This window comes from Variovorax paradoxus (assembly GCF_009755665.1).
GTDB classification, from domain to species: domain Bacteria; phylum Pseudomonadota; class Gammaproteobacteria; order Burkholderiales; family Burkholderiaceae_C; genus Variovorax; species Variovorax paradoxus_G.
In genome coordinates this window covers 4272290-4381353 of the sequence record NZ_CP046622.1, presented here as the reverse complement: position 1 = coordinate 4381353, position 109064 = coordinate 4272290, and the positions used below count along the sequence as shown (strand labels likewise).

Here is a 109064-nt window from a genome sequence, read left to right as displayed (position 1 = left end):
CGAGTACGTGCAGAAGGCCTTGCAGGTCGGCGCGCGCGGCTACGTGCTGAAAGACGCGCCCGCCGCCGAGATCGTTGCCGCCATAGAGGCCGTGTCGGCCGGCGGCACCTTCCTGAGCCCGGCCGTTTCAAAAAAGCTGTTTCGCAACCAGGCACCCAAGCCGCTGCTCACGCCGCGCGAAAGCGAAATACTCACCGCGCTGGGCAGGGGCGAATCGAGCAAACAGATCGCGCGCGACCTCGGGCTCAGCGTTCGCACCGTGGAGGCGCACCGGCAGAGCATCAAGAGGCGGCTGGGCATCGAAGGGCAGGCGGAGTTGATCAAGTATGCGGTGGAGCATGCACGGGAGTTCGGGGGCGGGTAAGCCGCTGGGGTGGGCTAGAAAAGCCCGCGCTGCGAAGTCGTCAAAGCCAGGAAGCTCTCTCCGATGGGCTGGAGAATGGCGTCGGCAATCGGCTGAAGCTGCCTGGTCAGATAGTGTTCGTAGTCGATGTGCGAATGGCGGGTTTCCAGCGGCTCTGGCCCGTTCCTGGTCATGACGTACTGAATCCAGCCGCCTTTCTGGTATTGCTTGGGCCGGCCGATCCGACCGTTGTGCTCGTCGGCAATGCGAGCGGCGCGCACCTGCGGCGGCACGTTGACCAGGTAGGCGTCGAGCCGATGGCGCAGGCGCTTGCGGTAGATGAGCAAGTCGTCCTTGCCTCCGGCGAGCGTCGACTTCGCATAGTCGGTCACGAATTCCCTGTAGGGCTCGCCCTGGAAAATGCGTGAAAGCAGGCCCTCCTGGAACTGCCGCGCCAACGGGGTCCAGTCGCTGCGCGCCATCTCCAGGCCGCGGTACACCATCTCCTCCTTGCCTGCGGCATCGACACTGAGACCCGCGTAGCGCTTCTTGCTGCCCACCTCCGAGCCGCGAATGGTGGGCATGAAGAACTTCTTGTAGTGGGTGTCCACCTCGATCTCGAGAAAGCTCTCCAGGCCCTGCTCGTCGCGCAGGGTATGCGCCCACCAGCTGTTGATGTCGGCCGCCAGGCTTGCCGCGACGGCGTGCGCCTCCTCGTTGGTATGGGTGCGCTTGAGCCAGATGAAGATGGAGTCGGTGTCGCCATAGATGGCCTCATAGCCCCGCTTCTCCACGAACTCGCGCGTGAGCTTCATCATCTCGTGCCCGCGCAAGGTGACGGCGGACACCAGCTCGGGGTTGAAGAAGCGGCACTCGGCCGCGCCCAGCACGCCGGCGAAGGAGTTCATGAGCAGCTTCAGCGCTTGCGACAGCGGCTCGTTCTTCGCCCCCTTGGCTTCGTCCCGGGCGTGCCAGAGCGTGGTCACGATGGCGGGCAGGCAGTGCCTGTCGCGCGAAAAGACGGTGCCCTTCGGTCCCCTGACGCACGTGGCCGGGTCGCCGGCGTTCGAGCCCTCGACGAGCCCCACCGGATCGACCAGGAAAGTCCGGATGATGGAGGGATAGAGGCTCTTGTAGTCCAGCACCACGACCGAGTCGTAGAACCCTGGCTTCGAGTCCATCACGTACCCGCCAGGATAGGCCTTGCTCGCGATTTCGCCCACGTTCGGCGCCACGTAGCCCAGGCGGTGCATCCGGGGCATGTAGTGGTGGCTGAACGCGGCAATGGAGCCGCCGAAGTGGTCGGCCTGCAGGCCGGTGGTCTGGGCTCGCTCCATCACGAACTGCAGCAGCTTGGCTTTGTCGAAGATCCGCAGCACCAGCTCGCAGTCGCGGATGTTGTAGAGCGCGAGCGCGGGCTTGTCTTCCTGGTACCGCCGCTCGATCTCCGCCATCTTGTCGTATTCATCGCCGATGGCCTTGCCTTCACCGAGCATCGCTTGCGAGACGGTCTCGAGGCTGAAGGACGGAAAGCTCCATACCGCGGCCTTGAGTGCGTCGATGCCGTCGATGACGATTCGGCCCGGCATAGGCGCGAACAGGTAGCCCTGCTTGCCCGGGTGAGTTCGCCATTCGATCGGGCGGCGTTCTCGTCCCAGGAGCAACTGCACGCCGCAGTCGTCGGCTGTCTTCTGAAGCACGCGCAGGTCAAATTGGATGACGTTCCAGCCGATGATCACGTCGGGGTCGTTCCGCTCGAACCAGTCGTTGAGCTTCTCGAGCATGGCCTTGCGGGACGCGCAATAGATCAGCGAGTAGGCCAGGGATTCGTCCGTTCCGGAGGGCGGCTCTGGTGGCGGCTCGCCCAGCATGAAGACGACGCGCTCCGGCGTGCCGTCCAGCGCAATGGAATAGAGCGCTTCGTTCTGGCTCGTCTCGATGTCCAGCGACACGACCTTCAGCACGGGACGGTATTCGGGCGCCGGCTTGAGCTTGCAGTCGACGATGGTGGCGCGCTCTGCCCGCCCACCTTCCACCCGCACGCCGGCTGTGATGAAGCGTTCCATCAGGTAGCGGTCGTGCGGGCGCACGTCCGCCTCGAGCAAGGGAATGCCCGGAGCCTGGAGGGCGCGGGCCAACCGGCCGAGCTGGCGGAAGTGCTTCGCATACACGCCGAGCACAGGTTCCTGATGGAATGTCTTCAGTTCAAGCTCACGCAGCTGCACGTCCGGCGCGGCCGCCAGGTGCGCTTCCACCGCCGCCCGATGCCGGGTGGCGACGAAGGCGACGCTGCGGCGCGAGGTCAGCAACACTTTCCTCGGCCCTGCATCGGTTGCCAGCCAGTACTCGATCTCCGTACCGGCGGGCGTGTCACGCCAGTGGCGGGTGAGGATGAAGCCCTTGAGTTCGGTTGATGTCACGAGAGCTCGGGTTCCTACACGTACTCCAAGAGGATCTTCGCGAAAGCTGCCGGGGCCAGCCGCGGAATATCGTGCGCGCAGTCGAGACGATGCGTAGCCCATTCAGGGTTCAGCCGCAGGCGTTCGTACAGCTCGATGAAAGGGCTTTCTTCCCAGCCGAACGCGGCGATGAAGGCTTTGCTGCGGACATTGCGCCAATTGCCCGTCAACTTGATCGCCTGCAGAAAGGTGGCGATCGGATGTGGGCGGCATCGCTTGTCAAGATGAGCCGAAGGCACGCAATTCAAACCATCCGCCGCTACGCCCGCGATGAAGCGCTCCCGATAGTTCTGGGTGGTGAGCGACCAAACCGACGCACCGTGGTCCGGCACATAGGCATCGGCATAAACGATCGCTTCTACGCGCGACGGCTCCCTGTCAGCCGCGCCGGTGATGACCATTCCTCCATAGGAATGACCGACAAGAATGGCATGCGTATCGCGCCCGCGAATCGCCTGAACCACCTCATCGATATGACAGTCGAGATTGGCCCCGTTCGCAGGCTCGTTGCCCAGCCCCGAGAGCGTGAGCGCCTGCACGTCGTGGCCTTCGCTCGATAGCACCTTGCTCACATCATCGAAGGCCCATGCCCCGTGCCAACCTCCTGGAACCAAAACGAATCTCGCCATCTGATTTGTCCTCTCGAATGAGGCAGCGGAGCCAGCATTGAGCCATCGGACCGCAGCATGTTCAACACGTGCGATTGTCGCTTGGAGATCGCGCCCGTGCATTGCGCGGAGGCCCTTCCGCATAGTGGGCTACACGCCTTCAGGAGCTTGCCGTTCAGGTTGAATTAGCCTTCGATAGCACTCATTCACGCAATGAAGCGCGCATAGTCACTGCAGTTTGGAGTCGGAGAACTTCATCGGCCAAGAAGGAGGAATCTCGGGCCTCGAGCATATTCCAGCATGTGAGCAAGGCGACCAAGCTCGTTGAACTGCTTCACCTTGACTTCAACGAAGCCCTCAGCTGCCTTTAGTCCGCGTTAGCACGGTGCGCTCGGCTTGAGATGCTGATGGAATTCTTATCGAGGTCTTTCGCATTCGCGAACGCATACCCGTTGGCTTCGTGCACCGCGCCGAATACAAGACCTTGAAGCTTGGCTTGTGCGGCAAAGGCTGCCACGTCTTTCACATGAAAGCTGAGCTTCACGCCTACTTGGCCAAGTTTGATGGACTTGGCCGCTTGATGGATGAGCATGCCTGCGCCGCCGCCCGGATGCTTTAGTTCGATCAGGCCCTCGACGACCTCACCATCTGTAAGGAAGCCGAAATGCCAGGCATAGAAAGCAGCAGCCTTTTGCATGTCTCTGGCGTAGATGATGATGGTTCCTAGTGGCGAATCCATGAATGCCCCTTGTTGCTGGGAGAACGCCGAGTGTCAGCGTCGGCCGGCTGCCGCCAGGAGCGAACTCGTTGGGACGTATTCATCGTTGCCATTGTGCTGCGGAGCCAGTCGCTTCTTCCTGCAATTGATTGAGAGCGGCCGTGAATTTCGAGCTTGGTCGATCCCACGCGCCCTCCTCGGTACGCCATATGCGTGCATTCGGCGCTTGCTCGCGAATACCCAAGACAAACTGGAGAAATGCAGTGATCGTCCGCTCGTTCCATTCCGGACCACTTCGGTAATCGAAGGAGATGCAGGTCGGCGTTTCAAGGCTGACGGTCAGCAGAGGCAGCTCGCATCCGCCGATTGTTAGGCCGCCCAGCCCATGCCGGAAAGTCTCTATCTCACCATTCACGAATGCTTTGGCAGGAGCAGGGACAGCTCTGAGAGGGATGTCTTTTTGCTCGGTCACGTGCCAAGCGGAAGGATCTCCAACCACAACGCACTGCGACATCACCCAGTCGTAGACCTGCTCTATCTGTTCAGGGGACAGGTTGTCCACAAAAATGTCGGGCAAGGAGCCATCGTCCTTATCGAAGAGATCGGCTATCTGTAGCCATGGAGACATCGACGACATCGGGCGAGCAATCGAGTTGACGGACCACTAGGGAACGCGGGTTGTTTGCGGACTGAAAAAACTGGCGAGCGAAGTCTGTGGCACCGTGACTCGTCGACTTGATGCGACCAAAGAGCAATTCCCGGCGATGGCGGAATTCTGCCGCAGGTGAACGTCGGTTTTTCTGCCCAAATGTACCGGCTCCAGGCGTTTGGCCAATTACGATGGGCTATGCGTCCTGGCTGGGCGCAATCTCGAAGACATCGCCGTTCGTGCGCGTCGCAGACTCGTGGTAAATGTCGTAGAGATACTGCGCCAGCTCGGTGGGAGGCACATCGGACGGAATCGCGAGGCCTGCGGGCCGACGCTTGCCGTCGTTTCCTGAAAGGTGAGCCGCCCATTCGTCACCGACTCGCTCGATGGCAATGATTCGCCCGAAAACGTTGAAGCGGTATCGCATAGCGCATCCATTCTCAACTAAACGCTGTCGCTCACCCCCTGATCGCAGCACTCCAGAACTCATTCGCCGCCTTCCCCAGGAGCTCACTGTCCCGGTAGAGCCTGATCTCCAGCGGAACGGCCCACTCGCTGCTCGCTGCGGCAACAAGGCGCCCTTGGCCGATGTCTTCTTCCACGAGGGTCTGCGGCAGCCATGCGATGCCCCTGCCGTCCAGCGCCATCGTCCGGAGCACCGAGGCGAGGTGGGCCGTGAAAACGACCTGGACATTCAGCGACTCCAGCCGCCGGCTGACCAAGGCACGCATGATGCGCCCCAGCCCCGATTCCTCGCTGTAAAAGAGCACCGGCACGGCCGATGCGCCCTTGCGTGAAAGCTGGTGCAGCGGCTTGCCGGCGCCATTGGGTGCGGACACTGCGACCAGCATGTCCCCGCCGATCCGGGCTGATTTGTATGTGTCTGCATCGAGCGCGCCATGCGCATCAGGGTGTGCGTGGCTCAGAACAAACTGGACCTTGCTCTGCAGCATCAGAGATTCGCAACGCTGAAGCACATCGGACATGAGCTGCACCGGCCCAAGCGTGATGCTCGACTCGAGGCTGCGAATCCATCGCGGCAGGAAGGTCATGGAAAGCGCATGCGTGCACGCAATGCGCAGGGTCACCGAACTCGCCTCTGCAACCTTCCTGGCGTCGCCCGGTACGCGGGCCACCCTCGCGATCAATTCCTGCGCCACGCCGGCAAACCACTCGCCAACTTCGGTGAGCGTGGCGGGCTGCGTGCTGCGGTCGAACAGGTCGGCGCCGATCCACTCTTCCAGCGCACGAATGCGGCGGCTGAATGCGGGTTGGGAGCTATGGCGCTCATCTGCCGCACGCGAGAAATTTCCGGTTGCCGCCAACGCCAGGAAGTCGTCAAGCCAGATCAGGTTCATGTCCGGTTCGTCCAGCGCATAGAAGTTGAGAAATTGAACATTGGCAGAAAAAGACGGCACGGCCGACCATTCAGTCTCCCACTCACCCGTTCTGGAGACAACCGTGAAGATCGTCGAAATCCGCGAGAAGACCATCCCCATCAGCTCGCCCATTCGCAACGCCTACATCGACTTTAGCAAGATGACGCTGAGCCTTGTCGCAGTGATCACCGACGTGATCCGCGATGGCAAGCCGGTCGTCGGCTACGGCTTCAACTCCAACGGCCGCTACGGCCAGGGCAAGCTGATGCGCGAGCGGTTCATCCCGCGCATCATGGAAGCGAACCCGTCGTCCCTCGTCGATGACAGCGGCAACAACCTCGATCCGCACAAGATCTGGAACACGATGTTCACCAATGAGAAGCCGGGCGGCCATGGCGAGCGGTCTGTGGCCATCGGCACCATCGACATGGCGGTGTGGGACGCGGTGGCCAAGATCGAAGGCAAGCCGCTGTTTCAGTTGCTGGCCGACCGCTACGGCGACGGCAAGCCCAACCGCAAGATCTTCGTCTACGCAGCGGGCGGCTACTACTACCCGGGGCAAGACCATGGAAAGCTGAAGGACGAGATGCGCAGCTACATCGACCGCGGCTACACGGTCGTGAAGAAGAAGATCGGCGGGGCCTCTCTCGACGAAGACCTGCGCCGCATCGACTCGATCATGGAAGTGCTGCAAGACGGCCAGAAGCTCTGCGTCGACGCCAACGGCCGCTTCGACCTGGAAACCGCGATTGCCTATGCCAAGGCCCTGTCGCAGTACGACCTGTTCTGGTACGAGGAGCCGGGTGATCCGTTGGACTTCGAACTGCAAGCGGCCCTCCGCAATTTCTACAAGAATCCGATGGCCACGGGGGAAGATCTTTTCTCGATGCAGGATGCGCGCAACCTGATCCGCTACGGCGGCATGCGCCCGGACCGCGATTGGCTGCAGTTCGATTGCGCGCTCAGCTACGGCCTGGTCGAGTACCTGCGCACGCTGGAGATGTTGAAGGAACATGGCTGGTCGGCAAGCCGCTGCATCCCGCACGGCGGTCACCAAATGTCGCTGAACATTGCGGCCGGCCTTGGCCTCGGCGGCAATGAGTCGTATCCTGACCTGTTTCAGCCGTTCGGCGGGTTCCCGGATGGCGTGAAGGTCGAAAACAGCTTTGTGACCCTGCCTGACTTGCCGGGGATCGGCTTCGAGGGCAAAGCCGATCTGTACCGGGAGATGCAAGCGCTTTCAGCCTGAAGCAAATAACCCACCCAAGGAGACAACACCATGAAGAGCATTTGGCGCTACGCCGCCGGCATCGGCCTGTTCGCTTCGGCCACGTTGGCCTCTGCAGAGTTTCCCGACAAGCCCGTCACGCTGGTGGTCCCGTTCGCGGCCGGCGGCCCGAGCGACAAGATTGCCCGCGACCTGGCCGAGGCACTTCGCAAGCCACTCGGCCAGACCGTGGTCGTCGAAAACGCTGCCGGTGCGGGCGGCACCATCGGCTCGGCCAAGGTGGCGCGCGCCGCGCCGGACGGCTACACGCTGCTGGTGCATCACATTGGCATGGCAACCGCGCCGGCGTTGTATCGCAAGCTCTCTTACAAGGTGCCCGATGACTTCGAAATGCTGGGCGTGATCAACGAGGCGCCTTCGGTGGTGATCGGCAAGCCGACCCTGGAAGCCAACAACTTCGCGGACTTGCGCAAGTGGATTGCCACGAACGGCGGAAAGGTCAACCTGGCCCATGCGGGGCTGGGCTCTGCGTCGCACCTGTGCGGCTTGATGTTCCAAAGCGCCTTGAAGACCACCATGACCGCGGTACCGTACAAGGGAACCGCGCCGGCCATGACGGACCTCATTGGCGGGCAGGTCGATCTCATGTGCGAGCAGGCCACCAACGCTGTTCCGCAGATCGAGGGCAAGAAGGTCAAGGTCTACGGCGTAACCAGCCTCAAGCGCCTGCCGCTGCCGTCGCTCAAGGACACCGCCACGCTGTCGGAATCCGGGCTCAAGGACTTCGACGTGCAGGTCTGGCACGGCTTGTATGCGCCCAAGGGAACGCCGCCCGCGGTGCTGGACAAGCTGAACGCGGCGCTTCGCGTCGCTTTGAAGGATCCGGAACTCATCAAGCGTGAAGAGGCGCTGGGCCTCACCGTAGTAAATGACGACCGCCTGGCCCCGGCGGGCCACAGGAAGTTCGTGGAAGCCGAGAAGACCCGCTGGGCGAAGGTCATCAAGGACGCCGGTGAATACGCCGACTGAGTGCGGGGAGAGAAAGAGCATGAAGATCGGAATCATCGGCGCCGGCAATATCGGCGCGTGCCTCGCCCGCAAGCTCGCAGCCAGTGCCCATGACGTCAGGCTTGCCAACTCGAAGGGGCCGCAAACCATCCGGGACCTCGCCGCCGAAGTCGGTGCCACGCCGGTGACCAAGGAAAACGCGGTGGCCGATGCCGAGGTCGTCATCCTTGCGATTCCGTTTGCAAGCCATCGAGACCTCGCGAGCTTGTTCGAGAACGTGGCGCCCGAGGTCGTGGTCATCGATACGTCCAATTACTATCCGTCTCGCGATGGCGCGATTGCCGAGGTGGACGCCGGAAAGCCCGAAAGCGTATGGAGCCAGGAACAGATCGGACGTCCCGTGGTGAAAGCATGGAACGCTGTTCTGGCTGCGACCTTGGAAGAGGGAGGAAGGCCTGCAGGTACGCCCAGTCGTCTCGCGATTCCCGTGGCTGGAGACGATGCGAAGGCAACGGCGACAGCCCGGCAGTTGGTCGATCAAACAGGGTTCGACGCGCTGGACGCCGGGAGCCTTCAGGACTCCTGGCGCCAACAGCCGGGGACGCCCGCGTACTGCACCGAGTTGGCCATCGGTGATTTGAAGCTGGCGATCGAAGCAGCGGAAAAGGACCGCGCGCCCCGCAATCGGGATGCCTTGATGAAGGAGTTTGCATCAGCAGGCGGAGCGCTGACGCACGCGCAAATCGTTGCGCGAAACCGCAGTGTCACGGCATAAATCAGCGCTCGTTTTCAGTGATCTATGCGCCGCACCGCCGGCTCTCGTCCGCTGGTCAATTTTTTTTGAACAACGAGCTGAGGTAGTTCGGGCCTGCGGGCTCAATCCGCCTTGAAGCCCGTTGCAGCGACCACCTTGCCCCAGCTCGCCGTGTCCGCGGCGATCACGCGGGCGAACTCCTTCGACGTGGTGCCGGTAACGCTGAAGCCCGCATCCTCCAGCTTGGCCTTGCCTTCGGCCGACTGAACGGCCTTGCGGATGTCGGTCTCGAGCCGGGCGATGATTTCGGGCGGCGTCCTGGCCGGCGCGACGACGCCGAACCATGAGTTGAAGGCCAGCTGCGGAAAGCCTTGCTCGCGAAAGGTCGGAACGTCGGGCAGGCTGGCGCTGCGCGTATCGCCGCTGGAGGCCAGTGCCAATAGCTTGCCGGCCTTCACGTTGGCTGCCGACAGGCCCACGCTCGCGAAGGCACCCGACACATCGCCGCTGAACAGGCCGCCCAGCGCATCGCCCGTGGTCTTGTAGTGCACCGGCTCCGGCTTGATGCCGATGGCATCACCGAAGAGAAAGGCGCCGAAGTGGCCTGGCGTGCCTGCGCCGAAGGTGCCCATGAACAGTCCCTTCTGTGCGCGGCTCCACTCAACGAACTGCTTCACGTCGCGCGCCGGCACCTTGGCAGGGTTGACCACCAGCATGAAGTTGGAGGTGACCACCTGGCTGACGGGCACGAAGTCCTTCTTCGGGTCGTAGGAGAGCTTGCTGTAGCTGCTGGGCGCAATGGCCAGCTGGCCGGTCTCGCCGAGCATGATCGTGTAGCCGTCGGGCTGTGCGCGGGCCACTTCAGAGGCGGCGATCAACCCGCCGGCGCCCGGCTTGTTGTCGACGATGACGCCGAGGTTTCCCCACCCCTCGGACAGCTTCTGGGCCAGCAGCCGCGCCACGATGTCCGGACCGCTGCCGGCCGGGAAGCCGACAACGAGGCGCACCGGCCGCTGGGGATAAGCGGCTGTCTGGGCGAGCGCCTGCGACGCCCACGACATGCCGCCGAGCCCGATCAGCGTGGTGGCGGCAATGAGCGCGCGGCGGCGCGCGCCCGTGGTAAGCGCGGTTGTCATTCAGGTCTCCTGTCGGTATTGAAATTAAGTGGTGGCTGGCGCGTTGGATCACTGCAGCGCGAAGAAGCGCATGACGACCTGGGCCGGGTGGCGCACGCCGACACCGACGAACATCCGCTCGGTGATCCAGCGCAGCGATTCGCTGCGCGTTTCGAACGAAGGCGCACAGCGGAAATAGACCTGCGCAGGGTCCACGGGATCGCCGCGCAGCAGTTGCGCCATCACCTCGGCCGGCGCCGTGCGCATTGCGCGGTTGCGCACATAGATGCGGTCGCCCGCGTCCGTCTCCAAGCCGTAGCGCGCGTCCAGCTCCGAGACCGTCTCGCTCGCGATGCGCTGAAAATCGGCGCCGCCTGGCAGTACTCGTCCGTTCCAGCCATCACCCTTGGCATGGCCACCCAAAATGGGCACCACACGGCGCAGCCCCTGAGCGCCTTCGCTGAGCACCAACGGCTCGCCCACTTCTACGGATACGTCGGCAAACCAGGTGAGCCGAGGTGCGGCAAGCGGATCGTTTTGCTGAAGAAGGGAAGCCATGCCCTAGCGTAAGTCCGGTGGCCGGGCAGCGCTGTCATCCCGGAAGATGACGGGATTCCCCGTATTGCCCCATGCGCACCTGGATTCCCGATCTGCCCGCCAAACCCGTCGGAGCGCCGCTGTTGCAGTGCCTGCCGATGGTGGTGCCCGCGGTGGGCGAGCTGGGCTTCGGGGCCTGCCTTCTCGAGGCCATGGCGTCGGCACTGCCGGTGGGCTCGTTTTCGGTCTACCGCACGGGGTCGCGGCCGGCGATCTTTCTGAGCGGCAGCCGGGGAATGCCCGACACCACCCAGGAATGTTGGCGCGCCTACCTCTCGGGCCCCATTCGAAGCGACCGCACCTTGCGCGAAGCGAGTGCTCCGCAACTGCGCGTGTGCCATATCACCGCGCCGGAAGTGCCTGCTGAACATCGTGCCAAGGTGTACGAAGCCCATGGGGTGGTGGAGCGCGTCTCCGTGGTCGAGGAGGAGCCCGCTGCTTGCGGCGACGCGCTGTTTGCAGTCAATTTTTATCGGCATACCCACCAGCGTCCGCTCAGCGATGCGCAACTGGCGGACTTCGGCGTTGCCGGGCGGCTGCTCATGGCACTCACGCGCAAGCACATCGCCCTGATACGCGTCGACGTGGCCGACGCGGCCGACGAACTCAGGGCGCGGCTGCTGGTTTGTTGTCCGGCCCTCACGACGCAGGAGTTGAACGTGTGCCTTCGGCTGCTGCGCGGCATGACCCAGGAGGGCATCGCATCGGACATGGGCCTCGCGCTGCCCACGGTCAAGACCTATCGCAACCGCGCTTTCGGCAGGCTCGGAATCCACTTTCGCAGCGAACTGTTCGCGCTCATGCTGCCGGAGCGCGAGGCAGGCAAAGGCGGGGGCAGATCGCCTGCTTGTCTTTAAGGCGGGGGATCCGAGGCGCCGGTGCGCGCCATCTGCGGCGCATCGAAGCGCGCGGGAGCCTGAGGCGAGCCTGCCAGGTCGGCGCGGGCAAACTCGAAGCAGTCTGTTCCCGCAGGAAGCACCACGCCGGTCTGCGCGGAGCTGGTCCAGATATGCGAGCTGATCGAAACCGAGTTCGGATCGTCGAAAGCCCCACGAGAGATTGCTCGATACTCGGGCCAACGCTCGAATGTGAGAGTGATCGTGGTGCCGCACTTGGGGCAGAAATGAACATGCACCTGCCTTGAACTGCTTTCCGATCGATGCGAGTACCGCGACATCGGCTCGCCCGAGAACTCGACCGCATCCACCGCATACATCGACTCCGCGTACGACGTGGAGCCCGTCATTCGCTGGCAGAACCTGCAGTGGCATTGCAAGGTGCGCATCGGCTCGCCCAGGGCGACAAAGCGTACCGAGCCGCACAGGCATCCTCCATTGCGTTGAGCGCTCATGCCAATCTTCTCCTCATGTTCACGTTGGGGTCCTGCGCCTGGCGCAAAGGCCGCGCTTCACGGCAACCCTGCTCGAACCCTGGATGACCGACTTGTCCCAAAGGAGCCAGCGCGCTTCGAAAAGACCTTGTGCTGACAGCTGGTTGAACACGTCGAAGGTCTGGCCACCGACCAGCACAATGGCTTGGCCTCCCTGCAGGGGTGATGTGAAGGCTAGGAACGCACCCGGTGAATGGCACAAAGCTTGTTCCCATCGGGGTCACGCACATAGGCAAGGTAATAGCGGCCCAACGCCTCGTCACGCAGACCCGGGGGATCTTCGATAGATACGCCGCCATGCGCCACCGCAGCGTCGTGAAACTCTTTCACCAGCTCGGGGGTCGCGCATTTGAAGCCGATGGTTCCTCCGTTTGCGCACGTGGCGGGCTGATCGTCGATGGGCTCGCTGATCCCCAACGTATTTCCATCGTGCCGGTAGAACAGGCGAACATGGCCCGTTGGCGCAAGATTGCGGACAGGCCCGCCCTCCGCGCCGAGCACGCGAAGAACCGCATCGTAGAAGCGTTGAGAGCGCTCGATGTCGTTGCTGCCGATCATGATGTGATTGAACATTGGTAGCTCTTTTTTCTGCTTTTGGGCGATGTGACGAGAAAGCGAGTTTAGGCACGCATTGAAGGCGCGCAAAGTGCCAGATCTCTCAAATCCAGTGCCGATCCGCTCACGCCTTCGAGTGAGCCTCGTCCTGATACCCTCCAGATCATTCCATCCGCGCCGATTCCAGAATGCCCGATTTACCCCACAGCCCAGCCGCCGACCGCAACAAGCAACCCATCCTCGATGCGTTGATACGCATCCTCGGCGAGCGCGGTGCTGCGCTGGAAATCGCATCCGGCACCGGCCAGCACGCTGCCTGGTTTGCAGCGGCAATGCCTCGATGGACATGGCAGCCTACCGACGCGGATGCCCGCATGCTCCCCGCTCTCGAGGGGCGCGTCGAAGAAGCCGCACTGCCCAATCTCCGGCCGCCGCTCCTGCTCGATGTGATGACGCCGCAATGGCTACCGCAAGGCCCTGCGTTCGTTCAAGGCGAAGAAGAAGCGAAGTTCGACGCGATCTACTGCGCCAACATGCTGCACATCGCACCGTGGGCGGCGTGCGCCGCGCTGATGCAAGGGGCGGCGCGGCATCTGCTTCCCGGCGGGTTGTTGATCACTTACGGGCCTTACTTCGAAGAAGACGCTGCACCCGCACCCAGCAACCTGGCGTTCGATGAAGACTTGCGTTCACGCAATTCCGCCTGGGGCATTCGCCGCCTGAAAGACGTGGCGGCAGAGGCGGGCGCAGCGGGCCTCTCGTTGCGCGACCGCCATCCGATGCCTGCGAACAACCTGCTGTTGGTGTTCGGTCGCTGACTCCCTCGGGCGCACAATTCCGCCTGCACCACTCTGCTCACGGTAGAAACTTCCATGACTGATCTCTCCGCTCCGTCTCGCGTCGCTGTCGTCACCGGAGGTGCGCGCGGCATCGGCCTGGCCATCGGCCGCTGGTTCCTCGCGCATGGCTACAACGTCGCGCTGCTCGACATCGATGTCTCCACGCTCGATCAGGCGGTGGCCGATCTGGCTCAACCCGAGAGGGTGCTCGGCTTGCACTGCGACATCTCGAATCCGTCGCAGGTCGCCAGCGCCGCCAAGGCCGTGGTCGAGCGCTTCGGCCATGTCGATGCACTGGTCAACAACGCGGGCGTGGCGGTGTTCAAGCCGGTGCTCCAGACTTCGTTCGAAGAGTGGCGCACGGTGCTCGGCACCAACCTCGACGGCGCGTTCCTGTGCACTCAGGCGTTCGGTGCGCTGATGGTGGCGCGCGGGCGCGGTGCGGTGGTCAATGTCGCCTCCATTTCCGGCCTGCGCGCGAGCACGCTGCGGGTTGCGTATGGCACCAGCAAGGCGGCGCTCATCCACCTGACCAAGCAGCATGCGGTCGAACTCGGCAATGCCGGCGTGCGCGTGAACGTGATCGCCCCGGGGCCGGTCGAGACCGAGATGGCCAAGCTCGTGCACACCGTGGCAATCCGCTCCGACTACTACGACACCATTCCACTGGGCCGCTACGGCACGACGGAAGAAATGGCCAACACGGTGGGCTTTCTGTGCAGCGACGAGGCCAGCTTCATCAACGGCCAGGTGCTTGCGGTGGACGGCGGCTTCGATGCCGCCGGCGTGGGCTTGCCGACCTTGCGCAAGGGCGCCCCCGCGTCCTGATTGCTTGCCGGTGTCAGCGCACGCGCGGCACCGCGGCGGTCAGTAGCGCAAGTGCCCTGTTCAGCGTCGAAGTTGCGAACCACTGGCCCTTGGAATGCCCGATCCGCACGACGATGAGATCGTGCGAAGGAATCACCAGCACGAACTGGCCTCCGGCGCCAAGCATGTAGTAGGCAGACGTCGGCGCTGCCAGCGAACTCATCCCGTTGATCCAGAAGAAGCCGCCGTAGATGGGGCGCTTGTCCGCGGCCCATGCCGGTGCAACGCTGCTCACGAAGTTGACGAAGCCTTCGGGCAGGATGCGCTCGCCGTTCCACACGCCGTCCTGCAGGTAGAGGTTGCCCAAGCGGGCCCAGTCGCGCGCCGACATGAAGTCGTAGCCCTGCGTGAGAAAGTTGCCGTAAGGATCGGTCTCGATCACCATCGAGCGAATGCCGATCTTGTCGAACAGCGCGCGTTGCGGAAACGAGAGGTACTCCTCGCCGCGCTTTTCCACCGCAAGGCGCACCAGGTAGTTGGCGAGCACCGGATCGGTGTTGCGGTAGCGGCCCACCGCGCCGGGCGGCCATTGCTGCGGGCGCGTGGCGGCGTAGTTGAAGGCGTTGATGCGGCCCGTGTAGTAGTAGGTGTGATCGGGGTAGGTGCCGTTGGGATCGAAGTCCGGATCGTCGGGCGCCTTGATGCGCAGCCCGCTCGACATTTGCAGGATGTCGGAAATCTTGATCTGCTGGCGGCCGTCGCCGGCCCCTTGCCACTCGGGAATCGGTGCCTGCTGGTCGAGCTTGTACACACCCTGGTTGATGAGCACGCCCATCATGGTGGCAACGACGCTCTTGCCCATCGACCACGATTCGAGCGGCGTCGTCGGGCCGATGCCGTTCATGTAGCGCTCGGCGACGATGCGCCCCTTGTGCGTGACCACGAAGGCGGCCGTGTAGGCCTCCGGCACCCCGAACGCCGCCTCGACGGCCTCGTTGACCTTCGCCATGTTGACTTCCGCGGGCGGCGGGTCGCCGGGCAGCACCTCGCCCATTGGCCAGGGTTGGGTCGCAGGGTCGGGCAGGGTGCTCTTGACCTCGACGGGCGTGAAGAAAACGCCGTCGCTGCCCGCCGGCAGCGTAACGCAGCCCTGCGAGCCAAAGTGGCGCGCCACGAGCGTCGCGCCGTTGGGGATCGAGATGCGGACTTCCTTCTTCACACGGTCGACCACTGGCTTGCCAACGTTCTTGCGCTGCTCATAAGGCCCCACGAAGTAGCCGAGGCTCTCGGCCGCAACATCGGGATCGATGCCCGTGATGAACACGGCGGAACACATCGTCTTCGCATAGCCGGAGGTATGGTGCTCCAGCACGTTGCCGGGAGGAGGCACATAAGGCGTGTTCAGTTCGAGAGCCCGGGCGCGGGCAATGAGCGCCTCGCGTTCGGGCAGCTGGGCCGTGGTGGGCGGAGGAGCCGCCGGAACACCGATCACTCCGCCGCCTCCGCCGCCGCCACCACCACCACCACCACCGCACGAGGCCAGCAGGGCAGCCAGGCTCAGGGCCGCAGCGGTTGTGGCAAGGGAGCGGCGGATCGGGCAATGCATTGGCGGTCCTTGGTAGTTTCGCAATGGGAGCGGTGGGCGTTTGCCGTGCGCAAACTTCAACACCGGCGGGATTGTGTGTGAATCCAATGCGGCCGCCTAGCTCTTTTCAGGGCGGGCGCAGGCGATGTAGCTCCAAGGTTCTCATCTCTTTCGCAAGGTGCTTCAACGGGTCTGCGCCACGACGAGTCTTGAACGAAGCCGCCGTTAGCGACACACGTCGTACCCGCCGGTTTCCAGATGAAGGTGGTCCCGGTGGGCCGCGTTGTAGTCGGGGCCCAGGACGCCGTTGAAGAAGCGGCAGGCGCCGCGGTGTGCATCGCGCAGCAGCAGGGCGGCGGGATCGTGGGTGCTTGCAGCATCCGCGGACCCGCTGCGGGGCCAGGCCTGCAGCACCGTGATGCGCCGGCCGTTGGCAAGCGTCAGGCCGGCAACGTCGAGCGCATCGGCCGTCGCATGCCGGCTGCGCGAAGCACCCGGCACGGCGCCTTCGCCGCGGTTCACGTTGCGGCAGGCGTAGCTGCCCAGGTGCTCGACCGCCGCCACCGGCTGACCGAAGTGCTGCATGGCGGCGGGTTGCAGTGCGTGTCTCTCCCACATGAAGAAGGACAGCGCCATGGGGCAGCTCAGCGAAGGCGCCGTGCCCAGGCGCACGCCGGCGGAGCGCAGCCTCACCGCGTTCTTGAAGCCGCAGCCCGGCGCGGTGACCCGGTCCGGCAACAGGTCGTACTGCATGCCGGTTTGTGCCAGCGCGGCAAGGCAGCGCGCAGGCTCGCTGCGGGCGCGCGAAAGCTTGTAGCCAGTCAGCCAGCCGGGCGGCGCACTCACGTCGAGCGGCGCCCATGGATTGAAGCGGTCCGGAATCCCCAGCCTGCCGGTCGCGACCGCCCATGCGCCCAGCAGAACTGCAGCGAGGGTGGCGCATGCAAACGCCTTGCCGAGCCAGCGTTTGCGGCTTGAAAAACTCGGCTCTGTCGGATCATCCGAAGGGTTCAAGGCCAGCGCTCCGATGCAGTGCCAAGCAGGAGTGGATCGCCATGCTGCGGCTCTGCAAAAAGCAGGACGCTAAAAGGCCTGGCGCTACGCGGCTGTAGTCTGACGTGGCCTCCTGATGTGCGGCGATGTGCCGGTAGACGTCGGCGCCTTTACTTGCCGCCGGAAAGCGCAATTGCATCCGCACCGGCCGGATACCGCACCGTCGGCGCGGGGTCGTTCGCTGCCCGCCACACCGCCTCGGCCACATCGGCCGCGGTGGTCACTGCCGTCGGGTTTCCCAATTCTGCGAACACGCTGTGCGCCAACGGTGCGTACGCCTCGGGAATCAGGCCCTGCATGCGCTCCGTGCCGTTGGCCGTGAATTGCGTGCCCGGCCCAAAGCCTGGCTCGACGAGCTTCGCGCGAATGTTGAAAGGGGCGAGCTCGAACACCAGCGACTCGGTGAAGCCTTCGATGGCGGTCTTGCTCGCGGTGTACGCCGCCACCAGGGGCATGGGCGCTAGGGTGACAGTGGATGTGACGTTGATGACGACACCCGACTTCCGGAGCCGGAACTGCGGCAGCACGGCCTGAGTCATCGCCATCATGCCGAAGGTGTTGGTTTCGAATATCTCGCGCACGGTGGCCATGGGCGTTGCCTCGAACGCCCCGAAGAGCCCCAGCCCCGCGTTGTTGACCAGCACGTCGATGGGCCCCGCAGCGTCAATCGCGGCGGCAATGCTCTCTGGCTTTGTCACGTCGAGCGGCAGCACGCGCAGGCGTTCCGACAGAGGCATGAGCTCGGCGCGCGGCGTGCGCATGGTTGCAATGACATGCCAGCCTTGCGCGTGGAAGTGGCGCGCGGTTTCTAGGCCGTAGCCAGACGAGCAGCCGGTGATCAGGACGGTCTTCATTGGGTTCCTTTTGAATTTGTTTGAAGGTGCGCCACGATATCGGCGCGGAGCCGGACTTTGAATAACCTATAGTCCTTCTTTTATTTGCAGGAGTCCGGCATGTCCGATCCGCTCGCCGACATCGTCAAGCTGCTGCGCCCGCGCGCGGTGTATTCGAAGGTCATCAGCGGCGCGGGCTCTTGGGCGGTGCGCTACTCGGAGTTCGGCGAGCCCAGCTTCTGCACCATGCTCGAGGGCGAATGCGTCCTTGCGGTAGACGGGCAAGAGCCTCTTGCCCTTGCCGCTGGCGACTTCGTCCTCATGCCGGCCACGCCGGGGTTCACCATGTCGGGCCTGGAACCGGCAGGGCCGGTGTTTGTAGACGCCAAGAAGGTGCCCGCGCCAACGGAAGAAATTCGCCACGGCAGGCGCGAAGGCCCTCCGGACGTGCGAATGCTCGGCGGCTACTTTGCCTTCGAATCGCCGGACGCATCGTTGCTGGCATCGCTGCTTCCAACGCTGCTGCACGTGCGGGACATCGGGCGCCTTTCGGTGCTGGTGCAGCTCGTGAGGGAAGAGTCGCTCCAGCAGAAACCGGGGCGCGATCTCGTCCTCGAACGCCTTGTCGAACTGCTGCTGATCGAAGCCTTGCGCTCCACGCCTGGGGAGTGCGCGCCGCCGGGGCTGCTCCGCGGGTTGGCCGACCCGCGGTTGTCGGCCGCGCTGCGGCACCTGCATGGCGATCCCGCGCAATCGTGGACGGTGGCCGATCTTGCAAGAAAGGCCGCACTGTCGCGTTCGGCATTTTTCGAGCGCTTCTCGCGCGCCGTGGGCCTGCCGCCCATGGAATACCTGCTTGCCTGGCGCATGGCGATTGCCAAAGACCTGCTGGCTCGCAGCGACGTGGGCATTGCGGAAGTTGCGGAGCGCGTGGGCTACGGCTCCGCCAGCACATTCAGCACCGCGTTCAGCCGCCATGTGGGCCAGCCGCCGGGCCGTTTTGCACGCCAGGGCTAGCGAGTGCCTCAGGGTCGGGGTGCGATGAGCGGATCGAGCATGGCGCGCAGCCGCCGTATCGCCAACTCGTGCCGCAGCGTCTGCGCCCCGCGGCCGTAGGTCATGGCCTTGCGAATGAGCCGCAGCTGCTCGCGCTGAAGCTGGGTTTTCAGGCGCCGTGCGCGCAGGCCGAAGGTCCAGCCCATTTCGATGCGAACCCTGTAGCGCGACAAAGGCGCGCCCAGGCGAACCCACTCGTCGTCACGGATCAGATCGCGCTCGGGCACGAAGTAGGCCGCAAGGGCGTGCAGGTAAGCGCCGTTCTCACGGGCGGCCACGCGCCAGAAGAGCCCGGCCGCAATCATCGCGGGAATGCCCTTGACGACAAGCAGCACCGCCATCTCGCCGTAGCCACCGTCGAAAAGATCTTCGAGCCACGGCGAGTTCCAGATGAAATGCATGGCCCAGGCCAGCGCAAAGCACAGAAGGGCGCAGCCGATTCTTGCCGCCATGGGGCGTTCGGGGTGCAGCAGGAACCAGGCGACGCCGAAAGACGCGATCGTCGTGTAGGCCGCGTGGCTCCACAGCCCGCTCAGCAGCCCGCGCGTCAGCAGGTTCAGCAGCACGGGGTACACCTGGTTCTCGAGCGGAAAATGCATGGAGGCGTTGACGGTGTAGGTGAGGTTTTCGACCACCTGGAAGCCCAGCCCCGTCATGGCCCCCACGATGAGCACCGAAAGGTAGGTCTGGAACTGGTTGCGCGCCACAAGAATCAGCAGCACCACGCCCGCGAGCTTCAAAAACTCTTCGGTGATCGGGCCCGCAATGGCTGGCCCCCAGACCGCCACGAAATCGGGCGACACCAGCTTGGCGCACAGGCTTTGAATGGCAATGTTCGCCGGCGCTGCAAAGTAGACCGCACCCAGGCCGCCCCACGCAAATGCGAGGAAAAAAGCCTCGGGCGGATGCTGCTCGAGCAGGTCCAGCGTACGAAACACCAGAAGAAAAACCAGCGTGTAGATACCCCACACCAGCAGCCCCAGCAACGCAGTGATGGGAACGACCCGGAACCCCACCGAGAACATGTTGAAGGTGTAGAACAACCCGTTGACGATTAGCGCCGCCAGCAGCCAGAAGGCCGCACGGCGCGGCTGGAAGAACGAATCGGTGCCCACCGGCCATTCGGCGCGATCCTGTTGGTCGGCAAGTTCGAGGTTCACTGCGGAGCCTCCAGGTCCATCGATTCGAGCATGTCGCGCGCGTCGGCCATTGCCTCGTTCAGGCCGTCGCTGGCACCGTAGACATCGATCTGCACGAGCGAGCGGCGCTGCAGGTCGACCACCTGCCAGAACCGGCCTGCCAGCTTTGAACCGTAGTAGGCAAAGGTGTTGCCCTGCAGGCCCCACGGCGTGACAAAGCCGGACACGTCGCCGTCGATCTGCAGGCCCTGGCCGCGCTCCATGAGCCTTTGCTGCCGCGTCATCGGCCCGCCTGGCCCGCCCGCCCATGGCCCGGTGGTCACCAAGAACTTGTGGCCGCCCTTGAACAGCATCAAGGACCTGCCCGCCCGGGAGCGGGACACGTCCATTTCCCACCCTTCGGCGGGAACGAACCGCGCGTGCCCGACGGCCACCGTTTCGCCCGCGGGCAACGGTCGGCTGCCCGGCGTGCGGCTGTCCCACAGTTTCAGGCCGCCGACATACCCCGCAATTGCAAGCAGTACAGCGAGCGCGCCTGGCCAGGTTCGGTATGGAATGCGGCGTGATGGCTCGAGCATGCTTTTATCGTGCCACACGACAGGCGGCAGGACTTGCATTGCCCTCGCGCACGGCTATCCTCCACGGCCATTGGAAATCGAAGTACCCGTAGAACCTTCAGGACGAGACATGAAAAAGACGGACGCAAGCCAGGAGCTGCCGGCACCGGAGCTCATCTCCAGAAAAATCGCCGAGCTCGGCGACTGGCGCGGTGAATCGCTCGGCAAGATGCGCGAACTCATCAAGCAGGCGGACCCGGAGGTCGTCGAGGAGCTGAAATGGATGGGCACGCCGGTGTGGTCGCACAACGGCATCATCTGCACCGGCGAAACCTACAAGGGCAAGGTGAAGCTCACCTTCGCCAAGGGCGCCTCGCTGAAAGACCCGGCCCGGCTTTTCAACTCGAGCCTCGACGGAAACGTGCGCCGCGCCATCGACATTCTCGAAGGAGAAACAATCGACGGGGCGGCGTTCAAGGCGCTGGTCCAGGAGGCGGTGGCGTTCAACAGTTCGGGCAAGCCCAAGGCCTCGAAGAAGGCGAAGGACTGAGCAAGCCAGCGGCAGCGCGTGCGGCCGTTTACTTGCCCGCAACCGTCTCGGGCATTGCCGACGAGTGATGATGGGCGATGAGCCACTGGCCGTTCACCAGTTCATACACGTAGGTGTAGCGCGCGTGCACCGATGTGCCGTCCTTGAACTTGAAGGTATAGGTGCCCACGTCTTGCGCCACGTTGCAACCGATGCGGATGATGCGCTTGTCGATCGTGCCCCGTGGCTCGCCCTTCAGAAACTTGACGAAGTAGTCGCGAATTTCCGCAGGCGTGCTGCGCGGGTTGTTCGACACGGTGGGCAGCAGCACGCCGTCGGGTGCGTAGTTGGCAGTGACCTTGTCCGGGTCCAGCGTGCGCAGCGAATCGTTCCAGCGGTCGAACAGCGCGCTCACCTGCGCTTGCGTCACCGGGGCGCAAGTCGCCGCTCCGGAGGCGGCATTGGCGCCGGCAGCGAAGCTAAGGGCCAGCAGGCTGGTGGCGGTGGTGGTCGCGAGAAGTCGCATCTTCATTTTGATTCCTGTGCAGTAAGGTGAAAGCTACGCCGTTTTCAGTCGGCGCTGCACCGCATCGCGGCGCAGGAATCAAGTGTTGGCGGAGCGGATGAACGCCAGGCCCTGCGCGGAATGACAAACCATTAACGTGCAGATGAACAGCGCATGAACGCGGGCGAGCTTCTTTTCAGCTTTCCTGTGCGTCGAGCCGGTAGCCGAAGCCGCGCACGGTCTTCAGCAGCGCAAGCGCATGGCCGTCGTCGATCTTGCTGCGAAGGCGGCGCACATACACATCGACCACGTTGGTCAGCGGGTCCTCGTTGGTGCCCCACACGTTCGACAGGATGCGTTCGCGGCTGTACACGCGCCCCGGGGCGCTCATCAACAGCTCCAGAAAGGCCAGCTCGCGCGCCGTCAGAGAGACCGGCCGGCCGGCGCGCGTGACCTGCATGCTCTCGCGGTCGAGCACCAGGTCGGCCAGCTGCAGCGTGCTGGCCTTCGGGCGCTGTTCGCGGCCGCGGCGCATCAGCGCTTCGATGCGCGCGAGCAGTTCCTCGAATGCAAACGGCTTGGTGAGGTAGTCGTCGGCACCGAGCCGCAGGCCTTTTACCTTGTCTTCGAGGGTGCTCATGGCGGTGAGCATCAGCACCGGCACATGGTGGCCTTCGGCGCGCAGCGTCTGGCACAGTTCGAGGCCGCTCAGACCGGGCAGCATGAGGTCGAGCACCAGCAGCGAGAGATCGCCGCCGCGCGCGCGCTCCAGGCCCTCGGTGCCGGTGCGCGCAAGCTGCACACCATAACCCTCGGCGCGCAAACCGCGCAGCAGAAAATCGGCGACGCGCGGATCGTCTTCCACGATGAGAATGTTCATGCCGCCTCCAGCAACGCGGTCTCGTCGCCGCGCACTTTCGGCAAGCTGATGCTGACGGTGGTGCCGGCAAAGGGAACGCTGTCGATGCCGATGTGGCCATGGTGTGCACCCACGATGGCCTGCGCAATCGACAGCCCAATGCCCGTGCCTTCCACCCGGTGGTCGCGTGCCCGCCGTCCGCGGTGGAAGCGCTGGAACACCGTGGGCATTTCGTGCGGGTCGATGCCGATGCCCTCGTCCTGCACGACGATGTCGACCTGCTCGCCGCGCTCGCGCCAGCCAAGGCGCACCGTGCCGCCCGCATGCGAATAGCGCACGGCGTTGTCCAGCACGATCATCAGCGCCTGGCGAACGCGGTCGGCATCCACATGCACGTGCACCGGCTGCGCCGCGGTGCCGTCTTGCGCATCGAGCTGCACCCGCACGCCATGCAGCGCACCGAGCGCTTCGGCCTGTTCGGCGGCGTCGGCTACCAGCTGCTGCAACTCGACCTGGCCGGGCCGCATCACGAGCTGGTCGGCTTCCGCGCGGGCGATCAGCATCAGGTCGTCGATCACGCCGGCCAGCTGCTTCACGCCGCCGACGATGCGCCCCAGCGTCTGCTTGTATTCGGCGAGCGGCTTGTCGCTTCCGCGCAGCGCGATCTCGGCCTCGCCGCGAATGGCCGTGGCCGGCGTGCGCAGCTCATGGCTGAGGTCGGCAAAGAGCTGCCGGCGCCGCTGGTCGATCTGCTGCAGGGTTTCGTGCGCGCTACGCAACTCCGCGGTGCGCGCTTCGACCGCATCTTCCAGCCGGCGCCGGGCGGCTTCGGCGGCATTGCGGTGCTGCTGCAGCTCGACCGCCATGGCGTTGAAATGCTCGGCCACCCGGTCGAACTCGTCGTGCGACCCCAGGGCCAGGCGGTGGTCGAGGTTGCCGGCCTGCAGGGCCTGCGTGCCGGCCAGCAGGCGTTCGAGCGGCCGCTGCAGACGGCGGTTCAGGTGCACCGCCATCAGCACGGCCGCGGCCAGCGTGAGCGCCGCCAGCGCAATGGCCTTCAGGCGCAGCGCCTCGAGGCCGCGCTCGGTGGCGGCGCGGGCAACCGGCACCGTGCGCCGCTGGCGCTCGATGGCGCCGTTCACCAGCTCGCGCAGGTCGCGCCCGCGCGTCACGTCGAACACCTGGTTGAGCTCCTGCCATACGGCCGAGAACTCGGCACCTCGCTCCAGCGGCGTCAGGCGCAGCAACCGCTCATGCACGTCGGCAATGTTGGCGTCCAAGAGGTCTACCGCGTCGACCAGCTGCGTGACCTCCGCGGGTACAGCGGAGCCATCGCTGGCCGCAATCTCGGTCCACACGGCCAGGTCGCGATGCGCCAGCTCGTTGAGCCGGGCCGCGCTGGCCTGCATGCCCGCCAACCAGCGGTCGCGCGTTTCGCTGGAGGCTCCCGCGTTCATCAACTGCTGCGACGCCCATACGCGCAGCCGCTGCTTGTTGGCCGACAGTTCCAGCAGCTCGGAGAGGATGTCGCTCGCCAGCCGGCTGTGCTGCGTGTAGACATTGACGCGCGCCGAGCCCCAGTAGACGAAGGCCGCCTGGATGCAAACCAGCGTGACCAGTGCGGCAAACGCCAGTGAAAGCCTTGATCTGAACATGCGCGGACTTTAGCAACTCGCCCGCAGTGCCCTGCGGCGGCGTGCCGCCGGCGCTCAGCCGCGGCCCTGGATCATCTTCCACCCGTTTCCGGAAGGGTCGCGAAAGCCGGCGTCCAGGGTGCCATAGCGCTCTACCGGCTCCTGCGTGAACTCCACCCCCTTGGCAAGCATCTGGGCGTAAGCGGCGCGGCAGTCGGCCACCGTGAGCACCAGCGGGGGCATCGCGCCCTTGGCCACGATGGCGCGCAGCGCCTGCGCCGTTGCCTCGTCGTGCACCGGCGGGCCGGGCAGAAAAAGGCCAAGCTGGAACGAGGGCTGCTCCGGGTGCTGCACGGTGAGCCAGCGATAGCCGCCGTTGCCCACGTCCGTGTGGACGCGAAACCCGAGCTTGTCTACATAAAACGAAAGCGCCTCGTCCTGATCGCGCACATACAAACCGACTACATCAATGCCCTGCTTCATGAACTCTCCTGTGTTTGTTCGGGCCTGTTTGTACCGTTTGCCGCCTGGCGCCGCTTCTCCGAAACTGCGGTCGTGAGCCCGGGCCGGCGCGCGGCGCTCACAATGCACTCGGGCACCGCGCCGAGCTCGCGCACCGTCTGCTTGCCTTGCGAGCGCACCGCGCTCGGGCTGTGGCCGGTAATGTCGCGAAAGGTGCGCCCGAAGGTGCCCAGGCTCGCCCAGCCCGTGTCGAAGGCGATGTCGGTGATGGACCGGTCGGTTTCGCGCAGCAAGGCCATCGCGCGCTCGATGCGCCGGGTGAGCAGATAGCGGTGCGGCGGAATGCCGAAGGCCTGCTTGAACGATCGCGCGAAGTGGGCCTCGGACACGCCGCTTACCTCTGCGAGCCGGCCCACGGGCCATTCTTCGTGCGATGCGGCGTCCATACGGTCTTTTGCGCGCAGCAGCCGCCGCAGCAGGTCGGGGTCTTGAAGGACAGGGGCTTCGCTCACGCAGCCCCCTGAAGATGCAGATTCACGTTCAAGGCTCTCCCTCGTTTGTTTGGCGCGTACCGGCGCCATAGGTACCGGATAATGCCCTCCAAGGCCAATGCGCCAGCCAAAAAAGATCTTTCAACCGAATCTTCCACAAATACCTCAGATGACCATCGAAACCCAGGACGACGTCGCAGCATTGAAACGGATCGGCAGAATAGTCTCGTTCGTGCTGCGCCAGATGCTCGATGCGGCAGAACCCGGCATGACCACGCGCGAGCTCGACGCGCTGGGCGAGCAGCTGCTGAAAGAACAGGGCGCGCGATCCGCACCGAGGCTGACATACAAGTTTCCGGGGGCGACGTGCATCAGCATCAATGAGGAAGCGGCGCACGGAATACCCGGAGACCGGATCATCAAGGCAGGGGACGTCCTGAACATCGATGTATCGGCGGAACTCGACGGCTACTTTGCCGATACCGGCGGGACCATTGTGGTGCCTCCGACCAACCCGCAGAAGACCCGGCTCTGCCACGCAACGCGCACGGCCCTTGCCGAAGCAATGAAGAGCGCCAGGGCGGGGCAGCCGATCAACGCCATTGGCGCGGCCATCGAGCGTACCGCAAAGGCCTATGGTTTCAAGGTCATCGAAAACCTCGGAAGCCACGGCGTCGGCCGCGCGCTGCATGAAGAGCCGGAACACATTGCCGGCTACTTCGATCCCTCGGACAAGCGCATCCTACAGGAGGGAATGGTCATCACCATCGAACCGTTTCTTTCGACCAAGAGCCGCATCGTGACGGAAGCGCCTGATGGCTGGACGCTCGCAGGCGCAAGCGGAAACTTGTCGGCGCAGTATGAACACACGATGATCATCACCAAGGGTGCTCCCATCGTCGTGACGCTTCACTGATTGCAAGCAAGGATTCGCCCTCCGTTTTTCGTATGACCTAGCCATCCACCAACGCTCGCCAGGAGAGACCATGCAGCTTCGCACCGCACGCATTTTTGTTCGAGACCTGCCGGGCGCGTCCCGCTTCTACGAAGAGCTGCTTGGCTTGCAGCTCAAGTCGCCGCGAAGCGAAGAGGGCTTTCGCGTGTTCGACGCAGGACCGATGAGCCTGGTCGTCGAGCGTGTCGATGCGGATGCCCCCGCGGAAGACCAGGCCCTTATCGGACGCTTCACTGGGCTGTCGTTCGACGTTGCGGACGTTCAGTCGAAGTACAGCGAGCTGGCCTCGCTCGGCGTTGCGTTTTCCGGTCTTCCGGAGCAGCAAGCATGGGGCGGCATTCTTGCAACGCTGCGCGATCCTTCCGGCAACGAGCTCCAGCTTGTGCAGCAGCCGTTGCGGTAGCTTTACTTTCTCGCGAATTTCAGGTGGGTCACGTTCGGCGCCGCGACCGTCTTCACCAGGGCAAGGGAATGCAGGGTGTTGACGCCGTCGAACAGGCGTTCCCCACCGCCGAGCAAGATCGGCGCAAGGTGCAGCTGCATTTCATCGACGAGGCCGGCTTTCAGGTACTGCTGCGCGGCGTTGGCCCCGCCCGCCAGTGCCACGTCCTTTCCGCCTGCCGCGCGCCGGGCCTGGTCCAGTGCATTCTCGATGCCGTCGGTCACGAACGTGAAGCTCGTGCCGCCTTCCATCACCAAGGGTTCGCGTGCGTGGTGGGTCAGCACGAACACTGGGTGACGAAACGGCGGATTGCGGCCCCACCAGCCGTTCCAGGGATTAGTCTCGTCCCACGGCCCTGGGCCGCCGCCGAACATGTTGCGGCCCATGATGGTCGCGCCGATATTGGTGAGTTCGTCTTCCATCACCGCCGTGCTCTCGTTCACCACGCCGCCATCCAGCCCATGCGGCCGGCGCCAGGCCTCCAGCGGGACCACCCATTCATGCAATTGCTCGCCGCCAACCCCGAGCGGTTCCTGCAAGCTTTGGTGCGGACCGGCGACAAACCCGTCCAGCGAAATCGAGATCCTGAATCGAAGCTTTGACATGGCGCTGGCCCCTTGCTCCTGGCATTGGAGCGGCGAGTCTAGGAGCTGCGCTTTACCGCGGCAATGACAACAAAGCCTCGTTTTCTGCCAAAGACGCGATGGGATGCCTCAGTTGTACTCATTGAGCAGCACCGTGCCATGTGCAAGAACGCTGGTCCGGTCATCCGCGCTTTTTACCCAGCCCTGCATCTCGATGATGCTGCCTCCTCTCGGGCGGGCCGCGATCGACAAGACATTCCATTCGATGAGCACCGTCTCGCTCGCCCGCACGGGACGCAGCAGGTCGACCGAGAAGTTGATTCCCAGCACATTTCCTTTCTTGGCGAAGTGGCTGGCGGTCAGCCCCATCAACAGCGACGTGGTGTGCGTGCCGCTTGCTATCAATCCGCCGAAGCGCGTGCCTCTTGCAAACTCCGCATCGTGGTGCAGGGGGTTGTCGTCTCCCGCGGCCAGGGCAAACCTCCTGACTTGCTCTTCGTCGAAGGCGTGCGTCCGCGAGAAACGGTAGCCGGGCACTATGGGTGCCGCGGCGGCGGGTTCGAATTCAGTCATGCGGCCTCGCGAGCCCGGTGATGGCTTGCTGGCTTCCGGCTTGCTGGCGCAGCCGGAATTTCTGGATCTTTCCCGTGGCCGTTTTCGGCAAGCTGCTGAAGATCACGCGGCGCGGACACTTGAAATGCGCCAGCCGCTCCCGGCAGAAGGCAATGATTTCTTGCTCCGACGGCGCCATGGCACCGGCCCTGAGTTCGATGAACACGCAGGGCACCTCTCCCCATTTCTCGTCGGGCTGGGCGACCACGGCGGCATGCAAGACTGCGGGGTGACCGTGGACGACGTCCTCGACTTCGACGGAAGAGATGTTCTCGCCGCCCGAAATGATCACGTCTTTCGAACGGTCGGTGATCTGCGCATAGCCGTTGCCGTGGAGCACCGCGACGTCCCCGGTACGGAACCATCCGTTGGCGAGCGCCTTGCGCGTTGCGGCCTCGTTCTTGAAGTAGCCCATCATCACCGTGTTGCCGCGCAGCATGAGCTCCCCCGCGGTTTTTCCGTCGTGCGGAACGGGTGCCAGGGTGTCCGCATCGCCGACCATGAGGCCTTCGAACATGGAGGCGCGCACGCCCTGGCGCACCCGCAGCTTGCCTTGCTCGTCTTTGGGAAGATCGTCCCAGCCGTCTTGCCACGCGCAACTCACCGGCGTGCCGCAAACCTCCGTGATGCCGAAGACGTGCTCCACGTCGAAACCCATGGCCAACACGCTGTTGAGCACGGCAAGCGGAGGAGGGGAGCCCGCGGTCAGCACGCGCACGGGGCGAGACAGTTTGATGTTTTGCGCCGAGTCCGCGAGCATGGCCATGACGACCGGCGCCGCGCACAGATGATCGATCTCGTGCCTGTCGATAGCCGCCAGCACCGCCTCGGCCGACACTCTGCGCAGGCAGACATGGGTGCCGGCCGCCGCCGTGACGGCCCAGGTGAAGCACCATCCGTTCGCGTGGAACATGGGCAGCGTCCACAGATACTTCGGCGCCCGCGGCATGGCCCAGTTCGTGATCTGCAGCAGGCTCATGAGGTAGGTGCCGCGGTGGCTGGCGACCACGCCCTTCGGGTCTCCCGTGGTACCGGAGGTGTAGTTCAGGGCAATGGGGTGCCATTCATCGCTCGGCCAGCGGCCGGGAAAGGCCGGGTCTCCGCTCGCGAGCAAGGCTTCGTAGTCGGTCTCGCCGATGCGTTCACCGGGTGGCGCGAGGTGGTCGTTGATGTCGATGACCGCGGGAGGCTCATCGAGCAGCTTCAAGGCAGAGGCGACCGTTGCAGAGAACTCGCGGTCGACCATCAGCAACTTGCATTCGCCGTGGCGCAGGATGAACGCAATCGCTTCGGCATCCAGGCGGTGGTTGATCGCATTGAGAACGGCGCCTGCCAGCGGGACGCCGAAATGCGCTTCCAGCATGGCGGGTGTGTTGGGCGCCAGCACAGAAACGGTGTCCCCCGGCTGAACGCCGCGGATCACCAGCGCCGAAGCAAGGCGATGGCAGCGCTCGCGCGTCTGCGCCCAGGTTCGCGACAGATCGCCGTGCACCACGGCCGGGCGTTCCGGATGCGCCAGAGCGGCGCGATCGAGAAAGCCCAGTGGCGTCAGCGGCACATGATTGGCCTCGCAGCGGTCGAGGCCTTTTCCGTAGGATTCCGCGCTCATGCTCTTGTCTCCTTTGCATTGTTGTGGAACGTCGTGAATGAGGAAACCGGCTCCCGCTCGGTGACGAGGGAGTTTTCGATCGACGAATCGTCCGCGTAGCCCAGGCTCATGCCGCAAACGAGCATCTGGCCCGCGGGTATTTCCAGCAGCTCGCCGATCTGGCGATGAAACTTCAGGAAGGCGGCTTGCGGGCAGGTGTGAAGGCCCCGGCTTCGTGCGGCCACCATCACGCTCTGCAGGAACATGCCGTAGTCCAGCAGGCTTCCTTCCTGGAGCGAGCGGTCGACCGTGAAGAACAGGCCCACAGGCGCATCGAAGAACCGGTAGTTGCGGCCATGCTGCAGGTGCATGCGCTGCTTGTCGCCCTTGGCAATGCCAAGCAGGCCGTAAAGGTCCCAGCCGACCTTGCGGCGCCGCTCGAGGTAAGGGGAGAACCATTCACGCGGGTAGTAGTCGTAAGGCTCCAGCAGTTCGCCAGATCTGCGGGGATCGTCGTCGAGCGCCGCAATGGCAGCGGACAAGCTCGCCTTCGCAGGCCCGGTCAGCACATGCACATGCCAGGGCTGCATGTTCATGCCTGAAGCGCTGTAGCGCGCGGTCGATAGGATCGCTTCGATTTCTTCCCGTGGCACAGGCCTTGGCAAATACGCTCTCACGCTGCGCCGGGTGGCAATTGCCCAATCGACTGCCGCTTGCAGAGTTTCTGCGCTGAGCGGCGGTGCCATCATTCGGTTCATTCCAGGGGTTCCTTGCTTTCAACAAGCGCTTGGCGCACGCCAGCTGCGGGTGCGAGCGGAGGTTAGTTCTGCGAGAGACCGAAGCCCATGCCCGGACGCCTCGATTCGATCGGGGCCTTTGGGCATGCGAAGCTCTTCCTGGGAGCGCCTATTCCCGGCCAGGGCGAGAGGAGCGATAGGCGCCGGGGCTGACACCTGTCCACTTCTTGAAAGCGCGATGAAAAGCGCTTGTTTCCTGGAAGCCCGTCCGGGCCGCGACCTCAGCCACCGTCAATGTCGCGCTCGACAGCAGATCGATGGCAATGTCCCTCCGAAGGTCGTCCTTCACGCGCTGGTAGTTCACGCCCTCTTGTTGCAGGCGGCGCTGGAGCGTGGTGCCGGAAACGCAGAGTTCCTGCGCAAGCTTCTCCAGCTCCGGCCAGGCATCGGGCAACTGGCTGCGCAACCTGTTGCGAACCTGCGCACTGGTGCTTGCATCGTTGCGGTACTTGACCAGCAGGTTGGCCGGTGCCGCACGCAAGAAATTGTCGACCGTGTCCGGAGATTCCGCGATCTTCAAATCCAGCAGATCGCTTGCGAACGTGATGTGCGTGGTCTCGCCGTTGAACTTCACGTTCTCGCAGAACCGCGTACGGTAGTGGCTGTCATCGCCAGGAGGCGGGCACCGGAACTGCATCTCGCGCAGGGGAATCCGCCTGTGCACGAGCCAGCATGCCAGGCCATGAACGAGGATGAACCAGGTGCCGTAGCCGAACAGCCGGCGCAGCACGCCCCCGTCATGCAAGATGACGCGGGCCTCGTCCGCCGAGCGGACCAGCTCCCCGTGAAAGTCGTCCAATGTGGCGTGAAGAAACCTGAGGATGCGGCGCAGCGCGTGCTCCAGGTTGTCGGAGCTGACGGCCGCGCGCGTCATGAGCGCATAGCTTCCGCGGCGAAGCCCGTGGCTGTCGAGGCCGAAGAACTCGTCGTCCATCAGGTCGGCCAAGGCCACCCACATGCGCGAATAGGCCGCGGCCGAAATGCGGGCGCGCGGAGCGTTCAGCAGATCGCGATCCAGTTTTGCGCTTTCAAGCACGCTGCTGATGTCCATGTTCCTGAGCGCCGCAGCGTGTATTGCCTCGTGCACGAGCTCGATGGAGACGGTGCCCTTCAACCCTGCTGATTTCATGCAGACTCTTTGCAAACAGATGCCATGGCGCCGTTCATCTCCCGATCAACCCAACCCTTGTGCCTGCCTTCGCCGCCAGTCTCCCGGCGGCACGCCGAAGCGCCGCTTGAACGCCCGGTTGAAGGCTGCTTCCGACTCGTACCTTGCGTGGTCGGCAATGATCTTGATCGGCACTCGCTGCTCTTCAAATGTTTCGCGCCCAGCTGCAGGCGCCAATGCGCCGGGGGTCGAGCGTGATGCACGAGCTGATCAAGCGAGGCGCTGCAACGCTGAGTTTTTGAGGAGGGGCAATAGCAAACTGCCCGAGTCCATATCATTGCAATCCTGCATGGTTGCCGCGCGCTGGGATCGAGCCGGCACGCGCGGTGGCTCTAAGTCTATGCAAATGCCCATCTGAAGGCCAACAGAAATAATGTTCAGCACAATTCGCCGGCTTGTCCTTGTAGTCGCTCTAGGAAGCGCCACAACCTTTTCTTTCTCGGCAGCACTACAAGACCAGAAACTAGACCGGGCTATTGAAGGCGTGTGGTGCACTTCCGTCGATGAGGGGAAGAGCTGTTTGGGATACGAGGAGTACAAAAACGGAAGAATAACCGTCTGTGGAGGCGAGACGTCCACAGGTGCTCCTGCTCTTGTTGAAGGGCGCTACAACATTCGGGGCAGCCGCAGTTGCACCCTCATCACTGCCAGCAATGAGCCGTCGATGAAACCGGGCAGTCAGATATGCATTGATATCCTGCACATTGATCAGACCTCGCTCCAATTTCGGTATGCCAGCATCGAAAACATGGAGATGCAGCTGAGTCCCAAGGGCGGAGCTCCCGACAAGGGCATGCCGATGTACCGGGTTCCGCCAGTTCAGATGAGTTGTCGTGAGAGGGGGAAGTGAAGCGCGTTGATGATCTCGATTCCGTCCACGTATCACGTGTACCAGTACCAGCAACGGCCGGTTTGAGGGCTCTTTCAGGCCTGTGCGCTGCTCGCGTTAGAGTCTGGCCACGTCCACAAGACCCGCCATTCCACATGCAAGACTTGCAAGACGCACCCGCACCTACGCCACGTTCCCGCATGCCTTTGCCGCTCCGGTTGCTTCGGCTGCTCCCCATTGGCGCCTGCCTCCTGGCGCTGGGCTGCGCAAGCCCGCGCCTGCCCCCTTCGACAGGCACCTACAGCACCTCACCCCTGACGGCCGAGCAATCGAACGGCGTGGCGATCCATGCGCTTGGCCTGGTCGGCACGCCGTACCGCTATGGCGGCAACACGCCCGAGGGCGGGTTCGATTGCAGCGGCCTCATCGGCTATGTGTACAAGAACAGCGCCGGCCAGGCCATGCCGCGCACGGTGGCCCGTTTGGCCGGGTTCGGCCGGCCGGTGCCGGCGTCCGACATCCGATCGGGCGATCTGGTGCTCTTCGGTGCATCCACGCCATCGCATGCAGGCATTTATGTGGGCGCAGGGCAGTTCGTGCACGCGCCGTCCACCGGCGGCGAGGTGCGGCTCGACCGGCTCGACGGCGTGTACTGGTCGCGCCAGCCGCTGCAGGTGCGCCGGCTCTGAATTTGGGTTTTCTCCGGGTTTTCCATTACGCAAAGCCACGCACGCGGGCCGCGCGGTGCGACGGATGCGGGCTCGGGGCTGACGCGGAACACTCCCGGGTTCAATTCCAGGAGACATTCCCATGCACAGCATCCGCCGCCACCTGGTGTGGCTCGCCGTGGCCGTGCTCGGCGCTTTTGCGCTGGGCACCGTTGCCCTCACGCGCGGCGAAAGCGTCAACGCCCTCTGGGTGGTGACCGCCGCGATCTGCACCTACCTGATCGCCTACCGCTACTACAGCCTGTTCATCGCCGAGAAGGTGCTGGTGCTGGACGGCAACCGCAAGACGCCGGCGCACCGCCACAACGACGGGCTCGACTACGTGCCCACCGACAAGAACGTGCTGTTCGGCCACCACTTCGCGGCCATTGCCGGTGCCGGCCCGCTGGTGGGCCCGGTGCTCGCGGCGCAGATGGGCTACCTGCCCGGCCTCTTGTGGGTGCTGGCGGGCGTGGTGTTCGCGGGCGCGGTGCAGGACTTCATCATTCTGTTCATCTCCACGCGGCGCGACGGCCGCTCGCTCGGCGACCTGGTCAAGCAGGAGATGGGCGTGGTGCCCGGGATGATCGCGCTCTTCGGCACCTTCATGATCATGATCATCATCCTTGCGGTGCTGGCGCTGATCGTGGTGAAGGCACTGGCCGAATCGCCGTGGGGCACCTTCACGGTGGCGGCCACCATTCCGGTGGCGCTCTTCATGGGCGTGTACCTGCGCTTCATTCGCCCGGGGCGCATCGGCGAGGTGTCGCTGATCGGCTTCGTGCTGCTGATGCTCGCCATCTTCGGCGGACAGGCCGTGAGCCAGAACCCCGAATGGGCGCCGCTCTTCACGTTCGACGGCAAGGCGCTCACGTGGATGCTCGTGGGCTACGGCTTCATCGCCGCGAGCCTGCCGGTGTGGCTGCTGCTGGCGCCGCGCGACTACCTGTCGACCTTCCTGAAGATCGGCACGATCATCGCGCTGGCCATCGGCATCGTGTTCGTCATGCCCACGCTGCAGATGCCGGCCGTCACTCAGTTTGCGCAGGGCAACGGACCGGTGTGGTCGGGCAGCCTGTTCCCGTTCCTGTTCATCACCATTGCGTGCGGTGCGGTGTCGGGCTTTCATGCACTGATTTCCTCGGGCACCACGCCCAAGATGCTCGACAACGAGCGCCATGCGCGCTTCATCGGCTACGGCGGCATGCTGGCCGAATCGTTCGTGGCGGTGATGGCGCTGGTGGCGGCTTCGTGCATCGAGCCGGGCATCTACTTCGCAATGAACAGCCCGGCCGCGCTGGTGGGCAGCACCGCGCAGCAGGCGGCGCAAACCATTTCGAGTTGGGGCTTCGTGGTCACGCCCGAGATGCTGGTGCAAACCGCCAAGGACGTGGGCGAAACCACCATCCTCGGCCGCGCGGGCGGCGCGCCGACACTGGCCGTGGGCATGGCCCACATTCTTCACCAGGTGATCGGCGGGCAGGCCATGATGGCCTTCTGGTACCACTTCGCAATTCTGTTCGAGGCGCTGTTCATCCTGACGGCTGTGGACGCCGGCACCCGCGCGGGCCGCTTCATGCTGCAAGACCTGCTGGGCAGCTTCGTGCCCGCGCTCAAGCGCACCGACTCGCTGCCGGCCAACCTGTTTGCCACCGCACTGTGCGTGGCGGCCTGGGGCTACTTTCTCTACCAGGGCGTGGTCGATCCGCTGGGCGGCATCAACACGCTGTGGCCGCTCTTCGGCATTTCCAACCAGATGCTGGCCGCGGTGGCGCTGCTGCTCGGCGTGGTGGTGCTGTTCCGAATGAAGCGCGAGCGCTATGCGTGGGTGGCCATTGCGCCGGCCGCATGGCTGCTGGCCTGCACGCTCACGGCCGGCTGGCAGAAGATCTTCTCGCCCGACCCGAAGATCGGGTTTCTCTCGCACGCCGCAAAGTACACCGAAGGCCTGGCCAACGGCGTTCTGGTGGCGCCCGCGAAGACCACCGAAGCCATGTCGCGCATCGTCTTCAACGACCGGCTCGACGCCGCGCTGTGCGCGCTGTTCATGTTCGTGGTGCTGAGCGTGCTGGTGTACAGCGTCAAGGCATGCCTTGCGGCGCGGGCGGCCAACCGGCCTACCGCGCAAGAAACACCGTTCGAACCGATGGCCGCATCGGCCGCACGCTGAGCACAGCCATGGCCCTCGCATTGCCGGAAGCCGGGCGCTACTTTGCCCGCTCGCTCAAGCAGTCGCTGCGGCTCATGGTCGGGCTGCCCGACTACGACGCCTACCTGAGCCACATGGCGGCCACGCATCCGGGCCAGCCGCCGATGAGCTACGAGGCTTTCTTCCGGGAGCGCCTCGAGGCGCGCTACGGCGCGGGCAAAGGGCGCTGCTGCTAGGCCGACGGCGCCCGTCCGTCCGTTCTGTTCGCTTGACCCGCGCGGAATGCGGGTGATAGCCTGAGGGAGCCCGCGTAAGCGGGCTTTCTTTCGTCCAAGCTCGAACGAACAACAGAACGGAATCCATGACTCTTCTTCACAAGCGCCACTACTTCAATAAATCCGCGCCGTTGCGCGCCGCCTGCCAAGGCGCGGTGCTGGCTTGCGCACTGTTCGCCGGTGCCGCCATGGCGCAGAAGCCCCACCAGGGTGCGCTGGACGCAGCCACGCAGCAGAAGGAAGAAGCGCTGAAACTGCTGGAGCGCATGGTCAACATCGACTCCGGCTCGGCCAACACCGAAGGGCTCGACAAGGTGCGCGAGATTGCAGTCGACGAACTGCGCAAGCTTGGCGCGCGCATCGAGATCTTTCCGGCGGAACCTCATCCCGGCACCAACGTGGTCGCCACGATCACGGGCCAAGGCAAGAAGAAGATCCTGATCCTCGCCCACATCGACACCGTGTTCAAGGACGGCACGGCCGCGGCCAAGCCGTTCTACATCAAGGACGGGCGTGCGTATGGCCCCGGCGTCATGGACAACAAGGGCGGCGTGGTCGCCGGCCTGCAGGCATTGAAGATCCTGCAGACGATCGGCTTCAAGGACTATGGGCAGATCACCTTCCTCATCGACACGAACGAAGAGGTCGGGTCGGTGGGTACCAGCGCGCTCATCGAGCGCATCGCCAAGCAACATGACGTGGCGCTGAACCTGGAGCCGGGTCGCCCGGCCGACGGACTCGTGGTGGAGCGCAAGGGCTCGGCCACGGCGCTCATCGAAGTGAAGGGGCTTGCCTCGCATGCGGGCGTTGCGCCCGAGGCGGGCCGCAATGCGGCGATGGAAGTGGCGCACCAGGTGCTGCAGCTGGCGAAGACGGGCGATGCGGCGAAGAAGACCACCGTCAACTTCACGGTGCTCAGTGCCAACGGGCCGACCAACGTGATTCCCGCCACCGCAAGCGCAAGGGGAGATGTGCGCGCCGCCACGCCTGAAGAGCTCGACCGCGTCGAGAAGGACCTGGTTCGCATCTCGCAGAACAAGCTGATTCCCGAGACCGAAGTGCGCGTGCGGCTCATCCGCGGCCTGCCCCCGATGCCGCGTTCGCCTGCGTCGGACAAGCTCGTGGCCATGGCCGAGGGCATCTACGCCGAGATCGGCAAGAAGCTCACCATCGAAAGCAGCGGCGGCGCGGCCGATGCCAGCCTGGTGGCCGGAGTGGGCGTGCCGGTGCTCGACGGCTTCGGCATCGTGGGCGGCGGCATCCATACGCCGGACGAATACGCCGAGGTCGAAAGCGTGGTGCCGCGGCTCTATCTGCTGTCCCGCATGCTCATGGACCTGAGCGCCAACTGAAGCGGGATGAAGCGCGGCCTCAGGCGCGGCCTGAGGCCGCCTGTGTGAATTCCAGTTTCTTTTTGCAAGCGCTTGCTGCCACGATGCCCTCCACCCAAACAACTGGTGGAGAACATCGACATGGCATCCGAATTGAATCAAATCGCAAGCTGGTCGCTGCGCTGGCGCATCGTGCTGGCCGGTGGTCTTTGCCTGATGGCGGTGCTCTCCGCGGCGCAGCCGGCGGAACCGAAGATCGTGTTGCATGCCGAGCAACGCTTCCAGCTGGCACTCGAAGCACAGACGGCCCGCGACTACCGCACCATGCTCGATGAGCTCCGTCAGGCTGCCGGAGAAGGCAGTGCCGAGGCGCAGGAGATGCTGGGCATGGTGCTGCTGGCGGGGCCCACGCTCTACGGATCGGCAGTCAAGGCAGACCGGTGCGAAGCCCGCGGCTGGATGATGAAGGCCGCGTCGCAAGGCAGCGACACGGCGAAGAGCCAGCTCGTTTTTCTGAACAGAGTGCGTCAATCTCCTGCGGGCAGAAGCGCTTGCGAATAGGCTTCGACAGGTAGGCGGACGGATGAGTCTGCATCCAGGCGGCCGTGACCTGCGGTTACCAGTGCGTGTGCGAGGATGCTTCTTCCGGAAATGCGGGGCTAGACTCTTGGCTCGCAAACCCCTCGGTACCCACGGTCCGAGACAGACTCATCATGAAACCCTGGTTGATTTACATCGCGCTTGCTTCGGCGGGCACTGCCAACGCCGCCGCTGAAAATTGCGAAGCCCTGCGTACCCAAATCGAAGCAAAGATTGCCGCCGCCGGTGTCACTCGGTTCACCGTAGCCACCGTCGATGCCAATGCCGAGGCGAGCGGCCAGGTGGTCGGCAGCTGCGAGCTCGGCACCAAGAAAATCGTCTATCAGCGCGAAGGCGCACCATACACACCGGATGCAGCCGCGAAAGGCGCGCCTCCGCGCGCGGGCGACGAACGCATCCTGACGGAATGCAAGGACGGGACGGTTTCCGTCGGCGGCAACTGCAAGAAGTAGCGGCCCGGCGCAAAGCCTCTTCCGGAGAAAACCTTGTCATCCAAAGCCTTCCGCATCGCACTCTCGGCTTCGGCCGCTGCCATTGGCGGCATCGCCGCGTACTGGACGCTCCTGGCAACACGCCAGGGGCATATTCTTTTCAACGCCCGAAAGCTCCCCGTCGTTCATCTGTCGGACGACTTTTCTACTTACTCGCACACGGTGCCGGGCGGCATGGTGCGCGGGTACGTCTATCACCCGCATGGCGAAGAGGCACTGCAGGACCTCTTCATCTATTTCGCCGGACGGGGCGAGGACGTGCGCGCCACCGCGCAGGCATTGCACTGGCTCCCGGAAGGCTTCGGCTTTGCCGCGATCAACTACCGGGGCGTGGCCGATTCGCAAGGCCATCCCTCCGAGATCGCCTCCGTTGCGGACGCCATCCAGCTTGCCCGCCACTTGCGCAAAGCCTTTCCGCAGGTGCGCCTGCACGTGGTCGGCCGAAGCCTGGGCACGGGCGTGGCCATCCAGCTGGTGGCGCAGCAGGAGTTTTCGAGCCTTCAACTGGTCACCCCCTACGACTCGATGCTGGAAGTGGCCAAGAGGCGCTTTCCGCTCGTGCCGCTTTCATTGCTGCTGCGGCACCGCTTCGATTCGCTGACGCACTGCAAGGAAGTGGCCGCCAAGACGCAGGTGCTGCTGGCCGAGCATGACGACGTGGTGCTGCCCGAGCGTTCGCAGAAGCTCATTGCCGCGTGGCCGACACCCGTCGCGGTGCAAACCATTCCTGGCTCCGACCATCACAGCATCATGGGCCTCGAAGCGACCTGGCTCCACCTCGTCGACTTTGCGCTGACGGCCATCCTTCCGGAGCCGAAGGCCGCTTGACGGGCTAGGTGGTCCAGATGCGCGGCGAGCTTGCAGGCAACTGCCACAGCTCCGCGCGCCATGCCTGCCACACCTGCCGCAGCAGCTGCATGGCGGGCTCCACCACCGGCGCGAGCACGCGCAGCACGACGATCTCCGCATGCGGGCTGGTTGCGCCCGCGCTCTCTTGCAGGCCGTGCGCATCGATGGCCGAGCGTGCGAGCGCGAGCAGCGCCTCGCGCCGCGCACGCGCGGCCGGCGTACCCGACACGAAGAACAGCGACGCAATGCAGCGATGCCCGCCGAAGCCCAGCGGGCTTTGCAGCAACCGCTCGTCGGCCGCGTCGATGCGCCCGCGCTCCAGCCAGATGCCCGGCACTTCGATGTGCTGCAGATACGTACCGCGTTCAAAAGGCTGGCTCGCGTTGGGCAAGCCCAACGCAGTCACGTCCCAGCCGATCATCTCGGCGCCGGGCTCGGCCTCGATGGTGAGGCGGTTCTCGGCCTTGCAGCCGCTGTAGCAGATCGCCTCGAGCGGCAGCCATTCGAGCCGCGCACCCTGGGCGAGCCGGATTCGCGTGCGCTGCAGCGCCAGTTCGCCTTCGGAACGATAGAAGCGCGAAGCACCCGGCGTGGTGATGAGCCCATGGCTGCCGTCCGCCGCTTCGATGTCGATGTCCAGCGTGTCGCCGCCGACCAGCCCGCCCGGTGGATGCACCAGCACGTTATGGCAGATCGCATCGCCTTCGGGATAGAGGCTCTGCAGGATGCGCAGCGGCCCGTCATGGCGAAAGCGCGCAACGCTGCGAGCGGATTCCTGTCGGTAGTCGAGATGAAGGTGGGCGTGCCAGGGCATCCAACGAGTCTATTCGCCCCGCCGCTGTCTCTTGCGAGCCCTATTTCCAGGCGCCGTCGTGGGCCGCACTGGCTTCGTCGAGCAACGCAGGTCCGATGCATTCGATAGGATGCGGCGACGCGCGAAACACATCGCGGCACGACAGCTCCGCGTCGCGCTGGTCTTGCCGCTCGCCGCGGAACACGCGCAGCCGCTCGGCGTCGATGCCGAACACCACGCGGCCGATGTTCGACCAGAAGATGGCGCCCGCGCACATCACGCAGGGCTCGCCCGATGCATAGATGGTGGCGCCCGCAAGCTCTTCGCGCGTGAGGCCTTTCCCGGCCAGCGCGCGCAGCGCATTCACCTCCGCATGCGCGGTGCAGTCGCCGGTCTCGGTGTTGCTGTTGCCGGCTTCGGCCAGCACCTCGCCCGCGGCCGAGACGATGACCGATCCGAAAGGCCGGTTGCCACGCCGCCGCGCCGCGTGCGACCAGACGATGGCCTTGCGCAGGTAGCGTTCGTCGCGCTCGTCGAGGGTGGTTTCTTCAGGGGGTACGGTGTGGCTGTTGCTGATGTTCATGCCTTGGGTAATGTCTTGGCTCATGTCCTGGAAAGGGTGCGTTCGCTGCGCGATGGCAGCATCGAAGTGTTGAAGATGGCGTCGGACGCGGGCTTGACCTTGAGGCCGAATACGTCGACGACTTCGTCGACCTGCTGCTCGAGCGTGAGCTTCCTGATGTCGCCCAGGCCATGGCCCCGCGTGTCCGCCGCGCCGACGTATTGCGCGGTGACGCCCCAGCGCTTGAACTCCATCTTTTCGTCGAGGATGGGCTCGCGCTGGCGCATGGCCGCGATGCTGGGTGCCGGGTTGGCAAAGGTCTCGACGATGGCGCGGTTGGTGGCGCGCAGAAAGGCCGCAACCAGCTTGGGGTTCTGCGCAATGAGGTTGCTGCTCGCGAGAATGGCGTTGCCGTACAGGTCGACGCCCGCGTCCGCATACTTGAGCACTGAAAGCTCTTCGGCCTTCATGCGCGCGAAGAGCGAAATGGCGGAATCATGAAAGTAAGTGGCTGCATCGACGTCGCCGCGCACCATCACGTTGTCGCGCGCGCTGAAGTCGGTGGTCTGCCACTGGAAGGCATCGCTGCGCATGCCTTGCTTGCGCGCCACCATCGGCCAGGCGCGGCGGGTGGATTCAACGGCCGCCGCGGCCACCTTCTTGCCCGCAAGGCTCTTGAAGTCGCCGGTCACGCCGCGGTCCTTGCGGCCGATGATCACGAAGGGTGCGCGGTTGTAGTACTGGTACACGGCCTGCACCATCGGGGTGCCCGGGTTCTGCGCGTTGAACTCGACCAGAGAGCTGATGTCGCCCAGGCCCAACGGGTAGACGCCGCTCGCAATGCGCGTGATAGACGCGACAGAGCCGGCGCCGGTGTCGATGGTCACGTCCAGGCCTTCGTCCTTGTAGTAGCCCTTGCTGTGCGCAAGAAAGAACGGCGCAGTCTGGCCGTTGATGCGGAAATCGAGCGTGAACTTGAGCGGAGTCAGCTTGCCGCCGCCCTGGGCGAACACAGCAGGAGCGGCAAGGGTGGCGGCACTGGCCGCAAGAAAGAATCGACGTTGCATGTGGGGCCTCGGAATTCTCGGGTCTTGAACCCTCCCGCTCAAGGCAGGAGGCACTTCAAGAGCAATTTCCGGGCGGGCGCACAACGGTGGTGCGTGCGCTGCTGAACGCTTCTACTCTTGCGCAGGTTCATGCACGAGCCATGCCAAGCCGCATGCCACGGTCTTTTGCTCGGGCAGTGCGATCGGGTGCTTGGAGGGTGCGCCGGCCCGCGCCACAATGCGGGCGCGCAATTTGCATGGCAAGTGCGCAGAGTAGAAGCGTTCAGCCCCCGCGGCAGGAAATTGCTCTTTCAGTTTCGTTCGTACCCACGCGCAACAACAGAAGGAGTCCACGCATGCTCGTCACCCAACAACCCGTCTTCCGCAAGTTCTGGCATGCCGTCATGCCGCTTGCCGACCTGGCCCAAGGCCCCAAGCCCTTCACGCTGCTGGGCGAGGACATCGTTCTCTTCATCGATGCCGACGGCCAGCCCGCGGCGCTGCGCGACCGCTGTTGCCACCGCACGGCCAAGCTTTCGAAGGGCTGGTGCGTCGACGGCGAAGGCAAGGCCTGCGGGCAGGGCGCCATCCAGTGCGGTTATCACGGCTGGACCTACGACCGCAGCGGACAGGTGATTCGCATTCCCCAATACGAGCCCGACCGCAAGATATCGCCGGAATACAAGATCACTGCCTACCGCTGTACCGCGCGCTACGGTTATGCATGGGTGGCGCTGGAAGAACCTGTTGCGGACATTCCGGCGATTCCGGAATTCACCGACCCGGGCTATCGCACCATCTTCCAGTTCTATGAAGAGTGGCAGACCAGCCCGATGCGCGCGCTGGAAAATTCATTCGACAACTCGCACTTCAGCTTTGTGCACCGCGCCACCTTCGGCGTGGCCGCAAGCCCGAAGCCAAGCAAGTACGAGCTGGTGGAAAACGAAGGCGGCTTCCATGCAGAGACCGTGATCGAGGCGGTCAACCCCACCAAGTTTCACGCCATCAGCGGCGTGACGGACCCGATCACCACGCGCCACATGCGCAACGCCTACTTCCTGCCGTTCTCGCGCCGGCTCGACATCGAATACCCGAGCGGCGTGCGGCACATCATCATCAACTGCTTCACCCCCATCGACGATGGCCGAATGCAGCTGTGCCAATGGCTGTTCCGCAACGACACCGAGGCCGATTGCGCAGCGCAGATGCTGATCGACTTCGACGAGGAGATCACGCGCGAGGACAAGGACATTCTCGAATCGACCGACCCCGATGCGCTGGTCGATACGCGGCGGCGGGGTGTCGAATATTCGATGGAGTCCGATCGGCCGGGGATGCTGATTCGCAAGCACCTGATGCAGTTGCTTGCGAAGCATGGCGAGGCGGAGGTTTATCGCGGGATGAACGCTGTGGCCATTCCGATTGCGAAGGCTGCCTGAGTTTTTTTTGGCGCTGTTGGTGTTGTTCAGGGCGGCGCACCCGCCGACGGGGTACCTTTCTCCGCGAATGTCCCCCGGCCTGCGGCCTCCTCCTTTATTTCGCTGCGCAAGGCACCCCGCCAGCGGGTGCGTTATCCGGAGCGGTCGTTGATCGGCGGTACACCCAGAGCGTGCCCAGGTGCACAGGGCATCGGGTGCTCCACGCAGCGAAATAAAGGAGGAGGGGCGCAGCCCCGGGGGACATTCGCGGAGGGGAGTACCCGGTGGCCTTTGCACGCGCCATGAACAGCAGCCCCAAAACCGCAGGCCTCAGGCCGCAGCAGTCGCAGGATTCGGACGCCTAGTGTGCGACGTCCCTTGCGTATAGCGGTCCATCGCCAGCCCGTCCGTCCGGATCTCCGGCCGCTGACCCGTCACGAGATCGGAGATCAGCTTGCCCGAGCCGCACGCCATCGTCCAGCCCAGCGTGCCGTGGCCCGTGTTCAGGAACAGGTTGGGGTAGCGCGTGGCGCCGACGATGGGTGTGCTGTCTGGCGTCATCGGGCGCAAGCCGGTCCAGAAGGTGGCCCGCGGCAGATCGCCGCCGGGGAAAAGGTCGCTCACCACCTTCTCGAGCGTGGCGCGGCGATGCGGGTTCAGCCGCAGGTCGAAACCGCCGAGCTCGGCCATGCCGCCCACGCGAATGCGGTTGTCGAAACGCGTGACCGCCACCTTGTAGGTCTCGTCGAGCACGGTCGATTGCGGCGCCAGCGACTCGTCGAGGAGCGGCACCGTGAGTGAGTAGCCCTTGACGGGATACACCGGAATGTCCAGCCCCAGCGATGCGATGGCCGCACGCGAATAGCTGCCGAAGGCCATCACGTAGCGGTCGGCCGTAAGAATTTTGCCTGCCTTGGTGCGCACGCCGGTGATGCGGCCGCCGTCGGTCTCCAGTCCGTCGATGGTTTGGCCGAAGCGGAAGTCCACGCCCAGGCCACGCGCAATGTCGGCAAGGCCGCGAGTGAACAGATGGCAGTCGCCCGTTTCGTCGTTCGGCAGGCGCAGGCCGCCCGTGAGCCGGTCGCGCGCACCGGCCAGCGCCGGCTCAACACGCGCGAGCGCATCGCGGTCGAGCAGTTCGTAGGGCACGCCGCATTCCTTGAGCACCGCAATGTCGCGCTGCACTGCATCGAGCTGCGCCTGCGTGCGGAACAGCTGCAGCGTGCCGCCGGTGCGGTGTTCGTATTGAAGGCCGGTTTCGGCGCGCAGCTGCTGCAGGCAGCCGCGGCTGTATTCGGCCACGCGCATCATGCGTTCCTTGTTCACCGCGTAGCGCTCCGGCGAGCAGTTGCGCAGCATTGCCGCCATCCAGCGCAACTGGAACAGCGTGCCGTCCGGGCGGATCGACAGCGGCGCGTGCTTCTGGAACATCCACTTGATCGCCTTCAGCGGAATGCCTGGCGCGGCCCATGGCGTCGAGTAGCCGGGCGACACCTGCCCGGCGTTGCCGAAGCTGGTTTCTTCCGCGGGGCCGGCCTGCCGGTCGAGCAGCGTCACGTCGGCACCCGAGCGCGCGAGGTAGTAGGCCGTCGTGGTGCCGATCACGCCGCCGCCAAGAACGATGACTTTCATGGGTATTTACCAGAATGAAGGTGAATACACGAAATCTAAGGCGCACAATGCGGTGGATTTCATCGTTTTAAGGAGGTTTTCAGTGAAATTCACTGAAAACTTTTGCCCAACGCCACGCGAGGAGTGAAATGCCCGAACTCGACCGCATCGACCGCAAGATCCTCGACCTGCTGCAGCGCCAGGGCCGCATTTCCATGACCGAATTGGCCGAGCGCATCGGCCTGTCTGCATCGCCGTGCGCCGAGCGCGTGAAGCGCATGGAACGCGAAGGCGTCATCAGCGGCTACCACGCGCATGTGTCGCCCGAGGCGCTGGGCAAGACGCTGCTGGTGTTCGTCGAAATCAAGCTTTCCGCCAAGTCGGGCGACGTGTTCGACAAGGTCCGCAAGGAACTGCTTCACATGCCCGAGGTGCTCGAGTGCCACCTGGTCTCGGGCAGCTTCGACTACCTGGTGAAGGCGCGCCTGAGCGGCATGAGCGAGTACCGGCACCTCTTGGGCGACATTCTCAAGAAGCTGCCCGTGGCGGCCGAGTCCCACAGCTATGTGGTGATGGAAGAAATCAAGGAAACGCTGATGCTCGCGGTCGACCGTTGAGCCAGGCCAGGGGCTACCATCGCGCCGGCACTCACACCCACCACCAAGGACATCGGCATGAGCATCACGGTCCGGCGCGACGGCATCACGGGCACGCGTCACATTCTCAAGATTCGCAGCCACGAGATTCCCATCGATGCCTCGCCGGCCGGCGGCGGCAGCGATGCGGGGCCGGAGCCCCATGACCTGTACGACGCGTCGCTGGCGGCCTGCAAGGCGCTCACGGTGTTGATCTACGCGCGCCGCAAAGGCATGCCGGTGGCAGACATCGAGGTGATCGTCGACCGCGACGACAGCGAGGAGCGCAAGGGCGTCTACCGGCTGAAGTCCAGCCTGCGCGTGACAGGCGAATTGACCGAGGCGCAGCGTGAGGAGCTGTTGCGCGTGGCGGGCAAGTGCCCGGTGCACCGGCTCATGACCGAGGTGAAGACCGAAATCGAAACCGGCTGGGCCTGATCGGCACCGGCACGCGGGGCACCGGCAAAGCTCAGCGCGCCGCGCTCGCGCGCTTGGCGTAGCGGTCGCCCCAATCGGCCAGCGGCCCAAGCGCCGTATTGAGAGAAGCGCCGAGCTTGGTCTCCGAATACTCCACCCGCGGCGGCACTTCGTGGAACACCTCGCGGTGCACGATGCCGTCCGCCTCCAGTTCGCGCAACTGCTGGATCAGCATCTTCTCGCTGATGTCCGGCAAGAGCCGCTTCAGCTCGCCGAAGCGGCGCGGCTGCGCATGAAGCTCCCACAGGATCACGGCTTTCCACTTGCCGCCGATGACCTCGAAAGCGGGGCCGATGCCGCAGTTGTAGGGTTTTTTGGTTTTCATCCGTTCTTGCCCTTGCTGGTTCACTACATACGTTTTGGTAAGTACCTCACTTTATTGTAGGTACTTGACCTTTGGAGTGTGAAATTCCTACGATGCAGGCCTCTTCACAAATTGCGGACGGCTGGCATGAGCAACAAGGAAATTACCGTACTGGGCCTGGGATCGATGGGCGTGACCATTGCGCGGCTCTACCTCGACAAGGGCTACAAGGTCACGGTGTGGAACCGCACGGCGGACAAGGCCGCGGCGCTGGTGAGCCGCGGCGCCGTGCTTGCGCGCAGTGCCGCCGAAGCCTTGCGCGCGAGCCCGGTGGCACTGATGTGCGTGTACGACTACCGCGCGGCCGACGCGATTCTTGGCGCCGAAGGCGTGGCCGCGGCAATGGACGGCCGCTTGCTGGTGCAGCTCACGACCGGCAGTCCGCAGGACGCGCGCAATGCCGAAGCCTGGGCGCAGCGCCAGGGCGCGACCTACCTCGAAGGCGCCATTCAGGCCGCGCCCGACCAGATGGGGCAGGCCGATACGCCCATCCTCATGTCGGGTGCACAACCCGTGTTTCGCGCGGCCGAGCCGTTGCTCGGCGTTCTGGGCGGCGGCATCGTGTACCTGGGCGAAAAGGCGAGTGCCGCGGCGGCCATGGACCTGGCCACGTTGTCCACCATCTACGGCACCATGCTCGGCTTCTTGCACGGCGCGCGCGTGGCCGAGCACGAGGGCTTCGACGTGGCCGAATACGGCCGCATTGTTGCGGGCATCATGCCCACCTTCGCCGGGTTCCTGCAGCACGAAGGCAGTGTCATCCAGTCGGGCAACTTCGCAATATCGCAAAGCCCCATGCGCATTTCGGTGGAAGCGACCCAGCGCATCCTGCAGACCGCGCAGCAGGCCGGCATCAACACAGAGTTTCCGGCGTTCGCGGCGGGGCTGTTCCAGCGGGCCGATGCAGCGGGGCTGGGTGGCGAGGAGCTCGCCGCGCTGATCAAGCTGCTGCGCAGCTGAAGGGCCTGTCAGGGGCTAAAAAGGGCATGAAAAGGCGCGTCAGGCCGGAAAAAGTGTGAACAATTACACTACGACCCGCTCTACAGGACACTTTAATGAAGTGGGTCATTCTCGCCATCTTCGCGCTCAGCGCACTCTACGTTCACTTCCGCGGCCAGGTCCGGCATCGTTTTTTCAGACAGCTTTCTGATCATTCGACCTTCCTGGCGCCGTTGAACGCCTTCATGTACATCTTCTCGAAGGTGCCGAGCACGCCGTACCTGTCGCCCGCGCAGTTCCCGGAAATGCGCGTGCTCGAAGAGAACTGGGAAGTCATTCGCGAAGAGGCGCTGGCCATGCGCAATGGCGGCAGCATCAAGGCCTCGAGCCAGTTCAACGACGTGGGCTTCAACTCCTTCTTCAAGAGCGGCTGGAAGCGCTTCTACCTCAAGTGGTACGACGATGCGCATCCCTCCGCCGCCGTGTTGTGCCCGCGCACGACCGAGCTGCTCAAGGGCATCGGCACCATCAAGGCCGCCATGTTTGCCGAGCTCCCGCCGGGCAGCCGCCTGGTGCGCCACCGCGACCCGTTCGCGGGTTCGCTGCGCTACCACCTGGGCCTGTGGACGCCGGGCGTGGAGGGCTGCTACATCGACGTGGACGGCCAGCGCTACCACTGGCGCGACGGCGAGGCCGTGGTGTTCGACGAAACCTACATCCACTACGCCGAGAACACGACCGACAAGGACCGCGTGATCCTGTTCTGCGACATCGAGCGCCCGCTGAAATACCGCTGGGCCAGTGCCGTCAACCGCTGGTTTGCAAAGAACCTGTTGGCCGCGGCCGCTTCGCCCAACGATGTTGGCGACAAGACCGGCGGCATCAACCGCGCGTTCAAGTACATCTACCAGATCCGCGTCATCGGCAAGCGTCTCAAGGCTTGGGACAAGCGCGCGTACTACCTTGTGAAGTGGTCGATCTTCGGCGGCCTTGCACTCTGGATCTTCTGGTAAGGCGCTATCCTGTCCTTTGCCGCGCGGTGCCTGGCCACCGCTGCCAGCACATGTCCTTCGCAGACAAAGACCTGCCCATTCCAGTCGACCTTGCCAGCGCCCAGGCGCTGATCGTGGCGGTTCAGAGCGAGGCGAGCGCGCAGCAAATCGCCCTGCGGGTGCCGCCGCCCGAGCCCACCACCTGCTGCGGGCGCGGCTGCAACGGCTGCGTGTGGGAAGGCTGGCTCGCCGCGATTGCGTATTGGCGCGACGAGGCGTCGCTGCTGCTGGTGTAGCGCGACTAACGCGCTTCCCAGAAGCCGCGGTGCGTGGCGATCATTTCTTCCGCCACTTCGGGCACCGGGCCAATCACCTCGATCTTCTTCTGTCCGCGCGCAAAAACTTCGCGGCAGGGAAGGCTCAGCGTGGGGTTCTCAGGATGGTCGCCCGTGAGCGCGAGCAACGCGCTTTCTTCCGCGCCGTAGACGATGCGGCCGATGTGGGCCCAGTAGCTGGTGCCTGCGCACATGGCGCAAGGCTCGAAGGTGGTGACCAGCGTGCATTGCCACAGGTAGTCCGCCGGCCAGTTCTGCGCGGCATGGCGCGCGAGCGTGGCTTCGGCGTGATTCACCGTGTCGATGTTGCCCTGCTCGGCGAGGATGGTCTCGCCGTCGGGCGCGACGAGCACGGCGCCGAAGGGGTGCCGGCCCATGGCCATGGCGCGGCGGGCCACCTCGTCGGCCCGGCGCAAGGCGCGGATGATCTGGTCGCGCGTCATCCGTGGTGCCTTATTGGTTTTGTGAACCGCGATGCGCCCAGCCGGTCGTGTGCTTCTCGATCACGCTGAAGAGTTCATACATCAGCATGGCCATGGCGCCCACCACCATCAGGCCCGCGAAGGCCAAGCCCATCTGCATGGCCGAGCCGGCTGAAATGAGCAGGTAACCGATGCCTTCATTGGCCGCCGTCATCTCGCTCACCGTGGTGCCGACGAAGGCCAGCGTGATCGCCACCTTGAGCGAGCCGAAGAAGTAGGGCATGGAGCGCGGCAGGCCGATCTTCATGAGCACGTCCCAGCGCTTGGCGCCGAGCACGCGCAGCACGTCTTCCAGCTCGGGCTCCAGCGTGGCGAGGCCGGTGGCAATGTTGACCATGATCGGGAAGAAGCTGATCAAGAAGGCCGTGAGAATGGCCGGCCCGACACCGATGCCGAACCACACCACCAGGATGGGCACGAAGGCCGCCTTGGGCAGCGCGTTGAAGGCCGTCATGAGCGGGTAGATCGCCGCATACGCGATGCGCGAACTGCCGATCACAAAGCCCAGCAGCACGCCCACCACAATGGCCAGGCCGAAGCCCGCCATCGTGACCCAGAAGGTGCGCCATGCATGGCCCGCGATGATTTCCTTGAATTCCCAGAACTGGTTCCAGATGCGCAGCGGGCTCGGAAAGATGAAGTCCGAAACGCCGAAGCCTGCGCAGATCACCTGCCACAGCAGGATCACCGCAACCAGCAGCAGCCAGGGCGACCAGCGTTCGATTTGCTTGGTGTTCTTCATGGCGCGCCTTCAGTGGGACACCGCGGCCGCTGTCTGCGCCGCGCTGATGCCCGTGTTTCGAATGGCGCCGATGTGCCCGCGCAGTTCCAGCACGATGTCGGTGAACTCCTTGGTGTAGGTGAGCTCCAGCTCGCGCGGACGCGGCAGCTCGATCTCGCGCTTGACCACGAAGCGGCCGGGGCTCTTGCTCATCACATACACGGTGTCGGCCAGGAACACCGATTCGCGCAGGTCGTGCGTCACCAGGATGACGTTGAACTGCTGCTCGGTCCAGAGGTCACGAAGAATGCACCAGAGCTCCTCGCGCGTGAAGGCGTCGAGCGCGCCGAAGGGCTCGTCGAGCAGCAGCATCTTGGGCTCGTGAATGAGCGCGCGGCAAATGCTTGCGCGCTGCTGCATGCCGCCCGAAAGCTGCCACGGAAACTTGTCTTCATAGCCCGCGAGGCCTACCTTCTGCAGCAGCTTGCGCGCGCGCTCGACGTATTCCTTGCGCTTGGCCTTGAAGCTGGAGCGATAGGGCTCGACGATTTCGAGCGGAAGCAGCACGTTGTCGACGGTGGTGCGCCACGGCAGCAGCGAAGGCGCCTGAAACGCCATGCCTGATATCTTGAGCGGCCCGGTCACGGACTGGCCGTCGATGCGGATCTTGCCCATCGACGGCATCTTGAGGCCCGTGGTGAGCTTCATGAAGGTCGACTTGCCGCAGCCCGAAGGCCCGACGATGGCAATGAACTCTCCCCGCTTCACCTTCAGGTCGATGGCCTCGACCGCGAAGTGATTGGCGCGCAGAAGCTCCTCGTTATAGGCGAGCCAGACGTCCTGAAAGTCGACGAAGGGTGCGGCGGCCTCGCTCGATGCGTCCGCTGGCATCACTTGCGCAGCACGCCGTTGAGCTCGGCTGCGGGCGGCAGCATCGCCGCGGTCCACACGGCGTCGGGGCTCACGCGGGTCTTGGTGTTGAACGCGTCCGACACTTGCGAGGCCATCAGCGACATGCGGCCCGCGTTCACGGCGCCGAAGCCTTCGCTGCGCGCATCGGCGCTGTTGATCACGGTGTCGATGGCCAGCTGCAGGCGGCGGGTTTCGAGCTTGCTGTCGATGATGCCGTCGCGCGCCTTTACGGATTCAATGGCCACGGCGGGGTTGGCGATGACTTCCTTCGCGCCCTTGGCAAAGGCCGAGAGGAATTTCTTCACTGCCTCGGGGTTCTCCTTGATGAGCTTGGGCGACGCGATGATCACGTTGCCGTAGAGCTTCACGCCGTAGTCGGGGTAGGGCAGCACGACGATGTCGGCGGCCTTGGCGCCGCGCGCCTCGAGGTTGAGCAGCGAGGTAAAGGTAAAGCCCGTGATCGCGTCGATGTCGCCGCGGATCAGCATGGTCTCGCGCAGCGTCGGGTCCATGGCGGTCCAGTTGACGGCGCCGATGTTGTTGGCCTTGGCAAAGATCGGGAACGCGCGGCGGCCCGCGTCGAATACCGGTGCGCCGAGCTTCTTGCCGGCCAGGTCGGCCGGCTTGGCGATGCCGCTCTTCTTGAGCGTCATGACCGAGGCCGGCGTGTTGTTGTAGACCATCATCACCGCGACCGGCTTGTTGGGGCTGTCGGGGTTGTTGGCGTGGAATTCCATCAGCGCCGCAAGGTCGGCAAAGCCCATTTCGTAGGCGCCCGAAGCCACGCGCGTCACAGTGCCGCCCGAGCCGTTGCCCGCGTCGATGGTCACGTCCAGGCCCGCAGCCTTGAAGTAGCCCTTGGCGGCCGGGTGCAGGAACAGCGCGGCCGGCCCTTCGAAGCGCCAGTCGAGCTGGAACTTGATCGGCGTCGTGGTCTGGGCAAGGGCCGAAGAAAGGCCGAAGCTGAGGGCCGAGGCGGCGAGGAAGGACTGGAGCAGTTGGCGCTTGTTCATGCGAAATCCGTTAGAGGTGAATGCTTCTGCATTCAAGCAAAAACGGTGCCCGCACGCGATTGGTGCGAACCCTCCCGATGAACTGCAGCGGTGCAAGCGTGGGGCGGCGGCGTGGCTGCGGCGCACCCGTTTTGTGAGTTCTCGCGAATTCCGGCCGAAAGAAGCTTGAAGCTCGAACCAATTTGGGGCGCCGGCTTGCCGGCCGGGCCGCGGGTTTCTGCCTCGCGCGCAGGCTCAGAGCGCGGCGCCGATCTTGCGCAGTTCGGCGATCTGCGGGGCCTTGGGCAGCCAGATCTTGTCGAACTCCGCAATGATCGGCGCGGGGTTGTAGCCGGCGTCGCTCTTGATGGTGATGCCGCTCGTCTTGAACTTGTCGATCAGGCCGAGCTCGGTGGTCACGATGTCCCTGATCTGCGCATCGAGCGACTGCTTCACCAGGTCGGTGATGAGCGACTTGTCCTTGGCGTCGAGCGTCTGCCAGATGCGCCCCGAGATCAGCGGCGCAAAGGGCATGAACAGCGCGTTCATCGGCAGCATGGTCTTGGCGACGCGGTCGAAGCGCTGGTTCCATGAAAACTCGATGTCCGCCTCCAGCCCGTCGACCTGTCCGTTCGACATGGCATCGAAAACAGCGGGCGTGGGAATCGGCGTGGGGGCGGCGCCGAGCAATTGATAGAAGTCGCGGTACACGGGCGTCGGGTTGATGCGCAGCTTCATGCCCTTGAGGTCGGTGGGCGTGGAGATGGGCTTGGTTGAAAACACCACCCGCATGCCGGTGATGCCCCAGCCCAGGCCGATGGTGCCGGTTTCGCGCGGCAGCACTTCCAGCAGCTTGAGCGCGGCCGGCGTGCGCACCAGCGAGGCCACGTTGGTGGTCGAGCGCACGAGGTACGGCGCGTTGATGGCCGCCACGCTGGAGACCCTCGAGCCGAGCTCGGCCGCCTGGATCCAGCCCATGTCCAGTGCGCCGGATTGCAGCTGCTGCATCATGGCCGATTCGTTGCCGAGCTGGCCCGAGTGGAACACCGTGGCGCTCAGGCGGCCATCGGTGGCCTTCTTGAGTGCTTCGCCGAAGCCCACCGCGGCGCGGTTCCACGAATGGCCGGCCGGCGTGATGAGGCCGAGGCGGAATTCCTTGGCGGCCGCTGCACGCGACACGGTGCTGAACAGGGCGGACGACGCGGCGGCGGTACCGGCGGCGGCCTGGACGACGAATTTGCGGCGGGAGAGGGACATGCGAGGCTCCGGTTGAGTGAAGGAAAAATGGGGCGCCTGTCTGGCTTACTTGAGCAAGGCCAGCGACAGGCTCGGAAAGAGCGACAGCAGCACCAGCGCCGCGCAGCAGATCAGGAAGAACGGCAGGGTGACGATGAACATCTTTCCCGGCTTGGCACCGGTAACGGCCGAAGCCACGAAGAAGCTCAGGCCCACGGGCGGCGTCATGAGCCCGAGCACGAGGTTGATCACCACCACCACGCCGAAGTGGCGCGGATCGATGCCGTAGATCTCGGTAGCGATGGGCAGCAGGATCGGCACGGTCATGATCAGCCCGGGAATCCCGTCGATCACGGTGCCGATCACCAGCAGGATCAGGTTCACCAGCAGCAGGAAGGCAATGGGGTCCTTCGCCACGGTCTGGATCCATGCGGCCGTGGCCTGCGGCACCTTGCCGTAGATCAGCAGCCACGAGAACACCGCGGCCGCAGCCACCAGGAAGAGCACCACCGCCGAGTAGATTGCCGACTTCAGCAGGATCTGCGGAATCATCGCGAAGCGGAATTCCTTGGTGACGTAGCGGCCGATCAGCACCGCGGCCACCGCGCCCACTGCGGCGGCCTCGGTCGGGTTGGCAAAGCCGCCGAGGATGGAGCCGACGATCACGATGGGGATCAGCAGCGTGGGGCAGGCCGTGAGCATGGTGTGCAGCCGCTGCCTGACGGTGCGCTTGGCGGTGCGCGGATAGTTGTAGACCAGGCCCATGCACGCAATCACGACGAAGAACGCCGCCGTGAGAATCACGCCGGGAATGATGCCGGCAATCAGCATGTCGCCAACCGCCACCTGCGCAAGCACGCTGTACACCACGAACATCACCGACGGCGGAATGATCGGCCCCAGCATGCCGCCGTACACCGTGATGCCCGCCGCAAAGGTCTTGTCGTAGCCCTGCTTCTCCATCTCGGGCACCATGATCTGGCTCATGATGGCCACCTGAGCCGTGGCCGAGCCGATGATCGAAGACACCAGCATGTTGGCCAGGATGTTCACGTAGGCGAGGCCGCCCTTCACCGAGCCGATGAAGGCCAGCGCCAGGTCGACCAGGCGCCTGGTGATGCCGCCGCCGTTCATGACCTCGCCGATCAGGATGAACAGCGGAATCGCGATGAGGCTGTAGCTGTCGACACCGCCGAACATCTGCACCGGAAACGACTGGAACAGCACCGTGTCGCCCGAGTTGAGGATGTACACGATGCCCGCAAGGCACAGGCAGGCGCCGATCGGCACGCCGACGAGCATGATCAACAGGAAGAATGCAGAGGTCAGCATGTCAGTTCACCGCGTCTGCGTTGGTCACATGAAACTCGGCGTGCGTGCGCCGCGGCTGCAGGCCGAGGTCTTCGACAAGGTTGGACAGCGCATGCAGGCTGAGCGTGGCCGAGAAGACCGGCAGGATCAGCTGGACGGCCCAGGTCGGCCAGTTCAGTGTCTGTGTGCGCTCGGTATAAAGAAAGTTGAAGGATTCGGCCGCGTATTCCTTCGCGTCGAAGCCGTAGCGCACGATGCCGACCGGGTCCATGTAGAGCCAGCACATCGCCAGCAGCGCCAGGCCCAGCAGCAGCACGCCGCCCGACGCAGCGGCCTTTGCAATGCGCGCCGCCTTTTCGCCGAGCTTGTCGGTGAGCAGCGTCACTGCAAAGTCCAGCCGCAGCCGCGTCATTGCCGAAGCGCCGACGAAGGTGAGCCACACCACGCAGTACACCGAGGCCTCGTCCACCCAGTAGAGCGGCACACCGCCGTAGCGCGTGACCACGTTCAGCAGCACCAGCACCATGAGCAGGCCCATCAGCCCGGAAAGGAGGCGGCGCTCCCAGCGCAGGACGAAGTCGGACGCGTCGAGCACCCGGCGGGAGAAGGTCCCGCGTTCCAGGGCGTGTTCTTCCATGTGAGAAGGGAGTGAAGGTTGAAGAAAGGCCGGAAGGCCGTGGTTATAAATATATTAATAAGATATTTAAGATATCCGATCAGGGTATTAGCAGATTGCATGCCAGCCGAAAAAATGATGAGCGGGCGGAAACGGTGCATGCGCGGTACCGCACCGCAATGAAAAACGCCCCGCTGCGTGCTGCAGCGGGGCGTCCGTTTGGTGAAGGCGGGGGCTGTTACTTCAGCGCGGTTGTCGCGTTCGCCACCGCCAGTGCCGTCATGTTGACCACGCGCCGCACGGTCGACGATGGCGTGAGCACATGGGCCGAGCCCGAGGCGCCCAGCAGGATGGGGCCCACCGTGATGCCGTTGGCGCCCGTCATCTTCAGTACGTTGTAGAGGATGTGCGCCGAATCGAGGTTCGGGCACACCAGCAGGTTGGCTTCGCCGGTGAGCGTGGTCTCGGGCAGCGCGACGCGGCGCACTTCTTCGGACAGCGCCGAGTCGCCGTGCATTTCGCCGTCGCACTCGATGTCGGGCGCCATCTGCGCGAACAGGTCGCGCGCAAGCCGCATCTTGCGCGCCGAGCCGCGGCTCGATGTGCCGTAGTTCGAATGCGAAAGAAAGGCCACCTTCGGCGGCAGCCCGAAGCGGCGCACCTCTTCGGCCGCCATCATCGCGATGCTGGCGAGCAGCTCGGCGCTCGGGTCCTCGTTCACGTTGGTGTCGGTAATGAACACCGTGCGCTTTTCGAGCGTGAGCGCGTTCAGCGTCGCAAAGCCCGGTGCGCCGCGCTTCAGGCCGATGAGGTTGCGGATGTGCTCCAGGTGCACGTCGAAGCGCCCGACCAACCCGCAGATCATGGCGTCGGCATCGCCCAGGTGCAGCATCAGCGCGGCAATGATGGTGTTGGAGCGGCGCACCATGGTCTTGGCGGCCTCCGGCGTCACGCCGCTGCGGCCCATGAGCTTGTGAAAGCTCTCCCAGTAGATGCGAAAGCGCGGATCGTCCTCGGGGTCGACGATTTCCACGTCGGTGCCCACGCGGATGTGCAGGCCGGCCTTCTTGATGCGCGCCTCGATCACCGCGGGGCGGCCGACCAGGATGGGTTGCGCAAGGCATTCGTCCACGGCCAGTTGCGCGGCGCGCAGCACGCGCTCGTCTTCGCCCTCGGCATAGGCCACGCGCTTGGCGGCGGCAATCTTGGCGGCGCTGAACACGGGGCGCATGAACATGCCGGTCTGGTAGACGAAGCGCGTCAGGTGCTGGCGGTAGGCGTCCATGTCCTCGATGGGCCGCGCGGCCACGCCCGATGCGTGCGCGGCTTTGGCCACGGCCGGCGCAATGCGCAGGATGAGGCGCGAATCGAAGGGCTTGGGAATGATGTAGTCGGGCCCGAACGACAGCTCTTGACCGGCATAGGCGGTTGCCACTTCTTCGCTGATGTCGGCCTTGGTGAGCTCGGCGATCTCGCGCACGCAGGCCAGCTTCATTTCTTCCGTGATCTTGCTGGCGCCGCAGTCAAGCGCGCCGCGGAAGATGTACGGAAAGCACAGCACGTTGTTGACCTGGTTCGGGTAGTCCGAACGGCCGGTGGCAATGATGCAGTCGGGCCGCACGGCCTTGGCAAGTTCGGGCCGGATCTCGGGTTCAGGGTTGGCCAGCGCCAGGATGATCGGCTGCGTGCCCATGGTCTTCACCATCTCGGCGCTCATCACGCCCGGGGCCGAGCAGCCGAGGAAAACGTCGGCGTCCTTCACCACGTCGGCCAGGGTGCGGGCGCCGGTGTCTTTTTGCGCATAGCGTGCCTTGGAGTCGTCGAAGCCGCCCGCGCGGCCCATGTAGATCAGGCCCTTGGAGTCACAGGCGTAGATGTTGGCGGGCTTGGCGCCCAGCCCCACCATCACGTCGAGGCAGGCAATGGCGGCCGCGCCGGCACCCGAAACAGCGATCTTCACGTCTTCGATCTTCTTGCCGACCAGCTCGAGCCCGTTGATCAGCGCCGCGGCCGAGATGATGGCCGTGCCGTGCTGGTCGTCGTGGAACACCGGAATGTTCATGCGCTCGCGCAGCTTCTTCTCGATGTAGAAGCACTCGGGCGCCTTGATGTCCTCGAGGTTGATGCCGCCCAGCGTGGGCTCCAGCGCCGCGATGATGTCGACCAGCTTGTCGGGATCGGTTTCGGCCAGTTCGATGTCGAACACGTCGATGCCGGCGAACTTCTTGAACAGGCAGCCCTTGCCCTCCATGACCGGCTTGGCGGCCAGCGGGCCGATGTTGCCCAGGCCCAGCACCGCGGTGCCGTTGGTGACCACGCCCACCAGGTTGCCGCGCGCGGTGAAGTCGGCGGCCAGCGACGGGTCGGCCGCGATGTCGAGGCAGGGATAGGCCACGCCGGGCGAATAGGCCAGCGACAGGTCGCGCTGGTTCAGGAGGGGCTTGGTCGGCGTGATGGAAATCTTGCCCTTGACGGGCGAGCGGTGGTATTCGCGCGCTGCATCGCGAAGAGCTTCTTCTGCGGGGGAGAGGGGTGCAGCCATGAAATGTCTCCTTGTTTCGGACGGGAAATGAGGCTACCGCAAAAGCATGGCTTGTTCCCAAAGGGGAAATGCCGAAATCGCCTGAACCCATAGCCTGCGCGGAACCGAAGCGCCGGTTCGCTAAACTCCGAAAGTGTTAGCCAAGGGCAACCAAGGTTAAACAAGGCAATGCAAAGCCGTGCAGCCCAGGCGGCCGGCCACCGTCAATCAAGACATACAAAGACAACGAAGAGGGCAGCGCATGACACCCGGAGCTTTCACCACCACCGACCCCGACGTCGTAGTCATCGGCGGCGGGCCTTCGGGCTCCACCGTGGCGGCGCTGCTCGCGGACAAGGGGCATGACGTGGTGCTGATCGAGAAGGCGCAGCATCCGCGCTTTCACATCGGCGAATCGCTGCTCCCCATGAACATGCCGCTGTTCGACCGGCTGGGCGTGCGCACCGAGGTCGAGGCGATCGGCATCAAGAAGCACGGCGCCGAGTTTGTCTCGCCCTGGCACGACCACTCGAGCCACTTCGACTTCGGCGAGGCAATGGACAAGAGCTTTCCGTACGCCGTGCACGTGCGCCGCTCCGAGTTCGACGAACTGCTGTTCCGCCACGCCGGCAAGCTCGGCGCGCGCACCTTCGAAGGCCAGCGGGTTACCGGTGTCGACATGGACGCCGGCAAGGGCACGGCGGACAACCGCCCGCTGGTGAAGGTCAAGGCCGACGACGGCACCGAAACCCAGTGGCGCCCGCGCTTCGTCATCGATGCGAGCGGCCGCGACACGCTGCTGTCGAGCCAGTTCGACGCCAAGCAGCGCAACCGCAAGCACGCAAGCGCCGCGCTCTACGGCCACTTTGCCAACGCGGAGCGCCGCCCCGGCCGCTTCGAGGGCAACATCTCGCTCTTCTGGTTCGACCACGGCTGGTTCTGGTACATCCCGCTGAAGGACGGCACCGTGAGCGTCGGCGCCGTGGCCTCGCCTGCGTACTTCAAGGGCCGCCAGGGCAAGTCGCTCGAAGACTTCCTGATGGAGACGATTGCGCTTGCGCCCAAGCTGGCCGCGCGCCTGAAGAACGCCACGCTGATGGAAGGCGCCACCGCCACTGGCAACTACGCCTACGACTCCAAGTTCTGCCGCGGCGACCGCTTCATGATGGTGGGCGATGCCTACGCCTTCGTCGACCCGATGTTCTCTTCGGGCGTGTACCTGGCGATGAACAGCGGCTTCGAGGCCGCCAAGGCGGCGGACCTGTGGCTCAGGGGCGAGGCGAAGGAGGCCGAGAAAGCCTTCCGCCACTACGAGAAGGTGATGAAGCGCGGACCGAAGATGTTCTCGTGGTTCATCTACCGCATCACTTCGCCGGCCATTCGGCGGCTGTTCATGGCGCCGCGCAACATCTGGCGCATGCAGGAGGCGCTTCTGTCCATATTGGCAGGCGACCTGTTCCGCGACACGCCCATCGGCCCTCGCTTCTGGGGCTTCAAGGTGACGTACTACGCCTCGTGCATCGGCATCCTGCCGCAGGCCGTGAAGACCTGGGCATGGCGCCGGCGCAACCTCAAGGAATCCCTGGACGCTGCAAAGACCTGAGCCCAGGCTCAGTCCGGCGTGACGGTGTGCTGGGCGAGCGCCTCGAGCGCGCGCACCAGTGCGGAGTGGTCCTGCTGGCCGTGGCCGAGGGCCGCGCAGGCGTTCATCAGTTGCGCCGCGCCCGCCGTCTGCGGCAGGGCCACACCCAGGGCCCGCGCACTCTGCAGCGCCAGGTTCAGGTCTTTCTGGTGCAGCGAGATGCGGAACCCCGGCGCAAAGGTGCGCTTGATCATGCGCTCGCCATGCACTTCGAGAATGCGCGAACTGGCAAAGCCGCCCATCAGCGCCTGGCGCACCTTGGCCGGATCGGCGCCCGCCTTGGAGGCGAACAGCAGCGCCTCGCCCACGGCCGCGATGTTCAGCGCCACGATGATCTGGTTGGCCACCTTGCAGACCTGGCCGTCGCCCACGTTGCCGACCAGCGTGACGTTCTTGCCCATCTTCTCGAGCAGTGGCCGCACCTGGCCGAAGGTGCCTTCGTCGCCGCCGCACATGATGGTGAGGCTCGCGGCCTTGGCGCCCACTTCACCGCCGGAAACCGGCGCGTCGATATAACCGCAGCCGAGCGCGAGGATGCGTTTGGCAAAACCCTTGGTGGCAATCGGATCGATGGAGCTGCAGTCGACCACGATCTTGCCGCGCGAATCCTTCAGGCCTTCGGCCACGCCCTGCGTGCCCGGCTCGCCGAACAGCACCTTCTCCACGTCGGGCGTGTCGGGCACCATGATGAAGATCACGTCGGCCTGGCGCGCCACGTCGGCGGCCGAGGCGCAGATGGTCGCCTTGGAGATGAAAGGCTCGGGGGTGTTGCCCTGGGTGTTCACGAACAGCTGGTAGCCCGCGTCCAGCAGATGGCCCGCCATGGGCGCGCCCATGATGCCGAGGCCGATGAATCCGATTTTTTGAGATTGCGACATGTCTTCAGTTTCCTTGGATGCTGTTGTCTGGGTTCACTTTTGCTGGGTCAGGGCCTGCCGCCATCCGAGGCCGTCGACGGTGTCGCTGCGCGGCTTGTATTCGCAGCCGATCCAGCCGTCGTAGCCGATCGAATCGATGTGCCTGAAGAGCCACGGGTAGTTGATTTCGCCCGTGCCCGGTTCGCCGCGCCCGGGGTTGTCGGCCAGCTGGATGTGGCCGATGCGCGCGAGATTCTTCGACAGCGTATTGCCGAGCTCGCCTTCCATGCGCTGCGCGTGATAGATGTCGTACTGCACCCGCAGGTTGGAAGAGCCCACCTCGTCGATCAGCGCCAGCGCCTGGTCGGTGCGCGTGAGAAAGAAGCCCGGAATGTCGAAGGTGTTGATCGGCTCGATCAAGAGCCGGAGACCTGCCGCCTCGAGCTCGCCGGCGGCAAGGCGCAGGTTCTCGACCACGGTCTTGTGCGCGGCATCGGTGCTCACGCCGGCCGGCACCTTGCCGACCAGGCAGTTGAGCTGCGGGCAGCCCAGGGCCGTGGCGTAGTCGATGGCCATGGCAATGCCTTCGCGGAATTCGCCGGTGCGGTCGGGGTGGCAGGCAATGCCGCGCTCGCCCTTGTCCCAGTCGCCGGCGGGCAGGTTGTGCAGCACCTGCTGCAAACCGTTGGCCCGCAGCGCGGCAGTGAGTTCCTTCTTTTCGAAGGGGTAGGGAAACAGGTATTCCACCGCCTCGAAGCCCGCCTTGGCGGCGGCCTCGAAGCGCTGCATGAACGGCAGCTCGGTAAAGAGCATCGTGAGATTGGCTGCAAACTTGGGCATGGTGCGTGTCTCCTTGCTCAGTCCAGCATCTCGGCCGCAACTGCCGTCGGTGCATCGGCCGGGTGTTCGGCCAGGGGCTCGAACTCGGTGATGTTGTCGATTTCGGTGCCCATTGCGATGTTGGTCACGCGCTCGAGCATCACCTCGATGACGACCGGTACGCTGAACTCGGCCATCAGCGCTTCGGCGCGCTGAATGGCCGGTGCGATCTCTTCCTGCTTGTTGACGCGAATCGCCTTACAGCCCAGGCCCTCGACCACTTTCAGGTGATCCACGCCGTAGCTGCTCTCGATGCCCGCATCGGGCCCCGCGTTGATGTTGTCGAACGCGAGCTGCACGCAGTAGTCCATCTCGAAACCGCGCTGCGCCTGGCGGATGAGGCCGAGGTACGAGTTGTTGACCACGATGTGGATGTAAGGCAGCTTGAACTGCGCGCCCACCGCCAACTCTTCGATCATGAACTGGAAGTCGTAGTCGCCCGAGAGCGCGACGATCTTGCGCGACGGGTCTGCGGCGCGCACGCCCAGTGCGGCGGGAATGGTCCAGCCCAGCGGGCCGGCCTGGCCGCAGTTGATCCAGTGGCGCGGGTTGTACACATGCAGGAACTGCGCAGCCGCGATCTGCGAGAGCCCGATGGTGCTCACGTAGCACGTGTCGTTGCTGAAGTTGTTGTTCATGCACTGGTACACGCGCTGCGGCTTCATCGGCACGTCATCGAAGTTGGTCTTGCGCAGCATGGTCTTCTTGCGCTCGATGCAATCCTTTGCCCATTGCCGGCGCTCGGGCAGCTTGCCCGCGGCCTTCATCTCCTCGGCCACGGCCACGAACTGCTCGAGCGCGGCCTTGGCGTCAGACACGATGCCGAAGTCGGGCGTGAACACGCGGCCGATCTGCGTGGGTTCGATGTCCACGTGCACGAATTTGCGGCCCTTGGTGTACACATCGACCGAACCCGTGTGCCGGTTGGCCCAGCGGTTGCCAATGCCGAGCACGAAGTCGCTGGCGAGCATGGTCGCGTTGCCGTAGCGGTGGCTGGTCTGCAGGCCGCACATGCCGGCCATCAGCGGATGGTCGTCGGGAATCGAGCCCCAGCCCATCAGCGTGGGAATCACCGGAACGCCGGTGATCTCGGCAAAGCGCACCAGCAGGTCGGACGCATCGGCGTTGATGATGCCGCCACCGGCCACGATCAGCGGGCGCTCGGCCGCGTTGAGCATGCCGATGGCCTTTTCGATCTGCGCCCGCGTGGCGGCGGGCTTGTAAGGCAGGAGCGGCTGGTAGGCATCGATGTCGAACTCGATCTCCGCCATCTGCACGTCGAAGGGCAGGTCGACCAGCACCGGGCCGGGCCGGCCCGAGCGCATCAGGTGAAAGGCCTGCTGGAACACCTGCGGCACCTGGCCCGGCTCACGCACGGTCACGGACCATTTGGTGACCGGTTTGGAGATCGACTCGATGTCGACCGCCTGGAAGTCTTCCTTGTAGAGCCGTGCGCGGGGCGCCTGGCCGGTAATGCAAAGGATGGGAATCGAATCGGCCCAGGCCGAATACAGGCCCGTGATCATGTCGGTGCCCGCCGGCCCCGAGGTGCCGATGCACACGCCGATGTTGCCCGCCACGGCACGGGTGTAGCCCTCGGCCATGTGCGAAGCGCCCTCGACGTGGCGCGCGAGGATGTGCGAAATGCTCCCGCGCTGGCGCAGCGCCGAATACATCGGGTTGATGGCCGCGCCGGGCACGCCGAAGGCCTGCGTCACGCCTTCTTTTTCCATCACCAGTACTGCGGCCTGAACCGCTTTCATCTTTGCCATTTGAACTGTCTCCTTGAGTGGAGCCCACTGTAGGAAGCACAGGCCATTCGAAGAAGACGGCTGCGGACCATAAAGCCTATTCCGGATTGGAATAAGTGATTACGATGCCGGGCATGGACAGATTGTTGGCAATGGAAATGTTCGTGCGCGTGGTCGAGACCGGCAGCTTCTCGAAAGCGGCGCTCGAGTTCCACACCACGCAGCCCACCGTCACCAAGCAGGTTGCGGCCACCGAGGCGCGCCTGAAGGTGCGGCTGCTCAACCGCAACACGCGCGGCGTGAGCCTCACCGAACCTGGCGCGCTCTATTACGAGAAGTGCAAGAACATCGTGCGCGAGTCCGAGGAGGCCGAAAGCATCGTGCAGCTGCGGCAGAACCAGGCCCAGGGCCTCTTGCGCGTGGGCACCTCGGTGGCCTTCGGGCGGCGGGTGGTGGTGCCGCTGGCGCTCGAGTACATGCGCCGGCATCCGCAGGTGCAGCTCGACCTGAGCTTCGAGGACCGCTATGTCGACCTGATTGCCCAGGGCATCGATGTGGCCATTCGCATGGGCAAGCTGGCCGATTCGTCGCTGGGTGCACGCTACCTTGGCACCAACCCCTGGGCCATGGTGGCGGCGCCGGGCTACCTGAAGAAGCACGGCACGCCCAAGCGCGCGCAGGACCTGAGCGCGCACGTGGCGCTCATCTACAGCAGCGTGGTGGGCGACGAGTTCTGGCGCATGCACACGCCCAAGGGCGATCCGGTGACGGTGCCGGTCTCCGGGCGCTTCCGCTCGAACAACCTTTCCGCGGTGTTGGCCGCGGCGCGCGACGGCCTGGGCATTGCGCTCATGCCGCGCTACGTGGCGAGCGAATCGCTGGCCTCGGGCAAGGTGATCGAAGTGCTCGGCGACCATGCGTTGCCCGAGCAGGAAATCCACGCCGTCTTTCCCTCGCCCAAGCTGGTGCCGGGCAAGGTGTCGGGCTTCGTGGCCTTCCTGCAGGGGTGGTTTGCCGAAGGGTGGTGGGGCGGCTGACCGCGCCCGACGTCTTCATCTCATCAAGCCGGCACGAACGCCCCGTGCAGGCCCAGCGGCAGCGTGTAGGGCAGCGTGGCCTGCGCCACCGGGCCCGCCGCTAACTGATCGGCCGCAAAGCACGAGAGCAGCGTCTTCTGCTGCCCGAAGTCGAGCACGGTGCCCAGAACCCATCCCGGCTTGGCGCCATCCGGAACGAAGATGTGCTCTTCCACGATCGCCTGCCTGCCGTAGGTGTAGCGCTGGCTGCGGCCGGTCTCCACGTTGGTGCGCGCCACCGCGGCAAAGCCGGGGCGGTCCGGCATGCCTTGTGTTGCGTGGATCAGGTGGCGGTGGCGCAGGCCGACGCGGCGCGGATCGATGCGCGGAAACTCGGCGTCGAGCGCCAGTGCGTTCTGGCTGGCACGCCCGGTGCGCAGGTTCAACGTGGCGACTGTCAGGTGCGGGTCGGCGCGCTTCACCCAGCGCCCGCGCATCACCTCGCGGTTGCTGGTGAACACCGGGTCGGGGTTGTCCGAGCGCATGTAGTCGATGTGGATCAGCGTGCCGCCGGGCGTGTCTTCTTCCCAGGCGTTGCCCGCGTGAAAGAGAAAACCGGCCGGCAGCGTCAATAGCTGGCGGCGGTCCCAGTCTTTCTTGTCGACCACCATCACGCGCATCCCGAGCTCGGGCCGCCAGACATGCGCATCGAGAAAGCTCGCACCGGCTTCCTTGCGCTTGCCGTCGTACACCAGCGGCGGCATCAGAAAGACCAGGTGGCGCTCGGTCACCGCAAAGTCGTGAATCATCGGCAGGTCGGCCACCGGCGTCGCACTTGCGCGGCGCAACGCGCCGTCGGGCGCGATCTCGTACAGCGCCAGCATGCTCTGGCCCGCGCTCACGCCGAAGTTCCACACCGTGCCGTCGGGATCCACTCTGGGGTGGGCTGAAAAGGGCATGCCCGCGAAGTCGGGGCGCCAGGTTTTCACGCCCAGCGTTTCCAGCGTGCGCGCGTCCAGCCGCGTGGCCGAACCGCCTTCCCACAGCGCCAGCACCTCGCCCTGCATCGGCAGCACGTTGATGTTGGCCACGTTGATGCTGTCCGGCGAGGTCGGCGGTTCGGCGCCCGGCGGCATGGTGCCGAAGCCCTCGGCCAGGCGGCGGCCGGCCCGCACTTCGGCCGTGCGCTTGGGCGTGGCGACATAGCGGCCCTGATGCCGCACGTCGCTGCCTTCGATCGTGAAGCGATGCACCATGCCGTCGCCGTCGAACCAGTGGCGGTAGCGCTCGCCGCCCAGGTCGTGCCCCGCGGGGCCGTTGCGAAACAGCGTGCCGGCGACCGCATCGGGGAAGCGCCCGCGCACCTTGGCGCGGGTGAGCGGCAGGTCGCCGGGCGGCGTGGCGAAGCCCGATTTCCAGGGCGTGCCGGCGGCTTCGAATTCGGTTTGCCAATCGTCGGCACCGCTGGTGGCGCGCGCCAGGGCAGGCAGCAGGGGCAGGGCGCCGGCCGTTGCCAGCAGGCGCAGAAGTTCGCGTCGTTCCATGTGAACCTCAGCGCAGGTGAATGACGGTCTGCACGTCGGTTTCGACGTTGAGCGCGGCGGCTTCGAAATCGGGCGCGCCGCGGTTGCCCTTGGCGTCGTTCGAGAAGCCGTAGCGCTCGATGGGCATGCCCACGGGGTTGGTGTCGAGCTTGCCGTTGCCGTTTTCGTCGGCGAACACGCGCAGTGCGTAGCGTCCGGGTACCAGCCCGGTGAACCGGAGCTGGGCCGCGCCGCCGCGCAAGGGCGTGGTCTGGGCGGCGAGCGACTTGCTGCCGGCAAAGCCCGCGGCGCTGTCGTACAGCGCCACGTAGAGTGTGGCTTCGGCGGCGGGTCCGTCGGTCACGCTCAGGTTCAGGTCGGCGGCAAGCGCGCCCAGCGGCGCAAGAAGTATGGCGCCGCACAGGATGTGTGCGCCCGGCCGGGGCAGGAGGGAAAGAAAGTGCATTGGGAGACCTCGTCTTGGAAGTTGGAGGTCCCGACGATCCCGCAGGCGCCGTGCGCTGCCCAGCGGCATGCGACGAAATGCAAAAACGCCCGCGTCAAATGCACGCTGCAGGCGCAAGGCGCGCCCGCATCAGCCGCTCCAGGCTGGCGGCGGTGCGGCGTGGTTCAGCTGTTCTTCTTGTCGTCGCCCGCGTCGGCGGACGGGTTTTCCCACTGGCCCGATTCCACGAACAGGCTCCATGCCGCCATGAAGAGCGCGGCAATCACCGGGCCGACCACGAAGCCGTTGATGCCGAAGATCGCCATGCCGCCGATGGTCGACATCAGCACGATGTAGTCGGGCATCTGCGTGTCCTTGCCCACCAGCACGGGGCGCAGGATGTTGTCGACCAGCCCGATCACGAACACGCCCACGAAGATCAGGATGCCACCCTGCCAGAAGTGGCCCGTGGCAAGGAAGTAGATGGCCACCGGCCCCCAGATGAGCGCCGCGCCCACGGCCGGCAGCAGCGAGAGAAACGCCATCAGCACCGCCCACAGCAGTGCGCCCTGCACGCCCAGCAGCCAGAACGCCAGTCCGCCGATGGCGCCCTGCGCAATGGCCACCGCCACGTTGCCCTTCACGGTGGCGCGGATCACGGTGGTGAACTTGTTGAGCAGGTAGTGCGTGTGCGGCTTGGCAAGCGGTACTGCTTCGCGCATGGTCTTGGAAAGCGCCGAGCCGTCGCGCACCAGGAAGTACAGCAGGTACAGCATCACGAAGAAGCTGATGAGGAAGTCGAAGGTGTTCTGTCCAATGGTGAGCGCCTGGCCGGCGATGAGCTGGCTGCCCTGCGCCGCGCCGGCGGAGATGCGTTCCTGCCATGCTTCCATGTCGCCCAGGTTGAAGCGGTCGAAGATGCTCATCAGCCATTGCGGCATGGCGTTGAGGATCTGCTGGAAGTAGGCCGCGAAGTTGATCTGCCCCGAGCGGATGCTCTGCGTGACCTGCACGATCTCCTGCACCAGCGACACCCCGACCATGGCCAGCGGAAGAATCACGATGAACAGGCAGATGACCAGAGTCGACAGTGCCGCGACATTGCGCTTGCCCGGCATTTTCTTGAGCAGCCACTTGTAGAGCGGCGTGAACAGGATGGCCAGCGCCACCCCCCACAGCACCGCGCCGAAGAAGGGCACCAGCACCCAGAGAAAGGCGACCGTGACGATGGCAAGCAGGGCGAGGAATACGCCGCGCTGGAGTTGGGGTGAGTTCATATGTGACTCGGACTGTAGCCGAGCCTGAACGCACGTTCGTGTCGGTCGAAATGCCTAGTCGGCTAGCGCCTTGCGCGCGGCAGCGCCACCGGCGACAGGGTGGCGCGCAGGCGGGCCGGCGCGTCGGGCCCGGCGGTGGTGTCTACCTCCAGCGAGCGTTCGACATTGCCGATGTGGTCGATCATCAGCTTGCGCGCCGTGGCGGTGTCGCCGGCCTCCAGCGCGGCGACGATGGCGCCGTGCTCCGCGCAGGACTGCCCGGCTTCGTGCTTCGATTGGTAGAGCGTGGCCGCCAGCGTGGTGCGGGCCGTGAGGTCGCGCAGCACGTCGACCAGCAGCTGGTGCCCCATCTGCTCGGCCAGGCACACGTGAAAGTCGGCCAGCAGGAAGGCGCGCGTGGCGGCGTCGGCCCCTTCGATGGCGCGCTGCTCGTCGGCAATGTGGTCGCGCAGCTTGCGTATGGCTTTTTGCAGCGGCCGGCCCTCGATTTCGGCCAGGATGCCCGCCTCCACGATGCGGCGTGCCGAAAAAGCGTCACGCGCTTCCTCGGCCGAGGGCTCCACCACGTACCAGCCGCGGCGCGACTGCACCTCGACGAAGCCGCGCGCCTGCAGCTGCATGAGCGCCTCGCGCACCATGGTCCGGCTGACCGCGAAGTTCTCGGCCAGCGCCTGTTCGCCGAGCCGCTCGCCCGGCGCGAGCTTCTGCGCCAGGATGGCCTCGACCACCCGTTCGGCAATGGAGGTGGGATTGACGTTGTCGGCAGCCATCGGTTTCAGTGGCTGCCGGCGCCCGCGCCCAGGGGTGCCGCAGGCAGTTCGGGTTCGGCCAGCGGTTCGTCGTCGGGGGTGTAGGTGCCGTCGAGCACGGCGTGGGCCCGCTGGCGGTCGATGTCGCCCTCCCAGGCCGCCACTGCCACCGTGGCCACGCAGTTGCCGATCAGGTTGCCCAGCGCGCGGGCAATGCCCATGAACCAGTCGACCGAGAGCACCAGCACCAGCCCGATGGCCGGGATGGCCGGAATCGCGTGCAGCGTGGCGGCCAGCACCACGATGGCCGAGCCCGGCACGCCATGCGCGCCCTTGGACGTGACCAGCGCAATGGCCAGGATGGTCAGCAGGTCGGCCATCGAGATCGGCGTGTTGGTGGCCTGCGCAATGAACACCGCCGCAAGCGTGATGTAGATCGAAAAGGCGTCGAGGTTGAACGAGTAGCCGGTGGGAATCACCAGGCCCACCGTCGAATCGCGAATGCCCATGCGGCGCAGCTTGGCCATGATCTGCGGCAGCACGCTGTCCGACGAGGTGGTGGCAAACACGATGGCGAGTTCTTCGCGCAGGTAGCGCAGCAGCTTCCACAAACTGAAGCCCGACATGCGCATCACCAGCCCCAGCACCACGAAGACGAAGATCAGCACTGCGCCATAGAAAAGGGCGACCAGCATGCCCAGCTGCTTGAGCGAGCCGATGCCGTACTTGCCCACGGTGAAGGCAATGGCGCCCAGCACGCCCAGCGGCGCCAGCTTGATGATGATGCCCATGATCTTGAACAGCACCAGCGACAGCGAGTCCACCACCGCGCTCACCGGCTTGCCGCGCTCGCCCAGCAAAGACAGCGCGCAGCCGAACAGCACCGCGAACAGCAGCACCTGCAGCACGTCGCCGGTGGCAAAGGCGGCAACCACCGTGGTGGGAATCAGCTTCATCAAGAACTCGACCGTGCCGCCGCTGGTGAGCTTGTCGGCGTTCGAGGCGTAGGCGCTCAAGGCGGCGGCGTCGAGCTTGCCCGGGTCCACGTTCATGCCCACGCCCGGCTCGAACACAAAGGCCAGCACCAGCCCCATGGCCAGTGCAATGGTGGTCAGCACCTCGAAGTAGATCAGCGCCTTCACGCCGACCCGGCCCACGCGCTTCAGGTCGCCTGCGCCCGCGATGCCGTGCACCACCACGCAGAACACCAGCACCGGGATGATCATCTTGATCAGCTTGATGAAGCCGTCGCCGAGCGGCTTGAGCTTGACGGCGAACTCCGGCACAAAGAGGCCGGCCAGCACGCCGAGCACCAGCGCGATAACGACCTGACCGAAGAGGGATTTGACGAAGCGGGGCATGGAGAAACCTTCCAGCGGGTTGAATGCAAGATCGAGGGAATCTTGTATGCAAGCAATGTAGGCAAGAATGGGCTGGTGCGCAGCAGGGTATTCCCGGGCCGGCGGCTGCGGATGAAGAGCGAGCGCCAGGCTAGTCGGTGTCAGCCGGACCAGACGCTGCAGGAAAGGTTATGCGCGCGGCATAGCGGTCGTCCTTCCGCCCGCAGACAAACTCCCAGCCCTGACGCTTGCATATCCGCGAGACGATCTGCAGTCCGTACCCGGTGGATGTGGAACTGCGCGGCTGTTCCCGCACATCGTTCTCGATCTCGAGTAGCCGCGCGTCTGCGCGCACCTGGATCCAGGTGTCGGCGTAGGCCACGGCGTTGCGCAGCAGGTTGTCGATCAGGACCGGGCCCAAGCCGGGAGCGGCCGACATCCGCGTGTGCGGATCGACCTGCAGCGCAATCCGCAGGCTCTTCTGTCTCGCCAAGGGGGCGAGCCGTTCAAGCAGGTCGTCGATCGCCGTGGCGACGTTCGTCTCCTCGATCTCTCGGTGGTCAGCCTCTTCGGGACTTCGGCCGAGTGCCAGGAGCGCGGCAACAAGGGCTTCCATGTCGTTCGCGCTCTGGGCCATGCGGGCGAGCGCGCGTTCGCGCACGGAAGTTTCGCCGGTCGCTCGCAGCACAGCAAGACTGCTCTTGAAGACTGCCACGGGCGTGCGCAACTCATGGCTTGCGAACCGCGTGAATTCCCGCTCGCGCTGAAGGAAGTCGCTGAGGCGGCCCACGAGCGCCGTGAAGCCGCGACTGAGCGCGCCCACTTCGTCGCTGCGCTGGGCACCCGAAAACTCCACCGGTCCTTCGCCATGGGCATTCACCTCCCGCGTCAGCGTGACCAGGGGTAGCGCGAGCTGGCGCGCGAGCACGGCACCGACGGCCGCGCTCAGTACGGTTACCGCCGCGCCGATCAGCAGCAGCGCGAGCAGGACATAGGGCTCGAAGTCATCGATGTCGAGGACGCCGTCGCCGTCGACGACCGCATAGAGCGTGTCGCTGCCTCCCATGATCGGCGCAACGCGGAGCATCGCACCGTCTTCGAACCGGCGGTGGGTGCCCGGCCCGTACGAAGGAGCCCAGGCCGGCAAGTCCGGCGAGCCGCGCACGTAGAAGCGGACGACCTCGAAGCCCGGTGCGCTGCGATGCGGGGCCGCCGCAAGGGCCCGAACCCGCTCCAGCATGTTCGACGCGGCGCCGTCCGCGCCCGGGTGCTCGATTTGCGCGATGGCGCGCTCGACCATCGCGCCGAGGTAGCGGCGAAGCAGGAACTCCTCCGTTCCGAGCGAAACGAGGAACGCCAGGGAGCCGTAGAGCAGGGTGGTTGCAGCGCCAAAGCGCAGGAACGCCCTGCGCAAGCGCCGTTGAAAAGTGCCGTCATTCGACAAAGCGCCACCCCTTGCCGTGCACCGTCTCGATCAACTCTCGCTCCCCGGTGATCGTCAGCGCGTTGCGCAGGCGGTAGATGTGCGTGCGCAGCGAATCGCTGTCCGGCACGTTGTCGCCCCAGAGTTCTTTTTCGAGCACTGCGCGCTCCACCATCAGCGGCGATCGCGCGACGAGGATCTTGAGCACCCTCAGCTGCAACTCGTGCAGCCGAATGCGTCGGCTGTTGCGCAGCACGGTGCCTGCACCGTGGTCGAGCACCAGTTCGCCCAGCACCTGGGTCGACACCTGGGGCCGTCGCCCCCTTGCTGCGATCGCCTGCAGACGAAAGAAGAGTTCCTCCATCTCGAAGGGCTTCACGAGGTAGTCGTCCGCGCCGCGCGCGAACCCCGCCTTCTTGTCCTGCAGCGTGTCGCGCGCCGTGAGGAAGATCACGGGGGTGTCGTCGCGCATTTGCGTGCGCAGGCGCTCACACACCTCCAGCCCGTCGATCCCCGGAACGGCCACGTCGAGAACGTAGATGTCGAAGCGCGCATCCCTTGCGAGATCGAGAAAAGCCTGTCCATGAAAGGCCAGGTCGACCGCGCAGCCCCGCGCCTCCAGGTAGTCCGAAACCGCACCGGCCAGCGCGAGACTGTCTTCGAGGAGAAGTACCCTCATGGTGAGCCCACAACAACGACGAGGGCGCGATGGTAAGCCACGGTGCATCGAGCACCGACGCACCGAGTGACGATCGGTTCACGGGAGGTTTTTTAGGATCGGCCGCTCCACCTGACTGACTCCTTGTTGCCACTCCATGGTCTCGACCTTCATCGCACAGAACCGCATCGCCATCTCCCGTCTGTTCTGGCTCGGCGCATTGATCGCGCTCCTTCTGACGGAGAAGATGTACGCGGGCCGGTTGATCGGGAACCTGCTGCCCATGGCAGGGCTCGTCCTGATCGGCATTGCCGTGGTGGGGAGGCTTTGGTGCTCGCTCTACATCGGAGGGCGAAAGAACAGCGAACTCGTGACGGAAGGGCCCTACTCCATGACACGCAACCCGCTCTACTTCTTCTCCCTGCTGGGCTTCGTGGGAATTGGTTTTTGCACGCGGAGCATCAGCTTCTCGGTCTGTGTCCTCGCGTTCTTCGTGCTCGTGTATCCCAGCGTGATCGCCAGTGAGGAGGCCTTCCTGAGGGCCCGGTTCGGCGCCGTGTTCGAGGCCTACTGCGAACGAACCCCGCGGTTCTTCCCGTCTGTTGCGCGCTACCGCGCATCCGAAGTGTGCGAAGTCAGGATCCAGCAGTTCCGCCGCACGGCCGGCGATGTGATCTGGTTCGTCTGGCTGGCAGGCATCGTCGCTCTTGTCGAGGCACTGCGCCCCATGCTGGTTCAGCCGCTGCTCACGGTTCCCTGATCGGACGCCCTGGCCGGATTGACGCACGAGCGCCGCCCATGGTCGAGCACGGCACCCCCTTCTGGGGGGCATGGCTGTTCCATGCCGCGACGGCGGGGCTGATCGTGCGTATCGCCGGGTGCGGCCACAAGCCCGCTGCCGGGTTGCTGGCGGCACTCTCCTACACGAGCGGCCTGCTCTGCATGGTCGCGGGCGGTGCCGAACTCGCGGATCCCGCGCGCGCAAGCGACTTCCTGTCGTGGACGCTTCTGCTCGCGCTCCTCCTTCATGGCGAATGGCGCGCTGAATCGGCCGCGGCGCGTGAGCGCTGCCTGTGGATCTGGGCGCTGGCAATGCCGCTGCTCTTCATTCTGGCGGGCGGAGAACTATGGAACTGCGCGCTGCCCGCGCTGCCCGCGTGGTCGCTCTTGATCGCGGACAAACTCTCGGCATGCCGGCTGGACGCGAGGTCGCGGCCAGTCGCGGCCGGCCTAGTGTCGCTGCCGTTGCTGTTCATGCAGCTGATCGGAGACGGCGCCGTACCAGGCCCATGGGAGAACCTGGACCGAAGCAGTTGGCGCGAAGCTTCCTTTCTCTGGATGCAGGCGGGCCATGCTGCGCATCCATTGGTGCTGCCTGTGAGTCTCTGGCTTGCAGAAGGTACGGCCTGGATAGCGGCTGCGTCGATCGGCTGGGCTTTTTGGCGACGACAAGGCCAGCGCCGCTATCTTGTAGGATGCCTCGCGGTCGGAGTCTTCGCCAGCATCGTGGCGCACCAGATCGCGGGTCAACTGGCCTTGCCCCGTCCTTTCATGGTGGGTCTCAGCATCAACCATCTCCAGCATGGAGCCCGGGGTTCGCTGCCGAGCACTCACGCGTCGGTGATGTTCGCCATCGCCGCCACTTTCCTCTATCGACCGGGACTGAGCAGAGAAGGCGTCGGCATCCTTGCGTTGGCAGTGGTCACCGGGTGGGCGCGCGTGTCGGCGGGCGCTCATTTTCCGGCCGACGTGCTCGCCGGCCTGCTGCTGGGACTGATGCTCGCATCCGCCTGGGTTCTGCTGCAGCGAGTGCCGACGCCTGGCGCACCGACCCCGAGCTTGCGGGCGCAGGGGAGGTCCGGCAGCTCGGCACGCATACGCCCAGCAGGACGGGGCTAGCGCTGTTTGGGGATCCGGGGCGATACACGCAACGCGTTGACTACAAGTGAGAACGCGTGCGAGGGCTGCCGGCGACTGGGGTAGTACAGGTAGTAGCCTGGGAATGGAGGACACCAGTCTTCCAGCACATGTACCAGCTGGCCTTGCTCGAGGTGCGGTGCGAACTCCTCTTCAGGCAGGAATGCGATGCCCAGCCCAGCCAACGCAGCATCCACCATGCTGGGCGATGTGTTGAAGGTGAGTTGCCCATCCACCCGCACGTTCAATGGCTTGCTTCGTCGCTCGAAGTCCCAGACCCATAGCCCTCCCGCGGTTTGCATACGCATGTTGATGCAGTTGTGCTTGAGCAGATCGTGTGGAGTCTTGGGGCGCGCATGCGACTTGAAGTACGCAGGGGAGGCTGCCACCGCCATGCGCAACTGCGGCCCGATCGGAACCGCGATCATGTCCTTGTCGATCGTGTCGCCCAGACGCACGCCGGCGTCGAAGCGGTCGGCCACGATGTCCCGGAATCCATAGTTGATGTCGAACTCCACCTTGATGTCGGGGTATTCGCGCAGCAAGGGAGTGAGCTTGGGCAGCAGCGTGGTCCGAAGAATATGTTCGCCGCAGGTGATCCGCACCGTGCCCGCCGGCTTGTCGCGCATTTCGGTCAACTCATCCAGTTCGGCACCGATCTCGTCGAAGCGATGGCCGATGGCATTCAGCAGCCGCTCTCCGGCCGCGGTGGGCGACACGCTGCGCGTGGTGCGCGTGAGCAGCCGAATCTCCAACCGAGCCTCGAGGCCACTGATGGCTTGGCTGAGGGCCGATTGCGTGACGCCCAGCAGCGAGGCGGCCCGCGTAAAGCTGCCTTCCCGGGCCACTGTCACGAAGTACAGGAGATCGTTGAGATTGCGTTTGACCATGAAGGCAGTCTCCCATGCGAATTAATTAGCCGACCTAATATAGCCTTTAAGAATTCATTAGCTAGTCAGATTGACGTCGGTGCCCGAACATTCAGGGCAAGAGTTACCGCAGGCTGCCGCTCCTTGGCCGCCGATTCCGACCACCAACAAAAGCAGAGCAGGCAATGAGCAACCCATTCAACCCAGAACAAGCCGCGGAAACCATGAGCAGCCAGGCGTGCGAGCGGCGCGAATTCCTGAGGAAAGCAGGCACCGGCGCGGCGGTGCTGGGGCTCATGTCAATCACAGGCACCGCCGCCTTCGCGGCGAACATGAAAGCGAATCCAGATATGTCCAACGGCGCAGACAACTTCTACAAGAGCGACAAGGTGACCCTGCAGAAGGTCGCCTTCAAGAACCAATACCAGATGAACGTCGCGGGCAACCTCTTCGTTCCCAAGACCCTCGACCGCAGCAAAGCCCATCCGGCGCTCGTCGTGAGCCACCCGATGGGGGCCGTGAAGGAACAAAGCGCGAACCTCTATGCGACCAAGATGGCCGAACAGGGCTTCGTCACGCTCGCCATCGACCTGCCAGGCTGGGGCGAGAGCGAAGGGCCACGCAACCTCGTGTCGCCGGAGATGTATGCCGAAGCGTTCAGCGCGGCCGTCGATTTTCTGGGAACGTGGGCCTTCGTGGACCGCAGCCGCATCGGCGCGATCGGCATCTGCGGCAGCGGCAGCTTCGTGATCAGTGCGGCGAAGATCGATCCGCGCATGAAGGCTATCGCCACGGTGAGCATGTACGACATGGGCGCGGTCAACCGCCAGGCGCTCCAGAAGTCCATGACGCTGGAGCAGCGCAAGGCCATCATCGCCGCGGCCGCCGAGCAGCGCTACGTGGAGTTCCAGGGCGGCGAAGTCGCTGTCGCAGGCGGAACCGATCTCCAGCTGACTGCACAGACGCATCCGATCCAGCGCGAGTTCTACGATTTCTACCGCACGCCGCGCGGTGAGTTCACTCCCGCCGGAGCATCCGCCCAAAGGACAACGAAGCCGACGGTCGCCAGCAATGTCAAGTTCATGAACTTCTATCCGTTCAACGACGTCGAGACGATCTCCCCGCGTCCGCTGCTGTTCATCAGCGGCGACCAGGCGCACTCCAGGGAGTTCAGCGAGGACGCCTACCGGCGCGCCGCCGAGCCGAAGGAGCTGGTCTGGGTGCGGGGCGCCGGCCACGTCGATCTCTACGACCGTGTGAACCTCATTCCCTGGGACAAGCTGACCTCTTTCTTCGGCAGGCATTTGGCACAGACGGTGGCTTTATGACGGCACAGCTGTCCGGGGCCGTGGACCGGAAAAGTTCCAGCGGCGCAGCGGGCGTGCCGCCGGCGGCTGCCCATTGGAGCGGCGTGTTCGCAATGTCGCTGTGCGTGTTCGCATTGATCGCCTCCGAATTCATGCCGGTCAGCCTGCTGACGCCCATCGCGGACGATCTCCATGTCACTCAGGGAATGGCCGGGCAGGGCATCGCGGTTTCAGGTGCGTTCGCAGTGCTGACCAGCCTCTCGATCTCGGCGCTCGCCGGCGGCATGGACCGCAAGACCCTGCTGCTGGGATTGACCGCGCTGATGGCCGTCTCCGGTGCCGTGGTCGCGTGGGCGCCGAGCTATCCGGTCTACATGGCCGGCCGTGCGCTCATCGGGGTTGTCATCGGTGGCTTCTGGTCCATGTCGGCGGCAACGGCAATGCGGCTGGTGCCGCCGCGGCAGGTACCGCGCGCGCTGGCAATCTTCAACGGTGGCAATGCACTGGCGACGGTGGTCGCCGCGCCACTGGGCAGCTATCTCGGTTCGGTCATCGGTTGGCGCGGCGCCTTCTTGTGCCTGGTCCCGGTGGCGGTGATCGCTTGGGTCTGGCAGTGGATCAGCCTGCTGGCGATGAGTGCACAGCGGCGCGCACCGGGTTCGGGCAATGTGTTCAAGGCGCTGAAGAGCCGCCCCGTTGCGTTGGGCATGGCTGCATGTGGCGCCTTCTTCATGGGGCAGTTCGCATTGTTCACCTACGTGCGTCCTTTCCTCGAAACGGTGACGCGGGTGAGCGTGTCCACGCTGTCGCTCATCCTGCTCGTGATCGGCGTGGCGGGGTTTGTCGGCACGGCGCTGATTGGCCCTGTGCTCAAGCGCAGCCTGTACCGGCCGCTGATCGGCATTCCTATCCTGATGGCGGTGATCGCCGTGGCGCTCATTCCCTTCGGCGCTTGGGTCTCAGTCATCGTGGCGCTGCTGGGCCTGTGGGGCCTGTTGGCTACTGCCGCCCCGGTCGGCTGGTGGAGCTGGATCGCCGAAGCCATGCCGCACAACGCCGAAGCTGGCGGCGGGCTGATGGTTGCGGTGATCCAGTTGGCCATTGCACTGGGCTCGACAATAGGCGGTCTGCTGTTCGACTCAGCGGGCTACCGGAGCACCTTTGCAGCGAGTTCCGCCGTGCTGCTGCTTGGAGCATTTCTTGCCTTTCTGACCTCGCGCTCGCAAGCGCGGCAAGCGGCATGAGCCGCGCATCGCACCAGGAGAAGCCCATGGCCACGAACATCTCTTTGCATGGGCTTGGCCTGCTGTGCGGCGGACTCGTGCTCGGGGCATGTGATGCTGCCCCGCCTGGAGCGTCAGGCAGGCCCGCCGCAGTTGCGCCGGGGGCTGCTGTTCAACCGGAGGAATCACGCATGTGGATGACTGTTGGTACACGCCGCTTCGCCATCACCCTGGCCGACACCGAGGCAGCCCGCGAGTTCGCTGCGATGCTGCCGCTCTCGATAGACATGCCGGACCTCAACAACAACGAGAAGCACGCGGAGCTGCGTCAAGCACTGCCGACGAATGCAATCCGCCCGGGCACGATCCGCAACGGCGATCTGATGCTGTACGGGCCGCGAACCCTGGTCGTCTTCTACAAGACCTTCGAATCGATCTACTCGTACACCCGTCTCGGCCGTGTGGATGAGCCCGCAGGGCTGGCGCAAGCGCTCGGCAGCGGCAGCGTGCGCATCGAGTTCTCGAAAAACTAGGCGCGCTTGGGCGCCGGCATCCGGTATCTCAAGGCTTCGATGACCAGGGCCAGCGCCGGGGAAAGCTGGCGGCGGTTGGCGTAGTAGAGGTGGTAGCCCGGGAAGGCCGGCCACCAGTCCTGCAGAACCGGAACCAGCCGCCCCTCGTTGATGTGCAGTTCCATGACATCGAAAGGTACGTAGGCGAAGCCCATGCCATCCAGTGCCGCGCGCAGCATCAGGAAGGTGTTGTTGAACACCGTCTGGCCTTGCACCCGCACGCTGACCTGCTTTTTCCCTTTCTCGAAATCCCAGGCGTACAGGCCGCCGTGCGTGGGGAGCCGCAAGTTCACGCAGCGATGTGCCGTCAGGTCCGCGGGTTTCATCGGCACGGGCTTGCCCGCGAGGTATTCCGGAGAGGCTGCGACCGCCATCCGCAATGCCGGTGCAATCGGAACCGCCACCATATCTTTATCGACGCGATTACCCACTCGCACACCGGCGTCGAACCTTTCGGCTGCGATGTCGGTGAAGCCGTAGTCGACGCTGAACTCCACCTCGATGTCCGGATACTGCTTGAGCAGGGGCATGAGCTTGGGCCACAGCACCGTGGCAATCGCATGGTCATGCGTGGTGATGCGCACCGTACCGGCCGGTTTGTCGCGCATCGCAGTGAGCGATTCGAGTTCCCGCTCGATGTCCTGCAACCGGGGCGCCAGCGTCGTGAGGAGCCGGGCACCTGCGTCCGTGACCGAGACGCTGCGCGTGGTGCGGGTGAGCAGGCGCACGCCCAGCCGTGCCTCCAGCGCGAGCATCGAGTGGCTGAGGGCAGAGCGCGACACGCCCATCTGGGCGGCGGCACGGGTGAAGCTGCGTTCGCGGGCGACGACGACGAACGCCTGCAGGTCATTCAGGTTTTCTTTTGCCATTGGTGAGCCCTATTCACATAAGCATCCCGATTTTGCTGCCTTCTCAACCAAGTGAGGTGTCCATAGAGTTCATGCATCCCCATCGCCCGCACAGCGGCGCCGCACTTCCTTCCATCGACCACCAGGAGCTGACCCCACCATGTGCATCCGACCCTTGAAGGCCGCGCTCTACCTTGCGGCCCTGAACTCCATCGGTGCAGGCGCCGAACCCGCGCCGGCTCCGTTGGCGGCCCAGCAGATCGCAAAGGCCGGCAGCCAACCCTCGGCCGTCGGCCCTGCCGAATATTTCACCGGTCGCGTTCGTGTCGATCCGGTCTGGCCCGCCACTGACACCCTCAATGCCTCCGGCGGCCTCGTCACCTTCGAGCCCGGCGCGCGCTCCGCCTGGCACACGCACCCTGCAGGACAGCGCCTGGTGGTCCAGTCGGGCGTCGGCCTGACCCAGGAGTGGGGCAAGCCCGTGCAGGAAATCCGGCCCGGTGACGTCGTCTGGTGCCCTCCGGGCGTCAAGCACTGGCACGGCGCCGCTCCCTTCACGGCCTTGGTCCACCTGGCCGTCACCGGCACCGTGGGCGGAAAGAACGTCGAATGGATGGAGAAGGTTTCCGATGAGCAATACAACCAGCGCTAGGCATTGCAGCAAGGCGGGCGTGCTGGCCTTGGCCCTTGGCCTCGCGGCCGCGCCGTGCCATGCCGGCACAGGGGCCCACGAGTCCACGAACATGAACGCCACGCGCACGGCATCCGAGGCGTTTTCGCTGCGCCAGCAATCCATCATTCCCATTGCCGCGTTCGCAGCGGCCGGCGACATTGCCCGTCTGAACACCGCGCTCGAACAGGGGCTCGACGCAGGCCTGACGATCAACGACTCGAAAGAGATCCTGGTGCAGGTGTACGCCTATGCCGGATTCCCGCGCAGCCTCAATGCGCTGGGCGAACTGATGAAGGTCGTGGAGGCTCGCAGGCAGCGTGGAGTGCAGGACAAGCAGGGGCAACCGCCCTCGCGCCCCATTCCGAAGGGCGATGCGCTGCTCGCGGCCGGGACGGCAAACCAAACGAAGCTCGTTGGGTAGCCGGTCAAGGGTGCATTGTTCGATTTCGCGCCGGCCGTCGACGAGTACCTGAAGACGCACCTCTTCGGCGATGTGTTCGAGCGAGACAACTTCGACTGGCCGAGCCGCGAACTTGCGACGGTCGGGATGCTGTCGGCGCTTCCGGGCGCCGAGTCGCAGCTTCAATCGCACATGGGCATCAGCATGAACGTGGGCATTACCGCTGCCCAACTGGACCAGTTGACGCAGGTGCTCGCAGAGCGCGTGGATGCGGGTGCGGCCCGCAGGGCTCGTGAAGCGCTGGCGCGCCAGCTTGCAACGCGCCGCGGAGGCTGAATCGGGCTTGATGTGATGCCGCGCGCCGATTCCAGCGGCATTTCCTGGCGCCTTGGCTGATCAACGACCTGCAGTCTTCTGGTCCTTCGGTCTGGCTCCCTTGGACGTGGGTTGCCTTCGATGGCGGGAACCAGGTGATGAGCCGGCACGGGAGTGCGTACCTGCGCAATCCGCGCATCGTCCGTGCAGCGTCAGATCGTGGCGCTGCACCAGAAAACCTTTGGGCGCCAAGTCTTCCATGCGTCCGGGGCAGCCGTGAATCGGAAACACGCGCCCGCAGTCCCCGCAGTGGAAGTGATGGTGATGGTGGTCGGGCTCGCCATGATCGGACTCGCACAGCGCCTCATAGCGCGTGGCCTGGCCCGGCAAATCGACGCCCACGATTTCACCGTCCTCCAGCAGGCTCTTCAGCTGCCGATAGACCGTTGAGAGGCTCAGGCGGGGGACCGAGCGCTGCGCAAACTCGCAGATCTCTTGCGGGGTAAGAGATCGCCGGCTGTCGGAAAGCGCGGTCAGCACCGCGTCGCGTTGGCGTGTATGACGTTCCACGCGCCGATGGTAATCGCAAATGAGAATGGATTTGCAATTAGCGGGTTCGTCGCTATGATCCACGCTTTTCCGCCATGCGCATTTCTCGTTTTCTCCTCTGGCTGGTTCTTGCGGTCGCGTTCATCAACGCGGGCGCGGGCACGCCGCATGGTGCGGAAACGGGGACCGCACATCAGGCTTCGGAGCCTGGGTATTTCCAGCATCTTCACGGCGCGGATGGCGGAGGCGAAGACGGCGGCGACGGGGGTGCCGAGGCTCCCTGCCATTGCAGCGGATGCATGGCGCACGCCCATCAGGTGCTGCCGGCTTCCAGGCCGGAACTGCCGGCCAGCCCACCGCCTGCACTTCTTCAGCGCCAGCGCCAGGCGCCAGCGCACGTCATTGCAGCCCCCGTGTATCGGGGCGCCCCGCCTCGGGGCCCGCCACAGGGCGTCTGAGGCCGCCGCGCAAGCAGCGCGGCCTACCCGAGTTCGTTGCAGACGCTGGCCGCGCGCCAGCGTGGCTGCTGCCTGACGTCTTCTTCTCTCCTTTCATGAACTCACCATTTCTGGGGTGCCGGGCACCCATGGCTTTCGCATTTGCCCTTGCGACGCCCCTGCTCGTTTCCGCGCAGGCGCAAGCGCCGTCCGGCATGCTGAACGAAGTGCGCGTAACCGCCGAAGGCGACCGTGTCGACCTTCAAGGCAAGCGCACGCAAGTCACCACCGAGAGCACCGGTCTGCCCGCGGGCGTCACCGTCATCACGCCCGAAGAGCTCGGCACGCTGAACGTCGGGCGGGACATCTCGAACATCTTTCGCCGCGTGCCCGGCGTGGTCGCCAACAACATCGACCAAGGCGACACGGGCAACGGTTTTCGCATGCGCGGTTTCGCCACGCAGGGAACGCACGGCGCGGACACCGCGGTGTACGTGGACGGCGTGCCCCAGAACATGCCGTCGAGCCAGGCCGGCGCCGGCCATGGACCGGCATTCCTTGAATGGCTGACGCCGGACATGATCGGGCGCATCGACGTGATCAAAGGGCCCGTTTCGGCGTTGTACGGAGACCAGAACCGCGCCGGCGCGGTGGGCATCACGACGCAGACGGTTCCTGCCTCGTCGAGCGTCGGGGTCTCGCTCGAAAGCTACGGCGGGCGCCGCGGGTCGCTGGTGCTGTCCAACCGCTTCAACAACGTGCAGTCGCTCTTCATCGCCGATGCCTACCGCACGGACAGCTATCGGCGCGATGGCCGCATCGAACGAGACAACCTGTTCTGGAAGCTTTCGACCCAACTGGGCGACGGCGTGTACAGCCTGCGCGTGAATCACTACCGCTCCGAGTCGAGGGCGCCCGGCTACCTGCTGCTGCCCGATTTGCGGCGCGGCACCGTGGACCCACGATCGACGCAATTCAACCTGCCGGGCTTCGGCAGCGGCGAACGCACGGCACTGGTCTTCAATCGCGTACCGGCCAGCGGCGAGGCGGGCTGGTATGCCACGGCCTACGGCGAGACTTTCGAACGGGTGCGCGGCACCTCGACGAGCAGCGTTCTGCAGACGGTGGGCGAGGACGACCGCCATTTCTACGGCGGGCGGCTGGCGCAGAACTTCGTCTTCGGCGATGCGGCCTCGCTTTTCGTGGGCGGCGAACTGCGGCGCGACAAGGGCGATGCGCTGCGCCGCGTCTGGCGCAATGGCCTGCCGACGGCCAACTACATCAACAACCAGGAGCTGGATCTGCTGACCTATGGCCTGTTTGCCCAGGGGCAGTACAAGCTCACGCAGAACTTCAAGCTGCTCGGCGGCGTGCGGCGCGACTGGTTCGACTACGACATCGGCAACCGCAAACTGCCCGCTGCCTCCACGGGCTACACCAGTGCGGTGACAACACCGAAGATCGGCGCTGTGTGGAGCGTGACGCCAACGCTCGACATCTTCGCCAACATTGCCGAGGGCTTTCGATCGCCCGCCGCGGAGCAGATCAGCGGCAGCGGCGCCACCGGGCCGCTGGGCGCGCGCGGCGGCACGGTGTTCGATGTGGCGCCCTCGAAGGTCAAGTCCCACGACCTGGGTTTCACGGTGTCGCCCACCGCATCGTGGAGCGCTTCGGGCGTGGTCTATCACACGCTCAACCAGGATGAAATCGTCGCGCAGGCGGACGGCTCGTTCAAGTCTGTGGGCGAAACCACGCGCAAGGGCTTCGAGCTCGAGTCGAGGCTGCGGATCGACAGCGCGTGGTCCGTCTACGGCAGCTACGGCCGCGTGCTCGAGGCGCGCGTCAACAACCCGCTGCCCAACACCGGCGAGCGGCTGTCGGTGCCGCGGCACCAGGTCAAGCTGGGGGCGGAGTACCGCCAGCGGCTCGGCGAAGGCCGGCTCACCCTCAATGCGGACGCCTACCTCACGGCGGGCAATCCGTACTACGAAGGCACGCCGCAGACCCAGCTGCGAACCATGCCGACTTATACGCGCTACGACCTCAAGGCAACCTACGACTGGCAGCAGTTCCAGTTCTCGGTGTTCGCGATCTTTCAGCCGCGGCGGTTTGCGAGCGATATCGCCTACGGCACCGCAGCCGGGTTGCTGGTGTCGCCGCAGCCGCGCACGCAGGTCGGGGCGTCCATGCGCTACTTCTTCTGAGGCGCCGCATGGACCACGAAGTGCTCTCGGCACGAGGGCTGGTCGTCAACCTGGGCGGCCGCCGCGCGATCGACGGACTCGACCTGAGCGTGCCGGCCGGCAGCGTCTATGCGCTGCTCGGCGGCAACGGTGCAGGCAAGACAACCACCCTGAACGCGCTGCTGGGTTTCGTGGCGCCTGCCGCCGGGAGCGTCCAGGTCGCCGGGGTCGACCCACGCCGCAATGCCGCTGCGGCGCGGCGCCATCTGGCCTATCTGCCGGAGAACGTGGCGCTGTACCCCTACCTGAGCGGCACCGAGAACCTTCAATACTTCTGTGCGCTGGGTGGAGTGCCGTTGGCCGATGCAGCGGCCCATGTCCTGCTCGACCAGGCCGGCCTGCAGGCGCCGTCGCACACGGCGCGTGTCGCGACTTATTCAAAAGGCATGCGGCAGAAAGTCGGCCTCGCCATTGCGCATGCCAAGCATGCGAAGGCGATGCTGCTCGACGAGCCCACCTCGGGCCTGGACCCTGGCGCCGCCAACGACTTTGCACGGCGCGTGCGCGCCGCCGCCGGTGCCGGCATGGCCGTGCTGATGGCCACGCACGACTTGTTCAACGCCAAGCAGGTCGCCGATCGCATCGGAATCATGAGGGAAGGGCGCCTCGTCGCGCAGTTCGATACGCACACCGTCAGCCACGACGAGCTGGAGCGCGCCTATCTGGCTCACACGCGCGCAACGCCCTTGGAGCCAGCCGCGTGATGGCCGCTGCCGTGCTGCGAAAGGAATTGCGCGCGCTCGTGCGCGACGGGCGTTTCGTTGTACTTGCCGTGTCGATGTCGCTGCTGCTGGCCGGCCTGCTGTTCGCATCGGCGCAGCAGCAGCGGCGGCTCGCAGAGGAGAAGGCGCAAGTCGGCGAGCTGGTGCGTCGGCAGTGGGATTCGCAGGGCGACAAGCACCCGCATCGCGGCGCGCATTTCGGCCTTTACGCATTCCGCCCCGACTCGCCGCTGGCCGTGGTCGACCCCGGGCTCGCTCCCTACCTGGGGCAGGCGCTCTGGCTGGAGCCGCATCGGCGCAACATGACGCGCTTTCGACCGGCGGCCGACGAGCCGCCGTCGGTGCGCTTCGGGTTCTTGACGCCGGCCTTTGTTCTTCAGGCGCTGCTGCCGCTGTTCATCGTCGCTCTGGCCTTCAACGCCGTCAGCCTGGAACGAGAAAGCGGAACCTTGCGCATGCTGCACAGCGCCGGCTTGCCCGGGCGCGCACTGCTTGCGGGAAAGTTCCTGGCGCTGCTCTCGGTGGTCTCGCTGCTCCCGCTGGCAGCAGTGGGAACGGGTCTTGCCTTGGTGACGGCAGGCGCGTGGCCTGGTGCGGACACCGTATGGCGCGCGACCGTTCTGGCGGCCACCTTCCTGATCTATTGCGGTGTCTTTGCTGCGCTGGGATTGGCGGTGTCAGCCTTGGCGGCGAGCAGCCGGCGCGCACTGTTCGTGTTGCTCGGCCTGTGGATCGGTTTCGTCTTCGTCGTGCCGCGCCTGGACGCGGCGGGCGCGCAGGCCGTGGCACCACTGCCGACCGCCGAGCGCTTCTGGGGCGACATCCAGCGCGACTACGCCGAAGGCTTGCCGGGCGATGGCGCGCTGGCCGTGCGCAACGAACGTTTCGATGCGGAGCTTCTGCGCAGGCACAACGTGCGCCGCCTGGAAGACCTGCCCTTCGGCGCCTATGCGCTGCGCCGGATGGAGCGCGATGCCTACGCCGACCGCGTGCATGCGATTCACTTCGGCCGTCTCTGGGACCGCTACGCAATGCAGGAGAGCGTCGCACGCATCGCTTCGGCGTTCAGTCCGACGGCGGCCATGCGTTCGATCTCCATGAAGCTCTCCGGCACCGATCTCGCGCATCAGCGCCACTTCGAGGAGGCGGCCGAGCAGTACCGCCGCCGCACGAACACCAAGATCGACCAGTGGGACATGGACAACTCCCGCGGGCTGACTTCGTTCGACGAAAAGTACGCCGGCGACGCGCTGTGGCGGTCGGTCGATGCCTTTCACTACACGCCGCCCAACATCGCTTTCGCGTTGCGCGCGGCGTTGCCCGACCTTGGCGTGCTTCTCGCATGGGCGATGGCGGCCTGCGGCTTGCTGTTGCTTGCGGCGCGGAGGCTGCGGCCATGACGAACCTCATCTTGCGTGCGGAATGGCGGCGTTTCGTTCGCCAGCGCACGCATCTCTGGGTGGCGGGTGTTTTCGCCGCGCTGCTATGCGTGAGTGCGCTCTGGTCGGGGTTTGCCGCAAGGGAATTGCGGCTCCTGAATGCGCAGGAGATGGCCACATGGGAGCAGGCGCGGACGCAGGCACGCGAGGGAGCAACCGGAACAAGCGCCGCCGTGGCGGGCGGCGACACCAAGGCGATGATGGCCGCATTCCAGTTCGCCCGGCTCAACGCGCCTCCCGCGCATCTGCCTGCGCTCGGCGGCCTTGCCCTTGGAACAGGAACATTCGAGCTGCTGAGCCCGACGATGCGCGTCACGGTCGAGAGCCGGCACACCGACGCCCGCAAGAGCGACCGGATCTCGAACCCGCTGCTCGAAGACCTGGGGCCGCCTGATTTCGCGACGCTGGTCGCGCTGCTGCTGCCGCTCGCCATCCTCGGCCTGTGCTACGGACTGGTGCAGGAAGACCGGGAACAAGGCCGGTGGCGGCTCGTGGTTGCGCAGTGCGCGCAACCGTGGAGCGTGTTCGCGATCGCGCTCTGCATTCGTGCGGCGGCGGCTTGGTCATTGGCCGCCGGTGCGTCGCTGCTGGCGTTCGCGCTGGATCCGGGTTCGACCTGGTACGCCGTGGTGGTCTGGCTGGCGACCTTGGGTGCGTTCACCGTTTGCTGGACGGCGTTGGCCGGGCTGTTCTGCTTGCTGCCGGTGTCGTCCGGAGCTGCGGCGCTCGGCATGCTCGGTGCGTGGCTGCTGGCCACATTCGCCGTCCCCGCCGCCCTGGCGGGGATTGCCGACAGTGAGGCCCCGATGCCGTCGCGGTTGGCGGCGGTTGCCGAACTGCGCGCCGCCCAGCAAGACGCCGAAGTGCATATGGAAGAGCACCTGGCGGCCTGGTACGCCGCTCACCCGGCTGACCGGCCGGCAGGGCGCAGCACCCACACCTGGCCGGTCAGCTTCCTCCCGAGGTATCTGGCCCAGGACCGCGAGATCCGGCCGCTGATGGCGGAGTTCGACGAAACGCGCGCGCGCCGCTTCGTTCTGCTCGAGCGATGGTCCTGGCTTTCGCCGGGCATGGCGCTCGCGATGACTGCCGACCGGCTTGCAGGCATCGATGCCCCGCGCTACGCGCGGCATGTGAACGCCGTCAATTCATACGAGGACGCCTGGCGCGCCTATTTCGTGCCGCGAGTCATGAGCTACCGCGGCTTGACCGCGGAGCACTACGACAAGCTGCCCAAGTTCGAGCCTTTGGCAACACGCCCCGAGGCTGCGGCCTGGCGAGGTGCGCTGGCGTTGAGCATCCTCGCTCTCGCGCTGATTGCCGCCGTGGGCCTTGCGCGCGCTGGCCTCCGGCCTTGAAGGCGGAGCCGCCACGCGATCGCTTGCATCGCCGGGGCAAAGGTGCGGCCGATGCTTCCGGAGGTCCACAGCTGGAGGACGTCAGAGCTTGTAAGAGCGCCCAACGGCAAAGCCGATGCGGGTGCGGCCGCCGCCGGAGGTTGCCATGGTGTGCCCCGAATGCATTCGCGCAATGGCCGCCACGATGGCCAGCCCGAGCCCGTGATGCAGGTGCCCGTCGGTGCGCGACTCGTCCGTGCGAAAGAACCGGTCGAACAGCCGCGGGATATGCCGCGCATCGATGTCGGGTCCGGTGTTCTCGACCCAAATCTCGGCGCCGCCTTCCGCGTTGACGCCAATGTGCACGGTGATTGAAGAACCCCTGAGTGCGTAGCGCGTCGCGTTGCCCAGAAGGTTCGACACCGCGCGCTTGAACAGCGGCTGGTCCACTGCGACTTGTGCGTCGCCCTCGATGTAGACACGCAGTTGCGCCTCGCTCAAGGGCCCTTCGTGGAAGTCCACGACTTGGCGAACCAGGTCCGCGAGGGGTGAGACGGCATCGCATCTCGCGGTTGCGCCGCGATCCGCACGCGACAGAAAGAGCATGTCGTTGACGAGCGCCGCGAGCCGCTGCAGCTCTTCGAGGTTGCCGGTCAGCGTGTCGCGCAGCGCTTCCGCAGGCCGGTCTTCGCGCGACAGTGCCACTTCGGTATGCCCGATGAGCGCGGCCAGCGGTGTGCGCAACTCATGCGCGACGTCGGCGTTGAATGCCTCGAGCTGCACATAGGCCGACTCCTGCCGCCGCAGCATCGCATTGAACTGGTCGATCCACGGCTGGAGCTCGGCGACCGGCTCGGCCAGCGAGAGCCGCTGCTCCATCCGGCCCGGTGAGATGGCGCGCGTCTGGTCTGCGAGTGCGCGCAAGGGCTCCATGGTGCGGCGGACCCTCCATGCGCAGGCGATTCCCGCAGAGACACCGCCCAGGAGGGTTGCCGTCACCAAAATCAGCGCCAGCTTGCCGAGCATGCGGGAGTCTTCGGTGATGTCCAGCAGCAGTGCGCCGCGAGTCTCTCCCACGGTGAGAGGCAGCGTGAACTCCATGCGCTGCGCCTTCGTGTGGTTTGGGAGCACGTCCGGGTCGCGGTACAGCAGCTCCCCATTGGCCGCATGCAGTTCCAGGTAGGTACCGGCCCGGCGCGGAATCGCCGCCTGCAGGTGCCTGCGCATTTCAGGCAGGCCGCCAGTGCGCTCGGCGGACACGGCCGCGTCGCGCGTTGCGGCCAGTTTTGTCGTCAGCAAGGCACGCTGCTTGTCGATGAACGACCACTCGGTGGCAGCGAAGATGCCGGCGCAGAGCAGGCCCAGTCCCAGCGCCGTTTGCGAGGCGAGCTGAATGGACAGGCGCGTGGCCAATGAATAGCCGGCCTTCTTTTTCATCTGGAGCGTTCTTCCAGCACGTAGCCCATTCCGCGCACGGTGTGCAGCAGGCGTTGCGAGAAGGGGTCGTCCATCTTCGCTCGCAGGCGGCGCACGGCCACCTCGACGACGTTGGTGTCGGAGTCGAAATTCATGTCCCACACCTGCTCGGCCAGCGTGGTGCGAGACAGTATCTGGCCGCGGCGGCGCAGCAGTACCGTCAGGAGCAGGAATTCCTTGGCCGTGAGCTCCAGGCGGCGACCGTCCCTCGTGGCCTTGCGGCCCAGCAAGTCCACCTCGAGCTCGGCCAGCCTGAGAGTGGTGGGATGGTTCGACGCGCCGCCGGAGCCGCGGCGCATCAACGCGGAAATCCGGGCCAGCAATTCCGAGAACGCAAACGGCTTGACCAGGTAGTCGTCAGCCCCTTCCTGCAGGCCCCGCACGCGGTCTTCTACCTTGTCCCGGGCGGTGAGCATCAGCACGGGGGTGTTGCTGCGCGCGCGCATGGCGCGAAGAACTCCGAAGCCGTCCACGCCGGGCAGCATCACGTCGAGCAGAACGACGGAATAGTCGCCGCCTTCGGCCAGGCGCCTGCCTTCGATGCCGTCGCGCGCCACGTCGACCACATAGCCGTTCTCGGTCAACCCTCTCACGAGGTAGTCCACCAGCCGGCCTTCGTCTTCCACTATCAGCAGCCGCATCGCTTGCCTTCATTAAAACCACCGCAGACGCGATGATCACAGCAACCCGCCGTGCGCACATTACAAATTTGTCATCCAGCCGGCAATGCCCGGAGGAGGCTTGCAGAAATGTAATGTCGTGGTCACTTTCCGGCGTGTTGGCCATTCTCAAATACCTGCAGCCCCGCCAGCGGCGGCAACAGGAGAGAACGCGATGAGCACGCAACTTCAGATCAACGGCCGCCGGGTGCGGGTCGATTCCGCGGCGGAGACACCTCTTCTGTGGGTGCTGCGAGACGAGCTGGGCATGACAGGCACCAAGTACGGATGCGGTGTCGGCCTGTGCGGCGCATGCACGGTCCACGTGGGAAACGATCCCGCGCGCGCATGCATCACGCCTGTCGGGGCACTGGCCCGCCAGCAGGTTCGCACCATCGAAGGCCTTGGGCAGGACCGCATCGGCCGCGCCCTGCAGGCCGCCTGGATTGCCAACGACGTGCCGCAGTGCGGCTACTGCCAGTGCGGACAGCTCATGAGCGCGGCCGTGTTGCTGCGCACCACGCCCATGCCGACCGACAAGGACATCACGGAAACGATGGCCGGCAACATCTGCCGGTGCGGAACCTACGACCGCATCAGGGCGGCCATCCACGAGGCAGCCCGTGCGCTGTCGGTCTGAAGGAGCCGCCATGTCCAAGCCCAACGCTCTCGCATCTCAAACCTCGCCGCATGCTGGCCATCGCCTGTCGCGTCGTCAATTCGCACTTGCCGCCGGCGGCGCTGTGTTGACCGTTGCCATTCCGCTGGGTGCGCAGACCCAGCCTCCGGCGGCTGCGCCCGGGAGCGCGCCTGTTCCGCCCGCGCGGCCGCCGGTCAACCGCGCACCCGGTTCTTTCATCCGCATCGCCGCCGATGGTGTGGTCACCTTCCTGCTGCCCACCTGCGAGATGGGGCAGGGCATTCACACGGCACAAGCGATGATCCTGGCGGAGGAGCTTGGCGCAGACTGGAAGCGGGTTCGCACGGCCATGCCCGAGCAGGTGACGCCCGATTACCGGCTCCCCATGGGCCAGCAGCGTTCGGTCGGTTCGTTCGGCGTGCGCTTCTGGCACGACCCCCTGCGCCGCGCTGCCGCGCAGACAAGAGAACTGCTGACGCTGGCCGCGGCCGAGCGGCTGTCGGTTCCGCCGGCGTCGCTTGCCGCTGACGAGGGATACATCGTTCATGCGGCGAGCGGCCGGCGCGTGCCCTTCGGCGATCTGGTGCAGGCGGCATCGGCACTGCCGGTTCCGCAGAACCCCGTTCTGCGGCCCGCGGAACAGCGCAAGCTCACCGGCAAGACAATGCGCCGCATCGACACGCCGGACAAGGTCACCGGCCGGGCGCTCTACGCGGTCGACATGAAAGCACCCGGCATGCTGCATGGGGCGGTTCGCCTGTCGCCCGTGTTCCGCGCCGAGGTGGAATCGATGGACCCGGCGAGCGTGCGCGGAATGCCGGGCGTGGTTGCGGTCGTGCCGGTGCCCGGCGGCGCGGTTGTCGTTGCACAAAACTGGTGGCAAGCCAAGCAGGCGGCCGACAAGCTCACCATTCAATTCAAGGCGACGCCCAACGACCGCGTCGGCACCCCCGAGCTCGACGAACGGATGCGCGCCGCATTGGACAGCGGCCCGTTGCCGCCTGCGTTGCAGCGCGGAGATGTGGAGGCGGCCTTTCGTGCCCCGCACAAGCTGGTAGAGGCCGACTACGCCGTGCCGCTCCTTGCGCACGCGTGCATGGAGCCGATCAATTGCATGGCGCAAGCCGGCGCCGACCGGCTGGACCTCTGGACCGGTACGCAGGCCCAGGACATTCTTCTGCGCGACTGCGGCGCAGCGGGCGGCTACAAGCCAGAGCAGGTCTACTTTCACAACGCCTACCTTGGCGGGGGCTTCGGCCGCAAGACACACGCCGAGTCGGCCGTTCAGGCGATGCTGGCCAGCCGCGCCGTGGGCGGCCGCCCGGTGAAGGTGCTCTGGTCCCGCGCCGACGACATGCAGCAAGGGCAGTACCGCCAGACGATGATGTGCCGCATGCGCGCCGCGCTCGATGCCGATGGCCGCATACAGGGGCTGCGTGTACGGGTTGCAGGCCCGCAGATGGGGCGCGACAACGGCATACCCCTTACCAACGGTGTGGCCGACGGGATGTCGCTCACGGGAATCATCGACATGCAGTACCAGATACCGAACATGCTGGTCGATCACGCGGTGGTGCCCATGCCGATGGCGCTGTCGCCGTGGCGGTCGATCGCCAATTCCTTCACCGGGTTCTTTGTGGAAGCCTTCGTCAACGAATGCGCCGCCGCCGCGGGCAAGGACCCGCTGGAGTTTCGCCGCCAGCACTTGCAGGGCCGCCCGCGCATGCTCGCCGTGCTGGACAGCGCCGCGCAAAGCGCGGGCTGGGGAACCGCTGCGCCATCTGGGGTGGCGCGCGGTCTTGCCGTGGTGGAGAGCTATGGGAGCCCGGTTGCCCAGGTCGTGGAGGCGCGGCTTCGAGACGGCCACGTCAAGGTCGAGAAAGTGCATGTGGCCATCGACTGCGGCCGTGCCATCAACCCCGGTCAGGTCGCGGCGCAGATGAGCGGGGGCGTGGTCGATGCAATGTCCGTTGCCCTGCGCGCGAAGATCACCATCAAGGACGGCCGCGCGGAGCAATCGAGCTTTGGCGACTACCAGATCCTGCGCATGGGCGAGGAACCGCAGGTGATAACGCACATAGTGGAGATCGGCTCGCCACTGGGCGGCGTGGGCGAGCCTTGCGTACCGCCTCTGGCGCCCGCGTTGGCGGCCGCCGCCTCCACCTTGTCGGGGCGCCAGGTGCGGCGTTTGCCGCTTGCAGACGCGGGGCTGGCCTGAGCGGCGCCCGGGCTATGCGCTCCCTTGTTCGTCAGGGTTGTGGACACATGGCGTCGAACAGCGGCTCGTATGCCGTCTGGCTCGCCAGGGCGGATACGAATTCGAGCACGCGGCCCTGCGCGGAACGGCTGATGTGCGGCGCCGCCATGCGGCGAAACTTTCGCTCGAAGTCCTCGTCGGTCATGGGTGTTTCGAGCGATCCCGGGCCGGTGGTCCTCTCGCGGGTGAACGCTTCGCCCGAAGCCAGCGTCACGGTCACCCGATTTGCCAGCTGCCTGGGGAAAAGCACCGTCAGCTTCGGGTCTTCACTCACCGTGGTCCTGCTCATGAGCGCCACGGCGCGCGGATCGGAAATCTGTTCCGCCGCGTAAGACTCGAGGGTGATGTCGCCGTCCATCAGTGCCCGCGCCACGTTGTAGGGCAAGCTGTGGTCCGCCGTCTCTCGCGTCTGGGGGCGCCACTTCTCGGCCGTGTCGGCAAGCACCCGCAAATTGAATTCCGACGTTTCGATATGAATGGCGGCAATGGTGTCGATGTCGGGTATTTGCGATCTGAGATCGATTGCCGCCCACACTGCGGTATGCAGTTCTCCATTGGTGGGAAAGGTCTTGGTGAGCGAGCGGAGGATGGCGAACTGCCCGCCATCATTGTTGCGGCCGTTGCCGAAACTGCCGACGTCGAGATCGAACGCACCCGTGATCTGCTTGAAGAACCCCATCTCACCTTCGAACACCGGCGCCGGTCCCGTCATTCCGTGGCGCGCGAGCGTGGCGGAAAAAAATCGCGTTCCGGGCAGCGTTGGCTGCCGAGCAACCCTTCCAGTCGGACAACGATCCCGAGCGCACCTGGCGCATCGCGATGTGTGCGCTCAGCGCGATGTTGATCGCCTGCTCGGTTTGCGCTTCGTCGAGCTTCATCAGCCTGGAGGCGGCTGCGGCCATGGCCACGTTGATGTAGTTCACATGGTCCCAGCCGCGCTTGTTCAGGGTGGCCGCGTCCTGCAGCCGCATCTGGATTTCGTAGGCCACGACGACGGCCGCCATGAGCTCCCGGCCGGTCGATCCTTCGGCCTCCGCGAGCGCGAGGCATGCAGGAATGTTGTCGCTCGGATGCCCAGGCTCGCGGCCCATGTAGCCGTCGTTGTAATCCAGGAATCGCACCATGATGCCGTTGGCGAAAGCGGCCAGCTCGGGTGTCGTTCGCAGGCGCGTGCCGAACACGCTGGAAGATGCGTGCGGCGTAGCGGATGCCACAGCGATGGCAGTCTTCACCGGACTTGCGCCATAGGCCCCCAATATGCACGCCAGGCTGTCGATGAAACGCCTTCGCATGCAGGCGTTCACCTGCTCGGGAATCTCGTCGGCGGAAAGTGTGCAGGCATATCGTGCGATACGCCGTGCAAGCGTCGGCTCAGGCATGCATTGGCCCTTTCGAATTTTCGGAAAACTCCATTGCCGGCCGTCCATCGGCAATCACGCAGCCGGCCGGCAGGGCGCCACCTTGCAGCACCGCAACCGTGCATTGCGCGGCAATCCGGTTCGTGCGCGCCAGGCCCTCGCGCGTGGATGCACTCGAGTGCGGCGTGGCAATGACGTTGGGCAACGCGATCAGCTCGCTGGTCACGCTGGTGTACGAGGGATCGGACTCGCTGAGGAAAACATCCAGCCCCGCAGCGGCAAGCTTGCCGGCCTTCAAGGCGTCGAGCAGTGCGGCGTCGTCCACCAGGCCGCCGCGCGCCGTATTGACGAGGATGGCCGTGGGCTTCATGTGCGCGAGTGCCCTGGCATCGATGAGCATGCGGGTATCGGGTGTCAGGGGTGCATGCAGGCTTACGACATCGCTCGAGGCCAGCAAAGTGTGCAGGTCGACATACGCGACGCCGTGCTTGCGGCCCCATTCCTCATCGGGCTTTGTGGTCGCCGCGAGGATGCGCGCCTCGAAGCCCTTCAGGCGCTGCACGACGCCGCGGCCGATGCGGCCGAGTCCGACGACGCCCACGGTCTTGCGGTACAGGTCGGTTCCGGTGAGGATGGTCCAGGCCCCTGCGTTCATTCGCATCTGCGACTCGCGCAGCCGATGGCTGGCCGCAAGCATCAGCGCCAGCGCGTGGTCGGCAACGCACGCGTCGTTGCCGCCTGCGGCAACTGCGGCCACCTTCCCAAGGTGCGCCACCGCCGCCGTGTCCACGCGTTCGTAGCCAACGCCTCTGCGTGCGATGACCTGCAGCCTGGGCAGCCTGCCCAGCAGCTGTCGGGTGACCTTTGCATGGCCGACGATCCATCCATCGGCATCCGCGAGAATCTGCGCGAGGGTGTCCTCCGAAAGATCGCCGTCGGCCTTGCCGGGAGGCAGGTCGGCGAGACGGACCTCGCATCCCTGCGAATTCAGGTACGAGATGGTCTCTTCGTCGAAGAACCTTTGTGTGACCACCACCGTCCGCATCGCCGGGCGGCTCATGTCGCTTCCTCCGCCTGTGCTTGACGGCGGGAAGGAGAGCTGCGAACGACTTTCAGCACCAGCAGGGCCGACAGGCAGGACAGCACCGCCGCATGCAGCATCATGTAGCGCCATGCCGTCAGGTCGACCAGCAAGCCCAGGAAAGCCGGCATCAGCGTCTGGCCGATTGCCGCGGCGGTCCAGTACAGGCCGGTGTAGGTGCCCAGGTACTTCTGGTGGGGCACGATGCTCCAGAGAATCGCGACGGCATTGATGGCGAAGGCGGCCCATCCGACGGCCACCAGGGCCATGGCCATGGACACCTGCACCGTGCTCGTCGCGAAGAAGACCGCGACACAGCCAAGGGCGACGACGAGCATGCCGAGCATGCAGACCGCCGCACGGCTCGTCCGGTCGGCGATGATGGCCACCGGGATTGCCGCCACCAGGAAGGCGATACCCGCCGGGAAGCCGATCGACCCGGCGGTGCCCCGCGACAGCTCGAGCACCTCCATCAAATAGGGCGTCAGCTGGGAGCGAATCGCCGTCCAGGTGCCGTTCGCGCCAAAGACCGCAAGCAGGAGCAGCAACCGGCGTTTGTCCGGCGAAGTGAAGATGTCCAGCACCAGCCCTTTCAGGCCGAGTTGCGGGCTCTCGTCCGCTTCTTGCGCGATGCCATGGGGCTCTTGCGAGGAGAGCCCCCTGCATGCGACGTACATGCCCATGACAAGGAGCACCGCCGGAATGAAGAAAGCCAGCCGCAAGTCCTTGTCCACCACGACGTAGCTGATGGCGGCGGACGCAAGAATGGTCAGCGCCACTCCGATGCGGGCCACCGCGTTGCCCTTGCTTCGATGGTTGGGTGCCTGGTAGTCCGCCGTGAGTGACTCCGCGATGGACTTGAACCCGTTGGCCACGAACGCGAAGCCGACCATCGCAACCAGCAGCATCTCGAACGAGATTGCCCAGGGAATGAGCGCGAACAGCACAGCGGCCACGGGAGCACCAATGAGCAGAAAGCGAAACCGGTTGCCGCCGCTGGCCTTGTGCTGGTCGGACTTGTGCGCCATCCAGGGCTGGACGAAGATTCCCAAAAGGTTGTCCATACCCATCAGCAGGCCGATGACGGCGGCACTGCCGATGTACTGCCTGAGCGATGCAGGAACTTGTGCGTCGTAGAAGTTCCAGACCGACTCTTGGGCGAACATCGCCAGCGCCACGAAGAACGCGGCCTTCTTGTTGAAGCGGCTGATGTCGGGATTTCGTTCGGCCATTGCTCGATACCTTCTAGTTGGGTTCGCAATATCTGGAGACGAGCTGCGCCATGCGGGGCGCCAGCATCGTGACGACGATCAGCCGTGTCACCTGCACCGCAAGAATCACCGGCACGGAGGCTTGCATGCCGTGAGCTACCGCCACGGCAGCATCGATGCCTCCGGGCATGATGGCGAGAAAGGCCGTGAGCGAATCGATTCCTTCGAACGAGCGAAGAATCGGCCACATCAGCGCGATGCACGATCCGATCAACAGCAGGATTCCGAAGAGCATCGCGGGCAACAGGTGGAGGCAGTCGAGCAGCACCTTCCTGTTGAAGCGCAGGCCTGCATAACAGCCACCGAAGGCGAATGCGACAGCAGCGACCACCACGGGAATCTCGACCGCGACAAGCCGTGTCGCGTGCAATCCGCTGCCCACGATGAGGGGTACCCAGAATGCCGCCTGTCCCCACTTCGTCGCCATGGCCACGGCCACGCCCGCGGCGATGAGCCCTGCAAGCGTTGTGGCCACATCGAGAGACACTGCACCGGAGAGGAACACTGTAGGTGGCGGCGAAGCGACAGGCCCGCCGCCCGCACCCGCGAGACTCGCAACCGCGATGGCCGTCAAGGTCACGCAGACGATGCGAAGCTGCTGCATCAGGGCAATCACCCGAGGGTCCGCTCCTCGCTGCTCGCCGAGCATCATCATCGTCGAGGCCGCGCCTGGCGACAGCCCCCATATGGCCGACTGCCCAGGCAGCCACCCACGGCGCGTGAACACCACGGCAATGACACCTGCAGCCGCAATGCTCAAGACATTCACGGCCAATACCACTGCCCAGTGATCTGCAATCAGTTCGAGCAAGTCCCAGCTGACCACAGATGCGACCATGCAGCCGAGCACCGCCTGAACCGGCAGGAAGATGCCCGGCTTCAGTTGCAGGCCCGCCCCGCTCAATGCGAAAGCCATGGCCATGAGCATCGGCCCCAGCAGCACGGCACCGGGGACATGAAGCGCTCGAAGCAAAACGACGGACGCCGCAGCGCCGGCCGTCAGGAGAGCCCATAGGAAGGTTTTCTTGAGTGGCATGGATCGTCGCCAGCGGGCTTGCCGCGGCCTGTGCCCGCTTGAGCCGGTCGCCGTTCAGTTGTTGAGTTCGATGTCGAGCAAGCGCACGTATTGCTGGCCCGAATGCATGTCGCGCTCGACCATTCCCCCTTGCGGAGTGGCCCGGGGAAAAGAGATCTTCACCACATGCAGGGAGTCGACCGGAATGCGCTTGACCAGCGCAGGGTCCACTCCATACAACCGGTGGAAGAGCTCCGCAGACAGCTCTTCGCAGTCCCGGTATTTGCGGTACTTTTCTTCTCCATCGAAGAAGAGGTCCACCGTGACCCAGAACGGGCCGGCGACCTTGGAGCGGATGTGGTGACAGACTTCGCGCAGCTTGGGCATGACGGGTTCCTTCTTGTTGGGTTCAGGCGGCAATTGCGTTGTCGTCGCTGTCGAGCCAGGCCGTGCGGACCAGCGACAAAGGGTCGTCGGTGGCAACGACGTGGTTCAGCTTGAACTCGAAGACCTGGCCGCGCGGAACATCGGCGGGGCTGAAGGCGAAGCCATAGCTGGGCAACTCCTTGTTCATCACCATCGGGTAGTGAAAGAAGTAGGGATTGCATGCGTGCGCAATCGCATTGGCGAGCTCCTGGGTGCTTGCCGTGGCGACCAGCAGCACCCCGATCTCTCGCGGCGGCGGAACATTCACCGGCACGTCTCCGCTCACGGCGTTCCAGCCGTACATGCGCAGCGAGATGTGGAACTCACCGAGCTCCTCCGCCGGAATCGACTTGCGGGTGCGTTCATAGAGCGCGGCCAGCAGCCGGTCATGGAACGTGTTGACGTCGTTGAGCACGTCGGGGTCCTGGATGCCGACGAGCATCAGCGTCTGGTAGTTGCCGGCAGCCGCTCCTTCGAGCTTCATCGTGTAGGGCTGAGCCGCCCACTTGGCGCCTTGCACGCGCACCGCGCGCTCGCCGAGCTGCGCATAGCTTGCACCGGTCACGTCCAGGATGCCGCCGGGCTCGTGCAGATAGTGGGGGTCGCTGTTTTCGTACAGCATGTGCTTGGACACGCTGTGCGGCGTACACCGGTTGCTCGTCGACAAAGGCTCCACCTCGAAACCGTGTTCATCGATGGTCAGCAGAACGCCGGATCCGTCGGCGGGGTTGAGGCAGCACTGGGCGCCGCATTCCGCAATCTTGCCGGCGTGCCACGAGGCTCCCCACGGCGCGCCTTTCCAAATGGGGTAGCTGGCCAGAACGGCGGTGTCGGTGGCTCTTCCACCAATGATGACGTCTGCGCCCGCCTCGAGTGCGGCAACGAAGGGCTCCACGCCCATCAAACCGACGATGTGCTCGCACGAATCGACCGCCGAGTCTTCCAGTGGGCCCAGCGGTGGCAACGGCCGCACTTTGCCCTGCCGGTTGAACGCCTTGATCCTGGCTTTGTCCTGTTCGGAGTAGAGCAGCGCGACCTTTGGCGAGATGCCGAGCTCCCGGGTGAGCTCCACCAGAATGTCCCGAGTCCAGTCGACGTTGAGATCTCCGCCCGCCTGACCCGCGGTGCCCACGATGACCGGAATGCCTGTCTTGGCGTGGGCACGCAGCAGGATGCCCAGGTCGCGCTTGACCGCGCCACGGTTGTTCTTGGACTTGCCGAGCGCAAGGTAGGCCGCGCCGCTGTCGGTGGAGCCGGCGTCCGTCGCAATGACGTTGGCGCCCTGGGCCAGCCCGTATTCGATTTCGCTCTCGCGGACCCCTGAACCCAGGGAGCCGCAGGGCACCAGTACCTTCACGCGACCTTGCAACGCCATGACTGTTTTTCTTTCAAGACAAATGGGGAGACCGTGTTGCCGCTTGATCCACGCCTTGATGAGTGGAGCGCAACCGACGGGACAGATTATGTAGTCATGATGTTATGATGACATGCTGGTAAATACCCGTGTGTCGAGCAAATGCGGCAGGCCGCTGGCCACCTCACCGAGAATTCGCCCTTCAGTCACGAGACAAGCCGAGAAGACACCATGTCAGTGATCCTTCGCCGCGAACGCGGCGACCTCTTGCATCGTCAGTTGTTCCTGGCTCTCCGGGAACAGATCAGGCGAAGCGTCTACAGGGATGGCGAACCGATACCCAGCGAGGAGCAGTTGTGCCAGTCCTTCGGCGTTTCGCGCATCACGGTGCGGCGCGCCGTCGCGGACCTGGTGGAAGAGGGATGGCTGGAAAAGCGCCTCGGGCGAGGCACCTTCGTCAGGCAAGCCGCTGCCAAGCCGCGCAGCGGTGGCGGGTCCACTTTCACCGAGTCCCTGGCGAAGCGGGCCAAGCAGACCAAGGTCACCGTTCTCGAGGTCTCCAGGCGCTCGCCGCCGCCGCACGTGGCAACAGCCATGGGTTTGGCCGAAGACGCGCAGGTGGTGTACGCGAGCCGGCTTCGCTCCATATCGGGCGTTCCCTTGCTCTTCGTCGACTCGTGGGTGATGCCGGAATACGCGGACACCATCACCGGCGATGCACTCGAGGGGCGCTCGATCACCGAGATGCTGCTGTCGCAGGGCGTGCGGTTTCGATACGTGACCGAGGAGATTTCCGCTGTTGCCGCCGATCCTCATGTGGCGGCGAATCTGCACGTGCAGGTCGGCTCGCCGCTGCTCTGCGTTGCACGCCTCGTCAGCAAGGACGTGGGCAAGACGGTGATGTACCTGATGGCCTACATGACGTCGGAGCGCAGCCGCGTGGTGTTCAGCCACGAAGAGCAAGAGCTCGACCGCATGTACGAGGCCAAGCTCATTCACGACGTCGATGCCTACGGCTCGGACCAGGGGTGATCGTTCGCGCCGCCGGTGCCGGTAAGAGTTCGGTAAGACGATCGCGCGGACGATCGGAGCCCCCTTACAACCCTGATTGGCTCCGCCATGCCGCGTGCGTCCTCGACTCCTGCCTTTCCCGTTTTTCCCTCTTTGCTTTTTGGTGTTTCGATGGCGCTGGCCCTGCCCGCCGCCTGGGCGCAGGAGAGCAGCCCCGATCAACCTCCGGCCGACGCCTCCCGCTGGGGCATCGGCATTGCCGCCGGTGCCAAGCAGCAGCCATATACCGGCGCGGGCACCAAGAGCCAGGGCATTCCGCTCATCTACTATGAAAACCGCTACGTGCGGGTGCTTGGCGCCGGTGCGGAACTCAAGCTGCCGAAGGTCGAGCTGGGCTCCGGTTCATCCTTGTCCTTTGGCCTGCGCGCCAAATATGGCCTGGGAGGCTATGAGCCCAGCGACGCACCCATCCTGCAAGGCATGCAGGAGCGCAAGGGCAGCGTATGGCTTGGCGCCGGCGTTACCTGGCGCAACGAAATTGCCGACGTCTCGGCCGAGTGGCTTGGCGACGCATCGGGCAAGAGCAAGGGCCAGCAATTCCGGATCGGCGTGCAGCGCGATTTTCGCGCGGGCAACTTCACGTTGACGCCGCGCGTCGAGGCCTACTGGCTGGACAAGAAATATGTCGACTACTACTACGGCGTACGCGCCGAGGAAAGCCGCCCCGGACGTCCCGCGTACCTCGGCGCCTCGACCGTCAACACCGAAGTCGGTCTGCGCATCGGCTACGCGATCGATCGTCACCAGTCGGTGTTTGTCGATGTCAGCGCCACGCAATTGGGCAAACAGATCAAGAACAGCCCGCTGGTCGACCGCTCGAACCAGTCGGCGGTCTCCGCCGGCTATCTCTACCGTTTCTGACGCAACCCGGGCCCCATGAACCGCATCGCGCTGATCGAAGACCACGACCGCATGGCCACCCTGGTATGCAAGGCGCTGGTCGGCGCGGGCATCGAGGCCGACGTGTTCGGGCGCGTCGACGTCGCGTGGCACGCGTTGCGGCGCACGCCCTATGCGGCGCTTGTGATCGATCGCGGGCTGCCCGATGGCGACGGTCTCGAACTGGTGCGGCGCTTGCGCACCGCCGGCACGCGCACGCCGTGCCTGATGCTGACGGCGAGGGACGCCTTGCATGACCGCGTCGATGGCCTCGAGTCGGGCGCCGACGACTATCTGGTCAAGCCGTTTCCAATGGAAGAGCTGGTCGCACGCGTGCGCGCGCTGCTGCGGCGGCCGTCCCAGCTGCAGAGCCTGTCGCCCGCCTATGCCGACATCTGCATACACCCCGAGAGCGGAACGATGGCTTGCGGCAGCGAGGCCGTCACGCTCGCATCCGCCGAGCTTCAGATCATGCTTTGCCTTGTGCGTAGCGGCGGGCAGACCGTGCGCCGCGGCGCGCTCGAATCGGCCGCGTGGGGACTCTCCGAGGCCGTGACCCCCAATGCACTCGATGTGGCGCTGCATCGCATGCGCAAGAAGCTGCAGGCCGTGGGCTCCGTGCTGGAGATTGCCAATGTGAGAGGACGCGGCTATGCGCTTCGCGAAGCTCCGCTGGCCACGTAGCCTGGGCGCGCGGCTGCTCGCAACGTATGTCGCCGGCATCTTCGTCTGCATCCTGGTGATCGTCGTCGTGAGTGCGGCCGCGCTGCTGCTGCGCGGAGACACGTGGAATGAGGGTATCTCCACCCATGCACGGCTGATCGGGCGGCAACTGCAGTTCGATGCGACTGGGCGGCCGATCGGGTTGAACGAATCGGAACTCCCGACGTGGCTTTATTCAGGCATGGGGAAGGAGACCTCAGTTCGCGTGCTCGATGCGGCCGGCAACGTCGTGATGCCGGCAGGGCAGGGCGCATTGGCGCTGCACAAGCAGGGCAAGGGTTTCGAGCCACGCGATCATGCCTTCGATTCAGCTGAAGACGGGCTTGAGGTGCGCGTGGTCACGCACCGTGTCGATCACGCGGGACAGCGCTGGTATGTGCAGGTGGCGGTGAGCCAGCGGCTCATCGAACTCATGGACCGCAGCGTCGGCCTGCCGGCGCTCGGACATGGCATTCTGGTGGCATGCCTCGCATCGGTTCTGGTGTTCGCCGTGGCCATGCATTTCACGCTGGGCCGCATGCTCAGGCCGCTGCGTGCGGCCTCCGAGAGCGCTGCACGCATCACGCCGCGCACGCTCGATGCGCGCTTGAGCGTGCAAGGGCTGCCCTCGGAGATGCTGCCGCTGATCGAAGCCTTCAATCGCGCGCTCGACCGCTTGCAAAGCGGCTACATCGCGCAGCAGGACTTTCTTGCGGCCGCCGCACACGAACTCAAGACGCCGCTCTCGCTGATCCGCGGGCAGGTCGAACTGGGCGGCGACAGTGACGCGGCGTTCGACCGCGACGCCCTGATCCGCGACGTGGATCAGATGGCTCGGCACGTGAGCCAGCTTTTGCATCTGGCCGAAGCGACGGAGTTGTGCAACTACGAGATCCGCCGTGTCGGCGCCGCCGCGCTGTTGGACGAGGTCGGCGACTATATCGGGCGGCTTGCCGTGCGCCGCGAGGTGCACCTGGACCTGCGGGTCGCGCCGGACGCCGTATGTTGGCAAGCGGACCGCGGTGCGCTCTTCACGTTGCTCAAGAACCTGCTGGAGAACGCGATCCAGCATTCGCCATCGCATGGCGTGGTGCGGCTCACGGCCGATGCGCGGCGAATTTCGGTTTGCGACGAAGGGCCCGGTATTCCGGCCCGCGATTTGCCGATGATCTTCGATCGCTTCTGGCGCGGCGCCGGACGGCGCGACGAAGGCGCGGGGCTGGGCCTTGCCATATGCCAGGAGATCGCGCTCGCCCACGGCTGGCGACTGACAGCGCATGCGGCATCGCCGGGTACGGAGTTCGTGCTCGCGTTGGCGCCGGAAAAGTGAAGCGAAGGATTCAGGGCCCGAAACAAAGCAGCATCCAGAATGCAACCGCGCCGCTGTGGAAGAACAGCAGCACCTTGGTCGCGGCTGCAATCAAGCCAAGGCTGACCAGGACGTCGAAAAGACAGGTATCAAACAGCCAGGTGCCGAGGCTTCGGGGCCGGCGGAGTTTTGCGACGAGCATGGCGATCTGGCTCATGCAACGTGGGCGGGATAGGCAAACAGCATGGGGGTCCGGCGGTGACGAAACCCATATGCTCGGGGCGCCAGCCTTACGCGCGACTTACCCCGTCCGGGTTTCCGCAGGGATTGCGTCAACGCGGCAGTGCGTCAATAGACCGCAGGATGCTCCGCGTAATGTCGATGCGCTTCGGAAGGTCGTCGAGCCTGTTCGGGGTGTCGATGTTCATGGCAAAAAACACCGGGCCGGTCGGCCACTCGACCCAACCCACCCACCAGCCGACCTTGCCGCTCCATCCGGTTTTCGCGCGAAGGATCCAGTCCTTTCCGGCTTCGTTGATCATCACGTCTTTGACCAGGCGTTGGTGGTCGATACGAAAACCCAGTTCATTCCGATAGAGCTTCCGCAAGAACGCGATCTGCTCGTGAGCCGAGATAGCTAGGTCACCTTCGACCCAGAAGGGCGCATCGCCCGTGGCGACTGCGTTGCCGTAATTGAGCTGCTGCATATAGGCCGTTTCGCGAGCAACGCCAATCTGCTTGGCAAATCGCTCGTACACCCAGACTGTGGAGTTGCGCATTGCAGTGCGAAGGTCCTGATCTGCGTTCCACGCTTCAACGGAGCGTTGGACTCCGTCCCAGGAGATCTTCTGAAACTCGTCGCGCAGCACGCCTGCGTCCAAGGCGAAGAGGCTGTGCGGAATCTTGAAGGTGGATGCAGGCGTGTAGCGACGTTGGGCACGCTCTACATCGTGCACAAATGTCGACTCGCGTGCTCGCCGGTCGTCGACCACAACTACGGTGCCCTGGACACCGGCCTCTGTGAAGAACTTGGACCAAGCGGCGCGATCTCGAATGTCTGTGGCGGCAAGCACCGTGGAGGCAAGAAGGGGCAGGGGGGAGAGGATGAGATGGCGGCGGTTCACGTTTGCGTTCGGCTATTCAGTAGATCGATTTGGCAGCAGTTCGGACATTTGAAGACGGAGGGAGATGCCGCGCAAGAAATAGAAGCGTGGCACTTTATTTCCGATGCCTGGGCGGACCAAGAACTACTCTGCCCCACTGTCTATTAGCGGGCATTGAAGACGGTGGCAATGCTCATAGCGTGAAAAATTCCCGCTTAACGTTGTCTGTTCAAAAACCGTTTGTTCCGCTTTTTTAACAATCTTTTTGCACCAAAGAATTCAGCTTAAGTGATCGGTGAGTTCTGTCGGAAAGGCGACGCACACGCAGGTGTAGAAGTTTCATTTTGAAAGTCTTGTTTCTAGACTGGCCTCCAGTTTTCACCTATCTGCACGAGGCACAGTACATGAACAAAATATATCGGAGCGTCTGGAATGAGTCGCTAGGCGCATGGGTGGCAACGTCGGAAATCACATCGGCCGGCCTCCTCCATGAGTCAACTGCTCGCGGCTTCCCGCCTTGAAAGGTATGGAAGAGGCGAGGTCATATCGAATGAGCGGGGCGCGCCCGAAACGTTCGTGATTGCCTCCGGGTACGCCGTGATGGGCTACATCCCGCTGGAGTGGGGTCGAACGCCAGTCGCGCTTGTCGGCCCTGGCTCGCTATGCGGATTTACGCGGTCAGACAGCCATGAGGAGCGTGTCACGTACGACTTTTGCGCGCACACCGACGCGGTAATCGTGAAGATGCCGACCTTCGCAGTACGGCGAATCCTCGACGCCAACCCGGTGCTATGGGAAGACATGGCAAAAATGCTGATGAGACAGTACAGAGAAATCCTCGATTCACTCCTCGGGCAGGGTGTCGGATCGCTTTCTCGTCGTCTGGCAACCACCATCGAAAGATTGACGGCACTCTACGGAAGCAGCGACGGCCACAGCGTAAGCCTTCGCTTGCGGCTCACCCAAGAAGAACTCGCAGCGCTGCTGCAAGTCACCCGACAGAGCGTCAATAAAGAACTCTTGAAACTGGTGACGAGCGGCACGATAAGCGTTGTTCACAACAAGATCACCGTTCTCGATTTCACGGCACTGAGACGATGGGGGAGCACATGAAAATCCACAAAAGCCGCCATCTGACAATTGCCACACCTAGCGTCGCTGCGCGCCTGGACGCAATTCCCCTGAATCGCCTGCATCTCTTCGTGTTGGTGATCAGCGGGTTTGGCCTGGCGATCGACGTGTATGAAATTGGCCTGGGAAGTGCATTCGGTGCAATCTTCTCGGGCGCACCATATTCAGCGTCCGCCCAGTCCTTGTCCTGGCTGTTGTCTTCGGTCTACATAGGGGCGGTGCTCGGCGCCTCCGTCGGCGGCTGGCTCGCCTATCGCATGGGTCGCAGGATGGTACTTACCGGCATGCTTTGGTTGCTGGCCGCGACGGCGGCGCTTGCTGGTGCCAGCGTCAGCATCGAGTGGTTGACCTTAGCGCGCACTATCATGGGGCTCACTCTCGGGGCTTTTCCGCCGCTGCTCACGGCGTACCTCGCGGACCTCTTGCCGGCGCGCAGCCGAGGCAAGCTCATCTTTGTAACCATGGCCATCGCCTTTGTAGGTGCGCCGGCCGGGGTTTTCTTTATACGCACAATGACGCCGCTCGAGGTTCTCAACCTGTCCGGCTGGCGTTGGAGCCTGCTGGTCGGTGCGCTGGGCGCGGTGATCGCAGCGCTGGCGTTTCGTCGCTTGCCGGAGTCGCCGCGTTGGCTGAGCGCCGTCGGCAGGGAGCAGGAAGCCGAGATTGCGCTACAACGTTTCGAGCGTTCGCGTCCCGCGAGTTGGGCGGACAGTTCGAAAACTCCTCCTTCTCCAGCGCCGGAACCGAACGAAGCCGCCGACCCGGCCGAATCGACGCGTTTGCGCTTTGCCAAGTATGCCGGGCTCTGCTTTCTCAGCCCTTGGTCGACTGCAGCCTTTCCCCTCCTCATCGGGGCCATGCTGGTCCAGAAGGGATTCAAACTCTCCGATACGCTCTTCTATGTCGGCCTCTCCGCATTTGGTCCGATCATCGGAACGCTTCTTGCTGCCTTTGCCATCGACCGCTTCGATCGGCGCCTCACGCTAGCGGGCTGCGCAGCAGTCATGCTTGTGTCGGGAGTAGCGTTTGAATTCACCAACCAACCGGCATGGCTGCTGGCTGCCACCGCCAGTTTCTTCCTGTGTTCGGCGGTCTATTTACCAATGCTGAACATCTACGGCACCGAACTCTTCGATACTCGCTTGCGCGCGTCGGCGGTTGCCGGAGCATGGGCGTTCAACCGGCTCGGCGCGGCGGTCGCACCACTGCTGCTAATTCCCATCTTGGACCGCGGCGGGACCCTTCCTGTAATGGCGGTGATCTGGTGCTCGCTGGTCACGGGCATCCTGCTGGTCGCGGTCTCAGCGCCCGGTCGCAATCGGCTTTCCGTCGGCTGAGTACACGCGGCGACGAACTGCTCGCCATCACCTGCGAACATCATGTGTGGTGCCCGATCTCGCGCCGGGAGGCAGGGCGTCGAGTGCCCAAGGCGTTCTCGGGTGACGCGAATGCGAGGGGCGCGGTGTGCTTTTCATGCCATGCGCTTTGGCCCACGAGCGCGGCTCATTGGCTTGTCCGCCGGCATGTCTGGCTGCGGGTACATCGTGCTTGCTCTATTCCACAAAAAGCACTGTCCGGACCCAGAGGAGCTCACCACGTCCGAAACCAGACTGCGCCGTTCGAGCCCCGGCTTCTGTCAGCAGGATGCTGAAGCCGTGTAGGAATTGACCTGACAACCTACAGTCTTGCCTTGGGCACGCGACCCGCTACGATTTGGCGATGCGATCACTCCGTCTTTCCAATGCCCGCGACATTCCGGTGCTAGGCCTCGGCACCTGGCGCATGGGCGAGTCGGCGAACCGCCGCGCGGCGGAGGTGGCCGCGGTGCGCGAGGCCATCGCCATGGGCTACCGGTTGATCGACACTGCCGAGATGTACGGGGAGGGCGGCGCCGAAACGGTGCTTGGCCAAGCGCTGGCAGAGGCGCTGCGCGCCGGCGACGTGCGGCGCGACGAGCTCTTCATCGTCAGCAAGGTCTACCCGCACAACGCAAGCCGGCGCGGCACACCTGAGGCCTGCGAGCGCAGCCTGAAGCGGCTGGGGCTCGACGCGATCGACCTCTACCTGCTGCACTGGCGCGGCAGTCATCCGCTGCGCGAAACGGCCGATGCGATGCAGGCGCTGGTCGCCAAGGGGCGCATCGGCCACTGGGGCGTGAGCAACTTCGACACGGACGACATGGAAGAACTCGCGCAGGCCGTCGGCCCAGGCCCGGACTGCGCGGCCAACCAGGTCTACCTTTCGCTGGCTGAACGCGGCCCGGAATTCAGCCTGTTGCCCTGGCTGCGCGAACACGGCATGCCGCTGATGGCCTACAGCCCGATCGACCAGGGCGCGCTGGCTTCGGACAAGGCTTTGGGAGCGCTGGCTGCGCGCCTCGGCGTAACCGCTGCCCAGCTTGCCCTTGCCGCCGTGATCGCGAGGCCGGGCGTCGTTGCAATTCCGAAGGCGGTGCGCAGCGTGCACCTGCACGAGAATCTTGCCGCTGCCCAACTGGAACTCGACGCGGCAACCCTTGCCGAGCTCGACCGCCTCCATCCACCGCCCCGGCGCAAGGCGCCGCTCGCGCTGATCTGAACCGACGAAGCGAAGGCTAGTGCGCTTCGGCCTGCTTGGCCGCGGCAATCACCGCCTGCTCGTCGTGCTTGGCACCGTTCAGGAACAGGTTCAGCAGCACCGCGCTGATCGACGCCAGCAGAATGCCCGACTCGATCAGCGAGTGGATCGCATGCGGCATCCACTGCTTGAAGTTGGGTGCAATGAGCGGAATCATGCCGATGCCGATCGACACCGCGACGATCATCGCGTTGTGCCGGTTGCCCTTGAAGTCCACGCCCGAAAGAATGCGGATGCCGGTGGCGGCCACCATGCCGAACATCACCAGCCCCGCGCCGCCGAGCACCACCGTGGGCAGCGACTCGATCAGCGCCGCCATCTTGGGCAGCAGGCCGAGCACGACGAGGATCACGCCGCCGGCCACGCAGACATAGCGGCTCTTCACGCCCGTGACGGCCACCAGCCCCACGTTCTGCGAAAAGCTGGTGTACGGAAAGGTGTTGAAGATGCCGCCGATGAGCGTGCCCAGTCCGTCGGTGCGCAGGCCCTTGGCAAGTTCCTTCTGCGTGATCTTGCGGTCGGTCATCTCGCCGAGCGCAAGGAACATGCCGGTCGACTCGATCATCACCACGATCATGATGAGCGTCATCGTGAGGATCAGGATCGGGTCGAACTGCGGCATGCCGAAGTGAAATGGCAGCACCACGTCCACCCAGGCCGCCTTGCCCACCTTCTCGTAGGTCATGAGGCCCGTGATGGATGCCACCACCGCGCCGATCACGATGCCCAGCAGCACCGAGATGTTGGCGATGAAGCCCTTTGCGTATTTCACGATCAGCAGAATGGACACTAGCACCAGCGCCGCCACGCCAAAGCCCGAGAGGTCCGCGTACTTCGGGTTGGGCACTGTGGGCATGATGGCAAAGCCCTTGGGCACCGCCGGAATCGAACTGCCCGGCGACGTGACTTCCGCGAGCCACTTGGCGTACACCGGGTCCACCAGCGCGGGCGCCGTCGGCCCCACCGGGTTGCCGAAGATCCAGTTGATGCCCACGCGCATCAGGCTGATGCCGATCACCGCGATGATGGTGCCCGTGACCACCGGTGGAAAGAAGCGCAGCATCCGGCTCACCAGCGGCGCGATCAGTATCGACACCACGCCCGCACCGATGATGGCGCCGAACAGCAGCTGCGCGCCGTTCTGGCCCGGGTTGGCGTTGGCAATGGCCACCATAGGCGCGACCGACGCGAAGGTCACGCCCATCATCACCGGCAGCTTGATGCCGAACTACTGCGTGGCACCCAGCGCCTGGATCAGCGTGGCGATGCCGCAGCAGAACAGGTCGGCCGAGATCAGCATCGCGACCTCATCAGGCGACAGCTTGAGCGCGCGCCCCACGATGAGCGGCACCGCGACGGCGCCCGCATACATCACCAGCACATGCTGAAGGCCGAGCGCCGCGAGCTTGCCCGAAGGCAGCCGCTGGTCCACCGGATGAACTGTGTGAACAGGGGAAGAGGTCTCGGCCGTCATCGTGCATCTCCTGGCGAAGCAAGGGGAACATGCGTGGGCGGCGCGGCTTGGCGTGGCGTCCACAATGTGTGTACGCCAAACTGTATACAATTTATGCCGCAATCCGGATGCAGGAAAACCCGCACCGCGGCGGCTTGCCTTCTAGGCGAGCAGCGCCTTCACCAGGTCGAGCTGCCTGTCGGGCTTTTCGGTGCCCAGCTCCAGGCTGGCCTCGATGCGCTCCAGGTGGCCGGTCATGCAGGCCACCGCGCCTTCCACGTCGCCCTTGCGGCAGATGCGCAGAAACTCCGAATGCTCGTCCGACGAGCAATGCGGGTCGTTCGACGAGTGGTAGAGCATGGCTATGAGCGAACTGCGCGCCACCAGCTCGCGCACCAGTTCGGCAAGGGTCTTGTTGCCCGTGGCCTCGGCCAGCGCCACATGAAAATCGCCCAACACCTTTTCGCGCACGGTGCCCGTGGTGGTGGTCTGGCGCAGGGCCGTGCGCTCGAAGCGGATGTGCTGCTCCAGCACCTGGTAATCGCGCGTGCGGGCGTTGGCAATGAACAGGCGCACCACTTCGCTTTCGAGGATGCGGCGCACCGCGAACACCTCGCGTGCCTCTTGCACGGTGGGCTGGCACACGAACGCACCCTTGTCGGGAATGATCTCGATGAGCTTGTCCTTCGACAGCATGAGCAGGGCCGCCCGGATTTTTGTGCGGCTCACCGCATACACGCGGCCTAGCGCCTCTTCTCGCAGCCAGGTGCCGGGGGGCAGGCGCTTCTCGACGATGGCGGTGGCGATGTCCTGCGCGATGCTTTCGATGGAACTGCCCTTGTCTGCGGCAGGTGCGCCGTTCTCTGCCGCTGTGGTGGCCCCAGCGGCAGGGTTGGCAAGGGCAGATGATTGTTTGGAGCTGGCGCGAGGCATGCGGAGATTGTGGCCCAGCAAGGCCGTTGCCGAGCCCGGGCCGTCCCGTTACCTGGGCAGGGTAAAACCCTCGAGCGCGCCCTTCATTGTCTTGGGCAGCGGATGAGCCAGTTCGCCGCGCTTGCTGGTCGATAGCTTCAGCGTCACCAGCGATTCGATGAGCTTGGTGCCCGCCGCCACGCCGTCGATCACCGGCACGCCGAGCAGCCCGCCGATGTGCTCGCACAGGTCGGTCATGCCGGCGCAGCCGAGCACGATGCAGTCGGAGCCGTCTTCCTCCAGCGCGCGCCGGCACTCGTCCACGATGCGCTCGCGCGCGTTGGAGCCGGGCTCTTCGAGTTCGAGCACCGGCAATTCGCAGGCGCGCACGTTGGCGCAAAAGCGCTCCATGCCGTAGATCTCGGCCAGGTGCCAAGCCTGCCCCATGGTGCGGCCCAGCGTGGTCACCACGCTGAAGCGGCTGCCCACCATGCTCGCCAGGTGCATGGCGGCTTCGGCAATGCCCACCACCGGGCCGCGCGCCAGCTCGCGTGCGGCCTTCAGGCCTGGGTCGCCAAAGCAGGCGATCACGTAGCCGTCGACGCCTTCGCGCTCGCCGGCCGCAATTTCCTGCAGCAGGCCGGGTACGGCCAGCGCCTCGTCGTAGTGGCTCTCGATGGAAACCGGCCCCATGGCCGGGCTCACCGCGACGATTTCCGTGCCGGGCTGCGCCACCGCGCGGGCGCAGGCGCCGATCTTCTCGGTCATGCTCCAGGTGGTGTTGGGGTTGATGATCTTGATGCGCACGGCGCGGCCCTTTCTTCTCTTCAGTATTTCAAGTCTTGTTGCGGTTCAGCAGGGCATAGATGACAAAGCCCAGGCCCATGCCGATGAACCATGCATAGTTCGCGCCACCCCGCAGCGCCGGCACCATCACGCAAAGAATGGGCACCAGCGCGGACGGGATCATGGCCTGGATGGCCTTGGGGTTGTAGCCACCGCTGTACCAGTATTCACCCTTGGGGCTCATGGTGTAGAGCGCGTCCACGTCGATGCGCTGCTTGCGCACGATGTAGTAGTCGGCAATCAAGATGCCGAACAGCGGGCCGATGAACGAACCCAGCACGTCCAGCGTGTAGTGAATGACCTCGGGGCTGTTGTAGAGGTTCCACGGCGTGAGAAACACCGAGCCCACCGCGGCGATCATGCCGCCCGTGCGCCAGCTGATGTGCTGCGGCGCCACGTTCGAGAAGTCGAAAGCCGGCGAAACGAAGTTCGCAACAATATTGATGCCGATGGTCGCGATCATGAAAGTCAGCGCGCCCAGCACCACGGCCGTGGTGCTGTCGATCTTGCCCACGGTGTGCACCGGGTCGGTGATGAGCTCGCCGAACACCGGCAGCGTGGCGGCGGTGGTGATCACCGTCAGCAGCGAGAAGAACACGAAG

113 protein-coding genes and 2 pseudogenes (2 of these 115 running past the window's edge) are annotated in these 109064 nt (G+C 64.9%); 48 read left to right on the top strand and 67 right to left on the bottom strand.

Going from position 1 to position 109064, the window contains the following annotated elements; genetic code table 11:
* On the top strand, positions 1–364 hold the 3' portion of the coding sequence (locus GOQ09_RS20425) for a response regulator transcription factor (RefSeq protein WP_157615208.1). Its footprint begins 278 nt before the window's first position; only the last 364 of its 642 coding nucleotides appear in the window; its start codon lies off the left edge, out of view; the stop codon is at positions 362–364.
* Between the two features lie 14 nt (positions 365–378).
* On the opposite strand, the gene GOQ09_RS20420 is transcribed toward GOQ09_RS20425, so the two are convergent.
* From GOQ09_RS20420 to GOQ09_RS20395, 6 genes are all read right to left on the bottom strand, one after another.
* A complete protein-coding gene (locus GOQ09_RS20420; RefSeq protein WP_157615206.1) occupies positions 379–2763 on the bottom strand; it encodes a DNA polymerase II in 2385 nt (794 codons plus the stop codon).
* Between the two features lie 14 nt (positions 2764–2777).
* Positions 2778–3431, bottom strand: coding sequence for an alpha/beta fold hydrolase (locus GOQ09_RS20415; protein ID WP_157615204.1), 654 nt, complete (start codon positions 3429–3431; stop codon positions 2778–2780).
* Positions 3432–3777: 346 nt separating this feature from the next.
* On the bottom strand, positions 3778–4149 hold the full coding sequence (locus tag GOQ09_RS20410; protein WP_157615202.1) for a VOC family protein: 372 nt from the start codon (positions 4147–4149) through the stop codon (positions 3778–3780).
* 79 nt (positions 4150–4228) lie between these two features.
* A complete protein-coding gene (locus tag GOQ09_RS20405; protein WP_157615200.1) occupies positions 4229–4765 on the bottom strand; it encodes a hypothetical protein in 537 nt (178 codons plus the stop codon).
* Between the two features lie 208 nt (positions 4766–4973).
* Positions 4974–5204, bottom strand: a complete 231-nt coding sequence (locus GOQ09_RS20400) for a DUF7661 family protein (RefSeq protein WP_157615198.1) — start codon at positions 5202–5204, stop codon at positions 4974–4976.
* Between the two features lie 31 nt (positions 5205–5235).
* A complete protein-coding gene (locus GOQ09_RS20395) occupies positions 5236–6135 on the bottom strand; it encodes a LysR substrate-binding domain-containing protein (protein WP_157616784.1) in 900 nt (299 codons plus the stop codon).
* A gap of 103 nt (positions 6136–6238) precedes the next feature.
* On the opposite strand from GOQ09_RS20395, the gene GOQ09_RS20390 reads away from it, so the two are divergent.
* The 3 genes from GOQ09_RS20390 to GOQ09_RS20380 are packed head-to-tail and all read left to right on the top strand — an operon-like array spanning position 6239 to position 9167.
* A complete protein-coding gene (locus GOQ09_RS20390; protein WP_157615196.1) occupies positions 6239–7405 on the top strand; it encodes a mandelate racemase/muconate lactonizing enzyme family protein in 1167 nt (388 codons plus the stop codon).
* A 30-nt stretch (positions 7406–7435) separates the two neighbouring features.
* Entirely contained in the window at positions 7436–8413 is a 978-nt protein-coding gene (locus GOQ09_RS20385; protein WP_157615194.1) for a tripartite tricarboxylate transporter substrate-binding protein, read from the top strand.
* A gap of 19 nt (positions 8414–8432) precedes the next feature.
* The gene (locus tag GOQ09_RS20380) at positions 8433–9167 is read left to right on the top strand and encodes an NADPH-dependent F420 reductase (protein WP_157615192.1); all 735 of its coding nucleotides are present in this window, start codon (positions 8433–8435) and stop codon (positions 9165–9167) included.
* A 101-nt stretch (positions 9168–9268) separates the two neighbouring features.
* Here the strand turns inward: GOQ09_RS20380 and GOQ09_RS20375 are convergent, their stop codons facing one another.
* Together GOQ09_RS20375 and GOQ09_RS20370 are read right to left on the bottom strand one after the other, a co-directional pair.
* Positions 9269–10282 (bottom strand): Bug family tripartite tricarboxylate transporter substrate binding protein, encoded by a 1014-nt coding sequence (locus GOQ09_RS20375; RefSeq protein WP_207309878.1) that lies wholly within the window; start codon positions 10280–10282, stop codon positions 9269–9271.
* Between the two features lie 48 nt (positions 10283–10330).
* Positions 10331–10819: a DUF3237 domain-containing protein gene (locus tag GOQ09_RS20370; protein WP_157615190.1), complete on the bottom strand. Its 489-nt coding sequence runs from the start codon at positions 10817–10819 to the stop codon at positions 10331–10333.
* A 71-nt stretch (positions 10820–10890) separates the two neighbouring features.
* Here GOQ09_RS20370 and GOQ09_RS20365 point away from each other — a divergent pair, with 71 nt between their 5' ends.
* Positions 10891–11715 (top strand): helix-turn-helix transcriptional regulator, encoded by an 825-nt coding sequence (locus GOQ09_RS20365; protein WP_242630896.1) that lies wholly within the window; start codon positions 10891–10893, stop codon positions 11713–11715.
* Here GOQ09_RS20365 and GOQ09_RS20360 read toward each other — a convergent pair.
* Entirely contained in the window at positions 11712–12209 is a 498-nt protein-coding gene (locus GOQ09_RS20360; protein WP_157615188.1) for a GFA family protein, read from the bottom strand. The two genes, GOQ09_RS20365 and GOQ09_RS20360, sit on opposite strands and share 4 nt — an antisense overlap.
* A gap of 213 nt (positions 12210–12422) precedes the next feature.
* Positions 12423–12821, bottom strand: a complete 399-nt coding sequence (locus GOQ09_RS20355) for a VOC family protein (protein ID WP_157615186.1) — start codon at positions 12819–12821, stop codon at positions 12423–12425.
* A gap of 170 nt (positions 12822–12991) precedes the next feature.
* Here GOQ09_RS20355 and GOQ09_RS20350 point away from each other — a divergent pair, with 170 nt between their 5' ends.
* Together GOQ09_RS20350 and GOQ09_RS20345 are read left to right on the top strand one after the other, a co-directional pair.
* Entirely contained in the window at positions 12992–13621 is a 630-nt protein-coding gene (locus tag GOQ09_RS20350; RefSeq protein ID WP_157615184.1) for a DUF938 domain-containing protein, read from the top strand.
* Positions 13622–13675: 54 nt separating this feature from the next.
* Positions 13676–14470 (top strand): SDR family NAD(P)-dependent oxidoreductase, encoded by a 795-nt coding sequence (locus GOQ09_RS20345; RefSeq protein WP_157615182.1) that lies wholly within the window; start codon positions 13676–13678, stop codon positions 14468–14470.
* A 13-nt stretch (positions 14471–14483) separates the two neighbouring features.
* On the opposite strand, the gene GOQ09_RS20340 is transcribed toward GOQ09_RS20345, so the two are convergent.
* The 3 genes from GOQ09_RS20340 to GOQ09_RS20330 form a co-directional block, all read right to left on the bottom strand.
* Entirely contained in the window at positions 14484–16055 is a 1572-nt protein-coding gene (locus tag GOQ09_RS20340; RefSeq protein WP_157615180.1) for a serine hydrolase domain-containing protein, read from the bottom strand.
* 204 nt (positions 16056–16259) lie between these two features.
* On the bottom strand, positions 16260–17048 hold the full coding sequence (locus tag GOQ09_RS20335; protein ID WP_431769285.1) for an extensin family protein: 789 nt from the start codon (positions 17046–17048) through the stop codon (positions 16260–16262).
* Positions 17049–17197: 149 nt separating this feature from the next.
* Positions 17198–17941, bottom strand: a complete 744-nt coding sequence (locus GOQ09_RS20330) for an SDR family oxidoreductase (RefSeq protein WP_157615178.1) — start codon at positions 17939–17941, stop codon at positions 17198–17200.
* Positions 17942–18040: 99 nt separating this feature from the next.
* Between GOQ09_RS20330 and GOQ09_RS20325 the strand changes: the two genes are divergently transcribed.
* On the top strand, positions 18041–18937 hold the full coding sequence (locus tag GOQ09_RS20325; RefSeq protein ID WP_157615176.1) for an AraC family transcriptional regulator: 897 nt from the start codon (positions 18041–18043) through the stop codon (positions 18935–18937).
* An 8-nt stretch (positions 18938–18945) separates the two neighbouring features.
* Here GOQ09_RS20325 and GOQ09_RS20320 read toward each other — a convergent pair whose 3' ends face one another.
* Complete coding sequence (locus GOQ09_RS20320) at positions 18946–20136, bottom strand: PrsW family intramembrane metalloprotease (protein ID WP_157615174.1); 1191 nt, start codon at positions 20134–20136, stop codon at positions 18946–18948.
* A complete protein-coding gene (locus GOQ09_RS20315; RefSeq protein ID WP_157615173.1) occupies positions 20133–20693 on the bottom strand; it encodes a hypothetical protein in 561 nt (186 codons plus the stop codon). Before GOQ09_RS20315 ends, GOQ09_RS20320 begins: the two co-directional genes overlap by 4 nt.
* Before the next feature lie 109 nt (positions 20694–20802).
* Here GOQ09_RS20315 and GOQ09_RS20310 point away from each other — a divergent pair, with 109 nt between their 5' ends.
* Positions 20803–21222 (top strand): DUF1801 domain-containing protein, encoded by a 420-nt coding sequence (locus tag GOQ09_RS20310; protein WP_157615171.1) that lies wholly within the window; start codon positions 20803–20805, stop codon positions 21220–21222.
* Positions 21223–21250: 28 nt separating this feature from the next.
* Here the strand turns inward: GOQ09_RS20310 and GOQ09_RS20305 are convergent, their stop codons facing one another.
* The 5 genes from GOQ09_RS20305 to GOQ09_RS20285 all read right to left on the bottom strand — a co-directional run bounded on the left by GOQ09_RS20305 (position 21251) and on the right by GOQ09_RS20285 (position 25173).
* Complete coding sequence (locus GOQ09_RS20305; RefSeq protein ID WP_431769284.1) at positions 21251–21733, bottom strand: SgcJ/EcaC family oxidoreductase; 483 nt, start codon at positions 21731–21733, stop codon at positions 21251–21253.
* Positions 21734–21902: 169 nt separating this feature from the next.
* Positions 21903–22586 carry a response regulator transcription factor gene (locus GOQ09_RS20300; protein WP_157615169.1) on the bottom strand — a complete coding sequence of 228 codons (684 nt, stop codon included), beginning with the start codon at positions 22584–22586 and terminating at the stop codon, positions 21903–21905.
* A complete protein-coding gene (locus GOQ09_RS20295) occupies positions 22583–24220 on the bottom strand; it encodes a sensor histidine kinase (protein WP_157615167.1) in 1638 nt (545 codons plus the stop codon). The genes GOQ09_RS20300 and GOQ09_RS20295 overlap by 4 nt, the downstream gene beginning before the upstream one ends.
* Positions 24221–24274: 54 nt before the next feature.
* Entirely contained in the window at positions 24275–24682 is a 408-nt protein-coding gene (locus GOQ09_RS20290) for a VOC family protein (RefSeq protein ID WP_157615165.1), read from the bottom strand.
* Entirely contained in the window at positions 24679–25173 is a 495-nt protein-coding gene (locus GOQ09_RS20285; protein WP_157615164.1) for a helix-turn-helix transcriptional regulator, read from the bottom strand. Before GOQ09_RS20285 ends, GOQ09_RS20290 begins: the two co-directional genes overlap by 4 nt.
* A 148-nt stretch (positions 25174–25321) precedes the next feature.
* Between GOQ09_RS20285 and map the strand changes: the two genes are divergently transcribed.
* Positions 25322–26068, top strand: a complete 747-nt coding sequence (gene map / locus GOQ09_RS20280; RefSeq protein WP_157615162.1) for a type I methionyl aminopeptidase — start codon at positions 25322–25324, stop codon at positions 26066–26068.
* A 70-nt stretch (positions 26069–26138) separates the two neighbouring features.
* The gene (locus GOQ09_RS20275) at positions 26139–26510 is read left to right on the top strand and encodes a VOC family protein (RefSeq protein ID WP_157615161.1); all 372 of its coding nucleotides are present in this window, start codon (positions 26139–26141) and stop codon (positions 26508–26510) included.
* A gap of 2 nt (positions 26511–26512) precedes the next feature.
* Here GOQ09_RS20275 and GOQ09_RS20270 read toward each other — a convergent pair whose 3' ends face one another.
* From GOQ09_RS20270 to GOQ09_RS20245, 6 genes are all read right to left on the bottom strand, one after another.
* Positions 26513–27154, bottom strand: coding sequence for a dihydrofolate reductase family protein (locus GOQ09_RS20270; protein ID WP_157615160.1), 642 nt, complete (start codon positions 27152–27154; stop codon positions 26513–26515).
* A gap of 108 nt (positions 27155–27262) precedes the next feature.
* On the bottom strand, positions 27263–27706 hold the full coding sequence (locus GOQ09_RS20265; RefSeq protein ID WP_157615159.1) for a MaoC family dehydratase: 444 nt from the start codon (positions 27704–27706) through the stop codon (positions 27263–27265).
* Positions 27699–29354 carry an AMP-binding protein gene (locus GOQ09_RS20260; RefSeq protein WP_157615157.1) on the bottom strand — a complete coding sequence of 552 codons (1656 nt, stop codon included), beginning with the start codon at positions 29352–29354 and terminating at the stop codon, positions 27699–27701. The genes GOQ09_RS20265 and GOQ09_RS20260 overlap by 8 nt, the downstream gene beginning before the upstream one ends.
* The gene (locus tag GOQ09_RS20255) at positions 29351–30091 is read right to left on the bottom strand and encodes a nitroreductase (protein ID WP_157615155.1); all 741 of its coding nucleotides are present in this window, start codon (positions 30089–30091) and stop codon (positions 29351–29353) included. Before GOQ09_RS20255 ends, GOQ09_RS20260 begins: the two co-directional genes overlap by 4 nt.
* 148 nt (positions 30092–30239) lie before the next feature.
* Positions 30240–31259, bottom strand: a complete 1020-nt coding sequence (locus GOQ09_RS20250; protein ID WP_157615154.1) for an AraC family transcriptional regulator — start codon at positions 31257–31259, stop codon at positions 30240–30242.
* 45 nt (positions 31260–31304) lie between these two features.
* Positions 31305–31433, bottom strand: a complete 129-nt coding sequence (locus tag GOQ09_RS20245) for a helix-turn-helix domain-containing protein (RefSeq protein ID WP_242630894.1) — start codon at positions 31431–31433, stop codon at positions 31305–31307.
* 894 nt (positions 31434–32327) lie between these two features.
* On the opposite strand from GOQ09_RS20245, the gene GOQ09_RS20240 reads away from it, so the two are divergent.
* The 7 genes from GOQ09_RS20240 (at position 32328) to GOQ09_RS20210 (ending at position 38508) form a co-directional block, all read left to right on the top strand.
* Entirely contained in the window at positions 32328–32816 is a 489-nt protein-coding gene (locus GOQ09_RS20240) for a C40 family peptidase (protein ID WP_242630893.1), read from the top strand.
* A 121-nt stretch (positions 32817–32937) separates the two neighbouring features.
* On the top strand, positions 32938–35004 hold the full coding sequence (locus tag GOQ09_RS20235) for a carbon starvation CstA family protein (protein ID WP_157615153.1): 2067 nt from the start codon (positions 32938–32940) through the stop codon (positions 35002–35004).
* Positions 35005–35012: 8 nt separating this feature from the next.
* A complete protein-coding gene (locus GOQ09_RS20230; protein WP_126748093.1) occupies positions 35013–35219 on the top strand; it encodes a YbdD/YjiX family protein in 207 nt (68 codons plus the stop codon).
* 125 nt (positions 35220–35344) lie between these two features.
* On the top strand, positions 35345–36610 hold the full coding sequence (locus GOQ09_RS20225; protein ID WP_207309876.1) for a glutamate carboxypeptidase: 1266 nt from the start codon (positions 35345–35347) through the stop codon (positions 36608–36610).
* Positions 36611–36730: 120 nt separating this feature from the next.
* On the top strand, positions 36731–37150 hold the full coding sequence (locus GOQ09_RS20220; protein ID WP_157616777.1) for a sel1 repeat family protein: 420 nt from the start codon (positions 36731–36733) through the stop codon (positions 37148–37150).
* Between the two features lie 152 nt (positions 37151–37302).
* Positions 37303–37641: a DUF1161 domain-containing protein gene (locus tag GOQ09_RS20215; protein ID WP_157615152.1), complete on the top strand. Its 339-nt coding sequence runs from the start codon at positions 37303–37305 to the stop codon at positions 37639–37641.
* Positions 37642–37674: 33 nt separating this feature from the next.
* The gene (locus GOQ09_RS20210) at positions 37675–38508 is read left to right on the top strand and encodes an alpha/beta hydrolase (protein ID WP_157615151.1); all 834 of its coding nucleotides are present in this window, start codon (positions 37675–37677) and stop codon (positions 38506–38508) included.
* Between the two features lie 4 nt (positions 38509–38512).
* On the opposite strand, the gene GOQ09_RS20205 is transcribed toward GOQ09_RS20210, so the two are convergent.
* Genes GOQ09_RS20205 through GOQ09_RS20195 form a run of 3 tightly spaced genes read right to left on the bottom strand, consistent with a single transcriptional unit; the run spans position 38513 to position 40951 of the window.
* Positions 38513–39343, bottom strand: coding sequence for an urease accessory protein UreD (locus tag GOQ09_RS20205; RefSeq protein WP_157615150.1), 831 nt, complete (start codon positions 39341–39343; stop codon positions 38513–38515).
* 40 nt (positions 39344–39383) lie between these two features.
* Positions 39384–39905, bottom strand: coding sequence for a nucleoside deaminase (locus GOQ09_RS20200; protein WP_157616776.1), 522 nt, complete (start codon positions 39903–39905; stop codon positions 39384–39386).
* A 20-nt stretch (positions 39906–39925) separates the two neighbouring features.
* Entirely contained in the window at positions 39926–40951 is a 1026-nt protein-coding gene (locus GOQ09_RS20195) for an ABC transporter substrate-binding protein (protein ID WP_157615149.1), read from the bottom strand.
* Positions 40952–41286: 335 nt separating this feature from the next.
* Here GOQ09_RS20195 and GOQ09_RS20190 point away from each other — a divergent pair, with 335 nt between their 5' ends.
* The gene (locus GOQ09_RS20190; RefSeq protein WP_157615148.1) at positions 41287–42369 is read left to right on the top strand and encodes an aromatic ring-hydroxylating oxygenase subunit alpha; all 1083 of its coding nucleotides are present in this window, start codon (positions 41287–41289) and stop codon (positions 42367–42369) included.
* Positions 42370–42678: 309 nt separating this feature from the next.
* Here the strand turns inward: GOQ09_RS20190 and GOQ09_RS20185 are convergent, their stop codons facing one another.
* Positions 42679–43980 carry a D-amino acid dehydrogenase gene (locus tag GOQ09_RS20185; protein ID WP_157615147.1) on the bottom strand — a complete coding sequence of 434 codons (1302 nt, stop codon included), beginning with the start codon at positions 43978–43980 and terminating at the stop codon, positions 42679–42681.
* 128 nt (positions 43981–44108) lie between these two features.
* Between GOQ09_RS20185 and GOQ09_RS20180 the strand changes: the two genes are divergently transcribed.
* Together GOQ09_RS20180 and GOQ09_RS20175 are read left to right on the top strand one after the other, a co-directional pair.
* On the top strand, positions 44109–44576 hold the full coding sequence (locus GOQ09_RS20180; protein ID WP_055803119.1) for a winged helix-turn-helix transcriptional regulator: 468 nt from the start codon (positions 44109–44111) through the stop codon (positions 44574–44576).
* Between the two features lie 57 nt (positions 44577–44633).
* Positions 44634–45032: an OsmC family protein gene (locus tag GOQ09_RS20175; RefSeq protein WP_157615146.1), complete on the top strand. Its 399-nt coding sequence runs from the start codon at positions 44634–44636 to the stop codon at positions 45030–45032.
* 31 nt (positions 45033–45063) lie between these two features.
* Here the strand turns inward: GOQ09_RS20175 and GOQ09_RS20170 are convergent, their stop codons facing one another.
* Positions 45064–45396, bottom strand: a complete 333-nt coding sequence (locus tag GOQ09_RS20170; RefSeq protein ID WP_157615145.1) for a winged helix-turn-helix transcriptional regulator — start codon at positions 45394–45396, stop codon at positions 45064–45066.
* Positions 45397–45522: 126 nt separating this feature from the next.
* On the opposite strand from GOQ09_RS20170, the gene GOQ09_RS20165 reads away from it, so the two are divergent.
* The 3 genes from GOQ09_RS20165 to GOQ09_RS20155 all read left to right on the top strand — a co-directional run bounded on the left by GOQ09_RS20165 (position 45523) and on the right by GOQ09_RS20155 (position 47662).
* Positions 45523–46395 (top strand): NAD(P)-dependent oxidoreductase, encoded by an 873-nt coding sequence (locus GOQ09_RS20165; protein ID WP_157615144.1) that lies wholly within the window; start codon positions 45523–45525, stop codon positions 46393–46395.
* A gap of 95 nt (positions 46396–46490) precedes the next feature.
* On the top strand, positions 46491–47387 hold the full coding sequence (gene lpxO, locus GOQ09_RS20160; RefSeq protein WP_157615143.1) for a lipid A hydroxylase LpxO: 897 nt from the start codon (positions 46491–46493) through the stop codon (positions 47385–47387).
* Positions 47388–47437: 50 nt separating this feature from the next.
* Positions 47438–47662, top strand: coding sequence for an oxidoreductase-like domain-containing protein (locus tag GOQ09_RS20155; RefSeq protein WP_157615142.1), 225 nt, complete (start codon positions 47438–47440; stop codon positions 47660–47662).
* Positions 47663–47667: 5 nt separating this feature from the next.
* On the opposite strand, the gene GOQ09_RS20150 is transcribed toward GOQ09_RS20155, so the two are convergent.
* The 8 genes from GOQ09_RS20150 to GOQ09_RS20115 all read right to left on the bottom strand — a co-directional run bounded on the left by GOQ09_RS20150 (position 47668) and on the right by GOQ09_RS20115 (position 56513).
* Positions 47668–48144: a nucleoside deaminase gene (locus GOQ09_RS20150; protein ID WP_015866738.1), complete on the bottom strand. Its 477-nt coding sequence runs from the start codon at positions 48142–48144 to the stop codon at positions 47668–47670.
* 10 nt (positions 48145–48154) lie between these two features.
* On the bottom strand, positions 48155–48925 hold the full coding sequence (locus tag GOQ09_RS20145) for an ABC transporter permease (RefSeq protein ID WP_124956406.1): 771 nt from the start codon (positions 48923–48925) through the stop codon (positions 48155–48157).
* Between the two features lie 9 nt (positions 48926–48934).
* Positions 48935–49795, bottom strand: coding sequence for an ABC transporter ATP-binding protein (locus GOQ09_RS20140; RefSeq protein ID WP_157615141.1), 861 nt, complete (start codon positions 49793–49795; stop codon positions 48935–48937).
* Positions 49795–50829: an ABC transporter substrate-binding protein gene (locus GOQ09_RS20135; RefSeq protein WP_157615140.1), complete on the bottom strand. Its 1035-nt coding sequence runs from the start codon at positions 50827–50829 to the stop codon at positions 49795–49797. Before GOQ09_RS20135 ends, GOQ09_RS20140 begins: the two co-directional genes overlap by 1 nt.
* Positions 50830–51063: 234 nt before the next feature.
* On the bottom strand, positions 51064–52065 hold the full coding sequence (locus tag GOQ09_RS20130; RefSeq protein ID WP_157615139.1) for a TRAP transporter substrate-binding protein: 1002 nt from the start codon (positions 52063–52065) through the stop codon (positions 51064–51066).
* A gap of 45 nt (positions 52066–52110) precedes the next feature.
* A complete protein-coding gene (locus GOQ09_RS20125) occupies positions 52111–53376 on the bottom strand; it encodes a TRAP transporter large permease (protein ID WP_157615138.1) in 1266 nt (421 codons plus the stop codon).
* Between the two features lies 1 nt (position 53377).
* Positions 53378–53992 carry a TRAP transporter small permease gene (locus GOQ09_RS20120; RefSeq protein ID WP_165442108.1) on the bottom strand — a complete coding sequence of 205 codons (615 nt, stop codon included), beginning with the start codon at positions 53990–53992 and terminating at the stop codon, positions 53378–53380.
* Positions 53993–54209: 217 nt separating this feature from the next.
* Positions 54210–56513 (bottom strand): NADP-dependent malic enzyme, encoded by a 2304-nt coding sequence (locus GOQ09_RS20115; RefSeq protein ID WP_157615137.1) that lies wholly within the window; start codon positions 56511–56513, stop codon positions 54210–54212.
* A 241-nt stretch (positions 56514–56754) separates the two neighbouring features.
* Here GOQ09_RS20115 and GOQ09_RS20110 point away from each other — a divergent pair, with 241 nt between their 5' ends.
* Positions 56755–58095, top strand: a complete 1341-nt coding sequence (locus GOQ09_RS20110) for an NAD(P)/FAD-dependent oxidoreductase (protein ID WP_157615136.1) — start codon at positions 56755–56757, stop codon at positions 58093–58095.
* A gap of 8 nt (positions 58096–58103) precedes the next feature.
* Here the strand turns inward: GOQ09_RS20110 and GOQ09_RS20105 are convergent, their stop codons facing one another.
* Genes GOQ09_RS20105 through gcl form a run of 3 tightly spaced genes read right to left on the bottom strand, consistent with a single transcriptional unit; the run spans position 58104 to position 61642 of the window.
* The gene (locus tag GOQ09_RS20105; protein WP_157615135.1) at positions 58104–59012 is read right to left on the bottom strand and encodes a 2-hydroxy-3-oxopropionate reductase; all 909 of its coding nucleotides are present in this window, start codon (positions 59010–59012) and stop codon (positions 58104–58106) included.
* Between the two features lie 33 nt (positions 59013–59045).
* On the bottom strand, positions 59046–59831 hold the full coding sequence (hyi, locus tag GOQ09_RS20100; protein WP_157615134.1) for a hydroxypyruvate isomerase: 786 nt from the start codon (positions 59829–59831) through the stop codon (positions 59046–59048).
* Between the two features lie 17 nt (positions 59832–59848).
* Positions 59849–61642, bottom strand: a complete 1794-nt coding sequence (gcl, locus tag GOQ09_RS20095) for a glyoxylate carboligase (protein ID WP_157615133.1) — start codon at positions 61640–61642, stop codon at positions 59849–59851.
* A gap of 113 nt (positions 61643–61755) precedes the next feature.
* Between gcl and GOQ09_RS20090 the strand changes: the two genes are divergently transcribed.
* Positions 61756–62658, top strand: a complete 903-nt coding sequence (locus tag GOQ09_RS20090; protein WP_157615132.1) for a LysR family transcriptional regulator — start codon at positions 61756–61758, stop codon at positions 62656–62658.
* 23 nt (positions 62659–62681) lie between these two features.
* Here GOQ09_RS20090 and GOQ09_RS20085 read toward each other — a convergent pair whose 3' ends face one another.
* The 7 genes from GOQ09_RS20085 to GOQ09_RS20055 all read right to left on the bottom strand — a co-directional run bounded on the left by GOQ09_RS20085 (position 62682) and on the right by GOQ09_RS20055 (position 70073).
* Entirely contained in the window at positions 62682–64181 is a 1500-nt protein-coding gene (locus GOQ09_RS20085; protein WP_157615131.1) for a carotenoid oxygenase family protein, read from the bottom strand.
* A 7-nt stretch (positions 64182–64188) separates the two neighbouring features.
* Entirely contained in the window at positions 64189–64626 is a 438-nt protein-coding gene (locus GOQ09_RS20080; protein WP_157615130.1) for a DUF2141 domain-containing protein, read from the bottom strand.
* A gap of 164 nt (positions 64627–64790) precedes the next feature.
* Positions 64791–65882: an AI-2E family transporter gene (locus GOQ09_RS20075; RefSeq protein WP_157615129.1), complete on the bottom strand. Its 1092-nt coding sequence runs from the start codon at positions 65880–65882 to the stop codon at positions 64791–64793.
* A 62-nt stretch (positions 65883–65944) separates the two neighbouring features.
* Positions 65945–66652, bottom strand: a complete 708-nt coding sequence (locus GOQ09_RS20070) for a GntR family transcriptional regulator (protein WP_157615128.1) — start codon at positions 66650–66652, stop codon at positions 65945–65947.
* Between the two features lie 5 nt (positions 66653–66657).
* Entirely contained in the window at positions 66658–67992 is a 1335-nt protein-coding gene (locus tag GOQ09_RS20065; protein ID WP_157615127.1) for a C4-dicarboxylate transporter DctA, read from the bottom strand.
* 130 nt (positions 67993–68122) lie between these two features.
* Positions 68123–69415, bottom strand: coding sequence for a sensor histidine kinase (locus tag GOQ09_RS20060; protein ID WP_157615126.1), 1293 nt, complete (start codon positions 69413–69415; stop codon positions 68123–68125).
* Positions 69405–70073 carry a response regulator transcription factor gene (locus tag GOQ09_RS20055; RefSeq protein WP_157615125.1) on the bottom strand — a complete coding sequence of 223 codons (669 nt, stop codon included), beginning with the start codon at positions 70071–70073 and terminating at the stop codon, positions 69405–69407. The genes GOQ09_RS20060 and GOQ09_RS20055 overlap by 11 nt, the downstream gene beginning before the upstream one ends.
* Before the next feature lie 136 nt (positions 70074–70209).
* Between GOQ09_RS20055 and GOQ09_RS20050 the strand changes: the two genes are divergently transcribed.
* Together GOQ09_RS20050 and GOQ09_RS20045 are read left to right on the top strand one after the other, a co-directional pair.
* Positions 70210–70812: a methyltransferase family protein gene (locus GOQ09_RS20050; RefSeq protein ID WP_157615124.1), complete on the top strand. Its 603-nt coding sequence runs from the start codon at positions 70210–70212 to the stop codon at positions 70810–70812.
* 38 nt (positions 70813–70850) lie between these two features.
* Positions 70851–71951: a phosphatase PAP2 family protein gene (locus tag GOQ09_RS20045; RefSeq protein WP_157615123.1), complete on the top strand. Its 1101-nt coding sequence runs from the start codon at positions 70851–70853 to the stop codon at positions 71949–71951.
* Here GOQ09_RS20045 and GOQ09_RS20040 read toward each other — a convergent pair.
* Positions 71948–72859: a LysR family transcriptional regulator gene (locus GOQ09_RS20040; protein ID WP_157615122.1), complete on the bottom strand. Its 912-nt coding sequence runs from the start codon at positions 72857–72859 to the stop codon at positions 71948–71950. The two genes, GOQ09_RS20045 and GOQ09_RS20040, sit on opposite strands and share 4 nt — an antisense overlap.
* Before the next feature lie 275 nt (positions 72860–73134).
* Between GOQ09_RS20040 and GOQ09_RS20035 the strand changes: the two genes are divergently transcribed.
* The 3 genes from GOQ09_RS20035 to GOQ09_RS20025 all read left to right on the top strand — a co-directional run bounded on the left by GOQ09_RS20035 (position 73135) and on the right by GOQ09_RS20025 (position 75901).
* The gene (locus GOQ09_RS20035; protein ID WP_157616774.1) at positions 73135–74166 is read left to right on the top strand and encodes an alpha/beta hydrolase; all 1032 of its coding nucleotides are present in this window, start codon (positions 73135–73137) and stop codon (positions 74164–74166) included.
* Between the two features lie 92 nt (positions 74167–74258).
* Positions 74259–75389, top strand: a complete 1131-nt coding sequence (locus tag GOQ09_RS20030) for an MFS transporter (protein WP_157616773.1) — start codon at positions 74259–74261, stop codon at positions 75387–75389.
* Between the two features lie 26 nt (positions 75390–75415).
* Complete coding sequence (locus tag GOQ09_RS20025) at positions 75416–75901, top strand: cyclophilin-like fold protein (protein WP_242630891.1); 486 nt, start codon at positions 75416–75418, stop codon at positions 75899–75901.
* Here GOQ09_RS20025 and GOQ09_RS20020 read toward each other — a convergent pair.
* Positions 75898–76809, bottom strand: a complete 912-nt coding sequence (locus GOQ09_RS20020; protein ID WP_157615121.1) for a LysR family transcriptional regulator — start codon at positions 76807–76809, stop codon at positions 75898–75900. The genes GOQ09_RS20025 and GOQ09_RS20020 overlap by 4 nt on opposite strands.
* A gap of 139 nt (positions 76810–76948) precedes the next feature.
* Here GOQ09_RS20020 and GOQ09_RS20015 point away from each other — a divergent pair, with 139 nt between their 5' ends.
* A complete protein-coding gene (locus GOQ09_RS20015; RefSeq protein ID WP_157615120.1) occupies positions 76949–77440 on the top strand; it encodes a (R)-mandelonitrile lyase in 492 nt (163 codons plus the stop codon).
* A gap of 91 nt (positions 77441–77531) precedes the next feature.
* Positions 77532–78197 (top strand): annotated as a pseudogene (locus tag GOQ09_RS20010) (carboxymuconolactone decarboxylase family protein).
* 60 nt (positions 78198–78257) lie between these two features.
* Here the strand turns inward: GOQ09_RS20010 and GOQ09_RS20005 are convergent.
* Complete coding sequence (locus GOQ09_RS20005; protein ID WP_347563258.1) at positions 78258–78716, bottom strand: Fur family transcriptional regulator; 459 nt, start codon at positions 78714–78716, stop codon at positions 78258–78260.
* A 104-nt stretch (positions 78717–78820) separates the two neighbouring features.
* Here GOQ09_RS20005 and GOQ09_RS26640 point away from each other — a divergent pair, with 104 nt between their 5' ends.
* The 5 genes from GOQ09_RS26640 (at position 78821) to GOQ09_RS19985 (ending at position 84924) form a co-directional block, all read left to right on the top strand.
* Positions 78821–79183: a DUF2946 family protein gene (locus GOQ09_RS26640; RefSeq protein WP_431769283.1), complete on the top strand. Its 363-nt coding sequence runs from the start codon at positions 78821–78823 to the stop codon at positions 79181–79183.
* Between the two features lie 128 nt (positions 79184–79311).
* Positions 79312–81366: a TonB-dependent receptor gene (locus GOQ09_RS20000; protein ID WP_157615118.1), complete on the top strand. Its 2055-nt coding sequence runs from the start codon at positions 79312–79314 to the stop codon at positions 81364–81366.
* A gap of 8 nt (positions 81367–81374) precedes the next feature.
* Positions 81375–82109 carry an ABC transporter ATP-binding protein gene (locus tag GOQ09_RS19995; RefSeq protein WP_157615117.1) on the top strand — a complete coding sequence of 245 codons (735 nt, stop codon included), beginning with the start codon at positions 81375–81377 and terminating at the stop codon, positions 82107–82109.
* Positions 82109–83527 (top strand): DUF3526 domain-containing protein, encoded by a 1419-nt coding sequence (locus GOQ09_RS19990; RefSeq protein ID WP_157616771.1) that lies wholly within the window; start codon positions 82109–82111, stop codon positions 83525–83527. The genes GOQ09_RS19995 and GOQ09_RS19990 overlap by 1 nt, the downstream gene beginning before the upstream one ends.
* Positions 83524–84924 carry a DUF3526 domain-containing protein gene (locus GOQ09_RS19985; RefSeq protein ID WP_165442107.1) on the top strand — a complete coding sequence of 467 codons (1401 nt, stop codon included), beginning with the start codon at positions 83524–83526 and terminating at the stop codon, positions 84922–84924. Before GOQ09_RS19990 ends, GOQ09_RS19985 begins: the two co-directional genes overlap by 4 nt.
* Before the next feature lie 81 nt (positions 84925–85005).
* On the opposite strand, the gene GOQ09_RS19980 is transcribed toward GOQ09_RS19985, so the two are convergent.
* Both GOQ09_RS19980 and GOQ09_RS19975 read right to left on the bottom strand, forming a co-directional pair.
* Positions 85006–86340 (bottom strand): heavy metal sensor histidine kinase, encoded by a 1335-nt coding sequence (locus GOQ09_RS19980; RefSeq protein WP_157615115.1) that lies wholly within the window; start codon positions 86338–86340, stop codon positions 85006–85008.
* Complete coding sequence (locus GOQ09_RS19975; protein ID WP_157615114.1) at positions 86337–87020, bottom strand: heavy metal response regulator transcription factor; 684 nt, start codon at positions 87018–87020, stop codon at positions 86337–86339. Before GOQ09_RS19975 ends, GOQ09_RS19980 begins: the two co-directional genes overlap by 4 nt.
* A 193-nt stretch (positions 87021–87213) precedes the next feature.
* On the opposite strand from GOQ09_RS19975, the gene GOQ09_RS19970 reads away from it, so the two are divergent.
* A complete protein-coding gene (locus tag GOQ09_RS19970; protein WP_157615113.1) occupies positions 87214–87678 on the top strand; it encodes a (2Fe-2S)-binding protein in 465 nt (154 codons plus the stop codon).
* A 10-nt stretch (positions 87679–87688) separates the two neighbouring features.
* Positions 87689–89896: a xanthine dehydrogenase family protein molybdopterin-binding subunit gene (locus GOQ09_RS19965; protein ID WP_157615112.1), complete on the top strand. Its 2208-nt coding sequence runs from the start codon at positions 87689–87691 to the stop codon at positions 89894–89896.
* Positions 89897–89927: 31 nt separating this feature from the next.
* Here GOQ09_RS19965 and GOQ09_RS26215 read toward each other — a convergent pair whose 3' ends face one another.
* From GOQ09_RS26215 to GOQ09_RS19935, 7 genes are read right to left on the bottom strand one after another with little or no spacing between them, the layout of a single operon-like run.
* Positions 89928–90647, bottom strand: coding sequence for an MmgE/PrpD family protein (locus tag GOQ09_RS26215; RefSeq protein ID WP_207309873.1), 720 nt, complete (start codon positions 90645–90647; stop codon positions 89928–89930).
* A complete protein-coding gene (locus GOQ09_RS26210) occupies positions 90616–91362 on the bottom strand; it encodes an MmgE/PrpD family protein (protein WP_207309872.1) in 747 nt (248 codons plus the stop codon). The genes GOQ09_RS26215 and GOQ09_RS26210 overlap by 32 nt, the downstream gene beginning before the upstream one ends.
* Positions 91307–92353: a phosphoglycerate dehydrogenase gene (locus tag GOQ09_RS19955; RefSeq protein WP_157615111.1), complete on the bottom strand. Its 1047-nt coding sequence runs from the start codon at positions 92351–92353 to the stop codon at positions 91307–91309. Before GOQ09_RS19955 ends, GOQ09_RS26210 begins: the two co-directional genes overlap by 56 nt.
* Positions 92350–93606 (bottom strand): MFS transporter, encoded by a 1257-nt coding sequence (locus GOQ09_RS19950; RefSeq protein WP_157615110.1) that lies wholly within the window; start codon positions 93604–93606, stop codon positions 92350–92352. The genes GOQ09_RS19955 and GOQ09_RS19950 overlap by 4 nt, the downstream gene beginning before the upstream one ends.
* A 13-nt stretch (positions 93607–93619) precedes the next feature.
* Positions 93620–94681 carry an AbrB family transcriptional regulator gene (locus tag GOQ09_RS19945; protein ID WP_157615109.1) on the bottom strand — a complete coding sequence of 354 codons (1062 nt, stop codon included), beginning with the start codon at positions 94679–94681 and terminating at the stop codon, positions 93620–93622.
* A 54-nt stretch (positions 94682–94735) separates the two neighbouring features.
* Positions 94736–95047, bottom strand: a complete 312-nt coding sequence (locus GOQ09_RS19940; protein WP_157615108.1) for a DUF4387 domain-containing protein — start codon at positions 95045–95047, stop codon at positions 94736–94738.
* A 22-nt stretch (positions 95048–95069) separates the two neighbouring features.
* On the bottom strand, positions 95070–96461 hold the full coding sequence (locus tag GOQ09_RS19935; protein WP_157615107.1) for an acyclic terpene utilization AtuA family protein: 1392 nt from the start codon (positions 96459–96461) through the stop codon (positions 95070–95072).
* Between the two features lie 210 nt (positions 96462–96671).
* Between GOQ09_RS19935 and GOQ09_RS19930 the strand changes: the two genes are divergently transcribed.
* The 4 genes from GOQ09_RS19930 to GOQ09_RS19915 all read left to right on the top strand — a co-directional run bounded on the left by GOQ09_RS19930 (position 96672) and on the right by GOQ09_RS19915 (position 100422).
* Positions 96672–97472, top strand: coding sequence for a GntR family transcriptional regulator (locus tag GOQ09_RS19930; protein WP_165442106.1), 801 nt, complete (start codon positions 96672–96674; stop codon positions 97470–97472).
* A gap of 150 nt (positions 97473–97622) precedes the next feature.
* Positions 97623–98372 (top strand): MipA/OmpV family protein, encoded by a 750-nt coding sequence (locus tag GOQ09_RS19925; RefSeq protein ID WP_157615105.1) that lies wholly within the window; start codon positions 97623–97625, stop codon positions 98370–98372.
* 15 nt (positions 98373–98387) lie between these two features.
* On the top strand, positions 98388–99074 hold the full coding sequence (locus tag GOQ09_RS19920) for a response regulator transcription factor (RefSeq protein WP_157615104.1): 687 nt from the start codon (positions 98388–98390) through the stop codon (positions 99072–99074).
* Positions 99043–100422 carry a HAMP domain-containing sensor histidine kinase gene (locus GOQ09_RS19915; RefSeq protein ID WP_157615103.1) on the top strand — a complete coding sequence of 460 codons (1380 nt, stop codon included), beginning with the start codon at positions 99043–99045 and terminating at the stop codon, positions 100420–100422. Before GOQ09_RS19920 ends, GOQ09_RS19915 begins: the two co-directional genes overlap by 32 nt.
* A 10-nt stretch (positions 100423–100432) precedes the next feature.
* Here the strand turns inward: GOQ09_RS19915 and GOQ09_RS19910 are convergent, their stop codons facing one another.
* Together GOQ09_RS19910 and blaOXA are read right to left on the bottom strand one after the other, a co-directional pair.
* A complete protein-coding gene (locus GOQ09_RS19910) occupies positions 100433–100618 on the bottom strand; it encodes a hypothetical protein (protein ID WP_157615102.1) in 186 nt (61 codons plus the stop codon).
* 115 nt (positions 100619–100733) lie between these two features.
* Complete coding sequence (blaOXA, locus tag GOQ09_RS19905; RefSeq protein WP_157615101.1) at positions 100734–101525, bottom strand: class D beta-lactamase; 792 nt, start codon at positions 101523–101525, stop codon at positions 100734–100736.
* 383 nt (positions 101526–101908) lie between these two features.
* Between blaOXA and GOQ09_RS26635 the strand changes: the two genes are divergently transcribed.
* The 4 genes from GOQ09_RS26635 to GOQ09_RS19885 all read left to right on the top strand — a co-directional run bounded on the left by GOQ09_RS26635 (position 101909) and on the right by GOQ09_RS19885 (position 105212).
* Positions 101909–102025, top strand: a complete 117-nt coding sequence (locus GOQ09_RS26635) for an ESPR domain-containing protein (RefSeq protein ID WP_157615100.1) — start codon at positions 101909–101911, stop codon at positions 102023–102025.
* Complete coding sequence (locus GOQ09_RS19895) at positions 101994–102617, top strand: Crp/Fnr family transcriptional regulator (RefSeq protein ID WP_165442105.1); 624 nt, start codon at positions 101994–101996, stop codon at positions 102615–102617. The genes GOQ09_RS26635 and GOQ09_RS19895 overlap by 32 nt, the downstream gene beginning before the upstream one ends.
* Entirely contained in the window at positions 102614–103972 is a 1359-nt protein-coding gene (locus tag GOQ09_RS19890; protein WP_157615098.1) for an MFS transporter, read from the top strand. Before GOQ09_RS19895 ends, GOQ09_RS19890 begins: the two co-directional genes overlap by 4 nt.
* Positions 103973–104354: 382 nt before the next feature.
* On the top strand, positions 104355–105212 hold the full coding sequence (locus GOQ09_RS19885; protein WP_157615097.1) for an aldo/keto reductase: 858 nt from the start codon (positions 104355–104357) through the stop codon (positions 105210–105212).
* Between the two features lie 16 nt (positions 105213–105228).
* On the opposite strand, the pseudogene GOQ09_RS19880 reads toward GOQ09_RS19885, so the two are convergent.
* From GOQ09_RS19880 to GOQ09_RS19865, 4 genes and pseudogenes are all read right to left on the bottom strand, one after another.
* A pseudogene (locus tag GOQ09_RS19880) lies at positions 105229–106725 on the bottom strand (nucleobase:cation symporter-2 family protein).
* 141 nt (positions 106726–106866) lie between these two features.
* A complete protein-coding gene (locus GOQ09_RS19875; RefSeq protein WP_157615096.1) occupies positions 106867–107637 on the bottom strand; it encodes a GntR family transcriptional regulator in 771 nt (256 codons plus the stop codon).
* Positions 107638–107685: 48 nt separating this feature from the next.
* Entirely contained in the window at positions 107686–108423 is a 738-nt protein-coding gene (locus GOQ09_RS19870) for an aspartate/glutamate racemase family protein (RefSeq protein ID WP_157615095.1), read from the bottom strand.
* A 28-nt stretch (positions 108424–108451) separates the two neighbouring features.
* On the bottom strand, positions 108452–109064 hold the 3' portion of the coding sequence (locus tag GOQ09_RS19865) for an NCS1 family nucleobase:cation symporter-1 (RefSeq protein ID WP_157615094.1). The gene runs 878 nt beyond the window's last position; 613 of the gene's 1491 nt are visible here — the last part of the coding sequence; its start codon lies beyond the right edge, outside the window; it ends in the stop codon at positions 108452–108454.

Bases quoted from the DNA above. Each gene is read 5' to 3' on its own strand.
- GOQ09_RS20270 (WP_157615160.1), bottom strand. From the start codon at position 27,154: ATGTCAAAGCTTCGATTCAGGATCTCGATTTCGCTGGACGGGTTTGTC.
- GOQ09_RS19885 (WP_157615097.1), top strand. From the start codon at position 104,355: ATGCGATCACTCCGTCTTTCCAATGCCCGCGACATTCCGGTGCTAGGC.
- GOQ09_RS20355 (WP_157615186.1), bottom strand. From the start codon at position 12,821: ATGTTCAATCACATCATGATCGGCAGCAACGACATCGAGCGCTCTCAA.
- GOQ09_RS19930 (WP_165442106.1), top strand. From the start codon at position 96,672: ATGTCAGTGATCCTTCGCCGCGAACGCGGCGACCTCTTGCATCGTCAG.
- GOQ09_RS20350 (WP_157615184.1), top strand. From the start codon at position 12,992: ATGCCCGATTTACCCCACAGCCCAGCCGCCGACCGCAACAAGCAACCC.
- GOQ09_RS20150 (WP_015866738.1), bottom strand. From the start codon at position 48,144: ATGACGCGCGACCAGATCATCCGCGCCTTGCGCCGGGCCGACGAGGTG.
- GOQ09_RS20330 (WP_157615178.1), bottom strand. From the start codon at position 17,941: ATGAAGACCGTCCTGATCACCGGCTGCTCGTCTGGCTACGGCCTAGAA.
- GOQ09_RS20255 (WP_157615155.1), bottom strand. From the start codon at position 30,091: ATGAACCGAATGATGGCACCGCCGCTCAGCGCAGAAACTCTGCAAGCG.
- GOQ09_RS20220 (WP_157616777.1), top strand. From the start codon at position 36,731: ATGGCATCCGAATTGAATCAAATCGCAAGCTGGTCGCTGCGCTGGCGC.
- GOQ09_RS20340 (WP_157615180.1), bottom strand. From the start codon at position 16,055: ATGCATTGCCCGATCCGCCGCTCCCTTGCCACAACCGCTGCGGCCCTG.
- GOQ09_RS20125 (WP_157615138.1), bottom strand. From the start codon at position 53,376: ATGCTGACCTCTGCATTCTTCCTGTTGATCATGCTCGTCGGCGTGCCG.
- GOQ09_RS20290 (WP_157615165.1), bottom strand. From the start codon at position 24,682: ATGAAGCAGGGCATTGATGTAGTCGGTTTGTATGTGCGCGATCAGGAC.
- GOQ09_RS20175 (WP_157615146.1), top strand. From the start codon at position 44,634: ATGAGCATCACGGTCCGGCGCGACGGCATCACGGGCACGCGTCACATT.
- GOQ09_RS20170 (WP_157615145.1), bottom strand. From the start codon at position 45,396: ATGAAAACCAAAAAACCCTACAACTGCGGCATCGGCCCCGCTTTCGAG.
- GOQ09_RS20120 (WP_165442108.1), bottom strand. From the start codon at position 53,992: ATGGAAGAACACGCCCTGGAACGCGGGACCTTCTCCCGCCGGGTGCTC.
- GOQ09_RS20130 (WP_157615139.1), bottom strand. From the start codon at position 52,065: ATGTCCCTCTCCCGCCGCAAATTCGTCGTCCAGGCCGCCGCCGGTACC.
- GOQ09_RS20365 (WP_242630896.1), top strand. From the start codon at position 10,891: ATGCGCACCTGGATTCCCGATCTGCCCGCCAAACCCGTCGGAGCGCCG.
- GOQ09_RS19955 (WP_157615111.1), bottom strand. From the start codon at position 92,353: ATGAGCCGCCCGGCGATGCGGACGGTGGTGGTCACACAAAGGTTCTTC.
- GOQ09_RS20065 (WP_157615127.1), bottom strand. From the start codon at position 67,992: ATGCCCCGCTTCGTCAAATCCCTCTTCGGTCAGGTCGTTATCGCGCTG.
- GOQ09_RS20230 (WP_126748093.1), top strand. From the start codon at position 35,013: ATGGCCCTCGCATTGCCGGAAGCCGGGCGCTACTTTGCCCGCTCGCTC.
- GOQ09_RS20240 (WP_242630893.1), top strand. From the start codon at position 32,328: ATGCCTTTGCCGCTCCGGTTGCTTCGGCTGCTCCCCATTGGCGCCTGC.
- GOQ09_RS20040 (WP_157615122.1), bottom strand. From the start codon at position 72,859: ATGGTCAAACGCAATCTCAACGATCTCCTGTACTTCGTGACAGTGGCC.
- GOQ09_RS19875 (WP_157615096.1), bottom strand. From the start codon at position 107,637: ATGCCTCGCGCCAGCTCCAAACAATCATCTGCCCTTGCCAACCCTGCC.
- GOQ09_RS20205 (WP_157615150.1), bottom strand. From the start codon at position 39,343: ATGCCCTGGCACGCCCACCTTCATCTCGACTACCGACAGGAATCCGCT.
- GOQ09_RS19975 (WP_157615114.1), bottom strand. From the start codon at position 87,020: ATGCGGCTGCTGATAGTGGAAGACGAAGGCCGGCTGGTGGACTACCTC.
- GOQ09_RS19925 (WP_157615105.1), top strand. From the start codon at position 97,623: ATGGCGCTGGCCCTGCCCGCCGCCTGGGCGCAGGAGAGCAGCCCCGAT.
- GOQ09_RS19890 (WP_157615098.1), top strand. From the start codon at position 102,614: ATGAAAATCCACAAAAGCCGCCATCTGACAATTGCCACACCTAGCGTC.
- GOQ09_RS26210 (WP_207309872.1), bottom strand. From the start codon at position 91,362: ATGGACGGCCGGCAATGGAGTTTTCCGAAAATTCGAAAGGGCCAATGC.
- GOQ09_RS19985 (WP_165442107.1), top strand. From the start codon at position 83,524: ATGACGAACCTCATCTTGCGTGCGGAATGGCGGCGTTTCGTTCGCCAG.
- GOQ09_RS20295 (WP_157615167.1), bottom strand. From the start codon at position 24,220: ATGTTCAGATCAAGGCTTTCACTGGCGTTTGCCGCACTGGTCACGCTG.
- GOQ09_RS20050 (WP_157615124.1), top strand. From the start codon at position 70,210: ATGGTCTCGACCTTCATCGCACAGAACCGCATCGCCATCTCCCGTCTG.
- GOQ09_RS20345 (WP_157615182.1), top strand. From the start codon at position 13,676: ATGACTGATCTCTCCGCTCCGTCTCGCGTCGCTGTCGTCACCGGAGGT.
- GOQ09_RS20180 (WP_055803119.1), top strand. From the start codon at position 44,109: ATGCCCGAACTCGACCGCATCGACCGCAAGATCCTCGACCTGCTGCAG.
- GOQ09_RS20045 (WP_157615123.1), top strand. From the start codon at position 70,851: ATGGTCGAGCACGGCACCCCCTTCTGGGGGGCATGGCTGTTCCATGCC.
- GOQ09_RS19915 (WP_157615103.1), top strand. From the start codon at position 99,043: ATGCGCTTCGCGAAGCTCCGCTGGCCACGTAGCCTGGGCGCGCGGCTG.
- GOQ09_RS20075 (WP_157615129.1), bottom strand. From the start codon at position 65,882: ATGAACTCACCCCAACTCCAGCGCGGCGTATTCCTCGCCCTGCTTGCC.
- GOQ09_RS20145 (WP_124956406.1), bottom strand. From the start codon at position 48,925: ATGAAGAACACCAAGCAAATCGAACGCTGGTCGCCCTGGCTGCTGCTG.
- lpxO (WP_157615143.1), top strand. From the start codon at position 46,491: ATGAAGTGGGTCATTCTCGCCATCTTCGCGCTCAGCGCACTCTACGTT.
- GOQ09_RS19935 (WP_157615107.1), bottom strand. From the start codon at position 96,461: ATGGCGTTGCAAGGTCGCGTGAAGGTACTGGTGCCCTGCGGCTCCCTG.
- GOQ09_RS19995 (WP_157615117.1), top strand. From the start codon at position 81,375: ATGGACCACGAAGTGCTCTCGGCACGAGGGCTGGTCGTCAACCTGGGC.
- GOQ09_RS20195 (WP_157615149.1), bottom strand. From the start codon at position 40,951: ATGCAACGTCGATTCTTTCTTGCGGCCAGTGCCGCCACCCTTGCCGCT.
- GOQ09_RS20275 (WP_157615161.1), top strand. From the start codon at position 26,139: ATGCAGCTTCGCACCGCACGCATTTTTGTTCGAGACCTGCCGGGCGCG.
- GOQ09_RS20110 (WP_157615136.1), top strand. From the start codon at position 56,755: ATGACACCCGGAGCTTTCACCACCACCGACCCCGACGTCGTAGTCATC.
- GOQ09_RS20105 (WP_157615135.1), bottom strand. From the start codon at position 59,012: ATGTCGCAATCTCAAAAAATCGGATTCATCGGCCTCGGCATCATGGGC.
- GOQ09_RS20085 (WP_157615131.1), bottom strand. From the start codon at position 64,181: ATGGAACGACGCGAACTTCTGCGCCTGCTGGCAACGGCCGGCGCCCTG.
- GOQ09_RS20030 (WP_157616773.1), top strand. From the start codon at position 74,259: ATGTCGCTGTGCGTGTTCGCATTGATCGCCTCCGAATTCATGCCGGTC.
- GOQ09_RS20235 (WP_157615153.1), top strand. From the start codon at position 32,938: ATGCACAGCATCCGCCGCCACCTGGTGTGGCTCGCCGTGGCCGTGCTC.
- GOQ09_RS19895 (WP_165442105.1), top strand. From the start codon at position 101,994: ATGAGTCAACTGCTCGCGGCTTCCCGCCTTGAAAGGTATGGAAGAGGC.
- GOQ09_RS19945 (WP_157615109.1), bottom strand. From the start codon at position 94,681: ATGCCACTCAAGAAAACCTTCCTATGGGCTCTCCTGACGGCCGGCGCT.
- GOQ09_RS20415 (WP_157615204.1), bottom strand. From the start codon at position 3,431: ATGGCGAGATTCGTTTTGGTTCCAGGAGGTTGGCACGGGGCATGGGCC.
- GOQ09_RS19910 (WP_157615102.1), bottom strand. From the start codon at position 100,618: ATGAGCCAGATCGCCATGCTCGTCGCAAAACTCCGCCGGCCCCGAAGC.
- GOQ09_RS20215 (WP_157615152.1), top strand. From the start codon at position 37,303: ATGAAACCCTGGTTGATTTACATCGCGCTTGCTTCGGCGGGCACTGCC.
- GOQ09_RS20380 (WP_157615192.1), top strand. From the start codon at position 8,433: ATGAAGATCGGAATCATCGGCGCCGGCAATATCGGCGCGTGCCTCGCC.
- GOQ09_RS20395 (WP_157616784.1), bottom strand. From the start codon at position 6,135: ATGAACCTGATCTGGCTTGACGACTTCCTGGCGTTGGCGGCAACCGGA.
- GOQ09_RS20190 (WP_157615148.1), top strand. From the start codon at position 41,287: ATGCTCGTCACCCAACAACCCGTCTTCCGCAAGTTCTGGCATGCCGTC.
- GOQ09_RS20070 (WP_157615128.1), bottom strand. From the start codon at position 66,652: ATGGCTGCCGACAACGTCAATCCCACCTCCATTGCCGAACGGGTGGTC.
- GOQ09_RS20405 (WP_157615200.1), bottom strand. From the start codon at position 4,765: ATGTCGTCGATGTCTCCATGGCTACAGATAGCCGATCTCTTCGATAAG.
- GOQ09_RS19950 (WP_157615110.1), bottom strand. From the start codon at position 93,606: ATGGCCGAACGAAATCCCGACATCAGCCGCTTCAACAAGAAGGCCGCG.
- GOQ09_RS20375 (WP_207309878.1), bottom strand. From the start codon at position 10,282: ATGACAACCGCGCTTACCACGGGCGCGCGCCGCCGCGCGCTCATTGCC.
- GOQ09_RS20165 (WP_157615144.1), top strand. From the start codon at position 45,523: ATGAGCAACAAGGAAATTACCGTACTGGGCCTGGGATCGATGGGCGTG.
- GOQ09_RS19990 (WP_157616771.1), top strand. From the start codon at position 82,109: ATGGCCGCTGCCGTGCTGCGAAAGGAATTGCGCGCGCTCGTGCGCGAC.
- GOQ09_RS20115 (WP_157615137.1), bottom strand. From the start codon at position 56,513: ATGGCTGCACCCCTCTCCCCCGCAGAAGAAGCTCTTCGCGATGCAGCG.
- GOQ09_RS20090 (WP_157615132.1), top strand. From the start codon at position 61,756: ATGGACAGATTGTTGGCAATGGAAATGTTCGTGCGCGTGGTCGAGACC.
- GOQ09_RS19940 (WP_157615108.1), bottom strand. From the start codon at position 95,047: ATGCCCAAGCTGCGCGAAGTCTGTCACCACATCCGCTCCAAGGTCGCC.
- GOQ09_RS20410 (WP_157615202.1), bottom strand. From the start codon at position 4,149: ATGGATTCGCCACTAGGAACCATCATCATCTACGCCAGAGACATGCAA.
- GOQ09_RS20000 (WP_157615118.1), top strand. From the start codon at position 79,312: ATGGCTTTCGCATTTGCCCTTGCGACGCCCCTGCTCGTTTCCGCGCAG.
- GOQ09_RS20400 (WP_157615198.1), bottom strand. From the start codon at position 5,204: ATGCGATACCGCTTCAACGTTTTCGGGCGAATCATTGCCATCGAGCGA.
- gcl (WP_157615133.1), bottom strand. From the start codon at position 61,642: ATGGCAAAGATGAAAGCGGTTCAGGCCGCAGTACTGGTGATGGAAAAA.
- GOQ09_RS20360 (WP_157615188.1), bottom strand. From the start codon at position 12,209: ATGAGCGCTCAACGCAATGGAGGATGCCTGTGCGGCTCGGTACGCTTT.
- GOQ09_RS26640 (WP_431769283.1), top strand. From the start codon at position 78,821: ATGCGCATTTCTCGTTTTCTCCTCTGGCTGGTTCTTGCGGTCGCGTTC.
- map (WP_157615162.1), top strand. From the start codon at position 25,322: ATGACCATCGAAACCCAGGACGACGTCGCAGCATTGAAACGGATCGGC.
- GOQ09_RS20200 (WP_157616776.1), bottom strand. From the start codon at position 39,905: ATGAACATCAGCAACAGCCACACCGTACCCCCTGAAGAAACCACCCTC.
- GOQ09_RS20055 (WP_157615125.1), bottom strand. From the start codon at position 70,073: ATGAGGGTACTTCTCCTCGAAGACAGTCTCGCGCTGGCCGGTGCGGTT.
- GOQ09_RS19970 (WP_157615113.1), top strand. From the start codon at position 87,214: ATGAGCACGCAACTTCAGATCAACGGCCGCCGGGTGCGGGTCGATTCC.
- GOQ09_RS20025 (WP_242630891.1), top strand. From the start codon at position 75,416: ATGGCCACGAACATCTCTTTGCATGGGCTTGGCCTGCTGTGCGGCGGA.
- GOQ09_RS26215 (WP_207309873.1), bottom strand. From the start codon at position 90,647: ATGACGGGACCGGCGCCGGTGTTCGAAGGTGAGATGGGGTTCTTCAAG.
- GOQ09_RS20140 (WP_157615141.1), bottom strand. From the start codon at position 49,795: ATGCCAGCGGACGCATCGAGCGAGGCCGCCGCACCCTTCGTCGACTTT.
- GOQ09_RS20325 (WP_157615176.1), top strand. From the start codon at position 18,041: ATGTCCGATCCGCTCGCCGACATCGTCAAGCTGCTGCGCCCGCGCGCG.
- GOQ09_RS20250 (WP_157615154.1), bottom strand. From the start codon at position 31,259: ATGAAATCAGCAGGGTTGAAGGGCACCGTCTCCATCGAGCTCGTGCAC.
- GOQ09_RS19980 (WP_157615115.1), bottom strand. From the start codon at position 86,340: ATGAAAAAGAAGGCCGGCTATTCATTGGCCACGCGCCTGTCCATTCAG.
- GOQ09_RS20370 (WP_157615190.1), bottom strand. From the start codon at position 10,819: ATGGCTTCCCTTCTTCAGCAAAACGATCCGCTTGCCGCACCTCGGCTC.
- GOQ09_RS20315 (WP_157615173.1), bottom strand. From the start codon at position 20,693: ATGCTCGAGCCATCACGCCGCATTCCATACCGAACCTGGCCAGGCGCG.
- GOQ09_RS20020 (WP_157615121.1), bottom strand. From the start codon at position 76,809: ATGGCAAAAGAAAACCTGAATGACCTGCAGGCGTTCGTCGTCGTCGCC.
- GOQ09_RS20260 (WP_157615157.1), bottom strand. From the start codon at position 29,354: ATGAGCGCGGAATCCTACGGAAAAGGCCTCGACCGCTGCGAGGCCAAT.
- GOQ09_RS20310 (WP_157615171.1), top strand. From the start codon at position 20,803: ATGAAAAAGACGGACGCAAGCCAGGAGCTGCCGGCACCGGAGCTCATC.
- GOQ09_RS20015 (WP_157615120.1), top strand. From the start codon at position 76,949: ATGTGCATCCGACCCTTGAAGGCCGCGCTCTACCTTGCGGCCCTGAAC.
- GOQ09_RS20135 (WP_157615140.1), bottom strand. From the start codon at position 50,829: ATGAACAAGCGCCAACTGCTCCAGTCCTTCCTCGCCGCCTCGGCCCTC.
- hyi (WP_157615134.1), bottom strand. From the start codon at position 59,831: ATGCCCAAGTTTGCAGCCAATCTCACGATGCTCTTTACCGAGCTGCCG.
- GOQ09_RS20185 (WP_157615147.1), bottom strand. From the start codon at position 43,980: ATGAAAGTCATCGTTCTTGGCGGCGGCGTGATCGGCACCACGACGGCC.
- GOQ09_RS26635 (WP_157615100.1), top strand. From the start codon at position 101,909: ATGAACAAAATATATCGGAGCGTCTGGAATGAGTCGCTAGGCGCATGG.
- GOQ09_RS19920 (WP_157615104.1), top strand. From the start codon at position 98,388: ATGAACCGCATCGCGCTGATCGAAGACCACGACCGCATGGCCACCCTG.
- GOQ09_RS20305 (WP_431769284.1), bottom strand. From the start codon at position 21,733: ATGAAGATGCGACTTCTCGCGACCACCACCGCCACCAGCCTGCTGGCC.
- GOQ09_RS20300 (WP_157615169.1), bottom strand. From the start codon at position 22,586: ATGAACATTCTCATCGTGGAAGACGATCCGCGCGTCGCCGATTTTCTG.
- GOQ09_RS20155 (WP_157615142.1), top strand. From the start codon at position 47,438: ATGTCCTTCGCAGACAAAGACCTGCCCATTCCAGTCGACCTTGCCAGC.
- GOQ09_RS20385 (WP_157615194.1), top strand. From the start codon at position 7,436: ATGAAGAGCATTTGGCGCTACGCCGCCGGCATCGGCCTGTTCGCTTCG.
- GOQ09_RS20225 (WP_207309876.1), top strand. From the start codon at position 35,345: ATGACTCTTCTTCACAAGCGCCACTACTTCAATAAATCCGCGCCGTTG.
- GOQ09_RS20265 (WP_157615159.1), bottom strand. From the start codon at position 27,706: ATGACTGAATTCGAACCCGCCGCCGCGGCACCCATAGTGCCCGGCTAC.
- GOQ09_RS20080 (WP_157615130.1), bottom strand. From the start codon at position 64,626: ATGCACTTTCTTTCCCTCCTGCCCCGGCCGGGCGCACACATCCTGTGC.
- GOQ09_RS19965 (WP_157615112.1), top strand. From the start codon at position 87,689: ATGTCCAAGCCCAACGCTCTCGCATCTCAAACCTCGCCGCATGCTGGC.
- GOQ09_RS20035 (WP_157616774.1), top strand. From the start codon at position 73,135: ATGTCAATCACAGGCACCGCCGCCTTCGCGGCGAACATGAAAGCGAAT.